Source organism: Nonlabens sp. (assembly GCF_039941875.1).
In the GTDB taxonomy this organism is placed as follows: Bacteria; Bacteroidota; Bacteroidia; order Flavobacteriales; family Flavobacteriaceae; genus Nonlabens.
The window spans coordinates 1-115343 of sequence record NZ_JBDVDQ010000003.1; the positions used below are offsets into that span (position 1 = coordinate 1).

The following is a 115343-nucleotide window of genomic DNA, read 5'->3' on the forward strand; positions in this document are numbered from 1 at the left end:
CCTGGGCTTACTCACTTATGACCCAAATACGAGAGCGCAAGCACAATTCTATTGGAATGGACTAGATACCAAACATCAATCTAACCTCAACCGTATTTTAAAAAGTGCTGGTGAGGTATTATCTGTTTTTCCAGATAGTAAGGAATACGATTTTATAATAGAAGAACTGGCTGATGAGATTTTTAAAACATCTGAGTCTGCTAATAGTTTATCTATCGCAAGTTACTTATTCAATGAACTGAAAGACAATGATCATTTCACAGTAAGCACGAGCGCGATTCAATTAAAAGAAGCTTTTGAGAAGAAAATAAAATCTCAAAATGCCGATTTGAAATTTAAGAAAAGCCTAGAAGCTTGTGAGGACGTGAAGTCTAAAGTGGAACTGGTGAGACATTGGGTTTCCGCTTTCGCGAAAGCGGACTCAAAACAAACTTTATTACCCTACATAGATGAATGTGTAGCAAACCTACTTTATGGAGAGCTTACAGCTGATAAAACAGTAGCCATCTCACCTAGTGAAAACATCAATGGATTAAAAGGATCGCACCAGACGATTGAAGAAGGTGTATTTGTGTTTAATTACCATGAGTTTGTACATACACTAGAGCACTTTACAACTATAAAAGTACCTGCTTATGAAACCTTTAGAAAAGCCAAACAAGAGGTAACAGAAGAGTTAAAAGAGTCCTTGCGATTAGAAGAATTTAAACCACGTGTATTGAGTTCTTTTGTACGTAACAAGTTGATCGATCAAGTTTATTTCCCATTGATAGGTGATAACCTTGCTAAACAATTAGGTACGGTAGGTGATACCAAACGTACCGATCGCATGGGATTATTGCTACTTATATCGCCACCAGGTTATGGTAAAACAACTTTGATGGAATATGTGGCAAACCGTCTAGGATTAATATTTATGAAAATAAATGGTCCAGCGATAGGTCATGAAATCACATCTGTAGATCCAGAAGCGGCAACTAACGCAGCAACGAGAGAAGAACTTAAAAAGCTGAATCTTGCTTTTGAAATGGGTGATAATGTGATGTTATATCTAGATGATATTCAACACTGTAATCCTGAGTTTCTACAAAAATTTATCAGTCTGTCTGATGGTACACGTAAGATTGAAGGAGTTTATAATGGAAAGCCTAAAACTTATGATTTACGTAGTAAAAAATTCTGCGTGATTATGGCTGGTAATCCGTATACAGAAAGTGGAGATAAATTCCAGATTCCAGACATGCTTGCTAACCGTGCTGATATTTATAATCTAGGTGATATTATAGGTGATACAGCTCATTTATTTGAATTGAGTCTCGTAGAAAATGCACTGACTAGTAATCCTGTATTGCAACAGTTGAGTAACAAACATTTTGATGATGTGTATGCATTAATCGATCGTGTTCAAAACGGAGCAAGTGATAATGAGTTAAAAGGAAACCACAGCAATCAAGAAATAGCCGATTACGTTGCTGTACTTGAAAAGGTTTTGAAAATACGTGATACCGTTCTTAAAGTGAACCAGACCTACATCGCAAGCGCAGGAATGGAAGACACATACCGTACCGAGCCTAGTTTTAAACTACAAGGTTCTTACCGTGATATGAATAAACTGGTCGCTAAAGTTGTTCCTATCATGGATGATAAAGAACTGCAAACGCTTCTATTATCGCATTATGAAAGTGAATCACAAACCTTAACAAGTGCTGCTGAAGCTAACTTATTAAAATATAAAGAACTCGTCAACAACATCACTCCAGAAGAGCAACAACGATGGGAAGACATCAAAGGGATTTTTGCCAAGAACAATAAGCTTAGCGGTCTAGGTGGACAGAATCAAATGTCACAAGTGTTGAGTCAAATGATGGATTTCACCGAGAATCTAGAAGGTATAAAAGAGGTGTTGAGGAAAGGACTTAGTAAGTAATTTATATGAAGCTAAGACCACTTAAGGTATTGTTTTACAATACATAAGCGATAATGTATGAATAATTAAAAATAGAAATGCTAAGAAAACGAAAGTCTCTTAGCATTTTTTTTGCCTTACATATTTTTGAATAGCACATGTTAAAGGTGTAATTTTCGCAAAAATATCAATTCATTGAAGAAAACATTACTTTGCTATTCTATCCTATGTACAGCTTTTATTAAACTAGGTTATAGCCAGACCAAAACGCCAACAACGTCTCAAAAAATTGATACTGTTTACATTAAGTCTGCACGTATTTCTACTACTGCACAAAAATTACCTGCAGCAGTATCTGTTTATCAAGCAACAGATGATGATGCAACAAGACAGCAACTTTCTCTACAAGAATACACACAACAGACTCCAGGTGTTTTTACTCAAAATGCCAATAATTTTGCTCAAGATTTAAGAGTTTCTATGCGTGGTTTCGGTGCGAGATCTGCTTTTGGAATACGAGGCATAAAATTAATCGTAGATGGAATTCCTGAAACTACACCAGATGGTCAAGGACAATTAGACAATCTTAACTTAGGAATTATAGACCGTTTAGAGGTGTTAAAAGGACCTAGTTCTAGCTTATATGGTAATGCATCAGGTGGTGTTATCTCTATTCAAACTATAGATCAGGTAGAAAAGCCTTTCTCTACCTTGAAAGCAACTGCTGGATCTTATGGATTTCAAAATTTACAAGCTACAGCTGGAATTAATGCAGGAAATGCAACCTATATATTTCATGGTAATTATGTAAAGTCAGACGGATACAGAGATCAAAGCGGTTTTGAACAATATAATGCTAACGTAAAAGCTAATTTTAAATTAAGTGAGAAGTTCACTTTAAAGGCTTTACTTAATTATAGTGATTCTCCACAAGCTGATGATGCAGGTGGTATCAATTTAGCCTCAGTAGAAGAAGACAGAAGACAGGCTAGAGATGCAAACGTCCTTTTTCAAACAGGAGAAACGATACAACAATTTAAAGCTGGACTAAGTGCCATCTGGAATATCAATACAAGTACCACTGTAGAAGGTTATATGTTTTATAACAACAGACAGTTTGAAGGAAGATTGCCTTTTGAATTCGGAGGTTTGATCGATTTAGGAAGAGATTATGTAGGACAAGGCGCAAACATCACTTATTCAAAAGGAAAAAATACTTTGAAAGCAGGATATGATTTTGGATATCAAAATGACGATAGACAACGTTTCAGAAATCTAGAAGGTATAAAAGGTGAGCAAACTCTTGACCAAAAAGAGCGTTTTACAAATCTAGGTATATACGTTACCGATCATTTAGAGCTTGATAAATGGTATCTTACTGGAGGAATTCGTTTTGATTATAACAAACTTACCGCAGTAGATGAATTCTTAGACAATGGTGACGATTCTGGTGACATCACATTAAATTCTTTAAACCCAAGTATAGGTGCTAGTTACGCTTTCGCGAAAGCGCACAACGTATATGCTAACATTGCTACAAGTTTTGAAACACCTGCATTATCGGAGTTATCTGCAAATCCTACTGGTGACCAAGGATTTAATGAAGATCTGGAAGCGCAAAAAGCTATTAATTATGAAATAGGTATTAAGGGACATCTAGCAAAAGGTTTAAGTTATCAAACAGCTATTTTTTACATCGATACAGAAGATGATTTAGTCCCATTTGAACTTGCCGCTTTTCCAGATCGTACTTTCTTTAGAAATGCAGGAAAAACTACACGTAAAGGTCTAGAAGTTGAAGGAGCATATGCTTTTACAAAAGCATGGTCACTTACTGCTGCTTACACATTTTCTGAATTTAAATACAATGACTTTGTGGTAGATGATGTAAACTTTGATGGTAATTTATTACCTGGTATTCCAAAACACTTAACAAACATAGGGTTACAATATCAGTCTGAAAAAGGCTTCTTTGCTACCGTCCAAGCATCATTAGTAGGTAAGCAATATGCAAATGACAGTAATGAAGCGACTGTTGATGGATATGAAAATATCAATTTTAGAACTAGCTATAGTTTTATCTATAAGAAGATTGCGATAAAGCCTTATGCCGGTTTAAACAATATACTGGATCAAGAATACACAGATAACGTAAGGATTAACGCTTTTGGGTCACGTTTCTTTGAACCTGCTCCAGGGATTAATGGTTATGGTGGTATAGAGGTACGATTTTAAGTAACCTTCCTACATCTTATCTTAAATTGAAAAATGCCAAGAGAATAAAATTCTCTTGGCATTTTTAATACAACTAATTTCTAGAAGCTATTTAAAGAGCTTCTATTTGTTGTGTAGCCTTTGCTATACTTTCTTCTCTATTTACATTAGCCAGATCTGCTGCTATAAAGGTGACATCTGTAATGCCTACAAAGCCTAAGAAAGTTCTTAGATATGGAGTTACAAAATCTACCTCACTACCTACAGGAGTACCACCGGTAGAAACAACTACGTATGCTTTTTTATCTTTCAACAAACCTACCGGACCTTCTGGAAGGTAATTGAAACTAATTCCTGCTCTAGAAATTAAATCGATATAAGTTTTTAAACCTGCAGTAACACCAAAATTATACATAGGTGCTGCGATTATGTAGGCATCTGCTGCGGCAAATTCTAGTGCTAGTTCATTACTACCTGCGACTGCTGCTTTTTGAGCGTCCGACTGTTGATCTACCGGTGTAAAATAACCCATGTAACGATCTTCATTACCTAAGGTCACTTTATCATCATAGTAAAGATCTCTTTTACTTGTTATTGCGTGTCCTTGAGATTCTAATTTATTTTGTAACACATCTAGTAATCCACGACTTACACTCGCTTCGTTTAATGGACTGCTATCTATTCTAAGTATATTCATAATGTTGTATATATAATATTTGTATGTACAAATAAATGATTTTAATTATAACTAAAAAGAAAATGTTTGTTAAAAATTTACGGTAAAGAATTATGAAAACGACTATTTCCCCCTATAAGCTCTCATTTACTTATAGAGAGAAACAATTAATTTTAAACAGCTTTCAACATATTCAAAAGATCATTTTCTGTATCTTTTCCTTTGTTCTTGTTGTACCAGTTTTGTAATTCTTCTTTAAACTCTGGAGAGAGAACACCTTTTGCTGCCTTCTCCTCTGCAACGAGTTGTGTTGCTGTAGTAGGTCGTGGTCCCCATGTAGTAACTGGTAAACCTGTCTCTTTATTTATTAAAATAAGCTTTGCTATAGAACGACCTCCGTTAGTTAAGAACTGATCCATTAAATCTAGATTATCATCTCTTAGAACGACTCTTAGATCTACACCAGCGGTTTGTGCCACTTTATTCATCATAGGCATAGTTTGTGCGGCATCACCACACCAGCTTTCTGTAATGATTAAAAAATATACTTCTTTATCAAATGCCGTTAGAAACTCTTCATTTTCGGGAAGAATCTTCATGGTCTTATCTAGACGTTTCATACGCTGATTATTCAGCATCGTATAATTTGCTAACGCTTCAGTAACCTCAGCACCTGTGTTCGTATTATTCTCGGTATGTGTTGCTACTAGGTCACGGTATTCTTGATAAGAAATAGAGTTATCTGTAGCTGTTTTTATGATTTGTTGTAATTCCATGATACAAAAGTAAGGCAGCAAGTAGTTTTAAAAAGGTGATAAAAGTCACAAGCTATGTTATATATTTCCCTACAACCAAATCTAGTAATTAATTTACTAGCTCTAACGTTGCGCTGTAAATGCTCTTATTTTCCATTTTTGCTTTAAGATATGCATAGAAACTCATGATAAAAATATCTTCTCTATCCACTGTTTTATAGGTAAATGCAGCGCTAACTTTTTTCTTAAAAGAATCTTCTGTAGTCTCAAAAGGGTTTTCAAAGTATAGACGTAACAAACTCATAAATGCCAGCACACGATCTTCTTTTAAATCGAGCAAACGCGATCTAAACTTCTTTTTAAAACTACGCATCTTAGACTCTACTAAATCTGGCTGATTGAGTTCCATATAAATCAAAATCTCTAGAACATTTTTCTTGAGCACCCATAATAGATTTTCCTTTTTTTCATAAAACCTATCGCTATGCATAAATGAATTTATAACACGTCTTGCCTCCTGAGGTTGCTCTTGTTGAAATAAAAATGTTGCATGTGCCAGTCGTATTCTTAAAGATATTTTTTTAAAGCTACTCACCTCTTCTATCGCCTTTGCGGCATTACCTGTATAATTATAATTGAGTGCTTTGAGAAGTAATACACGCTCTTCAAATTGCTTTTTATATTTCCCTTTTTGTTTTATAATCTCTAGATCTAACTCGTTTATTAATAATTGAGATCTATAAAAATCTTTGTTTCTAAAACAAGCACCAGCCATGAGGTACAATATCTCACAATGGTAGTACAAGTGCTTTGCTGCCTGGTGCTTTTTCAACTCTACAATATCATAGATGTGGTTCATAAAAATAGAAACCCCAGCATAGTCAGATTTTAAAGTTGCCGCTTCTGTAGCAATATTCATTAATTGATATAGAGATTTAAAAGAAAGTTGCTGATCTATAGAAATTTGAAAAAGATCTAACTGCGTTTTAATCACCTTATAAACATTTGCAGGATGTGTCCTTAATGCTTTTTGTACAGTTGCATAGGCCATTACCAGTCTAGATTCTGCTAGGTATCGTTTTTCATTTTCTTGATAAGCTGTTATCGTTTCTTCTAACGACATCGCATCATTGATATGCGCATATTGAACCTGAGTATAATAAATCTCCTGTAAGACCACATAAGATTCTAACGCAATAGCCATAGAAGCTGCCTTTTTAAGCGTTTTAAAACCTAATCTATACTGTTCACGTTCTAATAATATACGAGCTGCTAGAACCAGTTTAAAAAGTTGCATCTCTTCTTGTGACTCACTGGCAAAACCATTTATAGCTATAAAATCTATAAGACTCTCTTTTAAACGGTTTTTGAGAGCATGCAGGGCGCTTTTATTCGGTTTTCCATAGATTTTTATATCGAGATCTACTCTTGCACCTTGTTGTATGAATTGAAATAATTCTATGTTCTTTACGTCGGTGCGTTGGTTTCTCGCTTTCGCGAAAGCGAGAAAAGCATCCACCTCATCGCTACCAAATGAATTGATGAGACTAATTAAATCGTTCATATATTAAACTTATCTTATTGATTTACTGTATTATAAATTTATATAATAGTTTTTCAATCGTATGAATTAAGCAAAAATAGGTTATTTACAAGTACGAGCTCGTCACATATTTGCAGCATCAAAACAAAACAACATGGAAAATCAAGTTAATTACAACACCGAAAAAAAAGAAGTTAAAACAACAGAAACATTTACTGGTAAACCGACAGCAGCATTTATAGCCGCATCGTGGACAGCATTGCTAGTAGGAATGGTTTCTTACTGTATAGGATTATGGAATGCAGAGATGGTGCTTAATGAAAAAGGATACTATTTTGTAATCCTACTCTTCGGTTTATTCTCAGTGATATCGGTACAAAAAGCCGTGAGAGATAAACAAGAAGGACTGGCCGTGACCGATATGTATTACGGTATAAGCTGGTTTGTCACCATCGCATCTATTGTGCTACTAGTAATAGGATTATGGAATGCAGACTTGCTTTTAAGTGAGAAAGGATTCTATGCAATGTCCTTTTTGCTAAGTCTATTTGCTTCTATAGCCGTGCAAAAAAACACTAGAGATGTCAAATTTCTTGATGGAAATTAGAAAGAGGCAAAATGATTAACGATTGGAGATTAACAATATCAGATTTTTGATTTGTTTACTCTGACGTAAACATCCTTTGTCCTAAACGACATTTCTTTAAATGGAAACTAAAGTAATACGTAAAATTATTCTAATTTAAAATTAAAAAATAATAAAATGACTTAACAAAACCGGCTCGTGCCTAATGACGAGCCTGTTTTGATGACAGAAGCGACCTTTTCATAATGAAGAGGTCGTTTTTATTTTAATACATTAGAGTAGTTCTTAACTTATAGATTTTCTGGTAATCCATAACATCTCGATATATCAGACAATGCCAAGACGAATACTTGGCATGTCGATTCTAAAGAGTTATTTGTTATCGTAAAGTGCTTTTACTTTCTCAAGATCGGTTGCTGGATTAAGTTCATAGAAATAATCGAGTTGCCATTTTTGAGTACGTATGGCAGTTGCGTTTAATGGCGTATCCCAAGATGGATAAACTCGTATGGCTCTTTTACCTTCTTTTTTACTTGTTGAGATAATTCCTTTTTTAATAAGAACAGATATAGGAAATACGAACTGCCCTAATTTATCTCCAGCCTTTACGTTAACCACAAAAAAGTCAAAAGAATCTTTCTCCCTAAAAGGCTCTATAGGTCCCTCATCCTTTCTTTTCCAAAAGGTTACAAACTGCCCGATCTTTTTAGGTGTAATCTTAGAATCTCTACAGATGATACTCTTATCGCTTAGTTGAAACTGACTAGCCTTGTATTCTTTACTTTCTATCTCTTCTAGATAATCTGTAATAGGTAATGAGCACTTATTATAAATCTTCTCTTGTACTATTTTTAAGGTATCATTCATTCTAAAAGAGGATTAAGCCAGCGTAAATAATTTGCCCGGCAACGGTTTTACCACACCTTTAAGTTCCATACTCATGAGTTGAGAGGCAACTTTGTGAACTGGCATATTTATTTTGAGGGCTATAATATCCAGCATCTCATTATCATTCTCCTTTAAGAATCTATAAATAAGCTTTTCTTCTTCAGTAAGCTCTACAAAAAGTTGTTTCTGGACGGCGACACCTCGCTCCTTCCATCCTAGAATGTAGGGAACGTCGGCTGTTTTTGTGAGCATGTGTGCTTTAGACTGTTTTATCAACTCGTTACAGCCTATGGCATATTTATCATTCACACGACCTGGAACAGCAAATACCTCACGGTTGTAACCGCAAGCCAAGTCTGCAGTGACTAGCGAGCCACCTTTAGAAGCGCTTTCTATAACCACAGTCGCCTCACTCATTCCTGCAATGATTCTATTTCTACCCAAGAAATTCTTGCGATCAAAGTTATCTGTATGCCAAAAATCGGTGATAAAACCACCGTTTTGCAACATCTCTTCATTGTGCGCCGCATGATTACGTGGATAGGTTTGATTTAATCCATGTGCCATAACCGCAATAGTTTGTAAACCGTGTTCTATCGCCATTTTATGCGCTAGAATATCTACTCCATAAGCATAACCACTGATTATGATAGGTTTTAAAGGTGCAATTTCTGAGATAAATTTTTCTAAAAATGCGGCTCCATTACTCGTAATTTGTCGTGTACCGACTATACTCAGCGTGTACGGATTATCGAGGTCTATGTTTCCTTTTTCAAAGTAAATGATAGGCCCATCTACACAATATTTTAAACGTTCTGGATAATCTTCATTATAATAAACGCGGTATTTGATTTTATTCTCTTCTATGAATTCCAGCTCTTTTGCTGCTTTAGAAAATAGACCATCTTTATTTCTTATAAACTGTGCCTTCTTCTCTCCTATTCCTTCTATGGCAGCTATGTCTTTGTATTGCTGTTCAAAAACTCCAGTCGCATTACCAAAGGTTCTTATCAACCTTTTGGCCATAATATCACCTATTAACGGTGCTTTTTTAAGTGCTAGCAGAGAAAGAAGTTCTTGTTGGTCCATAGAGGACTAAGTTATGGAAAATGTATGTAGTTCTTGATGGTTTTATTGTTTCGCTTTCGCGAAAGCGGAATTAATTCAAAGATTCTAAGACTTTTTCATGCGATAGTACCAATGGTTTCAATACTGGTCTTTTAAAATTACCTATGAAAAGTAGGTTTAAAAATAAAGCAAAATAAACAACACCCTGCTGTCTTTCTAAAACGTTTTCTGCAAGCATAAAAACACCGAAAAGAACTAAAATAGCTATACCTAAATAATTTCTGTGATTAAGTCCAGTAGAGAGTAATGCAAATAAAGAAAATGCAAATAATATCAAACCGAATAATCCAACGTTTAAAAAAACACTTAAATACTGATTATGTGAATTATATGAAGCATTTTTAAGACTACTACTTTTACCATCATAACAATTAATAAGCTCTTCCTTACCATCCCCTAGACCAAAGCCTAACAATCCAGCCTCTGGAATAAGCTCTATGGAACACGATTGAATCGTTTTTTTAATTTCAGCATATTCCATATTCGCAGAATCCTTTACGATTAATAATCTATTAAATTTTTCATTAAAACTTGACGAAAAAGTTAATAGCCCAATAACTAAAACTGTAGCTGACATAAATAATGCCCATAACTTCGTCTTATTAACCATGAGCGCATATAATCCGAATGCGACTGTAAAAGATATTATCGCAGACTTAAATGATAGAATTAATAATAAAACGAATAAAATAGAAATGGTCAAAATTGCAACAATAGCCTTCCATACCTTCTGTGACAAAAAATATAAATAAACCGTAGCAATTAGAGCCAAGGCTATATGCAAACTCAAATAGAGAGCGTCCATCCCCACGACCGTTCCTTTTTCTAAAATTTGATCGTGAAATAATTCTAAATTATGAATCACACTAAAATTATCTACTATAACAAATAAGGATAATAAAACTATTGATCCTACATAGACTTTTATATAATTCTTAGTCTCTTTTTTGACTAGCTCGACAAGGCTAGAAGAAAACAATGAAAGAGATAATGGAAACAACAGTAATGGACTTGCGGTACTTAGTTTTTTTAAAGCATATTCCATATTTTCAGAGTAAAACAAACTACCTATATAACTGAAGTATAGAAGTGAAATTACGATAAAAAATTTCCAATTAAATTGTCTTTTAAAAGTATTAAAATAAGCAACTATTGAAACTATAATAAAAACACCTATCATTATGTTACCAGCTATTTTAGGCAATAAAGGCATAAGAAATAATCCATAAATAGTATATAAAACTGCTTTATGATATTTATTTATTGGGTTTTCTTTTTTCAAGTGATATGTGCTTTTTCAATTTACGAAGATGATGAAAAACTTACCTTTTTACAATGTAAAGCTATTACCTTTACAGTTATAATTTATTTTAAGTGAAAAAAATTAAAGTTCTTCATGTAATAGAAGCCTTAGGAGGTGGTGTTTATAGCTATTTTACAGACTTAACTAAAGTAATGGGAAATGACCCTAACTTAGAAGTTTTCGTTGCTTATAGTGATAAACGTAGTGAAATCAATCCTAACAAGATTAATGAAGACTTTAATAAAAATTGTAATTTAATTTTATTAGATCTTCATAAAGATATCTCTTTAAGTAACGACTGGAAAGGGGTCAAACAGATTAAGGAAACAATTGAGTTTATTAAGCCGGACATAGTACATTTACATAGTAGCAAAGCAGGTATTTTAGGTAAGCTGGCACTGGCTATGACAACACATCAATGTATTTCTTATTATACACCACATGGTTATTCTTTTTTAAGATTAGATATATCGAAATTAAAAAGATATATGTTTAAAAATATAGAATATCTATTTACAAAATTTTCTAAGACTAAGACTATAGCTTGCGGTTTTACTGAGCAAACTATTGCTAAAAGAATGAATAAAAATGCTGAACTTATTAATAATGGTATTAGGCTAGATCAAATAAATTACAATCCAAAAACTTCATCGAAAAAAATAATTATAGGCACCTTAGGAAGAATTAGTTTCCAAAAAAACCCAACGTTTTTTAACGGTCTAGCACTATACACACCAGAATACAATTTTTTATGGATAGGTGATGGAGATATGAAATCTTCTATAACAGCACAAAACATAAACATTACCGGCTGGTTTACAAAACGTAAAGAAGCACTTCCGTTTCTAGAAAAACTAGATGTTTATTTACAAACTTCTTTATGGGAAGGGTTACCCATAGCCGTCATAGAAGCTATGGCAATGGGGTTACCTGTAATTGCAACAGATGTAATAGGGAACAAAGACTTAATAGTCCATGGAAAAACAGGCTTTTTAATTGAGACTAAAGAAGACTTTAAAAATGCTATGTTATCTCTAGAAGATCCTGAAAAAAGAATGAAAATGGGTAAAGCAGGAAGGTTAAGAGTGGAACAATATTTTAATTGTGAAACTAATTTCAAAGAACTTATAGATCTTTATACAAATGACTATTCCAAAAAATACTAGCAAAGATACTCACCCATAGGGCGCTGAAGGTGATACCATCAAAACGTATTAAAAAATCATCTGTTAAGTTAGAAGTGAAAAAGAGAAGAAAGAAAAATATGGGTATAACATGTTGCCATTTTAAACCTATCCATAGAATATGAAAAACATATAACAAGACACCTATTAGGCCTAAAATTCCAAATTTTAATAAGAAATCAATATATTGGTTATGCGTAGGGAACTTATATTTAGATAAGAAAATTTGATTAGTATCTATATAAGCTTGATTAAGTTCGTCCTTACCGTCTGCAGCACCTACTCCAAACCATACATCTTCCTGAGCACGCTCCCAGGCTGTTTTCCATATACTTACTCTAGTAACAAAACTACTATAAATCTCTCCCTCAGGGTCTTCAAAATCATCTAATTTCCCCACTTTGTCCATGTGAGCAAAAGTTACACTAGAAAACTTTTCTGATATGTATGGGAACGCTTTCGCGAAAGCGAAAAAAACAACCATTAATAACACACCTGTCCCAGCAGTAATTGATATTAATTTCTTGCGAGATACTTTTTTAAATAACTCAAAGAATAAGATTAAAAAGATACCCAACACGGCATTTGCAATAGCAAGACGCGTATTGATTATAAGAAGCATTAATAATGAAGCTAAGAACAAGACTGTTCTATAGCTTAAAAGTTTCCATTTATTTTTAATCGCATGATTAACCAGTAGGAAAGTATTCACGACTACTAAGAACGCGACGTGCATATTAAGAGCTGGTGCATGAACAGAAGTACTATTTGCAAAAGAATAACCCATCTCCCATAAATGAATTCCATTCAAATATTTTTGAACTAATTCTGGTTCGACTATTAAGAATCTAACCAGTAAAACATATAAAATAGTTGTGAAGCAAACACTATAAATTTTAAGTATCTTATGGAAATCAAAAACGAATACTTGACCTATTATAAGTAATGGGAAAATGAAGGTGCTTAAGCGTTTTTCCATATGTTTAAAACCATCTCCTAGATCTACATTATTCCAAAGAAATAATACATCTAGCAAAAATGGTATCGAGATAATAAGAATGGGAATCCATTTTTTACTACTAAACTTGAGTTTTTTGTAAAACAAAAAATTAAAGGCAATGAATATTAAAATGCCAATAGTCGCAGGTTTTCTAAAAACTAAAATACTAGCTAATAAACCTAATAGATTTATATAAACTATGTTATAATTAGCTTTTAACTTTTGCAGGAGATTTAAAAACATATTTTTTCTTGTGCAGTGGTTTCTTAATTAGTCCTTGATCATAATAAACGGCTATCCATATAAGCGGTAATATTCCTATTTTATGCCTTATGGCACTACCTAAATCTGGTTCAAAAACTCCTTGAACAATGAAGTATGCAAAAAGAAGATGAAAAATCCATTGCTCTACTCGCCTATTTTGTTTCTTCTTTAAAATCTTGTGATAATAATAGAGTAATAAAATTACTAATGATAATTGCCATATTACGAAAGCCACAACTTGTGGCTTATAAATAAACTGTAATCCATTAATAGGCAGATTAACTGTAAGAAAACCGTAGAAAATACCAATACTTTCACCATAAAATGAATCTGTTTTAATTGGTGAAATAATCATAGTATCAGCGTTAGTATTCTTTTTTGCAATCCTAACTTTATTAAGCTCTTCCCTAGAACTTTCAGACATATATTGTCCTTTTAGTAATCCATAAGAAAGTGATATAAATATGGCTATTAAGAGCCCGTAGAAAATATTAGAAAAAATTTTATTTTTAATACTAACTAAGTTGATTAAATATATCCCTACGCTTATGATTGGAATTAAAAAGTAATAGGGTCTAAAAATAGCTCCAAATAACATCAAGAGTAAACTACTCCATATTATTTTTTTTAAAACACCCCTGTCTGAAATTAAAACCCTGCATATAATATAAATGTAAATAAAGTTTATAAATTCTTTTGAAGCAAATGCTATAAAAAATGCTAGCATAATTAGAGCTAACCACATTATTACATTTCGTAGATAAAGTTTGTGGAAAAAATCAGGTAAACCTAGTCGCCAAATTAGATAAAACAATACAGGTAACTGAATTAATGCAACTACTGGAAATGGAAGCTTGCCTATCCCAGATATATGGTATAGATTCATAGAGATAGGATAACTACCTAACCATCCTTTTTCATTATACCTATCAAGAATAATCGTGTAGGCATCAAACATAAATCTATCTGGCAAATAATATGTGGCAAATATTCCTAAAATGACCGTCAATAAAGCGATAAGTAGAAATAGTAATTTTTTTCTATGCAAAAGAATCATTAATTAAGTATTAAAATTAAACGATCTTTTGCATAAACATATACCACAGTAAATATATTCCAAAGGATCAAGCTTATAGTGCTTGATATCGCAGCACCATTCATCCCGTATAATGGAATCAAAAAAATATTCAATATTAGATTAATTAACACAGTTATGAAAATAATGTTTCTAAACACTACTTGACGTCCTGTCATGTTCATATAAGTTCCAGTACATCCACATAAAGCATTGACAGTCGTTCCTATTAGAAGAATTAACAATACTGAATTTCCAGAAACATAATCTTCTCCAAAACAGAGTAAAATACTTTTTGAAAAGAATAAAAATATTATTAAAAACGGGAAAGACATCAACGCAATTAAACGAGTGTATTTAATGATCAGCAGTTTCAGGCTTTCCATATTACCACTGTAATAATTATCAGCAATCATTTTAGAAATAGAAGATTGTAAAGTAGTTTGAATCATAGCTATTAATGCTATTATTTTAACTGGTTGTGCATAAATAGCAATCAACTCATCACCTTTAAAATATTTTAAAAAAAAGATATCTATAGATAACAATAAAAAAAAACCTAAACTACTTAAAGACATAGGGAACGATATCTTAATGATTTCTTTGTAAGTAATAATCGTTTTAGAATTGTTAACTTTTAACAATGGATAGATGTGTAAGGTACTTATAATTGAAAATAAAAAAAATGAGAATAAAAATACGTCGAGTATGAAATGAGTTAAATCTTGATACAGCAGAACAATTACTCCTACAAATAATAAAATGTATTTAAATATCCCACGATAAATCTCAGACCAAATATGTTTACCATAAACCCTAAAAACTTCAGTATTAAACAATGTTAGTGCATAAAAAAATAGAACGCCTAACACTTTAAAAAGCATAGGCTTATCTAAGGAAATTATGTTAATCCAACTTGCAGGTATTATCAATATAATCGACAAAATAAAACAAGATATCATAAAGTAAATCAATATAATTTTATGATAAATTGCCTTTAACTGACTTAAGTCGTTGTTACTGGATAGTCTTCCTGCTATTTGCAAAATTGAACGATCAGTACCAATTAATACAAAGGCCCCTGCTAACAATAAAATAGACCTCGCTAGTTCAAATTCTCCAACGATTGTTTTATCATAATAATTAGTCATAATTAAAGTAGATAAGAATAAAAATGCTACACCCATACCTCTTAAGGTTATAAGAGCTATTTGTTTTGAAAATAGTAGCTTGTACAGTTTAACTATCATTGAAAAAATTATGACTTCTCAGGGAAAAACAAAAATAGATTATTGTTAGAGTATTTGTATCAAGACAGCCGCTTATATTTGTTATTCAATTCTTTATTGAAAATTAATGACTAGAAAAATATTTTTGTATGTACCTACACTAGTGGGTGGTGGCGCTGAAAAGGTGTTTGTTCTCTTATCAAAATACTTTCTAACTCAAGGTTATGACGTTACTATATTATGTGCCTATGGAAATGTCTATCAAGAAATAATTCCATCAAAAGTCAAAGTCATGAGGCTATGTAAAAAGTCTCCTTTTAAAAATAAAAAATTGAATCTTTTATTTCGGTTATTGTGTATGCCCTTTTTACTTCTTAAAGTGTTGGTAATTCATAAACCTAATTTCTTCATGGCAACTGTACATGAAGCTAATTTATTAAGCTATTTCTGTTATAAAATATTTGGCAGTAAAAAAACTAAGCTAATTATTAGACTAGCCAACATATTTGAACCAGCAACTATCGGAAAATTATCAGCTCCTTTAAAATATGTTATAAGCAACAGTAAATATCTTATTGCAAACTCTCCTGACACAGCTCATTCTTATATTCAATTTGTTGGAAAAAAAATTGACATAAATATCATCGGTAATCCAGCTTATAATAACTCTAAAAAAGAGGAGGAAGTAATTTCTGACAATTATTTGATTGCTGTCGGACGTTTAGAACCACAGAAAAACTATATCCTAATGCTAGAAGCTTTTCATCTAGTAATAAAAAAATATCCTGACTTAAAACTATTTATTTTAGGAACTGGATCTTTAGAATCTGAAATAATTTCTAATATAAAATCATTGAATTTAGTTGAAAACGTTGAATTAAAAGGCTTTGTAAAAAATCCTTCTTTTTACTACAAAAATGCTAAGGCATTTATTTTAAGTTCTGATTTTGAGGGTTTTGGAAATGTAATTATAGAAGCTATGAGTCATGGCTTGCCTGTTATTAGTGCAAAATGTCCAGGTGGACCTAATTTTATACTCAACAGATCAGAGTTCGGAGAATTGTGCGAAGTTAAAAATCCGAAAGCTATGGCAACGGCTATTTTAAGAGTTTTAAATAATCCGGAAAAGTACCCTAAAGAGGCAATCATTAAAAGGGCCAAAGATTTTTCATTGGAAAAAATAGGCGAAGAATATTTAAGGGTAATTACCGATTCTTAATAGCCTAAGTAGGCCTCATACATCATCTCTACACCTTTTTCAAGGTCTATCTCATGTTTCCACCCTAACTCATGTAGTTTTGAAACATCAGTAAGTTTACGTGGTGTTCCGTCAGGTTTTGAACTGTCCCAATCGAAATTTCCTTGATAACCTACGGTGGTTTTAATCATCTCAGCGAGGTCTTTTATGGCTATATCTTCTCCTGTACCTATGTTAAGATGAGTGTTTTTAACGTCTTTGTCGTTCCCTTTTACGTCTTTAAAATCTACTTTTTCCATGAGATACACGCAGGCTTTTGCCATATCGTGTGACCATAAAAACTCTCTTTTAGGAGAACCTGTTCCCCATAGAGCGATACCAGATTCTGTGATACCATTTTTTTGTAATTCCGCTTTCGCGAAAGCGTAACTATCAACACCTAAATCCTTGCATAATTCTTGCTTTTTACCTTCCATAAGTAACTTACCAAGGTGCATTTTTCTAATCAACGCAGGAAGTACATGTGATTTTTCTAAGTCAAAATTATCGTTAGGACCATATAAATTAGTAGGCATCACTGAAATAAAATTAGTGCCGTATTGTAAATTGTAACTCTCACACATTTTGATACCAGCAATTTTTGCCACCGCATAAGGCTCGTTAGTATATTCTAACTCGCCAGTAAGTAAACTATCTTCTGGCATGGGTTGCGGTGCCATTTTAGGATAGATACAGGTGCTTCCTAAGAACAATAACTTCTTCACTCCATTCAAATAACTGTGATGTATCACGTTATTCTGAATCATGAGATTTTTATAAATAAAGTCTGCTCTATACGTATTATTAGCAACTATGCCGCCTACACTGGCAGCGGCAAGAAATACATATTCTGGCTTTTCAGTAGTAAAAAATTCTGCTGTGGCTTGTTGATTTGTAAGATCTAGCTCTTTATGAGTGCGTAGAATAAAGTTACTATAACCTAGTTTCTTTAACTCGGTCACAATAGCACTTCCTACAAGACCTCTATGTCCGGCGACGTATATTTTAGAATCTTTATTCATTATTATAAGCTTACCTTAAAATCTTACTTGTTGACAAGAACTTTGATAATTTTTAAAGAGAGAAACATGCCTGTGTCACACCCATCCCAACCTTCCCTCAAGGGAAGGAGTTTATTCAAAGTAATTGTTGATGCGGTATCCACCACTTTTTAAATATTCTTCTCGAGACATGAGATGCAAATCGCTTTTCATCATGTCATTTACTAATTCTTGAAGTGCGATTTCTGGAACCCAGCCTAGTTTTTCTTTGGCCTTAGAAGGATCTCCTATCAATAAATCTACCTCTGTAGGACGGAAATATCGTGGGTCTACCGCTACTACTTCTTTACCTATTTCTAGCTGATAATCTGGATTTGAGCAGGATTTAATTGTTCCTTTTTCATCTACACCTTCACCAGTAAATTCTAGTTCAACACCTATGTATTGAAAGGACATGCGCACAAAATCACGTACACTAGTCGTCGTTCCTGTTGCGATTACCCAATCTTCTGGCTCATCGTGTTGTAAGATCATCCACATCATGCGTACATAATCTTTTGCGTGTCCCCAATCACGTTTTGCATCTAGATTTCCTAAATACAATTTATCCTGAAGTCCTTTTACGATTTTAGAAGTCGCACGAGTAATTTTTCTAGTTACAAATGTCTCTCCACGTACTGGAGATTCATGGTTAAAAAGAATACCGTTACAAGCAAACATGCCGTAAGCCTCACGATAATTTACCGTTGCCCAATAGGCATACATCTTTGCAACTGCATATGGACTACGTGGATAGAATGGAGTGGTTTCTGATTGTGGTATTTCTTGCACCTTTCCATACAACTCTGACGTAGAGGCTTGGTAAACTTTCGTCATTTTTTCCATCCCTAACAAACGTACCGACTCAAGTATACGTAAAGCACCTATTCCATCAGCATTTGCAGTATATTCTGGCATTTCAAAAGAAACTTGAACATGTGACATGGCAGCAAGATTATAGATCTCGTCTGGTTGTGTTTCTTTAATGATTCTGGTTAAGTTAGTCGTATCGGTAAGATCTCCATAATGCAATTTAAACTTTACGTCAGTTTCATGTGGATCTTGATATAAATGATCAATACGCTCTGTATTAAAAGATGATGCACGGCGTTTTATACCATGAACTTCATATCCTTTTTTTAATAAAAACTCACTTAAATAAGCACCATCCTGACCGGTAACTCCAGTTATTAATGCTACTTTATGATTCTTCTCAGACATATTCTAGTTGTAAAACTGTAAAAATAAGGTTTCCTTATGGATTGTAAATGCGCACCACCTCATCAAGTCCTTTCTCAACAGTAGGAATCTTATAATTAAAAACCTTGATCGTATCGCTACCATCCATAACGCTATAAGTAGGTCGTTTTGCAGCGGTTTTAAAAGTGGCTACGGGATGGATGATTTTATCGAGATTTAGTTTTTTATTTATCGCAATGGCAAATTCAAACCAGGTCATCCCACCTTGGTTTGTAAAATGATAAACACCATAAGTCTCTGGATCGTTTTTTACGAGGTGTTTTATAAAAGAAGACACATCTAGTGCGCTAGTAGGAGAACCTGTCTGAGAATCTACTATTTTGAGCTCTTTCATGTCTGTGCCAGCTACCCATTTAAAGAAGTTCTTACCATGTGGTGCATATAACCACGATATTCTAAAAATATAGTGCTTACCATTAACCTGCATGATGGATTTCTCACCTGCCAGTTTACTAGCACCATAAACATTTATAGGGTCTGTTTCTTGTAATGGTAAATATGGCTGTGTTGCTGTTCCATTAAACACATAATCTGTGGAAAAATGAATTAATGTAGCCTGATATTGATTTGCCACTTGTGCCATTTTTTGAACCGCAAGAGCATTTATTTTAAAAGCTTTTTCTTGTTCTGTTTCTGCTAGATCTACTGCTGTATAGGCAGCACAATTAATAATATAATCTGGTTTTATGCTTTTTACTACTTGATCTAGTTTAAAACTACAAGTAATATCTAGGTCTTTACTAGAATAACTATATAAATCATGTCCTTGCAACGCATTTGTAATCGCTGTTCCCAGCATGCCCGTTACTCCTGTAATGATAATTTTTTTCAAGCTATGTGATTTTAATTGACCTACAGATTAAGAGATGTTTATTTAATCCACTTATGGCAAAAACTTATAATGTGATAAATCCTAGTTTCTCATCCTTTTCAGAAAGGATAATATCTTCTTTAGGTAATTTCCAGTCTATATGAAGTTGAGGGTCATCATAACGTACTCCATACTCTGTCTCTGGCTGGTACGTATTATCGATTTGATAATTTACAATAGCAGTTTCAGAAAGTACAGAAAAGCCATGTAAAAAACCTCTAGGAACTAATAGTTGCTTATTATTTTCTCCTGTGAGCTCAATGGAAAAATGCTTTAGATAAGTAGGAGATTCTGGTCTAAAATCTACTGCAACATCTAATATTTTACCTTGGATACAACGTACTAATTTTGCTTGTGCAGCATCTCCTTTTTGTAAGTGTAAACCTCTAAGAACTCCATAAGTAGAGGTGCTTTCATTTATGGTAATGAAAGGTTTCTGATTGGGTAACGCTTTCGCGAAAGCGAAACTATCAAAAGCAATACAGAACTTACCACGAGCATCTGGAAAAACCGCAGGTTCTATAATTTTACAATCTAATAATGGTGTATCAATTATATTCACGAGTTATGTTCTTTTTGATAAGCATTAAGAAATCTAAATACTAGCGGAATTAAAGCTATTAGAAGACCAAAACCGAAGAATACAAAGGCATATGTTACTGTAAGGTGTTTATTTACAATAACCCCTTTCTTAATAAAATAAGAAACGATATTAACTGTATTTTCATAACCGTATTTCTTCTCTCTTTCTGTTTCTAGATTAAAAAGCATTCTAGATTTTTCATTAAATAAGTCTTTGAATGTCTCTGTTTTACTCTGACCATTTACAAATACGTTAGTCCCCTTAGACAGGCTCGATTCTTTATCTTTAATTGCTACTTGATAAGCGCTTAATAAAGAATCTATCTCTGCCAGTTGATATTCCATTTTTAAAATATTAAAAGCAGTAGTCTCACGACCAGCCGTTCTTTGTGCTTTTATTAATGGATTATCCTCCACCTCGATGGCAAGTACGGCTGCTTTTTCTAAAGCAGTCTTAGACTTTGCAGCTATCTCTACTTTATAAAATTGATAATCGATATCTCTTTTGGCTAGTTTAAAGCCTTCAAAAGTATAATTCTCTAATGCGACAGTGTCTGCACGACGCGCCATGTAATCGTACTCTTCTAGAAGCTCGGTATCATTAAAGTCTGCAGTGATTTCAAAACTTACTAGTGTACTGGCCTCGTCTGTAGTAAGGTTTAATTCTTTTCCCAAAGTGGTAAAATCTTCTTCTTCTACTAAAGAATTATAATATTCTACGTTAGAAATAAGCTGCCCAGCACTTTCAAAATTAGGTTGTACTCTCAATTGAGCCGTAAAATTCTTTTTAGATTGTCTACTTAAAAAATTACCTAATCCAGCTCCTAAAACAAATAGAATACCTAATAGAATGATATTATTTTTAATAAAGATTAAAAACAGTATTAAAAAATGCCCTAACCCTTTAAAAAAACCTCCTATAGCCTTAAATAGGTTTTTAAATCCGTTACTTATCCAGACAAAAACTGGTACTAGATCTACTTCTTGTTCTTGGTTATTATTAGGCTGGTTATCCATGAATTTTGTATTGTATAATTTTCAAATATAATTGAAGTATAGCAATTATAAAGGAGCGATGTTTAAAGTAAATTTATAGATCTTCTAGTTGATCTATTTCTTGCTCTTCTACTTCTTCTACTTTGATACTGTTTTCCATGATTTGCTCAAGAATTTTTTCGGTAATCACGTATACTGGTTTTACACCTATTAAACCTAGTCCACCACTAGCTAGTGTATGTCCAGTTTTTAAAGGGTTATCACTTGCATAATAGGCATATCTTACTTTTACCTTTTTGCGGATGCTGCGCCTTACTCTAGATGCTGCCTGAATGGCTTTCTGGTAGTGAGCACCTTCCATTTCTAGACCTATTACTCTCCAACTAGAGTTATAGAAGAATTCTAAAAGGTCTTTGTTTTGTAACGATGTTCCTAAAACGGTAACCATAGAACCGGTTACTACTTTAATATCCTCACATTCTAGATCTTTTTTAGATAGTCTGTTCTTAAATGGATAATTATCTGCAGTACCTTCAAAAACGTGAGCATCTGGCACCATGATATCACCTTTATCACCTTCTAAAATACCTGCTTTACCCATGACATTAATGGAGTGCATATTCATCTGGTGTGTTTTACCTTGGTCATCTTTAAATGGCTTAAGTAACTCATCCATAGTTTCATATGCTTGCTCGCCAAAGGCATAATCCATTACTATAAGAACTGGTTTTGTATCGGTATCGCTATTGCGAAAACGTGCATCACAAAAACCTATGTTATCAAAATCACAGGCTGCTAGATCAAAAATTTGCACATCGATATTAGTACCGCTCGCATCTTTAAGCTCTGTCATACCATTTGCTAGCGCATGCTTCTTAATCAGATCACGGTTTTTCTTACCGCTATCATTACTCAAATCTGCAAAGATTTCCATGCGACTCTTTTTGGCCATTTGAGCAGCAAGTGCCTTAGGTCCATAAAGCGAATTCATTACACTGTGCAGGTTTGCGCTAATAATATGCAATGGTCTATCAAAAAGTCCTTGTTCTACCAGGTGTTCTTTAATACGATATGCCCATCTATCTCCATGAATGTGGTGGCCTAATCGTTCTCTTAGTACTGGAGAAAAAGTTACAAGTCTTTTTTCTTCGTCTAAGATTTCTTGTTTTGCTAGTCTACCTAGGTGGTAAATAACGCTTAAGAAACGGTTAGGATTTTCTTTAGTAGCAAAATCTGGATATACTGATTTTACTTCGTCAAAGGTTCTGCCTAGAATATTTGCTACATGAGTGATAGCAACTTCTTTCTCTTCTTGAGTTAATTTTTTCTTTGAAATAGCATTTTCTAAGCATTTCCAATCTCTAGAGGTATTACCGTTATCACCTACTATAACTTGTTTCATGATCTTGTGAGACTCGATCATTAAAAAGGTCAGGTGTGTAAGAATATCATAGATTTCAGAACGTCCACGAGTTACCTCTATGTTCATTTGCTCGTGATCTATGCGATAGCAATTGCGACGTCTCTTAGAAGGAATGATAGCTTTAAAGTGAGAACCTTCATAACCTTCATCACTAGTTAGGTTTATGTAAGTACATTCTTCTATACCTACTGGTAATCTATCCATTACATATAGTAAACCACTCAGTTCTATCTTCTCTTCGGCGATGGAACCATAGATTTCTGGTCTTAAAGTAAGAAGAGATTCTCTTAACGATTCACCACTGACGCCCATAGGTTTATAAAAGCCCCTATTAAATAGATGTCGCATCGTGATATAAATGCGCTCTATGGCGTTAGTACTTTCTTGAGCTCTGGTACGTGGTTCTACGTTAATTATTGGCATATATGTTATTTCGTAGCAAAGATACTATTATTAAATATGTAGTTTTCAGTCCCGGCGCACTGTTTTAAGTGATGACAGTAAGAATTAAAGTTTATTTAATACCTGCGTTACTTATAAAACGAACCTCGAATAGAAATCACTTTACAGTTAGTAGTTCTAATTAACCTATTATCTTCTCCAGTACCTCAGCAATTTTACGATCGTTAGAAAGACGTGGTAATTTATTCTGACCACCTAATTTACCTATGGTTTTCATGTATTCTTTAAAACCATTTTCTGGTACTGGAGTGATAATTAAAGGTTGTAGAATTTTACCAGTAATTAAATCGTCATAATAAGAGTTTTGTTCTCTCATTTGAATATCAAGCACTTGTGCCAATTTATGAAGATCTACTTTTGTAGCATTACCAAATTCTACAAACCATTCATGATATGGTAATTCATTATTTGCTGGACTTAATTGTGGTGCGACAGTAAATTCATTAATAACTATGCTCAATTGGTTTGAGGCTGCTTTCATCGCCTCTTCTACTTCTTTACCTATAACATGTTCTCCACTAGCGCTTATGTAGTGTTTTATACGACCGGTAACTACTACTCTATATGGTGCCGTACTAGTAAACGCAATGGTATCACCTATGTTATAAGCCCATAATCCTGCTGTAGTAGAAATGATCATGACATAATTAACGCCAGTTTCCACCTCGCCTATGGTTAATCTAGGTGCGTTTTTATCATGAAATTGATTTGCTGGAATAAATTCATAAAAAATACCTGCATCTAATAAAAGTAACATTCCCTTTTCATCCTGTTTATCTTGATAGGCAAAAAAGCCTTCACTAGCAGGGAATAGTTCAATACTATCTACTTTACGACCTATAAGTTGATCAAATTTTGCTCTATAAGGCTCAAAATTAACACCGCCGTAAATGAATAAATTAAAATCTGGAAATACCTCACCTACTTTTTTACCAGTACGTTGCACGATACGTTCAAAATACATTTGTACCCAACTTGGGATTCCAGAAATAACGCTCATATTTTCTGGTAGAGTCTCATCAATAACAGCTTCTACCTTAGTTTCCCAGTCTTCTATACAATTGGTTTCCATAGAAGGCAACCTATTCTTCTGTAAATAATTAGGCACATAATGGGCAACTATACCACTCAGCCTACCTAACTGAATACCGTTTTTAGATTCCATCTCTGGACTTCCTTGTAGGAAAATCATTTTACCGTCTACAAATTGAGCCTTACCAGTTTCATGAACGTAACTTAATATAGCATTACGAGCCGCTTTTATATGCTCCGGCATCGACTCTTTGGTAATCGGAATATATTTTGCACCACTGGTCGTACCAGATGTTTTTGCAAAATAAAGGGGTTTTCCTGGCCATAAAATATCACTCTCACCAGCTACTACTCTATCTACAAATGGTCTTAATTCTTCATAATCACGCACTGGCACTTGTGATACAAAGTCTTTATGTGTCTTTATGTTGGAAAAGGAGTGCGCTTTCGCGAAAGCGGTATTACCAGCAGTCTTAATTAAATTATGAAACACTTTTTCCTGAGAGGTTACCGGTTGAGAAGCCCAACTTTTAGTTTTTCTATCGATGATGGCAGCAAAAACTTTTGCACCGAGTGACTTTAACGACATCTATTCAAAGTTGATAAAATTAGTAGGATCTAGTGGGTAACCGTCGCTCCATATCTCAAAATGCAGGTGTGGACCAGTGGTTAACTCTCCTGTATTACCTACGGTAGCAATTACTTCACCAGCTAGTACCTGATCATTTTGTTCTTTAAGCAAATTACCTGCGTGTTTATATACTGTAATAAGTCCATAAGGATGCTCGATAAGCATGGTGTATCCTGTTTCTGAACTCCAGCTGGCAAAAACCACCGTACCGTCTGCAGCGGCTTTTATAGGTGTACCTACGGTTGTAACAACATCTACCGCATAGTGCTTTATCTCTGAATCATAATTGCTAGAAATAGTTCCTTTAACTGGCGGGAAGAAGACAAAGTTAGTTTTGGCCTTTGCACCAGCGATAACACTGTAACGGTCTGCCTGTGCTACCTCTTCTCTTAATAAACTATCTTCTTTAATAGGTGTAAGATCTGGAATCTCGGTACTGGTTTCTACTTTTGCAATGCTGTCTATGCGTTCATACTCTTCTGTAGTGATGTTACCATTGAGAAGCATTTTTATACGCCCATAAAACTGATCGTTACTTCTTATCGCTATTTCTAATGAGTCTGTTCTCTTTGCCAGTTCGATATTATCGCGACGCATACTCACGTCTGCATAACCAGGAATGTACTCTCTAATAGGTGTAAAGGCTATAAGCGCTGTGGTTAATCCTATTAATAAAATAGCACTTATTACGGTCACTACAAATACATTAAGTCTGGTGAGTTTGAGACTAAAACGTTCTTCAAAAGTGTCATCGTTGAGCACGACCATGCGGTAATGGTGTGTCCATTTACTCTTTTGATTTCTATTTTTTTTCTTCTTTGCCATGTGATCTTAACGTGTAACAAATATAAATAGTTTTTCTAGGTATAGAGTGATTAGGTCTTGGGTATTTAGGTGTTAGGCAGCTAGGTGATTAAACGATAGCTATGTAAAATAAAAGCATGACTAATTAGAGTGTAAATATGTTTTTGCTAAACTCGTATTGAGAATAGTACCTGATTTTATTGATATCAACTGAGTATCTCAAAAACAAGTTTTTAGCGTTTTGGGTTTTCAAATAAGCTTTATTAAAGATTAACAGCCTAAAACATTATGATTATACCGCTTGTTGTATCTTTGTATCATAAAATCATTAAGCGATGTTATCAAATTATATATTATTAGGAATGCCTGGTGTAGGAACGTGGGTTGTAATCGTGGTTGCTATACTAATTCTTTTTGGAGGTAAAAAAATACCAGAATTGATGCGCGGTATAGGTGGCGGAATCAAAGAATTTAAGGATGCCACTAAAGAAGACGAAACTAAAAAAGAAGACACTAATAATCTAGACAGATAATTTAGAGACTTTAAAAAAACAAAAAATGCGCATCATTTATATAATGATGCGCATTTTTTTATGTCTACTGTTTTACTATTTCTTCTTCGTTTCCAAAAAATGAACGCTCTTTAGAATAGATTCTATTTCAAATAGATAATTACGTTGTGCACTAGCCGGTGCACTCACGTATCCTTCTATTATTAACCAGTTGTCTTTTTCTTTATTATAAATAGCATAATTAACAAATGGTCCTGCCATAAACATATTCTTTACTTCCCAAGTTCCCTTAGTCTCATAGGCAAATTTACCGTCTATCTGACTTTCATTAAGAAAAGGTGAGAATGCAGGTTCTGTCTGGAATGGTCCACCATCTGTAAGAATTTTTATGGCACCTATAGAGTCACGTACTTTTACAATATCCAGTACAGTACTATCACTACGTTTTATTCTATTGCGCTCTACTTCATAGATCATAAGATCCATAGTTCCTTCTTTTATACTTCTACGTAACCAGAAAAAGTCGTTATCGATCTCGCCATTATAAGTAGCAAAATGATAAGCTCTAGGTACAATAAGTTCTATACCAAAACGGTCTGTAATCCTATCAGTATTTAAAGCTACTTTATCCATAAGATATTGCTTGCGCTCTACTTCTCCTTTATTAAACACAGCTATCATATCGTCTGCATTATCAGAGATTACCTTTGCTATATCTACCTTATCAGTACCACGTACCACTATACCTAATTGCGGATTTGCGTACAGGTCCTTTTTAATACTCACTCCACTACTATCTGACTTTTTGATGATCAAATAATTACGTGATTTTTTAAGCATTCCGGTAAAGGCAGCAGGTTTTACATGATTTAATGTAAACATAGGCTCTTCTCTTACTATACCGTCTAGTGGTCTAGCAAACTCTTTTCTAATAGTATCACCTAGTGGTCCATCCCAGTCGTTATTCCCTATAACTACGAGTATATCATTAAGTCTACCGGCACTATCTTGCACCACAACAGCCTTGTCATCACAACTTATAAAAGCTAGACATACTGCAAGAATTACATATAATTTCTTCATTTTACTTTAATTTAAGGGTGGCACCTACCTTAAGGTCGTCTGATGTGGTAGGATTCAATTTACGTATGCTAGCAATAGATATGCCATATTTATTGGCTATTTTCCATAAACTGTCTCCACTTTTAATTTTATAAGTGGCTGGTGCTTTTGAAGAGCTAGATTTAGAAGTAGTTACTGGTTTTCTAGAGTGTATATATAACTTTTGCCCTATTCTTAAATTATTACTTCTCAAGTTATTCCAGCGTTTTAATTGGCTCACTTTTACGTTGTACTTGTTAGCTATTTTACCCAAGTAATCACCATTTTTCACACGATATACAGATCGGCTTTCGGCAACTAGCAATTCTGGAAGAGGTTTTTCTATTTTGTCAAATTCCGCTTTCGCGAAAGCGTACACAGCAGCCTCATTACTAACAAATTTTGCGGCATCTCTAACAGGAAGTCTCAGGTTATGATTTTTACCCTTTACAAATGGAATAATATCAAGTTTATAAGAAGGGTTATGAAACTGTATTACCTCTAGATCTTGGTCTGTAAATTGCGATACATGTTCTAGAGATATCATTCTTTTAACTCTAATCGTGTCTGTTGCAATAGTTTTATAAATAGTCTGTTGCGGCTGGAATCCATGTTCTGGAGCATACGTAAAAAGATACATCATCGCCTGAAAAGCTGGTACATAGCCGGCCGTCTCACGTGGCAAATAAGGTCTAATATTCCAGTAGTTTTTATAACCACCACTGCGACGTATAGCTTTATTTACATTTCCTGGTCCAGAATTATATGCCGCTAGAACTAGATCCCAATCTCCATAAATTTTATATAAACTACTCATGAATTTACAGGCAGCAACCGTAGATTTTATAGGATCCATACGCTCATCTACATAAGAATTTACTTCTAGATCATAATTGCGACCTGTGGTAAACATAAATTGCCATAAACCAGTGGCACCTACTCTACTCTTAATACGTGGGTCTAACGCACTTTCTACTATAGCCAGATACTTCATCTCTAATGGAATATCGTACTGATCTAAATAAGGCTCAAATAAAGGAAAATAATAATCACTTAACGTCATTAAACGTTCCATGTAAACACGCTTATAACTCAGTTTTTTATTGATCAATTTTTCTAGGACCGGATTATAATCGATCTGGAAAGGTGTGCTTTCATTAATCGCAGCTAGTCTCGCCTTAAGTGTGTCAGTAGGTAAGGTCTGATTTACTGTCTCACTATAATCCATTTGTACAATTTCTTTGTACATATAGTCATATAAATCGTTGTTATACAATTCGTTGAGTAATTTCTCATCCAGATCATCTACCTCAGGATGCACGATAAGTGGTGTACCAGCAACGGTAGTATCCATCATTATTTCTTGAACAGGTATTTCTCTAGATAATATAGTTCCAGATTCTATAGAATCATTTTGAGCTTGTTGTCTTTTATACTCTTCATAAGAAATGACTTTACCAGTAATGGCTGTAGAATCTTGTTCTACTTGTGCCGCAAGTGGTGTAAAGGCTATTGAAGAAAGTAATAGTAAAAGGTATTTGTTCATTGTTTTGTTTTACTGTTATAATAACAAAAATTTCTTTAGTTGGTGAATATCACCATTACTGATTATCATGTATAAATCTTTATCTAAAACTTGATAATCTGCTACATAAAACCGGTTTTTTCCATCTAAATGAAAATAAGAAGTTGAGCCATCTTCTTCTTTCTTACTTAAGATATAAGTATGTAATGACAACTGACAATTATCAATGTAATCAAACTTTCCTGTAAGTGAATATATGCCTTCTTCATCTAACCTATAATTAACATCGTCTTCAGAATTGTTCGTTTTAGATAAATTATTATTATCGATTTTATAAATAACATTAACCCATTTTATTTTATTTCCATCAGTTGAATTAATCTTAAAAGAACCGTTTGTAGCTTCAATTAAATACAATTCATTTTTAATAAGAGATAACCTGCTACCCTCTTGGACTTTTATTGACCATTCTGAATTTAAAGTATCTTTTTTAGAACAGCTAACTAAAAAGAGAGAGATTAAGATTATATATACTATATATTTATTCATGTTCAGCTTTAAATAGATCTACATGTAAATGGCAAAATACTATTTATTAGTAGGAATAAATAGATTTTGAGATGCTTTAGTAATCTCAAATGAAAAGAGATAATTCTAAAAAAAACTTATTTAACATTGATATCAATGGTTCAAAAATTCTGATTACTAACTCAGAATTTATAATAATTTATCTGTCAGTAAAAATAAATAACAAGAAATAACCACATCAAAAAGGCTGGAATTAATCCCAGCCTTTTTGATGTGGTATAATTATGATTTATCCTTTAATAGCAGCAATACCAGGAAGCGTTTTTCCTTCTAGCATTTCTAGCATCGCGCCACCACCAGTAGACACATAACTTACTTGATCTGCAAAACCAAATTGTTTTACAGCAGCTACACTATCACCACCACCTACTAACGAGAATGCGCCGTTTTTTGTTGCCATTGCAACAGATTTACCTAGTGCAATAGTACCATTTGCAAACGGTTCCATTTCAAAAACACCTGCAGGTCCATTCCACAGAATAGTTTTGGCACTCTGTAACACTTGGTGAAATAACTCGCTAGATTTCTCTCCTACATCTAGTCCCATCCAGCCATCAGGAATTTGATCTATGGCCGCTTTATCCTTAGTAGCAAGTTCAGAAAAAGAATTTGCAATCACCACATCTACAGGTAGGTGGATTCTGGTATTCGTTTCTTTAGCTTTGGCAAGAATTTCTAACGCCAGGCTTTGTTTATCGTCTTCTACTAGAGAATCACCTATTTTCCCTCCTTGCGCCTTTATAAATGTGTAAGCCATACCACCAGCTATTATTAAGTCATCTACTTTAGTTAAAATGTTCTCAATAACAGTAATTTTAGAAGATACCTTAGCACCACCTAAAATAGCAACAAGTGGTCTTTCTGGCGTTTCCATTACTTTATCCAGACTATCGATCTCACGATTCATAAGCAGTCCAAAACATTTTTCATCAAAATATTGTGCTATAACAGCTGTACTAGCATGGGCCCTGTGAGCAGTTCCAAAAGCATCGTTTATATATACGTCGCCTAATTGTGATAACGCTTTCGCGAAAGCGGAATCTCCAGCAGTCTCTTCACTATAATATCTCAGATTTTCTAAAAGTAAAACCTCACCAGGCTGTAAATCTTGAGCAGCATTTTGAGCTACTTCTCCTATACAATCTTCTACAAATTTAACCTGAACACCCAGAATATCACTAGCTTTATCAACTACGTGACGCAAAGAAAATTCATCTTCTTTATTCTTAGGACGACCTAGATGAGACATCAATATTACAGAACCACCTTTTTCTAAAACATGAATAATCGTGTCCTTTGCTGCCTGAATTCTAGTAGCATCAGTAACCTTAAAATTCTCATCTAGAGGTACGTTAAAATCAACTCTTATAAGTGCTTTTTTATTCTCAAAATTAATCTGGTCTATAGTCATCTTATTATATTCAAAATTGTTTAAAAACAAATATAACGGTTCTCGATCTACAATATCGTTGTAGGGAATGGAAAAAGGTGTAAGTTGTTTACTCTAGACCCAAACATCGCTTTGTCCTTCGTACATTTTCCTTGAGGAGAAAACCTTAATATCTAGAAAAGAAAATTTTTATAAAGAAATAAAAATCTTCTAATGAGTAAAGACTAGACTAGTGTGTTTTCCCATCTTTAACCATCATGCACTTATATTTGCATTATGCAATATCAAGATGTTTTAGGACTTACTCATATTAAAAATCACTTACAGTCTACTGTAAAAAATGGCCGTATAGCACATGCTCAAATGCTAGTAGGACCTACTGGTAGTGGTGTTTTACCACTTGCTATTGCTTATGCTCGAGATATATTATGTGGAGAGAATAATGAGAGCTGTCATGCACAACTTAATAATCTCGCACACCCAGATTTACATTTTTCTTTTCCGATGCCGTCGTCTGCTGGAAGCAGTAGCACAAAAGCAACTTCAGATATTTTTTTAAAAGAATGGCGTGTTTTTTTAAAAGAGAACTCTTATGGTAGCTTACCAGACTGGTATAAGGCTATCGATATAGAAAAAAAGAATGCTGAAATACGTGTAGCCGAAGCGCAACTTATCATGAAAAAGTTGAGTCTTAAATCTTATGAAGGTGGTTATAAAGTACTGATTATTTGGGGTGCAGATAAAATGAATACAGAGGCAGCAAATAAGCTACTGAAACTTATAGAAGAACCGCCTACTAAAACCATCATTTTACTGGTTGCAGAATCTGAAGATAAAATTATTAATACTATTAAATCTAGGTGCCAGATTATACATGTACCTAAACTTAATGCTGCCGTAATAGCCGAAGGATTACAAAAAAACCTTCAATTAACTGAAAGTCAAAGTTCTATAGTTGCTAGACAAGCAGATGGAGATTACAGAAAAGCGGTACAATTTTCACAAAATAGTGCCGAAGATTTACAATTTGAACAATGGTTTGTGCAATGGGTACGCACCGCATTTGTCGCAAAGACTAAAATTACTGCGATTAACGATCTTATGGATTGGGCTACCACGATAGCGGCTGTTAATCGTGAAACACAGATAAGGTTTTTAAATTACTGTATTGAATTTTTTAGACAGGCCATGCTTAAAAATTATAAGGCAGAGAGCGCTGTTTATCTAGCTCCACAGAGTGGTTTTGACCTGAGTAAGTTTGCTCCTTTTGTAGATGGTAATCGAATGATGGAAGTACAAAAACAACTTCAAGAAGCTATTTATCATATAGAACGCAACGCAAATGGAAAAATAGTGCTTACCGATTTAAGTATTGGTATGACGCGTATTTTACACTCAAAGGCTTAAAATAAGCGATTAAATCCCTTCTTTGCGTACTTAATCGATTTAAAAATAGTAGTACTCAAAATGATAGTATCATTGTAGGACAATACAAACGCTATGCTACTTACCTTTTCTGGTATTATCCTACTTCTCCTGTTTTTACTCGTTACTTACCTTATTTCTTCTTTTGAAAAGATATGTACTTGGAAAAAAACCTATAGCGACTTTTGTGACTTATTTAAAGATGCTCTAAGCCCTTTTGTAGTTTTGATAAGTACTATAGTAATTCTAGGTATAGAAATAACGACTAGCACTATTATAGGAATTGCATTATTTAATATAGTTACCGAAGAAAGTTTATTATATGCTCAATATGCATTTATACTATCCAGTATTCTTCTTTTAATTTTATTAGTAGGTCTTAGAATTGTAAAAGATTTTGCTGGCGCATCTAGATTAGGAATTTACTTCATAGTAAGCGTTGCAGGTCTATATTGGTCACAATACGTATAATCTATACATATGTAACTTTTAATAGTTAAAGTTTATTAAAATACGCTTTAAATAACGAGTTTTAAGAGGTTTTAAATAAATCATATACTTACGTAACGATTAAATGAAAAAGCGCTTTTAAAACTAATTAAAAGCGCTTTTTTAGTACATATGTGATAGAACTGGGCTCTTTATTAAATAAAGCTACAAAATTTGATAGCAAGCCAATAATTATTCCCTTTAAAAAAGGAGAAAATGATTTTTGATATCTCGATGATAAAATAGAAACATAAAAACTATCAAACCACATAGGTTTCATTTTTACGATTTCAAATTCTTTATCAAATAAACTTTTTACGGCTTTTTTATTAAAATGAAATAAATGTCTTGGCACATCATAACCTGCCCAATACTTTCCATAAAATCGCGCATCATAAGATTTATAATTAGGTAAAGCAAGAATTAGAATACCGTTAGATTTTAATAATCCGAGGATTTCCTGTTTCTGCTTCTCTACGTCTGTTACATGTTCTAAAACGTGATACATAGAAATAAGGTCAAAACTATTCTCTTTAAAGGATTCTAAATTAGGTTTTAAAACGATTCCTTTTTCCTCTGCTATTTTTCTGGCTTTTGCACTAGGTTCAAATCCAGTTGCTGTAATTCCGTTTTTTTGTAACGCATTAACTAGGTCTCCTACTCCAGCGCCTATATCTAATACATTTCCATTTTTAATAAATCTACCTATGAGGGAAGTCTTAGATTTAAGGTTAAAGGATTTTGCAAAATTGTAGCAAAACGCAAAAAATGATTTTTGAGTATCGTCGTGAGATAGGTAATCTTCACTCTCGTAATAAAGATCTAATTCCTTTGGTTGAGGAATAGTCTTTATTAGTTCTGTCTCTGGATCTAGATATAATTCAAACTTTTCTTGAGTGAGAAAGTAATCCTTAAGTTCTAAAAAAGGCTTTGAAAATTTAAAATTCATATAATTGTTTCACGTGAAACTATCGACCCATGTGGACTAATAATACAGAAATATCACTTGGAGAAACACCAGAAATTCGGCTTGCCTGAGAAACAGTAACCGGTTGAATTTTTGTTAGTTTTTCTCGAGCCTCAAAAGAAAGCGACTTGATACTTTTAAAATCATAATTAGGTGGAATCTTTACATTCTCTAATCTATGAAGTTTATCGGCGTTATCTTTTTCCTTTGCTATATAACCAGCATACTTCACATGAACTTCTACTTGTTCCAAAATATCATTATCAAGATCGTTATCTTCTAGATAAGTTTTAACCTGAGAAATAGTCTTAATATCTTCTAAATCGATTTGAGGTCTAGAAAAAACTTTAAACAATTTATCATTTTGAGTAACTTCTTTACTTCCCTTTGCGACAAGTAGATTATTCATCTCTTTAAAATCATAACTAGTATCACGTAAGAACTGAACCATTTTTTCAGATTCTGTTGCTTTACGATCTACTCTTTTTAAAGCCTCATCGGTAATAATACCTAACTCAACTGCACGAGGTGTTAACCTTAAATCTGCATTATCTTGTCTTAAGAGAGTTCTATATTCTGCTCGAGAAGTAAACATTCTATACGGCTCTTCTGTACCTTTAGTAATAAGGTCATCTACAAGAACTCCTATATATGCTTCGTCTCTTTTTAATATAAAAGGTTCTTCTTCCCTAATCTTACGAACGGCATTAATTCCAGCCATTAAACCTTGAGAAGCTGCTTCTTCATATCCAGTAGTACCATTTATCTGACCAGCGAAATATAAACCATCCACAAGTTTAGTTTCTAGCGTATGCTTTAATTGTGTAGGTGGAAAATAATCATATTCTATAGCATAACCAGGTCTAAAAAACTTAACTTTTTCAAAACCTACTACACTACGTAAAGCTTTAAATTGAACATCTTCTGGTAACGAAGTACTAAATCCGTTTACATAAACCTCGCATGTATTCCATCCTTCTGGTTCTACAAAAAGCTGATGACGATCTTTATCTGCAAAACGATCAATCTTATCTTCTATACTTGGACAGTAACGTGGCCCTAAAGACTGTATCCTTCCATTAAACATAGGAGAACGATCGAAACCTTCACGAAGCAAATTATGTACTTCAGGACTCGTATACGTCATGTGGCAATCACGTTGTTGCTTTAAAGAAGTAGTAAGATTACTATAACTAAACTTAGAAGTATCTACATCTCCAGGTTGAGGCTCCATCCTAGAATAATCTAAAGAACGACCATCTACACGCGGTGGCGTTCCCGTTTTCATTCTACCAGATTCAAAACCTAAATCCACTAACTGACCAGTGATCCCTGTAGAGGCTCTTTCACCAGCTCTACCTCCACCGAATTGTTTATCTCCTATATGAATAAGACCATTTAAAAACGTACCGTTAGTAAGCACAACAGATTTAGATCTTATTTCAATACCTAGAGAAGTACGAACACCTACTGCCTTCCCATTCTCTACGATTAAACCTGAAACCATTTCCTGATAAAAATCTAATAAAGGAATAGCTTCTAGTTGCAATCTCCACTCTTCAGAAAAACGCATGCGGTCATTCTGTGTTCTAGGAGACCACATAGCCGGACCCTTAGACTTATTAAGCATCTTAAATTGTATCGCACTCCTATCAGAGACAATACCACTCAAACCACCTAAAGCATCTATTTCTCGAACTATTTGTCCTTTAGCAATACCACCCATGGCGGGATTACAAGACATCTGTCCTATAGTTTCAAGATTCATGGTAACTAGTAACGTACTAGCTCCCATATTTGCAGACACCGCAGCAGCTTCACCACCAGCATGTCCCGCACCTACTACTATAACATCGTATTCTTTATCAAACATTACTTATTGTTTCACGTGAAACATCACGATTTTTTCATTCTCTTTTTCACGCATTATACGTGCTTCTTCATCTCCTTTATCTCCATAACCACATAAATGTAATACTCCATGTGCCATGACGCGATGCAATTCATTAATCTCGCTTTCGCGAAAGCTGACAGCATTTTCCTTAACTCTATCTGTACTTATATAGATCTCCCCATTAATCAGACCATCGAGACAATAGTCAAACGTAATAATATCGGTATACGTATCATGATCTAAGTGATCTTGATTTATCTTTAAAAGATACTCGTCTGAGCAAAAAACAAAAGACAATTCGCCTACCGTTTTACCCTCGGAAATAACTATAGATTCTAACCATTTAGAGTAGACAACCTCATCAAGTTGGGAGAAATCATTCTGATAATTTAATTCAATCATTGGCTTTAAAATACTCCTTTACCTTATTGCGGTATTGGGGCTGCAAAGGTAATACTTGTCTATTTAAAATCTCCTTGTTATTAAAGTACTTAGAAGCATCAGGAATTTGAGCATTCGTATTATTATTAAAGTCACGAACATTAGTTCTAGCCTCACGTTGATTTTCCTCTCCTTGCTCTAATCCAGCGTCCTTTAATTTTAATAAATCATGTTGAATATCCATCATGCGTTGTTGCACCTCTCTATTAAAACCTTGATCTAATAGCTTACGTTCCACCGCCTTCATCTTATCAGTGATATCACCTACTTTACCTTCTAAACCTTCACGACGTATCATGTCTTCTAACTGATTACGTAGCTCTTGCTGTTGTTTATAAATATCGTAGATACGCGCAGCTTCTTGTTCACTCTCCTTGTAGCCTTGCTGATCACCATTATCACCACCAGAACCATTACCATTACCTGAACCATTATTACCGCCTTTTCCAGAATCACCACCTTGACCACCTTCACCACCATTTCCAGATTCACCGCCTTCACCACCTTGGCCTCCTTCACCACCTTGACCAGACTCACCACCTTGACCACTTTGTCCAGATTCACCAGACTGACCAGATTCACCAGACTGACCTGACTCTCCGGACTGACCTCCTTCACCACTTTCACCAGACTCGCCGCTCTCTCCAGATTCACCAGACTCACCATCTTTACCAGATTCACCTTCACCAGACTTAGATAAACTTTCTTGCTTTTTAATAATATTAGGTAATTGAAAACCTTGACCAGATTCACCAGATTGTCCCATTCCAGGCATAGGTATACTGTTATTCATAGCATCTAACGATTCACTTAACATGTTTGCGAGCGTGTTAGCTCCTTTAAAAACAAACTGCTGTGAAACCTGGCCATCATTCATTTTGAATTCTGCTATTTGATCTAATGATTTGTCCAAATAATAATAGATATCAGTAACCTCTTCATTAATCTCCTGACCCACTTTAGGATTACGAGTTGCCAGTGCAAATAGACTATCATCGACATGCTTAAAAGCACTTTCTAAGTCCTTTTGAAACTTTAACTTACTACCTAAATTAGGACTTAACCTATTCATATCACGCATGGACTTCATTAAGCCTTCCTCCTCTTGAGAGAACACAATCAAATTATCCAGTATTTGTCTTAAACTTTCTGCATCTTCCTTAATCTGGTCAGCAGACATTTGTGCCATTTGAGCAGACATCTTTTGAGCTTGTTTCTGCATTTTTTGAGAAGCACTCTTTTGTTTTTTCTGTGCCTCAGAAGTTTTTGATTTATAAAGATCGTCACTAGATTGCTCTTGTTCTTCTTGAATTCCTTCTGAATTCTCTGGTTCAAATTCTAAACTCATAGGATCTTTAAGACCATCATTCTCTTCTTCTAATTCCTTAAGTTGCTTCTCCCAATCTTTGTATTCTTCATTCAACTTATCCTGATCTTCTTTCTTATTATCTTCACCCTCTTTTTCTGATTGTTCCTTTTGTTTCTGTGCAATTTTTTGAAGTTCTTTACCTAATTGTTCAAACTTCTGTTCTACATAATAGCGTTTTGTTAGTTCTAATAACTGTTCAAGATTGCGTTGCTGTTTTTTAGAATTTTTCTTAGCCTTATCAACTTTTTCCTTTAGTTCTTCAGCAGATAATTTTTCTTGATACTCCTGTAATTCTTTTAATAACTCTTCGTTCTTTTTAAGTTCTTCAGCACTTTTTTCCATGCGATCTTCAAGAACTTCTTTCAACTCATCTTCCTGTAAATTTGATTTTTGAAGGTTTTGTTTCATTTTATCCAACTGCTGTCGCATTCTTTGCTCCTGCTTTTGTTGGTTTTTTAATGCCTGTTCTAACTTGCGTTTATCATTAAAACTGCGATTTTTCTTCTGAAATTGTTCTTGAGATAGTTGATCTAGCTTTTCTTGTTGTTTCTGTTGTTCCTTAACCGCATCTTCTAAATTAGACAAAGATTCCTTTTGTTGTGAAAGTTGCTTTTCTTGAAATTCATCATCAGACAACTTACGATAAGAAAACACTTCAGATTTAGTAGATTTAAAACTGTTCACCGCATCGTTATCGATTACCTCAAAATAAAATTGATAACTCTTACCACCTATTAAGCTAACATTACCAGGAAAAGTTAATAGAAATTGATCGAAAGTGCCACGATTAGAACCCAAATCATAATTTTTAATCTGAGAAACATCATCTGCTGGATAATACACTAACTGCATTTTACGTATACCATAATCATCGGAAGCTTGACCTTTAAAATACATAAGATCTGAATCAACAGAATCCTTTTTCATCTCTAAATCTAACTCTGGATATTCATCTTTAACCACATCAATTTTAAAATTAAGAACTTCAAAATCTTTGATATTATCGTTAGACGTCGCTATGGAATATTTAACTGGTTGTGATACCGCTTTCGCGAAAGCGAAACTATTATCAATCTTCTTAAACGGAAATCTTTCTTCTGGAGTTATAAAATCCACCTGGCTAGTGTTAGCAGTCTTCAATTGCCAAGTAATCTTTGTTCCCTGAGGTACAACAGTATTACCTGTACTAGCAAGAACATCATCCTTTTTACCGGTATGAGCAGGATAATCAAGGAATAAGTCAAAACCATTTAAAACAGGAACATCATCCACTTCCAGAGTATAATTCTTACTATTTACATCGTTTGCCGATAAAAAAAACTGAGTCGCTTGGGCAGGTTTAGAAAATATAAAACTGAATTTACCAGGAGAATCTTGAGTTAAAAAATATGTCTGATCGCTATAATGAATACTAGCATTTTCTGGCAACTTGCGACCACTTACCTGCACATTAAGTTTAAAATCCCGACGTTGTAATGTATTGAGATCTTCATTGAGAATGGTAAAAGTAAATGGAGCTGGTGGAATGTATTCATTATTAAAATCTGCAACACGCTTTGCACTATCTGTCAACACCTCGTTATTACCAGTAAAAAATAATCCTGCAATAATCACTAAAGGTATAGCAAGATAAGGTAGGTACTTTTTATTTTTCTTGTAATCTATCGCAAGTGTAAATGGTATAGGTTTAAGACTTTCACTTTTTTGATTAATACTAGCCCATGTAAGCTCATCATCTCCTCCATTTTTATGTAGTTGAAGTACGTTAATTAATTTATCAGACACCTCAGGAAAATGAGTTCCTATCATGGAACTGGCATCTCTAAAATCAATACCTCGAGACAGTTTAAATAATCTTGCAACTGGTAAAAGAACAAAACGAACTAATAGAAATAATTCCATAGCGATGAACAAACCGAATAAAATCGTTCTACCTACTGGACTTAACCATAGAAAAAATTCAATAACTACTGTAAAAAGAAAATACAGCAATCCTAAGGCTAAAAATAAAATTATACCTCTTATCAATTCATTGCGGTAATATTTACTAATAAACCGTTTGAGCTTCTGCTCTATTATCTCAAAATTTGTCATTTTTTGTTTCCTCAAGTGCTTACCGTAAATATAACGGATTACAGCGACGTTTATGTTGTCAATATACTCTAGCCTTAAAAATTCTAGAACAGCCTTCAAACAGCTATTAAAATCAATCGATTTTTAAGAATAATCTGATCGAAAATACTAAAACTATAAGATAACCTTATTATTAACAATACTACGAATTTTGTTAATAAACCTAGCACTTCTGCCCTTTATAAAAGATTTCAAAAAATGAAAAAATTCAACCAACACTATTCTTTAAAAAACAAAATGCAATATCAATACTGCAAGAAATGATAGGGATAGAAATGAAATCATCTTACTATCTTTGTCGCCACATTTAAAAATGCTAAGAAATGAGTACAGATGTACGTGTAAGATTTGCTCCTAGCCCTACAGGACCACTTCATATAGGTGGTGTGAGAACAGCGCTTTTTAATTATCTATTTGCTAAAAAACATAATGGAACTTTTATACTACGTATAGAAGATACCGACCAAAACAGGTATGTAGAAGGTGCTGAAGATTATATAGTAGAAGCATTAAACTGGTGTAACATACCTTATGATGAAGGACCAGGAAAAGAAGGTAATTGTGGTCCCTATCGTCAAAGCGAGCGCAAAGAAATGTACCGCGCCTATGCCGAAGAGTTAATAGAAAAAGGAGCAGCCTATTATGCATTTGATACTGCTGAAGAATTAACCCAAGCAAGAACCACTGCCGAGGCGAATAAAAAGACATTTATATACAATCACAACAATAGACTAGACTTTACTAATTCACTAACTCTAAGTGCTGAAGAGGTAAAAGAACGACTAGACCGTGGTGATGAATATACGGTACGTTTTAAGCCAGAATTAAAGACTTTAAACATGTACGACGAAATCCGTAAAGGAATAGAAATCGATACCAGTCTATTAGACGATAAAGTACTTTTTAAAAGTGATGGTATGCCTACCTATCACCTAGCAAACGTAGTAGATGACCATACTATGGAAATCTCTCATGTTATACGTGGTGAAGAATGGTTACCTAGTATGGCCTTACACGTATTGTTATATGAAAGCTTCGGCTGGGAACGACCTAAATTTGCACACCTACCTTTAATTCTTAAACCTACTGGTAAAGGAAAATTGAGCAAACGTGATGGAGATAAAATGGGCTTTTCTGTATTCCCACTAGAATGGAAAGCCCCTAAATCTGGAGAATTATCTACTGGTTTTAGAGAAGATGGTTTCTTACCAGAAGCTATGGTTAATATCCTTGCTTTCTTAGGATGGAACCCAGGAACAGAGCAAGAAATCTTTAATTTAGAAGAACTGATCGCGGCATTTAGTCTTGAAAAAGTAAATAGCTCTGGTGCTAAGTATGATCCAGAAAAGGCAAAATGGTTTCAGCAACAGTGGTATGTACAACAGGATGATGCTGTTATAGGTTCCGCTTTCGCGAAAGCGTTACAAGAACAAAATATCTCTTACGGTTCTGAAGATTATGTAAGCATGGTGGCAGGTTTAGTCAAGGAACGTGCTGTTTTTACAGAAGATCTTTTTGATCTAGCAGGCTTCTTCTTTTCAGAGCCTAATAGCTATGACGAGAAAAATGCAAAGAAAGCATGGAAAGAAGATACGAACGAGATCATGGCTCAGGTAGTTCAAATTATCAAAGACACAGAAGATGATAGTGCTGCTGGATTAAGTACCGCTATTAAAGGCTGGATCACTGCTCAAGAAATGGGATTCGGTAAAGTAATGATGCCATTAAGACTAGCTCTAGTAGGAAGTCTTATGGGACCAGATGTTTTTGAAATAGCTTCTATGATAGGTAAAACAGAAACAGTAAAACGAATAGAAACTGCAATGGAAAAATTAGGATAATCTAATCTCTTTGTAATAATAAAAAGCCTGCTAAAAATATTTTAGCAGGCTTTCTTGTTATGACTAGTACAGTATTAAAAATACAGCCTTCCTCCTACACTTATAAAACTGAAGTTACCGTCTATATTATCACCAGAGACTGTTGTGCCAGCAAGTGCATCAATAAATGAATAGTGATAATGAGCAGTTACCCTAAAATTTCTAGCACCACCTGAGAAACCTATAATTCCATTAACATTTATAGGAGAAGTTTCTTGAAAATCTTTTAAAATTATAGGATTTACTAAACCTCCAGTAAAAGAGTTTTCATAACGATCTTCATCATCTATTTTTAGTTCTCCATTGAGTTGTAAAGCAGGTCCAGCTTCTATAGAAAAGAAATCACTTTGTGCTATTTTCCAAGCCAGTAAAAACTTAACTTCTGCTCCTATCACACTCATGTCTATTTGATCATTAGTGATATTTTCATTTACAGAAAAATTATGATTGAAGATACCGATAGAATAAATCATATCAAAATCGTCTCTAAAATCACCACGTGTTTCTAGAGAGGCAGACCATCCTGTTCCCTGATTAACTTGTACTTTATCACTATCAATGTTAAAAAAAGTGGCGTCCCCTCCTAAACCTATGCGATTATTATAGGAGTATTTACGAGTTGCTGGTGCATTTATTATTGTTAAATATTCTTCAGAATTAACGTCATCAATTACAGTCTCATTTAGCACCAAAAATGAATTATCTATGCTGGAGAAATTGTCTAATTGATCTTGGGCACATGCATAACTAAAAGCAAATGAAGTAAAAAGTACTAAAAGGGAATTTTTCATAGGGCTTGTAACAAAGTACACAAACATACTACTAATCTATTGTAAGCTAGAAAATTCGTATTAAAATGTAGCCTTGCTGCCACTTTAACGGTAAACTAGTTTACTTTTATAGACATCTATTTAACACTAACCATTAAAAACAAAAAATCATGGATTTAATTATTTATGCCATATTAGGTCTACTCGCTGTGGTAGTTTTATTCGGTACCTTTTTTACTGTAAAACAACAAACTGCTGCTGTAGTAGAACGCTTTGGTAAATTTACCAGTATGCGCCAGTCAGGATTACAACTTAAAGTACCAGTAATTGATAAGATCGCTGGAAGAATCAATTTAAAGATTCAACAACTGGATGTAATCGTTGAGACTAAAACTAAGGATGATGTATTTGTACGTCTTAAAATATCTGTACAGTTTCAGGTAAGGAGAGAAAAAGTATACGATGCTTACTACAGACTTCAAAATCCGCATGATCAGATTACTGCTTATGTATTTGATGTAGTACGTGCAGAAGTTCCTAAAATGAAACTAGATTACGTTTTTGAAAAGAAAGATGATATCGCAATCGCGGTAAAACGTGAATTAAACGAGGCGATGATGGACTATGGTTATGACATCATTAAAACGCTTGTAACGGACATAGATCCAGATATACAGGTAAAGGCAGCTATGAACAGAATTAACGCTGCAGAGCGCGAGAAAACAGCTGCTGAGTATGAAGCAGAGGCTGACCGTATAAAGATAGTTGCAAAAGCACGCGCTGAGGCAGAATCTAAGCGTTTACAAGGTCAAGGTATCGCAGACCAGAGACGTGAAATAGCTCGTGGATTAGAAGAAAGTGTAGATGTACTTAATAATGTAGGTATCAATTCTCAAGAAGCAAGTGCTCTTATAGTGGTTACTCAACACTATGATACCTTACAGTCTATAGGTGAGGCGACACAGTCTAACCTGATCTTACTTCCTAATTCACCACAAGCTGGTAGTGACATGTTAAATAACATGATCGCTAGTTTTACAGCAAGTGCTCAGATAGGTGAGCAAATGAAAAAAACTAATGCTAATAAAGAAGAAAAGGTAAAACAGTCTTCCAGATCTCAAAGAGAAAAAGAAAATGGGTATGACGACGACGGCCTAGAAGATGGATGGGTAGAATAAATTATATCTATTTATACAAACACAAAAACGCTATCATTGCTGATAGCGTTTTTTTTATATCATTGCTTTCCACAACTCAATTAAGTACTTTAAATTATTTCTTTCCTTTAAGACCTACTAGTTTATTTACCACTTTTAACACTACCGCTTTCTTTGCGATAGAACTTACTACGCTTGTTAAAATAGAAACGGCAGAGAAACTTTCTTTCACTTCATTTAACTCTAACTTCATCGTCTCTTGATGAATTTGTTGCTGTAATTTAAGATATTTTAAATCACGATCTATTTCATCAAAATTGTTATAAACTCTCATGCTGTTCTATTTTAATATCTTCATTATCATTGAAAAATTGAGCACTAGCTTTTTTAACCAATATTTTTTCAAGAGTTTTCTTAAGAAATAAGGATAATATGATCATTAAAAGTATGTAAAATACACCCACGATAAGATAACCCAACGCAATACTGTCTAAGATATTTCCGAGGTAGATAGCCACGGCTACACTTAAAAAAATGAGGGCTATAAGGAAGAAAAAACCTAAAATGATCTGGTAACTACTAGATACCACACCCTTCATAACCTTTTTAAAAAGATCTAGTTTGTGATAACTTATCGACGACTCAATGTAATCTTGAGTCGCCGTAGTAAATTCTCTAAAATTGTCGGTTAGTTGTTTTCCCAAATCCTAAGTTTATATATTAACTTTAGCTGACGCTGTTTTGATTCCTTCTTTAACAGAATTAGGTTTCTGTAATTGGGAATTTTTCATGCGCAGTTGCTCTAATTTTTCTTCTAGAGCAACAATAGCATCGTCTGCTTTATAGCTAGCACTAGAAAGAGCTGTTTCTATTCTATCACCTACAGTACCTCTTAATTCAGTAGCTCTAGAGTTTACTGTAGAAGAGATTTGTGATGCTTTTTCAGATACTTGAGCATAGGTCTTACGAGCTTGTGCATCGATATCTTTTTGAGCTTTTTTTGCTTGCTTTTTTAATTTTTTTCTAGTTTTCTCTCCACTATCTGGAGCATATAACATTCCTGCAGCAGCGCCTATTGCAGCACCTGCTATTAAAGCGATTAAGGTATTAGTTGATTTAGACATTTTTTTCTTTTTTTGTTCACTAACAAAGGTAAATCTAAACGCGTTTTAGTGTAGTTAATAGTGAGTTAAGCTTACATGAATTACTATTAAAAACATGCTAAAAATTTATATATACTATTAAAATCAGTTAAAACAGTAGATATTTAATATCATTTATCAAAAAAGCCCACGATTAAGTGAGCTTTAAATTATTTTAAATATGTAATAGTAAATAGGTTTAAAGTAATCTCGCTTTCGCGAAAGCGGAACCTCTATCCTACTCTATCTATGCATCTACCTTAGCCCATGTATCACGCAACGTAACGGTGCGGTTAAAGACCATTTTATCATCTGTCGTGTCAGGATCTACACAAAAATACCCCATACGTTGAAACTGTACTGTTTCTCCTATTGAAAGATTTTTCATTGCAGGCTCTGCCATTGCAGTGATCACCTCTAGAGAATCTGGATTAACAAATTCCATGAAGTCTTTTTCCTTATCTGTATCTGGAGATGGTACAGTAAATAGACGGTCATAAAGTCTCACCTCTACTGGTAACGCTTGTGCGGCACTTACCCAGTGTAACGTTCCTTTTACTTTGCGCATACTAGCTTCTGTACCACTACCACTTTTAGAATCTGGGTCGTAAGTAGCATGAATCTCTGTAATATTACCTTCTTCATCTTTAAGACAACCTTCTGCTTTTATGATATAAGCATTTTTAAGACGTACTTCTTTTCCATTCTTTAAACGGAAGAATTTCTTATTTGCTTCTTCTCTGTAATCCTCGCGTTCTATGTAGATTTCTCTAGAAAAAGGAACTTCTCTGAAACCTCTAGACTCATCTTCCTGACTATTTTCTGCCTGAAGCATTTCTACCTGGTCCTCTGGATAGTTGGTAATAATTACTTTAATAGGGTCCAGAACACACATTACACGGTCTGCGACTTTATTAAGATCATCTCGCAAGTGAAATTCTATGTGATTCATGTCTACTAGATTATCACGTTTACCTATACCTATAGACTCAGCAAAATTCTTAATAGATGCAGCGGTATAACCACGACGTCTTAAACCAGAAATAGTAGTCATGCGTGGGTCATCCCAGCCTGTAACTATATTTTGTTCTACTAGTTTTTGTAATTTACGTTTACTAGTAACGGTATGAGATATGTTTCTACGAGCAAATTCACGTTGTTTAGGACGTACTTTATCTGTATCTACTATTTGATCTAAGAACCAGTCGTAAAGCTCTCTGTGAGGTTTAAATTCTAGTGTACAAAAAGAGTGAGAGATTTGTTCCATGTAGTCACTTTCTCCATGAGTCCAGTCGTACATAGGGTATATTTTCCAAGTATCACCAGTTCTATGGTGGTCACGATTTACTACACGATACATGATAGGATCACGCATGAGCATGTTAGTAGACTGCATATTGATTTTGGCACGTAGGATGTGTTCACCTTCACCAAAATCTCCATTTTTCATACCTTCAAAAAGAGCCAAATTCTCTTCTATCGTTCTATTGCGGTAAGGTCCATCTACTCCAGGTTCTGTAGGAGATCCTTTTTGAGCAGCCATTTCTTCACTAGATTGTGAATCTACATAAGCTTTTCCTTCTTTGATAAGATGGATGGCCCAGTCATAAAGTTCTTGAAAATAGTCTGATGCAAAACAAAGGTTATCCCATTTATAACCTAACCATTCTACATCTTTCTTTATAGCATCTACATATTTTGCCTCTTCCTTTGCAGGATTAGTATCATCAAAACGTAGGTTTACTGGTTTATCAAACTTCTCTCCTAGCCCAAAGTTTAAACATATAGCACTTGCGTGACCTATGTGTAAGAAACCATTAGGTTCTGGTGGAAAACGGAAACGTAGTTTATCCTTAGAAAGACCATTATTTAAATCGTCTTCTATGATGTCTTCTATAAAATTATTAGGCTTTTTCTCTTCGCTCATGATATTCTCTTTTACTAACACAAATTTACAGTTTATTTTACTCCTAGCACTGTACGGCCTATCTTTGTTCTATGCATAAAATACAACTAGAAAACGTAAGAGTTTATACCAACCATGGTTGCTTACATGAAGAAGACTTAATAGGTAGTGAATATCGTGTAGATTTAGAAATTACAGCAAACCTTTCTAAGAGTGCGCAGTCAGATTTACTGGCAGATACAGTAGATTATGTATCACTTAATAAAATAATAGTAGAAGAAATGGCTGTAAGGTCAGAACTTTTAGAACATGTAGCACAACGCATTCTTACTCGTATTTTTAAAGAAGAATCATTAGTTCAAAATGCTGAAGTTAAGGTTGCTAAGATAAACCCTCCTATAGGTGGTGATGTACAAAGTGTCGTTATTATAATGAGTCAGGAAAGAGAATAACGTTTCAATTTTATCATTTTAGAATTAATAAAGTAGGAAAAGAGCAAATTATTGTTATTTTTGCCATCCATTATGGTACCATGGCCGAGCGGCTAGGCATGGGTCTGCAAAACCTAGTACAGCGGTTCGAATCCGCTTGGTACCTCTTAAATCCTCAATCTTCATTGATTGGGGATTTTTAAGTTATTAAGGTTGTGGATGATCTTTGTCTGCGTCTATTACAGGCATTACCTTTTCATTAAACTCTTCTATACCTTCTAGATCTGGATCTATAGGCTCTACTTGTTCTGGTAAGATATGAAATTGATTTTCTATATTTTCTGTAGCATTAGGGAAAACACCTTTAAAAATTAAAACTGCTCCACTTATAAACATAATTACCGCTATTAAACGTTTAAGCCAGAATATTCTAGAAGGAGTTAAATAACGATTTAGACTTTTGGCAAGTATAATTTTACCTATATCTACTATAAAATAAGTAAGTAGTACGGTAGAAAAGAAAATAGTAATACGCTCTCCATCATTTTCTAATTGTGGACTAAAAACTACTATTAATCCTAACCAAAAACCTAGTACACCTATGTTTATAAAGTTGAGTAGAAAACCCTTTATGAATAAAGCGATGTAATTTTTCTTTTGAACTATGAGAACTTTAGTATCGACTTCTTTTAAATAAGATTTGTCTGTCTTAACAAAGGATACAACACCATAAATACAGAGTATACTACCGCCGAATATGAATAACCCAGGATCATCCTTTAATTTTTCCAGAATACTAGAAGTCATGAAATATGCCGCTAGTAGAAAAATAATATCTGCTATGAGAACGCCTGCATCTAATGCAATAGCTGCCCTAAATCCTTTTATAGCACTAGTTTCAAGTAGAGCAAAGAAAACAGGTCCTATGAGAAAAGCCATAACAAGGCCTAATGGAATGGCCTTTAATATATCGTCAAGCATTCAGAATTGTGTTGAACCTCAAAGGTAGGAAAACACATAGGGATTTCAAATACAGAACTAGAAATGTTATCTATATGCTGTAAGAGATATACTGAAACATTAGAAGGCTTTTAAAAATTATAATTAATCGTTATCAACGATCTTAATTCTACCACCGAATAGAGTTTTTTTCTTCACATCTTTAGGATTACCGTAAACCACAACATCACCACCAGCTCTTACATTTATATCAACAGATTGTGTTGCAAAGATCTCTACTTCTCCACCAGCTTGTACTTTTACTTTGGAATAATCAGATTTAAGTTTTTCATTTTCTACTTTTCCACCAGTGTTAACAACTAGAATTTGATCTTCTACCTGACCGCTTAATCTTACAATACCACCAGTAACAGCTCTTACATCAAGGTTCTTAACAGTTAATCCTGCAGTAACCATAGCACCTTCTTGTACTTTTATTTCTAATCTGTCCTGTTCTATTAATTCATTGGATAAAACTCTAGCGCCTTCATTTGCGTCGATTATGTCTAATTCTTTGTAATATACATGTACAAACGTTTTTGTACCGTCAAAAGTCTTCTCTGAGCGCATACGGACTTTTAGTAATCCATTTTTTTGAACGTACTCGACGTCATCTGCATCTTTACCAGAAATGATAATTTTATTTTCTGATGATTTTACTAAATTAACGGTGACTAAATCAAAAACTTTAATGGTATCAAAATCTGAGATGGTCATTTCAATTGGGTTTTGTGCGATAGAAATGGCACAAAAAAGTATAGTTATTACAGATAATAATCGTTTCATGATAAAAGTATTTTTATAAAGACTTTATTTATTAAGTAATGTTACAGTCTATGGTATGTTAAACATGAAAAAACGATGCTTATTGCTAAACATCGTTTTTTACTAACCAACCAAAAAACTTTATGAAAATTACTTCTAATAACCTTCCCTTTATATTATTCAAATCGTGTGCCAAAGTATGATAGTAGTATATAATGGTACGTTAAGAAAACGTCATAAACGAAGAAATCCTAAGTATCAAAGACGACAACTTAGGATTCCCTACTAACCAACCAAAAAACTATACTAATGTTTCAATTTTACTTCTCAAAAACCTTACAATTGAGAAGCTATATAAAAATGAAACTATTATGAAAAATTGAATTAAAGTTTCTCACGCTCTAATTACAGTACAAATATCTAGCTATACTATAAATAAATTAAAAATGGATATTTTAAATTTCTTATTATAGATAATCTGTATCATAAATACGTTGTATAGTATAAAAATAGCTTAATCACGCTTTATAAATTTAAAATCAATCTGTAAACTATCGTTAGAAACTAATGCTTTAAGAGTATCATTATTATAAGAATAATTAATATGGGTAGGAAATTCATTCTTTAAGTTAACAGCTGTAAAGCTATTCACAGTAATATCTACTATATTAAAAACAGTAGGTTTTTCATTAACTCCAGTAACTTCTAGAACCCATGAATATTCTTTTCCTTTAGAAAATTTACTTAAAGGCTTAATGGATAAAAATTCTTCAAATATCGTATCGTTTTTATGAAGAGTAAATCCATGTCCGTTATAATTACCATTCATAGTAGGTATCCATTTTTCATATGTTTTATTCTCTCCAGGTTCTTCTACTCTACTCCATGATCCTGCTAACCATGTAAAATTTGAGGTATCCCTAGTTTCATTTTTACAAGACAGAAATAATAATACTACAACTATTAATAAAATACTTTTCATGATCAGACCCTTTTATAATTTGAATTTAAGGTAAAAAAAAACGACCCATTTTATAAAAAATGGCTCGTTTATAATTTTAAATAGAATAGTTTATTTTTCTACTGCTTCTCTACTACCCATCATCCAGAAGTCTAGATGTTTCTTAACAAGGTCTGCATTTTTTACTTTTACATAAACCTCATCACCTAGTGTATACGTGTTCTTAGTCTTGCGACCTACAACAGCAAATTCTTCTTCTACATACTCATAACTATCGTCATCTAGGTCACCTAGTCTTATCATTCCTTCACACTTGTTAGAAATAATCTCTACATAAATTCCCCAATCAGTAACCCCAGAAATTACACCTAAGAACTCTTCGTCAGAGTGGTCTTTCATGAATTTAACTTGCATGTATTTGATAGAATCACGCTCTGCCTTAGAAGCAAGGATTTCCATTTCTGAAGAGTGTTCTGACTTTTCTTCATATAATTCTTCGCTTGCTGTCTTACCACCATCTAGATAATGTTGCAATAATCTATGCACCATAACATCTGGATAACGACGTATAGGACTCGTAAAGTGAGAATAATAATCAAAAGATAGACCGTAGTGACCTATGTTACTCGTAGAATAAACAGCCTTAGACATAGTTCTTATCGCAAGAGTGTCTACCATGTTTTGCTCTTTATTTCCTTTTACATCACTTAATAACTTATTAAGCGACTTAGTAACCGTTTTACGATCTCTTAAATCTAGAGTATGGCCAAATTTTACTACTATATTCTTAAGTGCTCCTAACTTTTCATCGTTAGGCTCATCATGAATACGGTAAATAAAAGTCTTTTTAGGTTGTTGTTTACCTATAAATCCAGCTACTTTTCTATTAGCTAGTAGCATGAATTCTTCAATAAGTTTATTAGCATCCTTAGATGTTTTAAAATAAACTCCTACAGGTTCTGACTTATCATTAAGATCAAATTTTACTTCAGTTTTATCAAAACTTAAAGCTCCATCTTCCATACGCTGTCCACGCATGATCTTAGCTAGTTCATCTAATTTTAAAGTTGCTTCTACTATTGCAGGCTGTATGGTTGTTTGCTTTCGCGAAAGCGAGATATCACCAGGAATCTCTCCTTTTCCAGTTTCTATAATATGTTGTGCTTCTTCATAAGCAAAACGCTGGTCAGAGTGTATTACCGTACGACCGAACCACTCGTTATGAATCTTACTAGAATTATCCATTTCAAAAACGGCAGAAAAACACAATTTATCTTCATGCGGATTTAAAGAACAAACACCGTTAGAAAGTACCTCTGGTAACATAGGTACTACCCTATCCACAAGATATACAGATGTTGCACGTTCATAAGCCTCATCATCAAGTACGGTTCCTTCTTTTACATAATGAGAAACGTCTGCAATGTGAATACCTATTTCATAATTACCGTTTTCAAGAACTTTAAATGATAATGCATCATCAAAATCCTTTGCATCTGCGGGATCTATGGTATAAGTAAGCGTGTCACGCATGTCACGACGCTTTTCTATTTCTTGAGAAGATATAGACTTGTCTAATTTTTCTGTGTATTCTTCAACCTCTGCTGGGAATTCATAAGGTAGACCGTATTGAGCAAGAATAGCATGTATTTCTGTATCGTGTTCTCCTGGTTCACCTAGAATATCTTTAACCTTACCGTTAGGTGAATCTTGTTTATCATTCCATTCTACAAATTCTACTAGAACTACCTGTCCATCTTTTGCCCCATTAATCTCTCGACCTGGGATAAAAAAATCAGTTTGAATCTTAGGATCTGTAACGTTCACAAATGCAAATTTTTCATGCACTTGTATCTCACCTACAAATTCAGTTTTCTTACGTTTAATAACCTTAGTTATCTCACCTTCTGGTTGTGAACCACGTTTTCTATTATAAACATACACTTCTACCTCATCACCATTAAGCGCCTGGCCCAGTGATCTTTTGGGTATCATGATATCTTCTTCTAGTTCTTCGGTAATTACATAACCGGTACCACGTGTACTAACATCTATTCTACCAGTGTAATAATCGATAGCCTTGATAATTTTAAATTTACCACGATCTATCTCTTCTATTTTCCCTTTGGACTTGAGCTGGTGTAATTTTTTTATAACCTGATTGCGACCACTAGAATCTGATATTCCTAGGTGTGCACAAATTTGCTTGTAGTTGTAACTTTTATTCGGATCTTGCTTTATAGCACTGAGTACCGACTGACTCAAATTCTGAAACTTAGTCTTTGAGCTTCTTTTTTTCTTTTTATTCATATTACCTACAAAGTTAAACTTTTAAAATTGCTGAATATTAAATACGTGTGAAAACCAGTAATATAACTCTCTAGATAACATTCATTAATATTAAATTAAGAAATAAAGTTATCTTTGTACAACTATTTCTTAATTGAAATCGTTAAAGCTGTCATATGCGTGTAAAAAAACCACTCTTATCTACATTAATTTTTGCAGGAATTCTTCTTGTTGGGATAGTGGTACTATACGTTTTAGTTTCTAAAGCACTAAATACTAGCACTGACGTTACCAACGATGGAAACCTTACTAAGACTATTAAAGTAGAGGCTACCGTTTAATTACCTGTTTTAAAAAAACAGTCGTTTTACCTTATTCTTATTTTAAAAATCACACTGCTCGGTATTTAATCGAGCACAATTACTCTATTTTCATTTTTAAACGATGCTCTATTATTTATTAATGCATCCTATCATCAGGTTGTATTTTTTCTTCTTTGTTTTTTAATATTTACTGTTATCAACACATATAAACAATATCATTTTTCTTTTTTAAAATTTAAATAAAATATGTTGCTTATTATATAGTGTTAATAGCGGTATAACTTTTTAAATAAAAATTAGGAATTGGTATATATGGTAACTTATCTACAGTTATACACATGTTATCCTAGCGTTAACTCATTGTAAAGTAGATTAATACTTATTAATGGTTGTGGTTATTCACATTTGTAGATAACCGTTATCCACATATAAATGTAGAGAAAATGACCTCTTTTTCATTGTTCATTTCTCACAATTCAGGTCTGAAAAGTCATTAGAAAATTGATGAGTTATATTTTGGTTTTCTCAATTTAAAATGGGTATGGACTATTCAAATCAATATTCCTAATATAATTTTTACATTTCTATTAACAGGTTATCCTTTGTTTATGAATAGTGTAAAATCATCGATGTTAATAACCCTAAAATACGGTTGAGTAAGTGTAAATTTGTATTACAAACACACAACACATGAAAATCTCCATAGGAAACGATCACGCAGGACCAGATTATAAACAAGCAGTAGTAAAAATGCTTAAAGAAAGAGGTCATGAAATCAATAATCACGGTACTGATACCTTTGATAGCGTAGATTATCCAGATTTTGCTCACAAAGTAGGTCAGGATGTTGATAATGCCGTTACAGAAATAGGAATAGTTATTTGTGGTAGTGCACAAGGTGTCTCTATGACTGTTAATAAGTACCAGAATGTACGTGGTGCAGTATGCTGGACTAAAGAAATAGCTGGACTAGCACGTGAGCATAATAATGCAAATGTTATTTGTATTCCTGCACGTTTCACTTCTATACCACAAGTAATTGCTATGGTAGAGACTTTTCTAGATACAGAATTTGCTGGTGGACGTCATGCTACTCGTGTTAACAAGATAGCTTGTTCATAAGTACGCTTTCGCGAAAGCGGAACATTTAAAAGGTTCTATATAATGCTATTATCTGGTGGTTCTCTACAAGATTATTTCATCCTTTTATTCTCAATTTTTATTTTACCTAGCATACTGATTTATCTAATAGTTAGATATTTATTATTTAGGCACGTATTTATAAATATCGAGAGTAAAAGCAAAAGGTATTTTTTTAGTTTTATCTTTTATGTTCTATCCTTAACATTCACATTGATACTCATATTTGTTTATATTTTTTTTAATGAATCTTAATAAAAGACAACAGTATCTGGATTTAGGTAATCAATTACCTAATAAACATTTACACCTAGATTTTGATAATCATTGTTACTGGCGCATTGCGCTAGACAATACATTGTTTGCAAGATGGAAAGATGTGGTACCTGCTCCTGCCTATAGAAATATAACTGAAGACCAACTGGATTATGTCATTCATTTATTAAAAAGCTATTTAAAAGATGAGCAACTATTAATGGAACATAATAGGATTTCATTAGCATATCGTGAGAAGAAATCATTGTAAATTTGATACAGTTAAAGTTCGAATATTTTCTACTGCGATAGGAATTAGATAACAAATTAAAATTAGATGTAAGTTTCTTAGAGATTTACACCTGTGTGTGAATTCATGAGAAAAGAAGCTACTATTATAATTCATCAATTAAGAACTGCGGTGCACCCACATAAGAAACTTATGGAAATATGGCGCGATCTAGAAGAATTTGATGAACAAGATAAAGAAGAAACCCTAGACGATCTAGATGCAAGGCGTCAAGAATTGATGGCTGCTGGTGATGAAGAATTCGGTAATATGCTAGAAAAAATTATCACTGATATAAGAATAGGTATCAAACCACCGCAACCTAAAAATGTTCCTAAACAGTTTTAATTATGGAGGTTTTTATAAATTCATTTAATGATTATTCTATCCAAGAACTTTATAATGTGATGCAATTGCGGTCTGAAGTATTTGTGGTAGAACAAGATTGTGTCTATCAGGATATGGATGGAAAAGATCAAAAAGCCATGCATATTTTAGGGTATAAAGATCAAGAACTTGCTGCATATACACGCATCTTTAAACCTGGTGATTATTTTGAAAAAGCTAGTATAGGTCGTGTAGTAGTAAGTCCTAAAATGCGTGGTCTGTCTTATGGACAGAAAATAATGAAAGCAAGTATAGATTATTGTAAAGATCAAGGATACCCATCTATACAAATATCTGCACAATGTTATTTACATAAATTTTATACTGATTTAGGTTTTATCACTATAGGTGAAAAATATCTAGAAGACGGTATACCACACCAAGAGATGGTTTTAGATTTTTAATCATGTCACTAACTAATATTAACTCACAATTTCCGTTTTTTAATAAGACTCTAATAGACTTATTAAACAAAGAATGTGAAGTTATAACTGTACCTGCACAACAAGAAATATTACGCAAGGGTCAGTATGTAAAAGTTATTCCTGTTGTATTAAAAGGTCTCTTACGTGTTTATACAACACATGAAGATAAAGAACTGTTACTATATCATATCAAAGCTAGAGAAAGCTGTGTCATGTCCTTTGCTGCAGGAATTAAGAATGGTACTAGCGAGATATTTGCACAGACTTTAGAGCCTACAGAAATTCTTTTATTACCTGCTAGTAAACTCAAAGAGTGGCTTATAAGCCATCCAGAATTAAATATACTTTTTAATTCGCAGTATGAAATGCGTTATGCAGACTTATTGCATACCATAGAAAACATGGTATTTCATAAAATGGACCAGCGTGTTTTAAGTTTACTAAATGATAAGGCAACTATATCTAATACTAAGACTATTAAGATATCTCATCAAGCACTGGCAGATGATCTAGCCACTTCTAGAGAGGTAATAAGTCGCGTTTTAAAGAAATTAGAGAACGAGAACAAGCTTGTTCTATCTCATCAATCTATTGAAATTTTATAGTTGTGACTTTAGTCACTTTTTATAACGAGCTACTAGACTACTATTGTACCTCAATTTAAAAAGGCACATATCATGAAAAAAAATCTAGGAACCATCGATAGAATAATTAGAATATTATTTGCAGTAGTAGTATCTGTTTTATTCTTTACTAATGTTGTTACAGGTACATTAGGCGTTATTTTATTAATAGTAGGTGGAGTATTGTTAGCGACTAGTTTTATGAACTTTTGTCCATTATACGCTGTTTTAGGAATTAATAGCTGTCCTGTAAAAAAGTAATCTTATTACATATAAAAAAAGCTCGTTTTGATAATTTTATCAAAACGAGCTTTTTAATTTTTAGATATTACTTAATCATCATGATGTCCATGACCGTGGTGACTTTTATTACCGAATGGTTTCCATATCACACCAGCACTAAGTATAAACCCATCTGTAGGTGCATAGATTTCATTAAAAGTAGGTGCGCCACCGGCATCTATAGTTACCGTAGGAGAATAACGACTTTGCCTTCTATCGGTTATGTTTTCAAAATTCATATATAGATTTCCCCAGTCAAAGTTTTTCATAACCAGTAGCCCCATTAATAAATAATCTCTAGATTCTGTCCCGTCAAAAAGTAGTTGTTTTCCTGTATAATAGGTTTCATAACCTATGCGCCATTTTTCATTTTCATACATAACAACACTACCAGCATTATGTTTAGCAGTTAATGGTTTTTCAGGATTTCCATCTAAGTAATTAAGCTGTGTATCAATTAAGGCATAGTTTAAGAACCATTTAAAGTCTTTATAAGTAAACTTTATATTAGTTTCTGCACCGCGACTTAAGGTTAAATCACTAGCATTACTATACTCAAAACTACCAGGATTTGTAGCACTAGAATTAAGTAGTAAACCATTATCAATAGCCGTTAAATAAAACAGTTGATTTATAGAAAAATACAGTTGGTCTGTAATAGAAAATCCATAATCAAAATCTAGATTCATTCCATAAGAAGTCTCTGCAACTAGTTGATTTTTATCAATAGCCACTACGTTTTGAAAATTTAAGCGCTCTGCATCTTCCGTAAAAATATCTGGAATTTTATATCCTAAACCACCACCTAGACGACTGGTAAATCTTCCATCTGATTTAAATAAAAGTGATGCTCTAGGTAAAATAAAAGAACCCCAATCTCTAGTAAAATCTGTACGTAAACCAGTTTCTAATATCCAGTTATCACTTAAATCGGTCACGTTATTAACAAATAGACCAGCTGTAAGATCTTTTTGATCTCTTTGATTAATAACCGCATCTTCATCAAATTCAGATGTGTATAAATTACCACCAAAAATCCAGTCCGTTTTATCAGTATTAGTCTTATAGTTAGCCTCAGTAAACGTGTTGATCTGGCTTCCTTTAAAGTCCATAGCAGGTATCAATAGTTCTCTATTAAAATAAGCGACACTATTTTTAAATTGAAGACTAGAATGGTCTGTTAGATTAGTTTCCCAGACAGCTTGCGTACTGAATCTTCTAGAAATATTCTCTTCTGTGTATGCATTACTTTCATCATTAATAGCATCTAGATCACCACCTTTACGCTGGTCATAAGTTCCATTAAGACCTACCCACAAGGTAGTTTTATCACTAGGGTAATAAAATACTTTAGGATTAAGCGTTATTGTACGTGCTTTAGGTAAATTAGAAAAATTATCACCATCAGGATCGTATTCCTTTTGGGAGTTTGCACTACCGTATAGAGTAACACCCCATTTTTCTTTACGAGCGCTATAAAATATGTTTCCCGTAACTCCTAGTGCCTGAGTACCTACCAGCATTAAATCCAGTTCTTTTTCTTCTTTAGGTCTTTTAGACTGCATATTAACCAGTCCTGCGATGGCACCACCACCATAAAGTGTAGAAGAACTACCCTTTATAATTTCAAATTGAGCGATATCTAACGGCGGTATTTGCATGATACTCAATCCACCGGCAAAACCTCCATAAAGAGGAAAACCATCCTTTAAAAGTTGTGTATAACGTCCATCTAGACCTTGAATACGTATAGACTGGTTAGCACTACTTTGTGAGGTCTGTTGCATTTGTATACCAGTACTTTCTCGCAACATCATAGCGATATTTGTACTGTTCATAGCGGTCTTTTCTACTAGTTCTTCTCCACCTATTAATTCTATACGTGTAGGTGTGCGTTTAAAAGTACGAGAAGAACGAGTAGACTGTATAACTATCTCGTCCAGTTCACCTTCGGCTTCATGAAGGTTAAAAGTATAGTTTAATTGATCTGGTATAACCGCGGTTATCGTTTTACTTTCATGTCCTATGTAAGAAACGGTAAGTTCATAAGTACCAGCCGGTACATCTTTTATAATTCCTTTACCATTAATGTCAGACATTGCTCCTTTTTTAAGGGTTGTGATAATAGCATTTGCCCCTAATAAAGGTTCATTATCTTCTTCTGATACAACGGTAATGTTGATATCATAGGTTGTTTTAGATTGAGCTTTCGCGAAAGCGTAACACAGCAACAACACACTGCATAAAATAAGTTTTTTCATGTAATAAGTTTAAATAGTCTAAAAAAATGGAGCATAATACTCCCAATAAATTCTAGCTATTTAATTGTGGTGGCTGTAAAATAGAGCCATCATATCCATCATAAAATGGACTGATATAAGAAGAAATTTGTGTATTTATTTCAGGAATATCTGTGAATTCCTGCGTTTCAAAAATGTAAGTAATCACGTGTGCAGAACAGCAATTACACTGACAGAATGGTGAGCAATCATCTTCATCTTCATGGTCATGTAGATCATCACAACCTCCAGCCTCTATGACTTGTTCTACCTCATCATGAGACTGACCATCTACATCATTACACGGCATGATGTTGAGTCCCAAGAAGTAAAACGAAAAAAGGAATAGTATGAATTTCACGCTGTAAAGATAAGGATGGTCATTTGATTACTGAAACTTCTTTGTCCCTAAACTTATAAAGTGGAGCAGATAGAATATTATAAAACTAAGAGTAGGAATCACAAAAAAATAATGACTCATAATCTCTGGATAAGCATCTAACTTATAAATTAGTGGACTTAAAAGAAGTAAAAATGCTGTTATTTCCAGTAGGACTTTTGTTATGGAGCCTAGTTTTATAAAAGTCAATAAACAACTAATAAATCCGACTGAACCGAGAACTGCAAACGTAAAATCTAAACTTGAATCTGGATCAAATGGTACACAAAACAACTATAAAATAAATGGTACAGGTATCAGGCTACCCATTAAAAATATGAAGCAGTAGGAAACGAGAGCTATTATTTTGAAGTAAGTTTTCAGTTTTAAATAGTAATTTTATTCACCGTAAAATATGTTATCTAAATTTTAAAAAGCTTCTAATAATACTTTTTCTTTAACCAGAAAGCTACTCTAACTAGTAATATCAATGCAGGAACTTCTACTAGCGGCCCGATGACACCAGTAAATGCCTGACCAGAATTGAGTCCAAAAACAGCAATAGAAACGGCAATAGCAAGCTCAAAGTTATTACCTGCTGCGGTAAATGCGATTGCTGCATTTTCACTATAACTAGCACCACGATATTTACTTATAAAGAAACCTATCAAAAACATGACTATAAAATAGATCATTAAGGGAACAGCTATTAATAGTACTTCAAATGGTATTTGCACTATCAACTCGCCTTTTAATGAGAACATTAAGATAATAGTAAGTAATAAAGCGATTAAAGTTATAGGTGAAATAGCTGGTATATAAACATTTTCATACCAGTCCTTTCCTTTGGTCTTTACTAGAATGTAACGACTCAATACACCCATGAGAAATGGAATACCTAGGTAAATAGCAACACTCTCTGCAATGGTAGGTATAGAGATATCTACTATGGCACCATCAAAACCGAAATAAGGTGGCAATACGGTTATAAATAACCAGGCATAAAAGGAATAGGCAAAGACTTGAAAAACGCTGTTTAAAGCTACTAATCCTGCACCATATTCTGGAGAACCGTCTGCAAGGTCATTCCATACCAGTACCATCGCTATACATCTTGCTAGACCTATTAAAATAAGACCTACCATATATTCTGGATAGTCATGTAAGAAGACTAATGCGAGTACAAACATTAAAACTGGTCCTATAATCCAGTTGAGTAATAAAGAGATGCTTAAAACTTTAGTATTCTTAAAAACTTTGGGCAGCAATTTATAGTCTGCCTTTGCAAGTGGTGGATACATCATTAAAATGAGTCCTATCGCAATAGGAATATTAGTTGTTCCAGAACTCATGGAGTCTATACCGCTAGCAATATCTGGAATAGCATAACCTAAACCTACTCCTATGGCCATGGCTAGAAATATCCAAAGCGTTAAATACTGATTAAGAAAGCTTAATTTTTTAGTACTCATAAATTTATTTTATTTGAGAGAATACATATTTTAATTCTGTAGCTATCTCTAGACTTTTTAATCTATAGACTTCATCTTGTTGTGGTGTACCGTCAGAGTTTTTAGGATCTTCATAAGTAACTGCAACACGTTGATTTGCGCCAGGTATAAATGGGCATCCTTCATTTGCACTATCGCAGGTCATAATCGCTGCAAAATCACTTTCTGGATTATCGATATCATCATATACTTTAGAAAAACAAATTACAGGATCGCTGTCTTCATCAAAGTAAATCGCATACAAAGGATTTTTTCCTTCTTCAATAACCTCTACTTGAAAACCTTGATTTTTCATGGTTTCCACAATTTTAGGGAAAACAGCAGTAGCTTCTGTTCCACCAGAATAGGCTTTTAAATTTTCTATTTTATAAAAGTTAGCTAGTGTTTGTGCCCATATCTGTCCTAGATGACTTCTACGAGAATTATGAGTACAGATAAAGTTGAGGTTTATAGCTTCTTTTTGATCTACTTTCTGCTGTATATATCCGGTTAATTTATCAAGAATTTGCTTGCGCTCTTCTGCAATAGTTGCCGTATCTAACGTATGGATCGTATTTTCTATGGTAGTAAATGTCATATCTATTTTTTATGAATTAACAACATCCAGATCCTGGTGTACAAGAATTTTGAGCGTCTGTCTGCACATCTATTAGTTTTAATTTTGGTTTTTCTTGTGGTATACCGCAAGCGTCTTTTGCGAGGCAGTCGGTTAACTTATTAGTTAGTAAGAAAGATGTACCATTAAAGTCTATTCCATATTTACCTATGGTACTGCCTTGATACTCTACCTCTATTTCTGCATCTGGTAATCCCAATTTACTTTGAGAAAGCTCGATAATAGAAAGTAGTTTTTCTGGATGGAGTCTGTGATCATAATCATTTGCTTCCCATAACTGAAAGTTAACTACAGTTTCTAATCGCTCCGTACCGCCGCAGTCTATAAAATGCTTAATCACTTTACCTACTTCTGTCACATGAAAATGTGAAGGAACTAAGCTACCATCTGGCAGTTGAAAACTAATAGTTTCTTGGGCTGCGAGTACTGTTTTAAATTCTGATATTTTCATGTTCTTATTTTTTATCTATTGCAATATTACGATCAATAAAAGTAAATTTTTTTAGCAACAACTATCTATAGATTTAGTATCTAAATCTAGAATGGTAGAAAGCATATTTTTCATTAATAGCCAGTTATCATAATTAATACAATAACACACACTCGTTCCTTCTACATTACCTTTTATTAAACCTACTGTTTTTAATTCTTTTAAATGTTGTGATATAGTGGGTTGTGCTAGACCTATTTCATTTACTATATCACCGCACACACAAGAATCTATAGAGAATATGTATTCTAAAATAGCTATTCTAGCAGGATGCGCAAGAGCTTTGGCCATGCGCGCCACTTGGTTTTGATGCTCAGTAAATTTTTCGGTTTTAGTTACTCCCATAATATTAATCGTAAAATTACGATATAAAAATTAATTAGATATAATTAAAATCTAAAATTTACTGTTCGTCTATCTTAGTAATGTATAATTCTACTCTACGGTCTAACTTATCAATACCGCCCAATGGTTTAGTACGACCGAATCCTTTGTACTTCATTCTGTCATAAGAGACACCACTTTTCTTAAGAATAAAAAAGATAGCTTTTGCTCTATCATGAGATAAATTGGATTTTTTTGTGTCTCTATTATAAGCATCTTTATATACAGGATTGATACAACATACATGACCATGTATTTCAAAATGTATGTCTTTACGTGCCACAAGAATTTCTGCAACACGATCTAGAAGCGGTTGTGATTCTTCTAGGACAGTAGATCTACCTTTGTAAAATAAGATGTTTTCTAACCTAATAACTTGACCTTTTTTAAGGTTCTTACTTAATAGAGATTTAAAAGGCTCTTGTGTATTATCCACCGGCGGATCCAGATTTGTTGGTATATCTAGATACTCATCATTTAAAGTTTCTACAGGTTCTACAGGTGTTGTTTCTTTTACTTTTTCTTGAGGTGTTGTTTTAGCATTCTCTGATACAGGAATGGCAACGATACTTTTCTCATCTTTTAAGACAGCCTTTACCACTTTCTTTTCATAAGTCTTTATCTCTACTGCCTCACTAGTAGTAAGATCGCTTTTATTTAATTTTTTAATTTCTAGACGTTGCGTTATACTTTCTTTAAGCGAGAATATAATATCTACCCTGCGATTTTGAGCACGCTCATCTTCTATGGATAACTCTTCAGAGCCTTCTTCTAGAGCTACCTCTCCACGACCTTCTATGGTTTTAGAAATATGTTCTACGGTAATAGAATGTTCCTGTAACCATTTAGAAACGGTCTCTACACGTCTATTTGATAGATCTAGGTTATATTCATAAGAACCACGATCATCACAATAACCTAATATTTTTACATCTAGGAGCGGTTTATATAAAAGGTCATCAAAGAAGGAATTGAGTTGTTTTCCTTCGGTAAATGGGAACTGATCTTTATCTAGATCAAAGTATACAGAATGTGTTTCTGTAAGTTGGGCTGTACTTACTAGGGCAAGGAGTAAAAAAAATGGAGTTACTAGTTTTCTAAAATTCATTATTTGAGTATGCGATTGTATTTTCCCTCATCATTAAGGACTTCTATGGCTGCTCTTATTTCTGGATTGTATTTGATCTGATAATTGTAAAGACCTTCTTTGTAGAAGTATCTCTTCACAATCTCGTCGGTAAGTAGACTTTTAATTTCGGCTTTTTTATCTACTACTTCTTTCTTTTTTGCTGTCTTGATGTTTTCTAGCATGATCTCATAAGAGTTCTTAATGTCATCATCTAGTTCTTCATTTGCTGCTGTTTGGTACGCTTTCGCGAAAGCGGACTCTGTAACCGTCTCAAATTCAAAACCACGTTTTTCTATCCATGATACAAACTCTTGAAAATCTGCATCGGAAAACTGAATCTCGTCCATAGAATTAAATTGATGCTTATAATAATACTCTGTAGCATAATCAAATATGGAATTTTCTTTAAGAAGTGCTGTCGTAATAGGTGAATACACTGCAGACTCTATATTAATATCTGGTTCTACACCACCACCATCATAAACGGTACGGCCGCTGTTAACGGTCTTAAAGGCTTTATAATCTTCTTTTTTAGTTCGTACAGCATCACCATTTTCATCGCGATTCCAGTAATCTAATGCCTGTATGCAACGACCACTAGGTGTGTAATATCTAGAAATAGTAATCTTAACCTGTGTACCATAAGAAAGTGGTTTAGGACGTTGTACAAGTCCTTTACCAAAACTTCTTGCACCTATAACCACACCACGATCATAGTCTTGTATACTACCACTTACTATCTCACTAGCACTAGCACTGCGACCGTTAATAAGTACGGCCACTTTCATACCTTCAAATTCTTCACTGCGCTTAGTAAGGTATGTTCTATTATATTTAGAAACAACAGATTGTGTGCTCGTGATTAATTTCCCTTTAGGAATAAAAAGATTAGAAACATTTACAGCTTCACTTAATAACCCACCTGGATTACCTCTCAAATCAAGTATAACTTTAGTAGCACCTTTTTCTTTTAATTCTTTTATAGCTGCCTTAGTCTCTCTAGATGCTTTTTCATTAAATTTAGATAGAACTACATAGCCTATTTCTGGTGTTGCCATTTCATAAAATGGTACGGCATGTACCTCTACACCTTCTCTTTTAAGTGTTGTAGTTTTATTTTTTCCCTGGCGTGTGTAGGTAATACTAAGCTCTGTCCCAGCAGATCCTTTCAATAAATCACCAGCGTTTTCTTTATAATCTTTAATCTTTACACCATCTATTTCTATGATGTCATCACCAGCTTTTAGTCCAGCTTTATCTGCAGGATAGTCTTTCCAAGGCTCAATGATGGTAATTTTATCTTCTTTGGTACGCACGTTTGCACCTATACCGGTGTAAGAACCACGACGGTTTATTTTTGATTTTTCTACCTCTTGCTCTGTCCAGTAAACCGTATATGGATCTAGTCCTTCTAGCATTCCTTCTATGGCATTATCCATAAGTTCTGCAGGGTTTGTGTCATCCACATAGTTCATATTGAGTTGTTTATACATTTCTGTAAAAATCTCAATCTGTTTTGCGATTTCAAAAAAATCGTTTTGAAAACTAGCTGTAGTAAATAATAATCCAGCTGCAGCGATAGGTAGCAGGATCTGTCTTTTTATATTAATCTTTTGACTCATCTTCTTTATTTGTGGCTCAAGTAAGGTGCATTAAATATAGGATAAATAGTAAGAAACACCATAATAGTTACTAACGACACTTATTTTAAACAATTGTACGCAAGGTTAGTGCCAGTTTTAAGGAATGAGGTTTTGGGTAAAAGGTATTGGGAATAGTTATCGTTTTCGACTGAGCTCCAACCGAGCTCCTGATAATATGATTATTACTCTCTATAATCTTACTCAGCAATTTTCTTAGCTAACTCTCTTAAAAGCTTTTTAGTAAGCTGCTCGACATAATCATAATCAGGCATTTTACCAGATTGAAATATAAACATAGCTTTTAAATGGACACCATCTTTTACTGGTAATAATTCTTGATGCAGTCTATAAGATTCACGCATTAATCGTTTTACGCGATTACGGTCTACGGCACTTTTAAAGAAACGTTTTCCTACGCTCACTCCTACTTGATGTTGTGTTGCAGTGGTAGGCTCTATAAAATAAACGACACGCAAAGGCCCTTTTCTCAATGATTTTCCATCACTGAAAATTAAGTCTGTAGCCTTTTTGCTTTTTAATTTTTTGTTTCTGCCTAGGGTTAATTTCATAGCGCTGCAAATATAGTCTTTGAGTTTGTTAATGGGTGAATGGATAAGATGGTTTACCACCCTAACCATAAAAGATGCGCATACTTCTAGTGTTATTCCAATTATGGAATAACAGGAAACAAAATAGGCAGCCTTTAAAAGACTGCCTATTGAAAATTGCGACTGTTAACTGAAATCTATTCTTCTAGTTGCCAAGTGTTATTTTCTTTATTCACATCGGCCATCATTCCTTTAGGGTCTATGGTGACACTTCTTATGTTTTTCATATCAACACCGTCTAATTCTAGATCATAAGTTGGGTATGCCCATGCCCAGTCTGCAACAGTAGTTACATTTCTAGCTACTTTCTTCTCGCCACGCATTTCTTCTAATGGTATGTAATACATTTTTGTACTACCGTCATTCATAGTTACTTCTATGTCTAGTGGCATAGGCATTAATCCATTTCTTTTAAGAGTAATTACATCTACACCATCTAGTGTGCTCATATTTTCTACAGAGTAATCGATAGTGTTTGTAGTCATAGTCCAGTCTCTTAAATACCATTCTAGGTCAAAACCGCTTATACGCTCCGCAACTCTCTTAAAGTCATTAGGATCTGGATGCTTAAATTTCCATGTATTGTAATATTCTTTGATAATATCATCACGTACTTCCTCACCTACTACATAACCTAATTGTGCCATAAAAACAGCACCTTTAGAATATGCTGTTGTACCATATGCGGCGTTATATACATAACGATCTGCATGAGTAGTTTGTGGTTGCTCTTTACCAGAATTTGCAAGACCTATATAACCTCTATAAGAACCAGAGTTAGGATTTTCTTTACCTTCATTAAAAGCAGCATTCATGGCATAGTTAGAAATATAAGTAGTAAAACCTTCGTCCATCCACTCGTCTTTTACCTCGTTAGTCGCTAGAATATGGTTGAACCATGAGTGTGCAAATTCATGAGCAGTTACACCAGCAAGACTTCCAAAACTACGTTCACCTGTGATTAAAGTACACATAGCATACTCCATACCACCATCACCACCTTGTATAACAGAGTATTGCTTGTAAGGATAATCACCTACATGCTCATTATAATACTTTAAGAACTCGTTAGTTTTAGGTTGTAATTTTTTCCAATTCTCTTTAATCGCCTCATTATCTTTATAGAAAAAGTGAAGATCTACTCCATTTGCTCCTTTATAGATATCGTGGATAAAATCTTTATCTGCTCCCCATGCAAAGTCATGTACTTGTGGTGCTTTAAAGTGCCATTTTAATTTTCCGTCTTTACTTTTTGCAGGACCAGAATTTGCTTTGTCATAACCATGACCTATTTCTTTAGGGTTTTGTAAGTAACCAGTTCCACCTACAGTGTAGTCTTTATCGATAGTAAGTTCTACATCAAAATCTCCCCATACACCATGAAATTCACGACCTATGTAAGGACTGGTATTCCAACCGTATTTATCAAACTCGGCCATTTTAGGATACCACTGTGTCATAGAAAGTGCTACACCTTCTTTATTATTACGTCCACTTCTTCTTACTTGTACAGGAACCTGACCGTTAAAATCTAATTCTAGTGTAGTAGACTCACCTGGAGCAAGAGACTTTGCTAGTTTTACAACCAGTACAGTTCCTTCTTCGTCTGCAAGTACAGCCTTACCATCTTGTGTCATGTTACTCACATGTAGATAACCTATTTCATGAGGTTCTAATGCTGCAATACGAGAACCTACTCTTCTATCAGGGTCTGCAATAGTGCGAGAACGTACGTCCATCTCACTACCTGGCTGGAAAGCGTTAAAAAATAAATGATAATACACACGATCTAGTGTCTCTGGAGAATTGTTAGTATAAACCAGTTTTTGCTTACCAGTATATTGATAACGGTCCACGTCCATATTTACATCCATGTCATAGTTAACATGTTGCTGCCAGTATGTACCAGAACTAGCGTCCTGACTAGAGACTACATTTTTAGAAGAACTACAACCTGCTAGTGCAATAGCAGCTGTAAGAATCAAAGCTATTTTTTTCATGAGATAATTTTATTGCTGCTAAGATAAGGATAACGTAACTGAACTCGAATTTGAAGTTAAAAAATGATTAACGATTAGAGGTTTTGATTTGTTTATGCTGCAAGAAAATACATAGTTAAATTTCATTTTTTACAATCCATTATCAAAATTCTACAACTCAGTCATCCTTAATTTTAAAAAGTCTTCATTGGTCGCAAGTTTGTTTTATCAAACCATACGATATGAAAACGCTTTTCTCGATTATTTTTCTCTTAACTACCTCTTTCATTTTTGCGCAAACCACTGTTTCAGGTGTGGTATTAGATGAGGAAAAAGAACCTGTTATGGGTGTAAATGTTTACCTAGAAGGAACTTATGATGGTACTACTACAGACATGGATGGGAAATTCTCATTTTCTACAGAAGAAACTTCGACAGGAATATTAATTGCCAGCTATATAGGTTATGAAGATTATAGATTAGAAGCTCTTATAGTAGATATGGTGGGTTTAAAATTACGCTTTCGCGAAAGCTTAAACGCATTAAACACCGTCGTCCTAAGCGCAGGAAGTTTCAGTGCAGGAGATAGTTCTAAGGCTAGTGTTTTAAAACCGCTCGATATAGTGACTACGGCAGGTGCGGTAGGAGATTTTGTAGGAGCATTACAAACATTACCAGGTACGTCTAATAATGCAGACGATGGACGCCTTTTTGTACGTGGTGGTAGTGCAGAGGAAACTCAAATTTTTATTGATGGAGCTCGTGTTTTCAGACCCTTTACTCCTACTACAGGTAACATTCCTACACGTGGTCGTTTCTCACCATTCTTATTTGACGGTATTTCATTTTCTACTGGTGGTTATAGTGCAGAGTATGGAGACGCGCTGTCTAGTGTATTACTTTTAAATACAAACGATGTGCCCAAAGAAGAAAAAACTGAAATAGGAATCATGAGTTTAGGAGCTAATTTTGGGAACACAAAAATTTGGGGTAAAAACAGCATTAGTTTAAATGCCCAATACATTAACCTAGCTCCGTATAATGAGTTGATTCCTCAAAACAATCAATTTGAAAAACCCTATCAGTCTCTTAATGCCGAAGCTGTTTTTAGACATCAATTTGATAAAGGACTTTTTAAAGCATACAGTGCATATTCTTATAGTGATCTTGCACTTATTCAAGAAGATGTGAACATTGAAGAAGGTTTCTATTTTGGATTAAGAAATAGAAATTATTATGGTAATTTAAATTATAACGGTTATTTATCAGACAGTTGGAATATAGAAACTAGTTTAAGTCTAGCACATGACAATAATGACATGATCATAGAAAACACAAAAATAGATGCGGTAGAAAATGCACTGCATGCCAAATTTAAATTGCAAAAACGATACAATAATTACTTTAAACTTAACATGGGTGTAGAACAGTTTCTTATTAATTATAAGGAAGATGTGCTCATGGAAAACGACACATTTGAAACCGGTATTAATCATGGAATAACAGGTGCTTTTACAGAGGCTGAGGTATTTGTTTCTAAAGATCTTGCCTTTAAAGCAGGTTTGCGTGGCGATTATTATGGAGCAAGCGATCAATTCAAAATTTCACCACGATTAAGCGCCGCGGTAAGCATCAATCCATTTTCACAATTCTCACTAGCATATGGTAATTTTTATCAATCTGCTCAAAATAATGTGCAACAGTATGACAAAGATCTCCAGCCAGAAAATGCCCAACATTACATCGCAAACTTCCTTTTTAAAAAGAACGATCGCATGTTTAGAGCAGAGGCTTATTATAAAAAATACGATCAGTTATTAACATACGACACGACACGTGTACAATTTGATAGCGATTTAAGTAACGATGGTGATGGTTATGCAACTGGACTGGATTTATTCTGGAGAGATGAGAAATCTATTAAAAATCTAGATTATTGGGTAAGTTATTCTTACTTAGATACGCAGCGACAGTTCCGTAATTATCCTGTAGAGGCGACACCTAGTTTTGCAACAGATCATAACTTCAGCCTGGTGACTAAATACTGGATAGAAGATTTACAGTCACAAATAGGAGCTACCTTTAATTATTCTAGCGGCCGTCCATTTACTAATGCTAATAAGACAGGTTTCTTAAACGATAGAACCAGCTCGTTCCAAAGCCTTAATTTTAATTGGGCATACCTTATTGATCAACAAAAGATTTTATACTTCTCGGTTTCAAATGTGTTGGGTAGGGATAATGTTTTTGGTTATCAATACAGCGACACGCCAGATGTTCAAGGACAGTTTAACCGTCGTACGATAGGCCAGGCAGCAGACCGTTTCTTTTTCGTAGGTTTCTTTTGGACCATAGGTGGCAGCGATAACCAGCTGGATAATCTTTAAGAATTAACAATATCAGTATTTACAAATCGCAAACACCCAATTTTTATTTTCACTCGAGGGAATTGCCGATAAGCAAAGGGTGTTTTCATTTAAGTAAAAATCTTAAAAGAACAACTCAGATACTGGTTTCTACAGTTGGGTGGATTCCGCTTTCGCGAAAGCGAGATCGCTACTATCATTGTATCATAAATCAAGTAAATTAACTATTATGAAAACTATAATCACCACTTTAGTTCTATTCCTTACACTAAGTCTTACTGCACAAACTGGCTATGAAAAAGCCATGAAAAAAGGATTGCAATTAATGCAAACAGATTTACAGGCAGCATCACAACAATTTGAACGTGTCGCAAAAGCCGAAAAAGAAAATTGGTTACCATCATACTATGCGGCGCTGTGTAACATAAACAGCAGTTGGGGTCAAAATCCAAAAGAACAAACTTTATTAACCATGAATAAGGCGCAGGAATTTATAAATGATGCAGAATTGCTATCTGAAAACAACCCAGAAATAATGGTATTACAAGGCATGTTAAATACCTGCTGGATTCAATATGACAGCCGTGTTTACGGCATGAAACTGTCTGGTGAGACTAATGCGATTTATGAAAAAGCGATTCAAATAGCTCCAGAAAACCCAAGAGTAATAAGCAATAGAGCGAGATGGTTAATGGGTAGTGCAAAATTCTTCGGTAAAGACATTACTCCATATTGTGGTGAAGTAGATAAAGCGATTGCATTATTCAATAAAGAAGAGGCAACTGGTTTTGAACCTAATTGGGGAATAAATGGTGCGATGGATGCAAAAAAAGAATGTGAGTAAAAGTTTTTCTTTCCAGCATTGCGAACACCCATCTCTTGTCTTCCCTCAAGGTAAGATGATATACCTAGATTTTAATAATCTATTCGATATAGCTCATTATTCAGGTTTTCCCTTGAGGGAAATGTCCGCAGAACAAAGGGTGTTTGCGGTGGAGTAAAAAGTACCAGAGTAGATAAATCAAAAATCAGATATCGTTAATCTCTAATCTTTAATCGATTCCCGCTTTCGCGAAAGCGAATCCCTACTAAATCATTTTATTAGATAGAAAACGAAATATTTTAAAATTACTGTACGTTATCTAGTTGCACCTCAATTAGTTTCTATAATTTTATAGAAATTCTCAACTAACCACTAATTACCAACTGATTTTGATTAAAAAAGCACTTTTATTTCTGTTTTCGTTGCTTGTTCTTGCTTCATGTAATAACAAAACTGATGAAGAAAAACTCCAAGAACAACAAAATGAATTGTTTAAATTTAGGGAATACGTCAGTCAGGTTTCTGATCATGTAATCTCTACTAGAGAACCTATTGTTATAAAATTAACCGAACCTGTAGAAGGGTGGACTGCAGGTAAAGAACTAGATGCTAGTTGGGTGAAACTAGACCCTAATGCTTCTGGTAAGTTAACTGTTCTAGATGCACAAACGGTATCTTTTTTACCAGAAAAACCTTTAAAAGAAGACACGGAGTATGAGGTAAAGTTTAAACTAGATAAAGTAAGAGAGGTAAGCGACGATTTAAAAGAATTTACTTTTAATTTTAAAACCATTGCTCAAGATTTTATAGTAAGTACAGACCCTGTAGGAAGTTATCAAAGCGATTATCAATATATCAATGGTACCATACGCTCTAGCGATATCATGGATTTAGAAAATGCAAAGCAATTAGTTAATGCGACATTAAATGGTAAAAATCTAGCGGTAAAATTTCCTACCACAACGGCATTAGGTAAATATTTTGAGTTTAAAATAGACAGCATACAACGACCGGTAGAAGATGGGCAAGTAGAGATTTCATGGAATGGAAATAGTATAGGCGTGGCCGATAAAGGTAATAACACCATTACTCTACCTGGTAAAAACAGTTTTTCTGTTACGGACATAGAACTGGTTAATGGAGATGTACAGTACATTTTAATTAACTTTTCTGATCCTATAAAAAAGGGACAAAATCTAGATGGAATGATCCAGATAGAAGGTGTTGATAAAATGAAATTTGAAAGTAGTGGTAACGAGCTTAAGGTATATCCATCAAAAACGGTTACCGGTTCTAAAAAAGTGGAGGTTTTTACTGGTATTTCTAGCATGGCTGGCTATAAACTTAAAAATGGTTTTTCTAGCTTTATTGCTTTTGAACAAGTAAATCCAGAAGTAAAACTCGTAAGATCGGGAACCATTTTACCGTCTTCTCAAAATTCAAAAATTAATTTTAAGGCGGTTAATCTTAATGCAGTAGATGTTTGGGTTTATAAAGTATTTAATAATAACGTACTTCAATTTTTACAGAACAATAATATAGGTTCTATAGTTAATCTACGTAATGTAGGTAGACCAGTTGCTCGTAAAGTAATAGATATTAAAGCCACTGGTAATGATGTAAATAAATGGAATACTTATTCTGTAGATCTTAGTGAGGTGATCGCTCCAGATCCTGGAGCTATTTATAGAGTAGAGTTTAAATATAAACTGGCGTACAGCGCTTATAAATGTGAGTACACGGCAGAAAATCAGCCAGAGGTTGAAGAAATAGATTACGACGATTCTTTTGAGGCTAGTAGTTGGGATGGTGCTCAAAATTACTATTATGATGATGAGTACGGTTATTATGATTATAACTGGAGAGATCGTGAAGATCCATGTTCTCATTCTTTCTATAGAAATAAATCAGTTAGTACAAATGTCCTAGCAAGTGATTTAGGTATAACCGTTAAAAAAGGAAATGATAATAGTTACTTAATAGCCGTAAATGACATTATTACTACTCGACCTTTGGGTGGTGCACAAGTAAAGCTATATAACTTTCAACAGCAAGAAATAGCTAGTTCACGTACAGATAATAAAGGGCTATTAGATATAAGACTAGATAAACCAGCATATTTTGCAAAGGTTACTTATAATAATCAATATGGATATGTAAAACTAGACGATGGTCGTGCACTGTCGGTAAGTAAATTTGACACTTCTGGTAAAAGATTAAGTAAAGGAATTAAAGGTTACATCTATGGAGAAAGAGGTGTGTGGCGACCTGGAGATAATATTTACCTGACCTTTATGCTTAATGATGCCGATAATAAATTACCTAAAGGTCATCCTATTAAATTAGAATTAAGAGATCCTAATGGTAAAATCACACATAGTGATGTACAAAAAAACGGACTTAATAATTTCTACCAGTTTGATTTAAAAACAGATGATAACGCACCGACAGGAAACTGGAATGCAAAAGTTGAGGTAGGTGGTGTTACTTTTAATAAAACACTTAAAATAGAAACCATTAAACCTAACCGTTTAAAGGTGAAACTATATTTTGATCAAGAAATAATAAAGTATGGAGATAATGTATTCGGTTCTTTAAATGGTATGTGGTTGCACGGTGCAATTGCCAAAGGTCTTAAAGCAAATATTACGGCAAAGTATTATGCAACTACCACAAGTTTTAAAAAGTATGAGAGCTATGTTTTTGATGATCCGTCAAGATATTTTGATCTACAAGAATCAGAGATTTTTGACGGTCAGTTAGATCAAAGTGGTAACGCTAGTTTTGATTTTGAACCTAACATGGATTCCCAAGCACCAGGAATGTTAAAGGCTAGTTTTCTTACTAAGGTGTATGAAAACGGAGGAGATTTCAGTACAAATGTGACTACTAAAACCTATTCTCCATACGATACTTATGTAGGTATCGATGTACCACCAGGAGACAAGCAAAGAGGAATGTTACTTACAGATACAGATCATAAATTTGATGTAGTAACTGTAGATCAAAGCGGTAAGCCTAAGGCAGCTAAAAACCTTGAGGTAAAAGTGTATAAAGTAAACTGGCGCTGGTGGTGGCAGTCTCAGTCAGGTAGCCTTTCTAGATATGAAGCTCAAGAATACCGAGAAGAAGTTTATAACAACACGATCAATACCAACTCTAGCGGTAAAGCAAGTTTTAATTTCTCTCTTAAATATCCAGAATGGGGAAGATATTTAGTGCGCGTTTATGATCCAGAATCAGGACATTCTACTGGTAAAATTATTTATGTAGACTGGCCAGGATGGGCAGGAAAAAGCCGTAAAGTAGATCCAGAAATGGCATCTATGTTAATCTTTAATGCAGATAAAAAAACCTATAAAGTAGGCGAGAATGCAAAAATTACATTCCCATCTACCGCTGGTGGACGCGCATTAATAACCGTAGAAAATGGAACAGAAGTTCTAGACGCACAATGGGCAGAAACTAAAGACAAACAAACAGAGGTGAGCATACCGCTCAATAATCTTTATGTTCCTAATGTGTATGTGCATATCACTTATTTGCAACCCCATGCACAAACAGCAAACGATTTACCTTTAAGAATGTACGGTGTCATACCATTGTTAGTAGAAAATGCTGCGACACATCTAGAACCACAAATTAAGATGCCTAAAGAACTAGCTCCTAAAACTAGTGCTAAGGTTACCGTAAGTGAGAAAAATAACAAAGCCATGACCTACACACTGGCCGTTGTAGATGAAGGGTTACTAGATCTAACTAATTTTAAAACACCTAATGCATGGGATACGTTCTTTGCCCGTGAGGCGCTAGGAGTGAAGACATGGGACATCTTTGATGATGTTATCGGTGCTTATGGTGGTCGTATAGATGCGGCATTTGCCATAGGCGGTGATGGTAGCGCAGCAGCTTCTAAGGCTAAGAAAGCAAATAGATTTAAACCTATGGTTATTCACTTAGGTCCATTTACACTTCAACCAGGCGAGAAAAAAACGCACACTATTAACATACCTCAATATGTAGGTTCTGTGCGCACGATGGTAGTAGCTGGTAATGACCGCAGTGAAGCCTACGGTAGTGCCCAGGTTGCTACTCCAGTAAAGAAACCATTAATGATGCTGGCATCGCTTCCGCGAAAGCTGTCACCTGGAGAAACAGTAAAATTACCGGTAACTATTTTTGCTATGGATGATAAGGTAAAAGACGTAAAAGTGACCTTAGAAAACTCACCATTCTTTGAGTTATTAAATGGTAATACGCAGCAATTAAAATTTACAGAAACTGGAGATCAAATTGCTTATTTTGATGTAAAAGTTAAGAATGCATCTGGAATTGCAAAGTTAAAACTCTCTGCTAGAGGTAATGGCGAGACCGCTGCTTATGAGACAGAAATAGATGTGGTAAACCCTAATCCGTATAGTACGATTTCAGAGAAAGCAATCCTTAAAGTTGGAGAAACCGCTACTATTGCAGTAAAACCATTTGGAACAAGAGGTAGCAATGCATCTACGATTTCGTTTTCTAGTTTACCAGCTATGAATATAGGTAAACGATTAAATTACTTAATACGTTATCCACATGGTTGTGTAGAGCAAACAACTAGTGCAGCATTTCCACAATTGCACCTTTCTAGCGTGATTGATTTAAATAGTAATCAACAAAAGGAAATCAGTTCTAACATAAAGGCAGCAATAAATAAATTAGGTTATTACCAAAAAGCAAATGGTGGTTTTTCTTATTGGCCAGGCAGTGGTAGTGTAAATGACTGGGGTACTACTTATGCAGGACATTTCATTATCGAGGCAGAAAAAGCTGGTTATACAGTTCCTATTTCTTTTAAGTCTAACTGGATTGCTTATCAAAAAAGAGTAGCAAAACAATGGCGTTATAATAATCATAATGACTTGTACCAAGCTTATAGATTATACACACTAGCAGTAGCAGGCGCACCAGACTTATCTTCTATGAACCGCTTACGCGAAAACTCGAACCTATCCAACGATAGTAAGTTGAGACTAGCTGCTGCCTATGCATTAGTAGGTCAGAACAAGGCGGCCGAAGAGCTTCTTTCAAAGAGTAATATAGATTTCCAACCTAAGAAATACGATTATAGAACCTATGGATCTCCACAACGTAATCGTGCAATGGCGTTAGAAACCTATACGATTATGAAAAAGGATGAGCGTGCTAGAAAACTTATGGAAGAAATGGCTAGAAACTTAGATTCTGACCGTTATTATAACACTCAAGCACTTGCTTATAGTTTTATCGCTATCAGTAAATATGCTGACCACGTTGGAGGAAAAGGAGTGAATGTAGAATATACTTTTAAGGGAATAACTAATACAGTTTCTACTATAAAAAGCATCGCAAATCGCAATCTAGATATAGATGAAAATCAAACAACTGTTACCGTAAAAAACAACGGAAACAACACTATTTTTATAACCAATGCAATGACAGGTAAATTACCAGTTGGCACTGAAAAAACCGCACAAAGTAATTTAAAAGCTACCATTACCTATACCGATAAAGATGGGAATGCGGTAAATGTAAGTAAGGTAACGCAAGGAACAGAAATCACCGCAGTAACTACTATTACTAACACAACTGGTTCTAGAATTGAAGATGTAGCACTTACTCAAATTTTACCATCAGGTTGGGAAATAGTAAATACTCGATTTACGGATTATGGAGCGCAAGAAACTAACAACAGTATAGAATACACGGACATAAGAGACGATCGTGTCAACTATTATTTTGACCTAAAAGGTAAAGAAACACTCACTTTTAAAACTACTATTAATGCCTCTTACTTAGGTAAATATTATCTACCAGGCCTACAATGCGAGGCAATGTATGATGCAGATTATATAGTCCGTAATAAAGGACAGTGGATAGAAGTGGTGAGGTAAATAATTTTAATTACGATTTTTAAGCTTTCCCCTTTTTTAAATGGGGAAAATTTAATTCGTGTACGAATTAAATAAGGGGTTTTGCGGTGTTGGAATATTCGGAGAACTTTCATTCTTACAAGAATAGAGAGTTTACAAATACATGGTGTCAAACCCTTTTCGTTTATCGCTGTCGCTTCTAAATCTCTTTCCCTTCGTCTGAAGGGAAATGCTTCTTACTTCTGAGAATAATTAATTTTTAAGATTTATAATTAAGATATAAAATGCATCTATCAAGTCACAATATTGAATTGCAAAACCCAAGTTGGAATTTTATTCAAGATGCGATAAAAAATATTGTTACGCATCTAATATTGACTAATAAAAATGGGGATTACGTTCAATGTATTGGAAATGCGCAAGAGCTTATCATTGAATATCGAGTTAATTCGAATTTAAAATTTAAACATTTTGTAATAGGAAGAGGTGAAAATATAAGTCCATTAAAAGTAACTTGGGTAGTATTACAAACTACTTCAGGGGAAATAATGGTACAACAAGAGGAAATTCTCAATATTAGTGATGCCGAAATAGTATTTGAGGAATTTTATAATAACAATACAATTTCAGGAAATTTCAATAAACGAAATGTCACTAAATTGTACCTATAAGATTGATCTATTAAGATATGACTCCTTACTACGCCGTAATCTTTACTTCTAAAAAAAAGAATAGTGATCCAGCCTATAATCAAATGGCAGAACTTATGGAATCGCTCGCTGTACAACAAGATGGTTACATGCATCATGATTCGGCAAAAAACGAGATAGGAATTACGGTTTCTTATTGGAAATCTCTTGAATCTATTTCTAAATGGAAGTCACAATTAGATCATCAAACGGCTCAAAAACTAGGTAGAGATAACTGGTACGAGTGGTATAATGTGAGAATTTGTAAGGTGGAACGTGAGTATGAGTTTGAGAAGAAATAATTCTTCTCGACCATATTAAAAACTCCTCGCCTTAGAAAAGGCGAGGACAGATTAGCTAGCTTTGCTAGCAATCAGGAGTGGTTGAAAAGTATTTTTTTTGATTCTATAAAGCTATTTAGTTAAAACCAGCATTTTTCAACCTTTCCGACCAAAGCTCGTTTCACTCACTTTGCCCACCTTTCCTTTTCTAAGGCAAGGAGTTTTAAATTATAGTAGGTAATTCCGCTGCATAGCAGAATCTCTTAGAAAATTTTTAGTGATCGTTAAATATTAAGACTCTAATACGATCTTTAACCGTTCCACAACTTGTTTTACTTTAATAGAACTAGTGGCTTTTTTATAACCTTTCACTACTTTGTTCCCAAAAATAGAAGTAGGTACTAGTGGGAATTTATCTCTATTTGCGGTCAATTGATTTTCCTCTGGTTGTGCATAAGGTGCAAAGCCTGCATAAGGATGTGTGTTACCCCATAAAGTAATAACAGGAACGCCATATAAAGCTGCTAGATGACCGTTACCACTATCCATAGCAATCATAGCGTCTAGTTGAGACATAACGCTTAACTCGTTCTCAAATGAAGTAATACCAGCCATATTAATGACATTAGAGGTAGTACCTGCTATTATTTGCAGTTGTTCTTGTTCTTTTTTCCCACCACCGAATAGAAGTATGGTTATCTGATCATCTTGAGAGATGGCTTTAACGAGTTTCTTTGCTTTTTTTATAGTTACCGCTTTGGTTTCATGTGCAGCAAATGGTGCAAAACCTACCCATTTTGATGTTTTTCTACCTATTTGATTATGAATTTGAGGTAAAACGGCTTCTTTGGGTAAAAACTCATTTCCTTTTAATTCGACTTTAAAACCTAACTCACGCAGTACGTTTGCATAGCGCTCTGTACTGTGTGTTAAGGGTTTAAAAAAAGTGGGATCGTTGATCAATTTCTTTTTTCCAGCGCGTCCTTTATCAATTTTAGATTTAGGGATTCCTCTTAAAAAAGTACGTAATATTTTACTACGCAACACATTATGAAAATCGGCTACGGCATCTATTTTAAGAGCCTTAATTTCTTTAGAAAGTCGGTAGAGTCCAGATACACCTTTGTGTCTATTATCCACGTCTGCTTCTATAAACGTGATGTCTGGAATATGCTCTAGGATGGAACGGAATCGCTTTCGCGAAAGCGCAACTATCTCAACACTAGGGTAGTCTCTTTTTAAGGCCAATAAAACAGGAACGCACATGGCAATATCGCCCATAGCGCTTAGTCTAATGACGAGTATGCGTTGAGGTAGCGGCATGGTTTATTTTAGAGCTCTGAGGACTGGATTAAGTTCGTCATCGTTATACATTTTCATCTGTTTGTAGACTTTCATGTATTTATCTCCTTTTGAGATATCTTCTAGCAATTGATCAAGAGCTGTTGATAAATCTACGCGCTGTTCTAGAAGAATATCTAGTTTCTTTTTACAAGCGTCAAGGTGATCTTGAGAAGCATCTGTACGAGTTGCTTCTTCATTCATGTGGTATATTTTTAATGCGAGAATAGACATACGGTCTACAGCCCATGCAGGACTCTCTGTATTAATAGTCGCATTATCCTTAACTGTTGCGTCGCTGTAAAGATCTAAAAAGTAACCATCTACATACTCTACCATGTCCGTACGATCTTGATTACTAGCATCTATCTTACGTTTAAGTGTAAGTGCAGCAACTGGATCTATTTGTGGATCTCTGATTATATCTTCATAATGCCATTGTACAGTATCTATCCAGCACTTGCGATATAATAAATGCTCTATAAGGTTAGAATTACGGTCGTATGGGTTTTCAAAATCTTGATCTACCGTATTCACTACGTGATAGGTGTCGATAACAGTTTGAAAAATTTTATTGGCTTTATCTGAAAACATAATCATTTTTTAAAAGTGCAAATATAAAGATTTAAGAACGCTCTAGAATCTAAGAATAAATAGAACTATCATAGTTATAAATGGAATCCATAATAGACTTTCTTTAACGATCTTATTATTTGTTTCTTGTACTATTCTTGCGATAAATATAGATAGTAACGGTATTGATAATAGAGCACTACCATTCATTACAAAAAATAAAAAGCCGCAAATACCAGAAAAACCTAGTACAGAAAATCGAGATCTAGCGCTTATCGATATTTTAGGAAACCCAAATAAAAGGGCGATAGACATGATGAGACCTAGACTACTTACTATAGAAGAGACGGCAAATAATACATCTATCTCAAAGTTTACATAGTAAAAACTTAAATCAAATTTTTTAAATATTCTAAGGAAGAAATCAGTCCCTATATATTGATCTAGAGTAAATGTAAGTATCGATACGCAAGCAATTGCGATAAAGGGAACGGTCCAATAATTAATACTTTTAAAAGCATAAATGACGATACTTAAGAATATAACGATAAAGAATATTGCACTCCAAGAGTGAAATACTGTAGCTATCGAAACCCATAATGAAGCGTCAAAAATCTTTCTAACCAGTCCTCGCCTGGTGCGCATACTAAGCAATCTTCTTAATGCGAGTAATATACAAGTATATGCAATAAATATTTGCAAATCAGAGAAGTAAACTAATCCTATAACTAGTAAACAACTATAAATCCATAAGGAAAATGAGTTGTTGTGTGTAAGATCATTTTTAAGCGTTATGAATTGAAAAACAGCTATGGATGCTATGGCTAGAACAGAAATCCAAATGTATTTCCAGCCTAAAAAAGGATGGTCTATTACAAAATAACCCACCATAATTGCCACCATCAAAAAGGTGATGATGTAATGAATAGGTTTACTAGTTTTAAAAAAACTGGAAAGCATAGAGATTTTTAACTATTTTTGCAGTCGTAACAAGCAATTTACAGCAATGGAAACTTTATTAGACGCAATAGTAAGCTTATTTGAACTTATTTTAATTCCTTTTGATGCCTTGAGAGAGCTAGAAAACTCTAGTTGGTTTCTTGCAAACTCTGTATCATGGATCGCAATAGCTATCCTAGTGGTTGCTTTTGTTTACTGGATGAAGCAACTTAAAGAGTACGATAAGGATGAGGATAAAACTCAAACTGGTCACTCTTTCTTAGGATAAGAAATCACTTTTTATAGGTCAAAACCTATATCAGTTCTATAATACATCTTATCAAAACTTAGTTTATCTATGTTTTGGTAGGATTTTTTTAGTGCCTGTTTGAAATCAGGTCCAAAGCTAGTTACCGCCATAACACGACCACCATTAGTAACTACTTTTCCATCTTTAAGAGCAGTACCAGCATGAAAGACTATACTGTCTTCTATGTTTTCAAGTCCAGATATTTCCATTCCCTTTTCATAAGCTTCTGGATATCCACCTGCCACACACATGACTGTTGTCGCACTTCTAGAATCTAGGATTAGGTTTTCTTTGTGTAGTTCCGCTTTCGCGAAAGCGTGTAAATGAGCCAATAAATCGCTAGAAATACGAGGTAAGACTACTTCAGTCTCTGGATCACCCATTCTCACGTTGTACTCAATTACTTCTGGTTCTCCATCTACGATCATTAAACCTATAAAGACAAACCCTTTATAAACGATGTTCTCTTTTACAAAACCGTTAATAGTAGGTTTTATAACACGTTCTTCTATTTTTTGCATCAACACATCGTCTGCAAATGGAACTGGAGATACAGCACCCATTCCACCAGTATTAAGACCAGTGTCACCTTCTCCTATACGTTTATAATCCTTTGCAGTAGGCATTACTTTATAAGAAGTACCGTCTGTCATCACAAAAACACTCATCTCGATACCGTCTAGAAATTCTTCTATCACGACTTTATTAGATGCCGCACCAAATTTGCCACCTACGAGCATTTCTTCTAGAGATTCTTTTGCCTCGTCTGCATGCTCGATAATAAGAACACCTTTACCGCCAGCAAGTCCATCTGCTTTAAGAACATATGGAGGTTTAAGACTGTCTATAAAAGACATTCCTTCTTTAAGATTATCCTTAGTAAAACTCTTATAAGCTGCTGTAGGCACGTTGTTACGTTCCATGAATTCTTTGGCAAATTCTTTAGAACCTTCTAGAACAGCACCTTGTTTAGATGGTCCTATAACGTTTATATGTTTTAACTCTTCTGTCTGGAAATAGTCATAAACACCTTCTACTAGTGGTGCTTCTGGACCTACTATTACCATAGTAACATCGTTATCAAGGACAAATTTCTTTATTGCAGGAAAATCTGTGATGCCTAGATCTACATTAGTTGCTATTTCATGAGTACCTGCATTTCCTGGAGCTACATATAGCTGGTTAAGAAGTGAACTTTTAATAATCGATTGTGCAAAAGCGTGCTCGCGGCCACCGCTTCCTAAAATGAGAACATTCATGAGTTGTGTTTATGGAATGCAAAAATAAGTTTTACCTTGCTCAATGATAGCTTGATTTATCAAAATGCCACTAAAACTTTTTGACAACATATTAAAACTACAAGGTTTTGAGATCAATAGAGCTCGTAAAGAGTTTGATAACTTGGTTTCTAACGGTAATGAGGGTTTGCAAAACCGCAAAGAATCTATAGTAAAACACCATCTTACTAACAATCGTTTTTATAACAACCTCGTGATAGAAAAGAATGTGAAATGGCATGACTTACCTGTTTTAAGTAAACGTAATTTACAACAGCCGTTGCACGAGCGATTAAGTAAAAATTATACCGTAAAGAATATTTTTAAAGGTAAAACTAGTGGTTCTAGTGGGCATCCTTTTACTTATGGTAAAAATAAGTATGCACATGCTATGACTTGGGCATCATTTCACCATGCTTATGAACAGCATGGGATCAATTTAAACACCTCTTTACAAGCTCGTTTTTATGGTATTCCTTTGAGTGGTAAAGGGAAATATCTTGAGCTTATTAAAGATTTTGTGAGTTACCGCAAGCGTTTTCCTATTTTTAATATGAATGATGAAGTTCTAGAAAACTTTATCAATAAGTTCAAGAAAAATAAATTTGAATATTTAAATGGTTATACGAGCAGTATTGTATTACTAGCTAAGTATTGCGAGCAGAAAAATACCGTTCTTAAAGATATTTGCCCAACTCTTAAAATATGTATCGTAACAAGCGAAATGCTTTTTCCTGATGACAGATTGTTGTTAGAGAAATGGATAGGAATTCCTGTTATAAATGAATACGGTGCAAGTGAAGTAGGTCTAATCGCTATGCAAAATGCTCAAGGAAACTTTGAGGTGAATCAGCAAAATCTGTATGTAGAAGTAGTTGATAATAATAACCAGCCAGTACCAGATAGAACAATAGGTAGAATTCTAGTAACCGATCTTTATAATCTAGCACATCCTATAATACGTTATGAAATAGGAGATTTGGGTAGTTTAGAAACTTTAAAAAATGGCACTAGAATATTAAAAGACCTACAGGGTCGTACTAGTGATATCGCTAGATTACCTAGTGGTAAAATCGTACCAGGATTGACTTTTTATTATGTTACTAAAACGGTGATAAAAGAAGATGTAGATATTCTCGAGTTTGTGGTCATTCAGAAAAAGTCAGATGCTTTTGAAATCCAGTACGTGAGTAAAAGTGAGATAAATACATCAGTAAAAGAGAATATTCAAAATGCCATGGACGAATATCTAGAATCAGGATTATCCTTAAAATTTACCAGACTTGAAGTTCTTGATAGAAGTAAACGAGGTAAGCTGAAACAGTTTATGAGTGAGGTTTAAAAGGTGTTTTAAGTTTTAATATGTGCACGCAACCTTTTAGAAATAATAGCATCTTAATAGTAAACCCAACAAAATGAAAAAGGTAATATTATTTTTATTAGTTTCAATACTATTTATAAGTTGTAATAACGATGACGATTCTAATGCGATACCATTGACTTTAATTTCAGATAGTAATTTACATGGTAATGGACAAGAAGGTATTACTAGTCAAAATATGGTTATCACTGACAATGTTACCTGGAACAACCTGATGGCCTCAATGGATTCTGTAAATGTAGTATCTGATCAATTTACCGAGACTATTATAGATTTCAATACGTATACGATTATCGCTGTTTTTGATGAGGTTAGATCTTCTAGCGTATATGATTTGGAAGTTAATATTTTTCAGAACAGCTCTAACATTATTGTAGATGTAAATAATATCAACTTTGGCGATAATGGGTTTACTATAATTCAACAACCGTTTTACATAGTGAAAATTGAAAATAGTAATTTGCCTATAGTTTTTCAATAGTTTATTGGTGATTAAGAGACCTCAGCTTTTACTTTCATCCTCATTTTTACAATAAACTGCTCATAAAAAAATCGCAACATCATCCAGCTGCTTTTAATAGTAGAATATCCCAAATGCGATTTATATACTGCATAGTTATACTTTACGAGGTCCAGTTTATTTGAGGAAAGTCCATCACCTAATCGGTAACTAGCTATGGGTTCTTGAATACCTATGGCAAATCCTGCTTTTTTAACAATATCTAACCACATCGCCCAGTCTTGTCGTTTACGTAAGTTAGGAACCGCTATTTTACCTAAAACGGCAGCGTTATATATACCGGTTAGATTCCCTAAATAATTACTTTTATGTAGTTTTTGATACGTTAGCTTTTCAAATACCTTGTGGATAGCTATAGGCTTTTCTGGTATGGTTTTAAAAATCTCATAAGCGCCATAACAGACTAGCGCATCTTGAGATTTCATAGCGCTTATTTGTGTTTCTAGCTTATGTGGTTTCCATAAATCGTCTGCATCAAGGAAAGCGATGTAGGTGCCAGTTGCAGCTTCTATACCTTTGTTACGTGTTATTCCAGCCCCAGAGTTAGTTGTGTTTTTTAAGGTGATAAAAGTTATTTCTTGAGAAGAGTTTTTTGCTGCATACGCTTTCGCGAAAGCGTAACTACCATCCACACTACAGTCATCTATAGTAATGATTTCTAGAGGTCTATGAGTTTGCGAGATAATGCTGTCTAGAGATTCTTTAACCGTTGCCATGCTGTTATAAGTAGGCATTATGATGGAAACAAGACTCATCTAGTAGGCTTTTTCTTCACCTTGAAAAACATTTGCAATCGTTTTAAAGATGATTTTTATGTCTACAGCAATATTCCAATTTTCTATATAAAAGATATCATTGCGCACGCGTCCTTTTATATCTTCTTCAGTTTCTACCTCGCCACGATATCCACTTACTTGGGCAAGTCCCGTAATGCCTGGTTTTACAAAGTGGCGCACCATAAATTTATCAATACGCTCTGCATACATGTGTGTGTGGCTTACCATATGTGGTCGCGGTCCTACGACACTCATATCTCCCAGGAGTACGTTAAAGAATTGTGGCAACTCGTCTATACTGGTTTTACGTAAAAACTTACCGATTTTAGTAATTCTAAGATCACCACGTGTTACCTGATGTAAATGTGCGGTTTTATTAGGGACCATAGATCTAAATTTATAACAAGTAAACTCTTTATAATCTAGCCCATTACGTGCTTGTTTAAAAAAGACAGAGCCTTTAGATTCTAACTTTATGATGATAGCAACTATAGGTGTTAACCAGGACATAACAAATAGAATAACAAATAGGGAAAAGATAATATCAAAGGCTCTTTTACCGAATTTATTTGCGACGTCATCTAGTGGTATTTCTCTTAAAGAAAGTACTGGTGTGAGGCCGTAATAATCATAATGCAACTGCTTAGAAAGTACAGCTTCTGTATCTGGTATAAATTTGAGAGTTCTTAGATTATTATCTGCAAAGTCAGTTAATTCTACTAGTTGATCATTATTCAACTCTTTTACAGAACAAAAAATCTCGTCTATTTGATGTTCTAATACCCATTCTAGAAAACTGTTTATAGAGAAGGAGGAAGAATGTACGTCTACCACTTTTTTTGAACGATAACCATAATCTGTATGGATCTTAAAGAACTCATTTAAACGCTCTGTTTCTTCATTTACACCTAGAATTGCAACGTTTCTATAATTACCACCTAGTGCGCTTCTATAGTTCTTGAGAATAAAGAACAGACTTATTTTAATAATAGAAATACTACCTACTGTGGCCGCTATATAATTAAAAATAAAAGTGGACTCTCTATTAAGCTCATAGTAGTAACCAAAAAATGCAAAAACAATAAATGCAAAAAATACCGATTGCTTAGCAAGCCTTATAATCAATGTGGTAAACTTAGTATTGCGACGTATCTTATAAAAGTCCAGTTGCATAGAGACTATTACCCAGCAAATACCTATAAAAATACTATAGGTTAATAAGTCAAAACTTTCTTTGAAAAAATAGGACGCAATAATAACTATAAGACTCAAATCTACGAGGTAGGAAATGGGTCTTATAAAACCAGAAAACCGGCCATTGCGATAGGCTATACTATCTGCGGATATGTTTTGTAAAGTCTTTGTGGTCACGTTTGTTTAATTCTGCAGTAGATAACGATTTGAAATAATCATAAGTTAACTTCATTCCTTCTTCACGACCTACCTTAGGTTCCCAATCTAGAATTTTCTTTGCAAGAGTAATGTCTGGACGTCTTTTTAGTGGATCATCTTGAGGTAAATCTCTATAAACTACTTTCTGGTCAGTTCCAGTCATGGATATAATCTCCTCAGCAAAATCACCTATAGTGATCTCATTAGGATTACCTATGTTCACAGGGTCAGAATAGTCACTAAGTAGCAATCTGTAAATTCCTTCTACCTGGTCATCTACATAACAAAAAGATCTGGTTTGAGACCCATCGCCAAAAACGGTAATGTCCTCACCTCTCAATGCCTGTCCCATAAATGCAGGTATTACACGACCATCATTAAGTCGCATTCTAGGTCCATACGTATTAAAAATACGTACGATTCTAGTTTCTAGACCATGAAATCTATGATAAGCCATAGTCATCGATTCTTGAAAACGCTTTGCCTCGTCATAAACACCACGCGGTCCTATGGTATTTACATTACCATAATAACTCTCATCTTGAGGGTGCACAAGTGGGTCTCCATAAATCTCACTGGTAGATGCAATAAGAAGACGTGCCTTTTTCGCCATTGCTAGACCTAGTAAATTATGAGTTCCTAGAGAACCTACCTTTAAAGTCTGTATAGGTATTTTTAAATAATCTATAGGACTTGCAGGACTTGCAAAATGTAATACATAATCTAGATCACCAGCAACATGCACATAGTTAGACACATCGTGGTTGTAGAATTCAAAATCTTCATGAGGGAAAAGATGTTCTATATTTTTAAGATCACCGGTAATAAGGTTATCCATGGCTACCACACGGTAACCTTCTTTAATAAAACGATCACAAAGGTGTGAGCCTAAAAATCCAGCCGCACCAGTAATAAGAACTCTTTTTTTCATTTAATAGATAATTGAATAAGATCGTAAAGATAGCAAAATTGAAAGGGTAGTAAAGCCGCTTTCTTTGGAATCATAAAAGCGATGGCTTTAATGAAAAATTTTCATTTTCATTTTCTGTCTTTACGTTCTTCATCTCTTTCCCATTTTAAACTGTCTAACATAATATTCCAGTGATTTGTTTTAAGAGAGAAAACCCTAGGGTCTATTTCTTTAAGTTCAGATAAAAGTAATTCATAACTTTGATCAGTAAATTCATTTTCAAAAATTGAATTAGGTTCTAATTTAATTAAATTATTTAAGAAGGAATCGATTTTAAGGACACACTGTGCAAAGCATGAGAGGTTAGAATTAATTAATATTTCTTCAAAAAAATTATCGTGATTTAAATAAACAAATTCTTCTGTAGAAATATTTATAGCTACAGGATCTCCTGATCCATTAGATCCTATTGATAAGAAATTATCGTAGTTAGTATCTTTTAATTTCCATAGATTATTGACTGTTTTCAGGTTCTTTTCTTTTAAATTTTCAAAAGAAAATTCCCAACATTCTGATGGCATTCCTATTTCTCTCAAGAAATCAAAATTGATTGAATTATAGTTATTACTTTTATTTTCAAAGTATAGAATTTCACTTGCTATAGTATTCCATTTTTTTAACTGATCTTTCTTTAGCATTATGATATCTTTTCAAAAATAAACTCATTTGGATCTAGAATAACGCCATCATAGTTTTCGAGTTCATTTTCTGCTGCTACACCTGGAAAATCACCTTTATAATCCTTCATATCTGTCATGATCTGGAAATGAAGATGTGGTGAATAACCGCCGTTTTCTATTGGTTTTCCTAGAGTTGCTATGGTCTCGCTTTCGCGAAAGCGGAATCCAACAACCCATTTATCCATATCACTTATAGAGAGATGTCCATAAAGTGTGTAGAGTTTTTTACCCTTTAAATCATGTTCTAAGATCAAGGTAGGTCCATAATTCCCTGCGTCGTCGTTGTGCGCATAACTATGTACCACGCCATCCATAAAAGCATGAACGCTTGTCCCAGCTGGAGCCCAAAGATCTATTCCCATATGGATGTCCCGTACCACACCAGCTTGGAATCTAGCCGATTTTCTATACAAGGCGCGTTGTTCTAGATAGCCACCATGAGCGATGTATTTACCAGTTAGGGTACGCTTTTCTTCTAGATATTTTTCAAATGTAGGGATATCACTCACGTCGTTCTCATCCCAAAAGGTATTCTTAACCGACAGGTCGATAGGGAAATAATCACTTTTACTGTATTTAGGATCAATAAGATGTTTAAAAGACATGAGGAAAGTACTTAATTAAGAGCTAGCAATTTAACAAAATAACAAAGCTTGTGTTATGGATAGGCGCTTTAAATCTTCAATAAATTGCCGTATTTTTAAACCAAACAATTTTGATATGATCAATAGAACGGTAAAAGGTGTGGAAGAAGCACTGGAAGGCGTTAAAAGCGATATGACTTTAATGGTAGGTGGTTTTGGACTGTCTGGTATTCCAGAAAATAGTATTGCGCAGTTAGTAAAATCTGGTGTAAAGAATCTGACTTGTATTTCTAATAATGCTGGTGTGGACGATTTCGGTTTAGGATTATTACTTCAAGGAAAGCAAATCAAGAAAATGATCTCTTCTTATGTAGGAGAAAATGACGAGTTTGAACGCCAGATGTTGAGTGGTGAGTTAGAAGTAGATTTGATACCTCAAGGAACTCTAGCCGAAAGATGTCGCGCTGCACAAGCTGGAATTCCTGCATTTTTTACTCCTGCTGGTTATGGAACTGAAGTGGCAGAAGGTAAAGAAGTACGCGATTTTAATGGAAAACCACATATTCTAGAACATGCCTTTAATGCAGATTTTGCTTTTGTAAAAGCATGGAAAGGTGATGCCGCAGGAAATTTAATATTTAAAGGAACAGCTCGTAATTTTAATCCTGTTATGGCTGGAGCAGCAACAATAACTGTTGCTGAGGTAGAAGAACTAGTCCCTGCAGGAGAATTAGACCCAAATGAAATTCATATACCAGGAATATTTGTAAAACGTATTTTTCAAGGTGAGAAGTATGAGAAACGTATAGAGCAACGCACGGTTAGGAAAAGGGATTAAAAAATTAAATTGCTGAAACCTTTCCCTAGCCCTAAAGGGTAGGTTTCTTAATGATACTATTGTTTAAAAGCTTTTGTTTCCGCACCCTTTAGGGTTGGGGAATGGAAACTATAAAATATAAGTTTGAGCGATTGAGAATTGTTTAAAACCTCTAACGCCAGGACGTTTACTAAAGAAAAAATCATGTTAGATAAAATAGGAATAGCAAAGAGAATAGCACAAGAAGTAAAAAACGGTTACTACGTTAATCTAGGAATAGGTATTCCTACTCTCGTAGCAAACTATGTCCCTGACGGAATGGAAGTAGAGTTTCAGTCAGAGAATGGTGTTTTAGGAATGGGACCGTTTCCATTTGAAGGAGAAGAAGACGCAGATGTGATTAATGCTGGTAAACAAACCATTACTACCATGCCAGGAGCTAGCTTTTTTGATAGCGCGACTAGTTTTGGGATGATACGTGGAAAGCATGTGGACCTTACCATTTTAGGAGCTATGGAAGTAGCAGAAAATGGTGATATAGCTAACTGGAAAATACCAGGAAAAATGGTAAAAGGAATGGGTGGCGCAATGGATCTTGTAGCCAGTGCAGAAAATATAATCGTTGCCATGATGCATACTAATCGTGCTGGAGCATCAAAGCTGCTTTCTAAATGTTCTTTACCTCTTACCGGAGTCAATTGCATCAATAAAGTAGTGACTAATCTTGCTGTTTTAGAAGTAACTGATAAAGGATTTAAACTTTTAGAACGTGCGCCAGGAGTTAGTGTAGAAGACATTCAAAACGCTACCGAAGGAACTTTGATTATCGATGGAGATATTCCTGAGATGAGTATAGATTGATGGATTACGAGATTTTAAAAAAGTCACTTAAAATGGTGGCAGAATTTGCTCAAAACAGTCATTCTATCGATACGGTATCAGAATTTATGGTGATTCATGAAAGAAACCAAACAATGCTTCAAGATCATATAGAAGTTGAGAATGATAATTTTGTACAAGAGTTACTAGAATCTTTACCTAAGGTTTCTGCAATTGAGGTGAAAGAATTTATAGAGCACGATAGAGGTCTTACAACTAATAAGAGAGGTGGGCTATACACTTTAATAAAACTGTTTATGAATAACGGTAAAGAAGATATCGAAGTTCTTAAAGAGAAATTTGACTTTATAGCAAATCGCAATAATACCATCATTATGATTTTAAATAATAGTGGTTTTTAACTAAACTTAAATCTCTTACTTCCCAAGGGTAGAATTAATTCTACCCTTGGGAAAACAGCTTTTAGAAACCAACATGCCAAGTATTTGTCTTGGCATGTTTGGTTAAAGTCGATAAATTAAAATATTGATCTTCATTCTATTATCGATAATGAATTTAGACTATGCCAACACGTATAGTTGGCATGTCAAATTTGAAAAGCTTTGTTATTTCTGTTTTACAAATCTTACATTATTCTTAGTTGAAGAACCCATTTCTTCTTCAGATGTTTGATTTACAATGAGTACAGAATCATTTAATGTTGTTATTTCCCACACTTTGTCGATAAAACCATATTCATTCCATAACTCTAGTGTTATATATTCATTTGAGCCACTTATATTAAAAGGTGATTTTACCGTTTCAAAATATACATCAGAATATATTGTGTCTTTTTTAAATGTTAGTAATGGAGGCCATATTACTTTTAAACCTTTAGGACCTGGTAATAGAGACATAGGGTGTTTTTCTAAATCTTGAACATTATCATTATAATCTAGAAAGTTTTCATTAATCCATTTCCCTTGTAAAAGATTTCGATCCCATTTAACAGGTCTTTCCTTTAAATGTATTCTGTAATCTTTGTTTTCTAGAGAGTACCCAGTTATTTCATTGTTATCAGTAGAAGTGATTACAATTTTGTATAGATAGGACAATTCTTCAATAGCTAATATAGTTGTTCCATCTTTTTGGAAAACTTCCCAGAATAAATCATAATCTCTATTTTCAAAATCATTATAAGTAGAATCTTTAAACTCCCATGTCAACTTCACATTTGGAGTAATAAAATCAAATGTTTTACCTATCAAATCATCTTTAGTAATAATTGGTTTTTCAGAATTATTACAGCTTACTGATATAAGAATTAGAAAAGTAAATAAAAAGAAGTTTTTCATGTCAAACTTGATCACAAATTAGACTGTTGTAAAGAACTAAACCTCATCAAAATTCACCACAACCTTTGCACTAGTCGCATAAGCTTGGCAAGCTAGTGATAGCCCTGCTGCAACTTCTTTATCGGTTAAGATCGCATTCTTTGCCATTTGTGCACTACCTTCTTCTATCTGGCATATACATGAACTACAAATACCGCCCTGACAACTGTACGGTGCATCGATGTCATTTTTAAGCATGGCATCTAGTAAAATCTCGTCTCTTTTTACAGTAAGTGTGTGCGTCTCATCATCCAGTATTACAGTAAGCTCAGTTAGATGACTGTCTTCTGATATTTCTATTTTGTTCTCTTTGGCAGCAAAAAGTTCGAACTTGATATTTTCCTTAGCAAGAACTTCTTTTTCTATCAAATTATCTGTCGCCATAGAAATCATTTCTTCTGGTCCACATAAGTATGCTTTTGCAAAAGTGAGATCGGCAACTTCTTGTTTCAAGAAAAAGTTGAGGTTAGATTTACTCACACGACCGAATAATGCCTCGTCACGCTCCTCACGAGAGAAACAATATTTAAGGAAAAAACGATCTCCATATTGATCCTTAAGATCATTGAATTGCTCGTAATAAATGGTTTGTGCTACCGACTGATTTCCATAAATCAAGGCCACTTTGCTTTCTCGCTCATTAATAAGTACCTCTTTGATAATAGAAGTAATAGGAGTAATACCACTACCTGCTGCTATCATCAAATAATTTTGAGCAGTTTCACTTTTCTCATGAATAAACAGACCGTCTGGTGTAGCAACTTCTAGCTGGTCACCAGCACGCAATGTCATGGCATAGTTAGAAAAAACACCTTTTTCTACTGCTTTAATAACTACCTTTAAATCGTTTTCATGCGGCGCACTAGATAGAGAATAAGCACGACGTACTTCTTCTCCATTTATGGTAGCTTTAAGCGTTAAGTACTGACCAGATATGTAGTTAAAATCTGCTGTGAGGGTTTGAGGTATATCAAATATAATCTCTACTGCCTGAGAAGTAACTTTGGTAACTTGTTTTATAGTAAGATGATGAAAAATCATGTGGTATATTTAAAGTTGCAAAAGTAATAAAGGAAATCGAGCTGTAACATTTTTAACAAAATGATTACTTATAAATCAAATCACACCAAAATGATCAAACAATTTATCAATCTAGAGTGGAAAAGCTTTTTTAGAAGTGCAGCTTTTAAAAAGAATCTAGCCTTTAAAATCTTTCTTGGATTTTTTGCATTGTTATTGATTCTAGAATTTGCAGCAGTAGGAGCAGGTAGTTTCTTTTTAATTGAAGACGGGATAGAAGATGGTGCAATTACAGGGACAGACCCTTTTCAAGTAGTAAATAGGTTTCTTATCTACTGGTTTACTGCAGATTTAGGTTACCGTTATATGTTACAAAAGATGCCTGTTGCAAACATAAGACCATTACTGTATTTACCATTTTCAAAAAGTAAAATTGTAAAGTATGCATTAGGTAAAACTTTACTGTCATTTTTTAATATTCTACCAGCTTTCTTTTTTGTGCCATTCAGTATAGTATTGTTAGTACAAGGTTATAATCCAGTAGGTGTTATAAGCTGGCATCTTGCTGCCGTTTTTATAACGTTGAGCATCAATTTCTTAAATATTTTCATGAATAATATGGATAAAGTTTTTTATCCTATGCTAGTTATTCTGGTAGGACTAGGTGTTTTACAGCGATATGAGATTTATGACATTACACAGCACACAGAACCTGTTTTCAGCTTCTTTTATAATCAACCATGGAGTTTTGTAATTCCATTATTAATTGCTGCTTCCTTAGCTTACTTTGCTTACGGTTATTTTTTAAAGCAATTGTATTTAGATACAGGACTTAAGTCTAAAGCCAAAGAAGCTACAACAGAAGATTTGAGTTTCTTAAATCGTTTTGGCTCTATTTCTACTTATTTAAAAAATGACATCAAGTTAATAAAACGTAATAAAAGAGCTAAGATGACTTTTATAATGGGCTTCTTAATTGTTTTCTATGGTTTGTTTTTCATGTCGGGCCAGTTTGGTAACTACGGAAAAGTATTTGCAGGAATATTTGCCACAGGTGGATTCTTATTCAGCTTTGGTGGTCTAGTACCGTCTTGGGATAGTAGTTACTATAAACTCATGATGTCGCAAAACATTCCTTACCGCGATTTTTTAATGAGTAAATGGTGGTTAATGGTTATAGCAACTGCAGTAAGTACGGTATTAGCTACTTTCTATTTATACTTTGGTTGGGACTGGTGGTTTGCTATTCTAGCAGGTGCAGCTTATAACATAGGTTTTAATAGCTCTGTAGTACTTTTAGGCGGTGCTTATGTAAAAACACCTATAGATTTAATGAGTTCTAAAAAAGCTTTTGGAGATTCTAAAGCCTTTAATGCAAAAACCTTTTTATTGATTATTCCTAAAATGCTTTTACCGGTAGGTATTTATGCCTTATTTGGTGAGACACTAGGTTCTAACTATGGCTTTATAGCCATTGCAGTAACTGGGGTTTTGGGTCTATTGTTTAGAAATAAGATCTTTACTTTAATAGAAAAAATCTATAAAACAGAGAAGTACGACACGATCGCTGCTTATGCTCAAAAGGATTAACAGGTCTGTGAGGACTGTTTAGATTCCGCTTTCGCGAAAGCGGAATAATAACCAACTTTTAATACAACAAGATTATGATTTCAATAACAAACCTTTCAAAAGTATATAACGGCGTTTCTGTTCTAGATATAGAAGAGCTAAAAATTGAAAAAGGCCAAGCGATAGGTCTAGTAGGAAATAACGGTGCAGGAAAAACAACTTTATTTTCTTTGTTACTCGATTTGATCCAGCCTACGACTGGTTATATTTTGAGCAATGATATTAAAGTAAGTGAGAGCGAAGACTGGAAACCTTTTACGAGTGCCTTTGTAGACGAAAGTTTCTTGATAGGTTATCTAACGCCGGAAGAATATTTTTACTTTATAGGTGAATTAAGAGGGCAGAATAAAGCAGATATCGACGCACTGATTGCTTCTTATTCTGACTTTTTTAATGGTGAAGCAGTAGGACAGAAAAAATACTTGCGTGATCTTTCTAAAGGAAACCAAAAGAAAGTAGGTATAGTTGCTGCTTTAATAGGGAATCCTGAAGTGATAATTCTCGATGAGCCGTTTGCAAACCTAGATCCTTCTACTCAAATAAGGTTAAAGAAAATCATTAAAAACCTCGCTGACGATCCTAATACTACTGTTTTAGTCTCTAGTCACGATTTACAACATGTTACTGAGGTAGCACAACGTGTCGTTTTATTAGAAAAAGGTAAAGTAGTGATGGATAAAGTAAAAACAGCTGGAACGTTTGCAGAGTTAGAAGGCTATTTTAAAGGGATCTCTGAGAGTTATGCTCCTACTGCAGCGATAGGTGAGGAAGAGTAAAACTTTGTTGAATTTCAATACTAATTTAAATAATTTAAAATGAGTCCAAGATTTAAAATGTTAGGAATACACGTGATTATTTTTCTTACATCATTTCTGATACTAAGAATTATAATGATGCAATTTATAGAAGAACCTAACGTGATGACAATAATTTTACCTCTTGGATTAGCCTGGTTAATTGCACCCAGACCTCATGTTACTCAATTGCAGTCTGGTAAAGAGTATGGGCTTAAATTCCTTTTTGGTAAGAAGGTTATGAAGATGTAGGTATCTTTGAAGAAAATATTATGGGGTTATTGCAAAAACAGATTGAAAAAGTTGTGATAATAATAGCTATTCTAATTTATACAGTATCGCTAATTGTTTGCTTGTATCTATTTAATCTTAACATGTTGTGGTCCATCATAATTTCTTCTTTGTTAACAGCTGTCTTTTCTTCAAAGGTGAAGTTGATAAGAAGTGAAGATGGAGAAAGAAAACAGATAGTTTGGTTCAAGAGTAAGAATTTAAATGAATAAACTAATAGAATATATGAGCCCTAAAATCAAATCATTCCTTATTTACGGTATTTCATTTACTGTATTATTCTTGATTTCTAGATATATAGTTATGTTATTAATGGAGCCTGGAATGTTAACTACATTTATACCATTAGGTATAGCCATGGTTGTAGCGCCTAAACCTCACATAGAAGAAACTGAAAATGGTAGAGAGTACGGTTTAAAGTCTATCTTTTTTAAGAAGCCGTTTAAGATGTAATTTCTTATTGTACTCTCCAGCGGCCTTGGTGTTTTAGTTCTTTTACTATTTCTTTTATGGCATCTGCTTTTTCTTTATCTGTTTCATAACGTTTACCATTGCTGTAAGATTTAGAATAAGTTTTAGTTACTAGATTGTTTTTTTGATCTAGTTTAAAAGCCACGTACCTGATATATGTTTGCTCCTGGTAACTTCCTTTCTTTTTAAATTCAAAGAGGTATAAGGCTACTTTATCATCTTTGTCTGTAGTAATCACTTTCTTTTCTATAAGACTGAGTTGTTCTTCATTCTTATCAAACAACTTTGCAGTAAGTGCAATACTCCTTGCTAGTTCTTCTTGAGTTACTTGTGGAGAGAGCGTTACATCTCTCTTAGAAGCAGTGATAACTACTTGCGCTTTAAGAGAATTATCTTCTTCTATAAGATCTTGTAATCGCAGTGGTATAGATTCTTCATTCTGTTTTAATAGAGTAAAATACTCTGCTAGGGCTTCTTTTTTACCGCTATCTAATAATTTAATAAAAAAGTCTTGGGCGTTTTTATCTTTTCTAAATGGAAAAATCAATTTCACATAACTAGTAAGCAAGCCATTTGAGTTATAACTATAACTGGATTTGCGAGCACTCAATGTTCTTTTAATCTCTATTTTTCCATCTGTAATGATTTGTTTACGATACTTTTTATAGACCTTCTTTTTTACATAATTAGAATCTTTTACTCGTGCTAGTAGCTCATAAACAGGTTCTTTGTATTCACTTATAGACGCATAGGTAAGTAAGTCTGGAAATAATCTAGAAGATAATTTTAAAGAATCTTCATATCTATTTAAAGCACTAGAGATGCCAGACTGTTTTAAAGGAAGATCTTTTTCTAGTAACTCCAGTACCTTATCATGATCTGTAGTAGTTTTATTTCTTAATAATTCTTTAAGTATAATAAGTTGTACATCAGGGTCATTATAAGAAGTCTCGTATAAATTTGTGATGTATGGAAGTACTCTTGAATCCTCTAACTTCATTAATTCTCCTAGAGTGTATTCTTTAATATCTTTAAGACTCTTGTCATTTATATCTACCGTATTGATTAAATTAATCATCTGTGGGATATCCTTTGTCTTAAATTTTATCTTTCCACTTGCTTCAAAAACTATGGTATCTTTTGCAGCCACATTTTTAAAGAATATTGCTGTTTTATCGCTAAAAACATCTTTACCTAATAAGGTGTCGCTAGGTGTAAAGCTGTCGTAAAATTGGCTAACAAATGGAGATGTTTGTGCTGTGCTATCTATTACCGTTTTAAGATGATAGACGCGTCCTTTATAATACATGCTTTTTGCTAGTATGTGCTTAGCACTAAGACTGTCTTTAAAAACTCTTTCATAAGTAAAGAGACTGTCCTTTTGAGTTTTTTTCTTGTTTTTTGCACGCATGTTATTGCGATATAACTTCATGGTAGACCAGTCTTCTGTATCTACTTCTTTCCATAAATCTTCAGCTTTATGAAACATTTGTAAATCATGAAACTTTTCCATTTTCACCTCTATTTGCTCATTTGCAGCTGTGGTATAGTAAGTTGTTTTCTTACTCGCTTCATAAGGTTTAATCTCATCACGAGAGTATCTGTTTCTAACAGTAGGAGCTTTAACTGGGCTTTTAACGTTAAAGAATAAAGCGGTGTCTTGTACGGTTTTAAATTCTTTATAATCGATTTTATTAAAAGATAGAGAGTTGAGAAAAGCATCAGCATTTTTTTGATTAGTTCCTGTGTATCCTAATAAATAGTAACTGCCATCTTTTACTACGGCTTTAAGTTGAATTTTAGAGTCGGTAACAGTATCCATAACAGCCGTCGCACGATAACTGTAATAAGGTGTTTTTTCTATGGAGCCACTCTCTTTCTTATAATCTAGATCTTCTAGAAATTCATCTATTATAAACTGTGCTTCAAATTTATCTTCTTCGATATAATCGGTATCAAAAACGGGAGATTCTTGCAGAAAATAAAACGAGTCTCCATCAGTTCCTTGTAAAAATGTTTTACCAGGGTTATCGATATTGGTACCTACTATATGTTCAGGAAATAGAACCTCATACTTGTTGTAAGGCGCAATAAACTTTTTTAACTTTTTACTGACAGGTGATAAGGTGATAGAGTCAAATATGGACTTCTCATAGCGTTTTACATAATCCAGTTTACCACCCAATTTTATAACGACCAGTTCTAGTGGTGTTTTATAAATATGATATTTCTGGTAATCGCCTTTTTTAGTTTTATTGAGTATGGAATATCCTGGGTAAGGAGAAGTAAATTCTATTTTTTCAATAATTTCTCCTGGTATATCTTCAAAAAGAACATTGTTTAAAAATTCTAAATCAATTATTTTTTTATCTGTATGTAAATAATCGAGAGTGTTTATTCTAGAAATAGTTAAGAACGCACCATTAGTCATCTCTGGCATCATATAAAATGCCTGATTACTGATGCTAAATTCGCGCAGGTTATCAAATGTATTTAAAGAAATGGATTGATCAGGAGTACGCTTTCGCGAAAGCGTAGGAGCAACAAAACTCTCGTCTAGATTTTTCTTCTCTCTTTTAGCTAGCTCAGTTTGTTTAGAGGTTAATGCTTTTACAGTATAGCCTTTACGTTGCAGCATTTGTATCATCCCTTTTTTACCAGGTAAATGTGCAGCGCCTACACCTGCAAATATTGATTTTGAGCTCATGATAGAATCCATAACCTGTACCATGTTCTCATTGCGATCATAAAGCATATTCTTTCTATAATACTCTGTATTAGTCGCGGCGCCTATAGAATCTAGTAGAGAAATATTGCGATCTCGATATACATTTTCTTGTATGTCATAGCGATTTTCTTTTTCTAGACGTTCTAACAACCATGTATCAATATCTTTTTTTCCAGGATTAGTCGCAGCTTTTGAGGTGAGGTATTGAGACTCTTTAAAATCTTCTAGACTTATTATGGGTTTTCCAGCCTTTTTTCCCGCCTGAAAAATAAACATGTCTAGATAAGTCTCTTCTTCAAAGTTATCTGACTCGCTACTTTTACGATATAAATAACCATTCAATGCTCTGTCATTCATTCTTATACTAGATCTAACCATTTGAGGATCTGGATGCTCTAGTTTAAATATACTTTTGTAAAAAGAAGACCTATAAGACATGGATGGGTTTTGAACTGAGAGTATTTGTTCTTTATAATATTCTCCCATCCATTGTGTTGGGTCAGATTCTAGAGCTACAGCATCTACATTATTTAAAGAAGTAAAAAACACGTCATCTAGTCTAAAAGCGACCTTACTGCTTACATGCATGGTGCCGTATAAGTACGACGGTTTTTCTAGACCATTACCGGTAATTTCCCATAACAGGCTATTATCTGTCTGTGATTTTGAGAAGAAAGAAAATAAAACGACTGTTATAAATAAAAGATAATATTTCATATAAGATGATAAAGTAAATGAGCTATCAAAAATGATACCTATATAGATGTCTAAAAGTAGGACAAAGACATTTTGAAATCAAACGTTTAACAATCTGTTTTTATATTCACATTTCTATAAAATTAATTAGATGCAAGATCTAAACATGACAGATAGTAAAAAATCCTTATTTTTACCATCTTTCACAATATCAACGCGGTATTTGGAGTTATGGACGTTAGTTTAAAACCTATTTTTTGAAACAGTTTTTCTACAATATTTGTATCGCATTTCTACTCATAGCTATTATTACCGGCTGTAGTAGGAAAAAGAATTCTTTTATAAGTCGTAATCTTCATGCTGTCGGGACAGAGTATAATGTTCTTTATAACGGTAATCTTGCTTTACAGGCTGGTCTCGATGGACTAGAACAAACTTATAAAGATAATTACTGGGACATTCTTCCTGTAGAACGCATGACTTTAAAGGATCAAGTATTCTTACCAGGTGAAAAACCAGCAGATCCCAACTTTGAACGTGCCGAAGAAAAGGCGGTAAAAGCAGTGCAAAAGCACTCCATGCTTATCAATGAGACAGAGTATAATCCACAAGTGGACGAGGCTTATATGCTATTAGGTAAGGCCAGATATTATGACCAGCGTTTTGTACCTGCGTTAGAGGCATTTAATTACATATTGCAATTTATGCCAGAGAGCGACCAGATCAATCAGGCTAAGGTATGGCGTGAGAGAACACATATGAGGCTGGATAATAATGAAATAGCAATTAAAAATCTAAGTAAACTACTTAAGGAAGAAAAAGGCGACATAGAAGAAGAAGATCTCGCTATTGCAAACGCTACTTTATCCCAAGCTTTTTTAAATATAGAGCAAGTAGACAGTGCACTGATCTATATGAATCGCGCAGAGCAACAGACTAAAAATAGAGAAACACAAGCGAGATATAAATTCATAACAGCACAGCTTTTTGCAAAACAAGGGCAGCGCGATAGTGCATTTGCACATTATGATGAGATTATAGACATGCATCGCAAGATCCCACGTCGTTATTATATCAACGCTTACATCGAAAAAATAAAAAACTTTGATGAGTCGCAAGATTCTAAGGGAGAATTACTAGAAACAATAACAGATCTAGAAGAGAATAGAGAAAACAGACCATGGTTAGATGCTATTTATTCACGTAAAGCAATTTATTATGAGAATGAAGACAGTATAGAAGGGGCAAAGGAATATTATAATAAATCCTTACGTGCAAGAAATGGTCAGGACAGATACTTACGAGGTAACAATTATTCTGCTTTGGGTAAAATCAGTTTTGATGAGTCTAAGTTTGTAAACGCAGGTAAATATTATGATAGTGCTGTTGCAAATTATGTAGAGCGTACAAAGGAACATAGACTAGTTACTAAAAAAAGGAACAATCTAGAAGACGTTATTTTCTATGAAGGTAGACGTCGCAGTGCAGACAGTATCTTTAAGGTGCTAGCAATGACACCACAAGAGCAAGCAGTATATTATCAAGAACACATAGACGCTCTTAAGGCAGAAGAGAAACGCATAGCAAAAGCTGCTGAGGTAGAGGCTGCGAAAGAAGCGCAAAATCAGAATGCATTTCAGGCTATAAAAAACGTTACAAATCGTAGTAGTACAGGTCCGTCATTTGGTGCACCTGGAGCATCGATAGGTGCTACAAATAACAGTGGCAGTTCTTTCTATTTTTATAACCAACAAACTGTAGCCCGCGGTAAGGTAGACTTTAGAGGAAAATGGGGTAAACGTGATCTTAAAGATAACTGGAGACGTAAAAACAAAAAAGAAGAACTAGAGACCGAAGTGATAGATGAGGTTGCTGAGGTGATTGAAGAGGTAAGACCAGAATTTAAAACAGAATTCTATACCAGCACATTACCAGAAGGTAAAATCGTGCTAGACAGCATCACTCAATCTAGAGATTTTGCTTACTATCAATTGGGAGTTATATATAAGGAGAAGTTTAAGCGTAATGATCTTGCTATTAACCGTTTTGACACCTTATTAACTCATGATCCTGAAGAGAAATTATTGCTGCCAGCACTTTATAACTTGTATTTAATTTATAAAGAAGATGATAGTAGTGACGCTTTCGCGAAAGCGGAACAGTTAAAAAACAAAATCATATCTAACTATCCAGATACACGATATGCTCAAATATTAAGGAATCCCGAAGCAAAACTGGATGATAGTGCAAGTCCACTAGCAGTTTATAATAGACTTTATAAGGAATATGAAAAAGAGAATTATGAAGTAGTTATTTCTAGTGCAGAGAGGTATTCAAATCTTTTTAGTGGTGATGATATAGTACCGCGTCTAGAACTATTAAAAGCATTTGCAGCTGGGAGACTTTATGGTTTTGAAGAATATAAAAAAGGTCTGGACTATGTAGCCTTAAATTTCCCAAATACAGAAGTAGGTAAAAGTGCTCAAAAACTAGCCTCAGATGCTGAAACTATTAAAATTGCCGAGGCTTTCCAACCAGAAGATAATTTGAAGGACTTTAAGCTGGTTTATAGATTCGGTAATACAGACACCGCAGCAATGGAAAATCTAAAGAACAAGTTGTTAGAGGTATTTAAAAATGAAAATTATAACTTTAGAGTTTCTATAGATGTTTATAATAAGGACGAGAAGTTAGTAGTGATTCATGGTTTAAACTCAAAACTAGGCGCAAGAGGTCTAGGTGATCTTATGGCAAAACCAGAGAACAACTATAACATATCAAAACCATTCTTTGCTATAGCGTCAGAAAATTATAAGATTATTCAAGTCTATAAGAATCTAGATAAGTACCAGAAAGAAATGCTTTAATGCAATCATATGTTTAACGATAAAAAAAATAAGAAATCTTCTATGGAAGCAGGTAAATCACAAAATAGAATAGGTCATGGAACAACAATCAATGGCGATGTAGTAAGTGATGGAGGTTTTAGAATAGATGGCGTTATAAACGGTACGCTTAAAACACCTGGTAAAGTAGTTATAGGTAAGGATGGTAAAATAGATGGTACTCTAGAGTGCACAAATGCAGACGTAGAAGGAGTCTTTTCTGGAACATTAGTGGTTAACGGTCTTCTTACCTTAAAGTCTACTGCAAATATTCAAGGAGATGTTTCTACTCAAAAACTGGCTGTAGAACCTGGCGCTACATTTAATGCAAGTTGTAAAATGGATGCACCTGTAAAATCTATTACCGCTGGAAAAAGAGGTAAAACAGCTTAGATATTCTTTGCTCAATGTTTATGTGGTAACGATTACTACCTGTAGTTAATTACTATCGTATAGTCGGCAATTAAAATTTATACTAGAGATGGTAGTCATCACCAGTTTTAGGGTTTTCTTTGTTGCATATTAAAGCCATACTATTATTTACCTTAAAATCATCCAGTGAATTTTTATCTTAAAACATTTCTTGTAGTCTTACTATTAACGGCCGTTTTTTATGGTGCACATTACCTAATAGTAGAGGACCCTGCGATTTCTTTAATTAAAACCTATTCATTTTTAGGTGCAGCGACATTTATAACGGTAAGTGCGTTAAAATATGTTTTTGGTTTAGTGCCAGATAAATTAGGCTTTTCATTCTTAGCTCTAGTGTTTGTAAAGTTTGGTGTAGTGTTTCTTTTATTCCCTGAATTATTGAGTGATGATCCTAAATTATCTAAGGTAGAGTTACTAGGCTTTCTAGCACCATACTTTATCTTTTTATTTATGGAAGCGGCAATTGTTATTAAGTGGCTTAATAAGAATTAATTGGCGGTTAAAAACCTCTTTAAAAAACATGAAAAAATTAACTTTTAAAAGCTATGTTTTTACACGTTTTTTTGTCATACATTTGCAGCCGAATTAAAAGACCTAACTTTTTAAGGTGATTTACATGTTTACAGCGTACTTAAAAACAGCTTTTTTTGCTTTAATCCTAACAGCTTTTGCAACAGCACAAGCACAGGATAACCATGGTGATGTTGATCATCATGAACAGGTGGTTGCCGATGGTGGAAAAGTGAATACAAAAGAAGAGATCAAGTCTTATATAGAACATCACTTACAAGACTCTCACGATTTTCATTTATTTTCTTACACAAATGATGCAAATGAGCGCAAGCACATAGGTTTCCCTTTACCAGTTATGATATGGTCTAGTGCAGGTCCTAAATTTTTCTTATCATCAAAATTTCATCATGATGATAATGCACAGGTTCTTGTAAAAGAAGGTGATGCTACATTCTTTAAACTACACAGTAAGATTTATGAATTAGAATCTGGTGCTGCAGCTGTAAGTTATGATGATGATCACCATCCAACAAATGCTCATAAAGTATTTGATTTTTCTATTACTAAATCTGTTTTTGGTTTACTGGCGGTAGGTTTAATAATCTTTTTATTATTCTTTTCTTTAGCTAGACAGTATAAAACTAAAAACATCCCTACTGGTGTAGGTCGCGTTTTAGAACCTTTAGTTCTTTATGTAAGAGATGAGATCGCTCGTCCTAACATAGGAGAGAACAAGTATAAAAAATTCATGCCTTATTTATTAACGGTATTTTTCTTAATCTGGATTTCTAACCTTTTAGGTCTTACTCCATTTGGTTTTAACATTACAGGTCAGATTGCTATTACTTCTTGTTTAGCTTTATTTACTTTCTTTATTGTACAATTTAGTGCAAACAAAGATTACTGGAAGCACATTTTCTGGATGCCAGATGTGCCAGTTTTAATGAAGATCGTTTTAATTCCTATCGAATTATTAGGGATTTTTACAAAACCATTTTCACTATTGATACGTCTTTTTGCAAACATAACTGCAGGTCACTTTGTTGTGATGAGTCTTATCGCATTAATGATTACACTTAAAGCTCAGTTTGGAGCAGTAGGTTCTACAGGGTTATCTGTTGTACTTACTTTATTTATATCAGTAATAGAAGTATTAGTTGCTTTTCTACAAGCGTTTATCTTTACTATGTTGTCATCACTATTTATAGGTATGGCAGTTGCAGAGCATGATCATCATGAGCATGCAGGTACGGAAGAAGATGATGTAGATGAAGTAAGAGAGCGTTTTATTTAATTTTTTTGTTTAATTTTTAATTTCAATAATCATGGAGGGAACTCTTAATTTAGTTGGTGCAGGTCTTATCGTAATCGGTGGAGGTCTTGGTCTTGGTCAAATTGGTGGAAAAGCAATGGAAGCTATTGCTCGTCAGCCAGAAGCAGCAGGAAAAATCCAAACAGCAATGATCATCATTGGAGCACTTCTTGAAGGGCTTGCATTTGGAGCACTTATCTTAGGTAGTTAATATCTAACGATAACATTTTACAAAAAGAACACTTACCTGTAACGGTTGGTTACAGGTAGTGTTTTTAAAAATTAAAAATTAGTATTTTAAAGTAGAATAATGAATTTATTAGAAGATTTTTCACCTGGCTTGTTTTTTATGCAAGCGATCATTTTGATCATTCTTATTGTATTGCTAGGTAAATTTGCCTGGAAACCTATTCTTAGCGCTTTAAGTGAGCGTGAAGAAGGTATTGAAAGCGCTCTTAAAGCTGCTGAAAATGCAAAGCTAGAAATGGCAAGATTAGAAGCTTCTAATGAAGCTGCTGCTCAAGACGCTCGTGCTCAAAGAGACGAGATGCTTAAAGATGCACGTGAAATTAAAGAGCAAATGATAGCAGATGCTGCTGGTCAGGCTCAAGAAAAAGCAGATAAGATTATTGCTAGTGCTCAAGAAGCTATAGAATCTGAGAAAAAAGCTGCCCTTGCAGATATTAAATCTCAAGTTGCTGATCTTTCTTTAGACATTGCTGAGAAAGTAACTCGTAAAGAGCTTTCTGAAAAAGACGCACAATTAGCACTTATCGATAAAATGCTTGCTGAAGCAAATATTTAGAAACTATGAAATTATCAAGAGCTGCATCACGTTACTCAAAAGCCATTCTATCACTAGCTGTAGATAAGAATGAGGCTGCTGCTGTTAATGAAGATATGAAAAGCATCCTTGTGACTGTTTCTAAAAACAAGGAATTACGTAACTTTTTAGTGAGTCCTATCGTAAAAGATGTTCAAAAAAGAGATGGTTTACGTCAGGTATTTAAAGATACTGGCGCTATTACTATGAGCACTTTTGATCTCCTTGTAAGAAACAAACGTACTGATATACTTCTAGACGTTGCAACAAGTTACATATTACGTTTTGAAGAAATGAATAAACGTGAGATAGCAACGGTAACTACTGCGGTAGAGATCAGTGCAGATCTAGAGAAGAAAGTACTTGCTAAGGCTAAGGAACTTGCAGGGAAAGAAGTAACGCTTGAGAAAGTTATCGACCCATCTATATTAGGAGGTTTTATCCTTAGAGTAGGAGATAGAGAGATTAACGCAAGTGTACATAATAAATTTGGTGAACTTAAAAGAACATTTGCTACTAACTAGTAAGTTTTAAGGGTTTCCGCTTTCGCGAAAGCGATATCATAAAAAACAATACGATCTGTAAAAAGATCATTGAAACAAGTATAAAAATAAGAACATGGCAGAAGTAAATCCAGCAGAAGTATCTGCAATACTTAAGCAACAATTATCAGGTTTTGATGCAACTGCATCTCTTGATGAAGTGGGAACCGTACTTACCGTAGGTGATGGTATCGCACGTGTTTACGGTCTTTCTAACGCACAATATGGAGAACTTGTTTCTTTTGAAAGTGGACTAGAAGGAATCGTTCTTAACCTTGAAGAAGATAACGTAGGTGTTGTACTTCTAGGTAAATCTACAAGTATCAAAGAAGGTGATACTGTAAAACGTACTGAGCGTATTGCTTCTCTTAAAGTGGGTGAAGGAATCGTAGGTCGTGTAGTTAATACACTAGGAGAACCTATCGATGGTAAAGGTCCTATAGAAGGTGATCTTTATGAGATGCCTCTTGAGCGTAAAGCACCTGGAGTAGTATATCGTGAGCCTGTTACAGAACCTATGCAAACTGGTATCAAGTCTATTGATGCGATGATTCCTGTAGGTCGTGGACAGCGTGAGCTAGTAATCGGTGACCGTCAGACTGGTAAATCTACCGTTTGTATCGATACGATTATAAACCAAAAAGAATTTTATGATGCTGGGGAACCAGTATATTGTATATATGTTGCGATAGGACAGAAAGCGTCTAACGTAGCTCTTATTTCTAAAGTACTTGAAGAGGCTGGAGCACTTGCTTATACAACTATAGTTGCTGCAAATGCATCTGATCCTGCACCTATGCAAGTATATGCACCATTTGCTGGAGCAGCGATAGGTGAGTATTTCCGTGATACTGGTCGTCCTGCACTTATCATCTATGATGATTTATCAAAGCAAGCTGTTGCTTACCGTGAGGTATCTCTTTTACTACGTCGTCCACCAGGACGTGAGGCGTATCCTGGAGATGTATTCTTCTTACACTCTAGATTATTAGAGCGTGCTGCAAAGGTTATCAATAATGATGAAATTGCTGCTAATATGAACGATTTGCCAGAGAGTTTAAAGCCTATCGTAAAGGGTGGTGGATCTCTTACTGCACTTCCTATTATTGAAACGCAAGCTGGTGATGTATCTGCATATATCCCAACTAACGTTATTTCTATTACAGATGGACAGATTTTCCTAGATGGTGATTTGTTTAACTCTGGTGTACGTCCAGCAATTAACGTAGGTATCTCTGTATCTCGTGTGGGTGGTAACGCACAAATAAAATCGATGAAAAAAGTATCTGGTACTTTAAAACTAGATCAAGCAGCTTATCGTGAATTAGAAGCATTTGCAAAATTTGGTTCTGATCTAGATGCAGCTACTTTAAGTATTATCGAAAAAGGTAAGAGAAACGTAGAGATCCTTAAACAAGGTCAAAACAACCCTTACCCTGTTGAAAATCAAATAGCAATTATCTATGCAGGTTCTAAGAACTTGTTAAGAAATGTGCCTATTGAGAAAGTAAAAGAATTTGAAAGAGATTACCTAGAACTTCTTAATGCAAAGCATAGAGGCACTCTAGATACTCTTAAATCTGGAAAGCTTACTGACGAGGTGATTGATACACTTACTGCAGTAGCAAAAGATCTTTCTAGTAGATATTAATACATACGGTCTGAAGTTGTGAGTTAAGACTTATGACTTCAGACTTATGATATGGTATTATGGGTCTAGAAAATAGTGTTATTAGAAATAGGACTTTTAATTTTGCTTGTGCGATCGTAAGATTTACAACTGTTTTAAAAGAAGAAAGACACTATGAAATCGCTAGACAACTATTAAGAAGTGGTACATCTATAGGTGCAAACGTAAGAGAAGCACAACGTGGAGTAAGTACTAAAGATTTTAAAAATAAACTCGGAATCTCGCTCAAAGAGGCTGATGAAACTGAGTACTGGTTACAATTAATAGATTTAGAGATTAAAGAAGTTCCTAAAGAACTTTTAAAAGAAGTCGATGAAATAATGAGAATGCTGGTAACTATTATCAAAAATTCATAACTCTACTTCTCATAACTCATAAGTCATAAGTCATAAGTAAATCATGGCCAATTTAAAGGAAATAAGAAACAGAATATCGTCAGTATCATCTACTATGCAGATTACCTCTGCAATGAAGATGGTGAGTGCGGCAAAGCTTAAAAAGGCACAAGATGCCATTACAGCTATGCGTCCTTATTCTGATAAGCTTACTGAAATTCTTCAAAGTCTTAGTGCGACTATGGAAGGAGATGCAGGAAGTAAATTTGCAGAACAACGTGAGGTAAAAAAAGCGCTAGTAGTTGCTATTACTTCTAACCGTGGTCTTGCAGGTGCTTTTAACTCTAACATCATTAAAGAACTGACTCGTTTAAATCAGGAAGAATTAAATGGTGTTGCAGTTTCTTATATGGCTATAGGAAAAAAAGCAAATGATTTTGTAAGTAAAGCGTCTCCTGTTCAATCTAATAAAAGTGATTTATTTGATGACATATCTTATGATAATGTTGCCGTAATCGCCGAAGAGTTGATGGATTTATTTGTTACAGGAGAATTTGATAAAATCGTTATTGTTTATAACAGTTTTAAAAATGCTGCTACGCAAATAGTAAGAACTGAAGATTTCTTACCTCTTAAGCCTGTGGCTAAAGATGAAGAAGCAATACAAGAACAAAAGGAACTGGACTACATTTTTGAGCCTTCTAAGGAAGAAATCATTGAAGAGTTAATTCCTAAGTCATTAAAAATGCAATTGTACAAAGGAGTGCGTGATTCTTGGGCTAGTGAGCACGGTGCGCGTATGACAGCTATGCACAAAGCAACAGATAATGCTACGGAATTGAGAGATCAATTAAAACTAACGTATAACAAAGCACGTCAGGCGGCGATTACTAACGAGATCCTTGAAATCGTAGGTGGTGCTGAAGCATTGAATAACTAATTAATTCTTGCGAAAGCAGGAATCTCCATAATAGGAGTAATATAATTAAACCCTTTCAGAATGTAATTCTGAAAGGGTTTTTTAGTGGTCTTGATTTTAAATAATCAAATAATTTAGATTTTCATGTAACATTTTGGTGATTTTGTATCTAAAGAATAAATCATTAAAATACCAACCATGAAATTTTTATTTAAACCATTATTCATCGCTGTTTTATTATTTGTTCAACTAGTTAGTGGACAATTAGAGAGTATAAACCCTACCGTTACTGGTAGTGGTAATCCAGTATTGTTTCTTCCTGGATTTGCAAGTAACGCATCTGTATGGGATGCTACAGTAAATCAATTTTCTAAATTAAACCAATGTCATGTCATTGACTATGCTGGTTTTGGAAAAGTGGAGCCTATAGATTTCCCTTGGTTGCCTACCATATTAGAAGATTTAAAAACCTATGTAAATTCCATTGATAATGATCAACTGGTAATAGTAGGCCATAGCATGGGCGGTACTATAGCAACATGGCTCGCCTCTCAGTCAGATTTAAAAATTAAAGAAATTATCATAATAGATGGGTTGCCATGCACAGGTGCATTAATGTTTCCTAACTTCTCACCAGAAAGCATGATGTATGACAGTCCTTATAATCAAAACATGCTGTCTACGGAAGATGCTGCCTTTGAGCAAATGGCTATGGGTATGTCACAAGGAATGGTCACTTCTTCTCAACACCAACTGGAAATTAAGGAGAGCATACTTAATTGTGATCGCAAAACCTATGTATATGGTTTTACAGATTATTTAAAACTAGATGTGAGACCTCTATTAAACAAGATCACTGTACCAGTTACTATTCTTGGAGCAGGTAAATTATATGGAGTAGAAGGAGCAACTCAAACTTATAAAAACCAATATAAAAATCTAAGCAGTTATAATTTAATTGTTAATAAGGATGCGATGCACTTTATAATGTTAGATTCTCCTATCTGGTTTCAAGAGCAACTCCAACTTATATTAGTCTAATGAATAAAAATTCTAAAATAGATTTTGAAAAGCTGTATCGAGAGCAGTATAACAAAGTGCTGCGACTATGCATGGGGTATGTTCAAGGTGACGAGCATCTAGCAAAAGATTTGCTGCAAGAGGTATTTATCAAAGTGTGGCAGCATTGGGATAGTTTCAAAGGTGGTTCACAAAGATCTACATGGCTATACCGTATAACAGTAAATACCTGTTTACAACAATTACGTACTCACCAGAAATATATTAAAACCTCTATAGAAACATTAGATAAAGTAACTACCGATACTGAATCAATTTATAAAGAACAGCAGTTTAAAAGTCTTTACTCTTGTATTTATAAATTAACTAAAGAAAATCAATCGATTATTCTACTTGAGTTAGAAGGAATCCCTCAGAAAGAAATTGCTCTAATTATAGGAATAGAACATAATGCTCTTAGAACACGATTAAATCGTATTAAGGCACAACTAACTAAATGTGTAAACAATGAAAACATTTGAAGAAATACAAAACTCTTGGTCTCAGAATAAACAACCAATAGATGAAACTCTAATATCCACTATATCTAATCGTGTCAATCGCTTAAAAAACAAAAATAGAATCACTATCGCAGTTTTAATCACTACGGTTGCTGTTCTTGTTGCATATCTTATTTGGGTGGGTTATGCAGCGCCTGTAAGCTTTTATCTAGGGTTGTTTTTAATGGTAGGATCAATAGGTTATCGAGTAATTGCTGAGCTTATCTCTACACAAAAATTATCTCAAATAGCACTAGATAATTCTTATCACAATCATAAGAGCGCAATTGAAAAGTACTACAACTCTAGGTTAATATTACACAAAGTGTTGACTCCTATTATTCTTGTTGTATACTGGGTAGGGTTTGTAATCCTTATTCCTACATTTAAAGAAAACTTATCTGACTTTTGGTTCAATTACACTTGGATCTCTAGTATTCCCATTGCAATAGCAATGATCCTTTTTATCAGATATCATATCAAAAAAGAATATGCTATTCTCAATAAATTAAAGAAAGAAATTTCTATCTCTTAGCAGGTAATTAAGAGTTTAGTTGGTAATAGTTCCGCTTTCGCGAAAGCGGAACTATCAACTTAAATTTCCTTATCCTTCTGGCTGTGCACGCCATTTTAAAATATTCTTACAGTACAAGAATATAAATAATACTCCAGCTGCTAGTAACGCATAACTCCAGTAAATGTCTAAATAGTCCATAATAGTTAGGCATTGATCTACAGTATTGTATTGTTGATAACCATCATAATATTGATAGTCACACCAGTCATTTTGATGTGTATCTATAATCACTAATATCAAAAAGATATAAGGAACAAACCCTACTATGGCGATGTTCATAAAAATAGAGCCTACTAATTTATTTACTTTAGAGAGTCCTAAAAACGCTACTGTAAGTATTAATGTACCTAATATTAAGGTGAAGTACATGATAAAATACTGTATCATCGAACTGTAATCTATTACAAAACCAAAAAATGCGGCTATCAGACCTATTAAGATTATGAGTAAAACACTGGCTACTATAGAAAATAGTAAAGATTTTAAACTGGTCGTTCTAAAAATAAAGACTATACAAGCAAAGAAAAATGCCATCCATAAAAAGATATGGATAGTACCTTCAAAAATGTTAGTCGTTTTAATCTCATCTATGTTTTTGAGAGATTGCTTTAAAGAATCACTGTCTAGGTAATGGGTTCGAGACTTCAAAGAATTTTCATATACAACAAAGTCGTTTTCTTCTTGATAAGAAACGCTATATTCATAAGGATATGAGCCTTCATGAATTATTTTCTTAATCTTATAAGGACTTTCTGTATAAGCGATGTCTAGCCAGGACTTTGTCGTTAAGTTATGAGATATGCTATAGTCGTTTGCTAGTTCTATAAAATCACCTAATAGTTCATTATAAGCTTCCTTATCTTGTTGGTTTATAAAAGCTTGGTGCTTTTCTATAAAGTCTTTTTGCTTTTTTGTAATTTTAGTAAATGGATTATAGTCATCTCTATATTGATAGTCATAAGAACTATATTCATCTTCTTCACCGTTATAAAATAGCTTATTGTAATTGTAATAACTAGGCGCGCTAGTTTTTACATAACGATTCACATCTATGACTTCATCTTTAAAATAAAAGATTTGTTTACCGTCTATAGTCTCATTAAGTATATTACCAGTAACATCACTAGGGTCTACATATTTATCAAAAGGATAAACCTGTTTTCTAAGGCTATAGAACTGATAGTAATTATCTTTAAATTCAAAATAAGGTTGATCTACATCTACCGTGCTTACTGCGGTAGCACAGTATAATTTATCAAAAGGATTAGGATTTCTTAATTGGTCCAGTTCATAACGAGAGAGATCGTGTGTAAAGAAGGGTGCAGCAGCATTAGTAAGTGCTATATCTTTTTCCATGCGCACATCGTTATAGTTTAATGTGACATAGGTTTGCATACCTAGCGTGTAAGAATAATAAAAGGTAGTAGCTGCTAGAAAAATGATAAAATAGCTGGCAAATTGTTTAAACAACTTCACCCTACTATTAGGATAAAAATTCTTAAAAGCATTATTTCTAAATAATGAAATGAGCCATAGTACGAGTAATAATATACTCACCATGACAGAGATAAGAATAACCCCATTACCGAAAAAGTTTTCTATCGCATTATATCTCTGTAAAGATTCAGGATTCATAAGCGCCACACAACCCATTAAATAGAATAAGAAGTGTAGAATAAGAGAAACGGCTAGCATCCATACTATTTTAGTATTCCATAGCGTAGGATGATTTTCTAAAAGCGCTTGGTTTTTTGCAGTTATAAATTTTTTCATGATGTGGCTGTATTAAGAAACAAAGAATCTTCTAGTAGAACTTGATATGTTACGTATGTAGGTAACTTCTATTTGAGCAGCGCCTAAAGCATAGAGCACACGATAGAATTGTGTTTCTCCAGTAAAATAGGCTAGATAAACACCACCATTATAAACTAGTTTTTCAATAGGTAAATTTTCAAAAGCTTTTTTAATCGCCTCTCTATCACTAGTACTATCTATCTCTATAATTAATTGATCGAGAGTCGCACCTTTAAAACCAGCATTGTTATCTGTGTACTGACCATTTTTAAGATAGATCACTTTATCAGACACTTTTTCTACCTCATATAATTGCTGCGAACTCAAAATCAAAGCAATAGGATTCACTACCGAGTTGCATATAGATTTTAAATCTTCTAGAACTACCTGCTGTGCTAGTACATCAAGATTTGCGAGCGGCTCATCTAATAGCATTACCTCTGGCTGGCGCAGTAATGTTCTAGCCAGTTCAAAACGCATTTTATAACCAGAAGAAAGTTCGCTCCACTTAAGCTGTTTATAATTCCATAGACCTAATCTAGCAATCATCATGAGAACACGAGTCTCATTTTCCTCTGGTGCAACGCCGTAATTAGAAAGAACAAATTTAAGATTATCTTTAAGGCTACCGTACCAGGTGGCTGTGCGTTGCGGTATGTAAACTAATTTTGCACGCAGGTCATAGTCAGATGTAATGTCTTCTTTAAACACATAGTTTAATGAACCACTCGTATTACTAAGCTCTCTAGCTAGAATGCGCAATAAGGTAGTTTTACCATTACCATTTTCTCCTACCAGACCATAAATATGTCCTTTTTTAATTTCTATAGAAACCGGTCCTAGTTGAAAACCGCTTCTACCATAAGTTTTAGTAATGTCACTAGCTGTTATTACAGGACCTTGTGCAGATGTAGGTTCTACCTTTTTAGTTTTTAGCAGACTTAAAACCTCCATAGATCTAGAAATTAATCCAGTCTCATCATTTACATGTTGTTCTTTCCAGTCGGTAAGGGCAATCATCTTTTTATAGATGTCCATATCTTGAGTATCCATTGCACAATCCATAAGCTTGCGATAGCCCAAAACGGTATCTTTATTATCAAAGAAGTTTTTAACCTCTTCCAGTCTTTGTAGGTATAGTGACATAATTAGGGTTGGTTTAATTATATATAACGCAATTTAAGTAAGTTATGATATAATATTTATAAGGTTTGTTTCGCTTTCGCGAAAGCGGAATCCAAAAAAAAAAGCAAGACCTCAATCCTGCTTTTGTAAATTTCAAATAATTTTTAACAGCTAGTAGTTCCTTTCTACAAGTTCTAGAAAACGGTCTGCATAGGCATCCTTTCCTTCCCAATTATTGTAATCTGGTTTTACCATAGTGTCTATAAAACTGTATGCGTCGTTAAAAGTAGTCATGGTATTTAATTGCGATATCACACGATTAAAGTCTTGGTCACTACCGTTAAAAAGATGCTTAATAAAACCTAGACGGTCATTCATACCTATTTTAAGACCACGATTTAAACGGTCGTTAAGAGATAGAGGTTTATCGGCTTTAGTATCATTCACTTTACGCTCAAAAACGGGCATGGTTTGAAAATCTGCAGTGATTTCTTCTAGATCGTTCTTTGTGTATTGTTTTACCTCAGGGATTTCTATTTTCTCTTCTACTACAGGCTTTATTTCTTCTTCTATCTTCTCTACCTCTTGTACTTCTACTTTTATAGGCTCTGGCTCAGGTGTTTTAGTTTCTGGAATTTCAATTTTAGCACTAGTTTCAGGAACCTCATCGGGCATTTCTACCACCATTTTATGTATGGTAGATATTCCAGGTAATTCTATTTCTTCTCTAGTATCCTCGTCATTAGGCATGAAGAGATCACTTAAATCATTGTTTGCAAATGCATCTTCTACCTCTTCTTGTGTGTCTTCCATCACTTGTTCTACCTCTTCAGTGATAGAATCTACGTCTTCTTGTGCCTCGGTAAATGCATTTGAGAGTCTGCGTTCTATCTCTGCATCACCTGCAGTGGGCTGCACATCGGCAAAATGCTTTTCTGTAAAGGCAAGAACGGTAAGTTTTTCATATAATTCTTTGGCAATGGCTTGTAGCTCGTTTACATCATCCTTTTTCTTCAGTTGTAGAATACGGTGTGCTAGGCTAGTAAGATCTGCTGCTATTTTCTTTTTCATATTGGGATTATTGCCGCTGGTTTATTTGTATTTTTGAATTCTCAAAATGGGAAATACATCCCACTTTTAACGCCTGTAAATTACAAAATGTTTCTAGAAAATACCGTTAATCATGAAGAGCAATTCGGCTGGATCGAGGTAATTTGTGGATCTATGTTCTCTGGTAAGACAGAAGAGCTTATAAGACGTTTAAAACGAGCACAGTTTGCGCAACAAAAAGTAGAAATTTTTAAACCTGCTATAGATGTGCGCTATGATGAGGAGATGGTGGTATCTCATGATTCTAATGAGATTCAAAGTACACCAGTTCCTGCAGCAGCAAATATTCCTTTACTAGCAAATGACTGCCAGGTAGTAGGGATAGATGAGGCTCAATTCTTTGATGACGAGATAGTAGCGGTGTGCAATGCACTGGCTAATCGTGGTATAAGAGTTATAGTAGCTGGACTAGATATGGATTTTAAAGGAAATCCGTTCGGTCCTATGCCTGCACTTATGGCAACTGCAGAGTATGTGACCAAAGTGCATGCCGTATGTACCAGAACAGGTAATCTCGCTCAATATTCTTACCGTAAAACCGCAGACGAAGATGTGGTCATGCTCGGTGAACAACAAGAATATGAACCATTAAGTCGCGCAGCATATTATAAAGCGATGATAGCAAATAAGGTGAAGGATATGGATGTGGATGTAGAAGAAGTAAACGATAAAAATTTATCATAATAATGCAACCAAAAGGTACGAGGCTAGAAGTAAATCTTAATGACTTAGAGCATAATTACCATTATTTACGTAGCAAAATAAACGACGGCACAAAATTCATATCGGTCGTTAAAGCAAACGCCTATGGTCATGGTATTGTAGAAGTAGCACAGAAATTACAAGATTTAGGTACAGATTATTTTGCCACTGCTTATGTAGAAGAAGCGGTAGAGTTAAGAAATAATAAGATTGTTAAACCTATTTTAGTTTTACATGCACAGCAACACAATCTAGAGATATGTATAGATCGCTGCTTAGAACCAGTTATTTATAGTGTAGAAATGCTGGATGCTTTTACCGCTTTCGCGAAAGCGAAAAACCAACAATCTTATCCCATTCACATAGAATTCAACACAGGATTAAATCGTATAGGAATAGATGCGGTAGATATAGACAAAGTATTAGATAAAATAAAGTTGTCTCCAGAGGTAAAAGTGAGAGGGCTACAGTCACACCTAGCAGCTAGTGAAGATTTAGACGAAGAAGCATTTACTAATAAACAAATCTTACTTTTTGAAAAACTAGCAGATAGAATACAGGAGGAGCTAGGGTATGAAATTCTTAAACATGAATCAAATACCAGT

108 protein-coding genes and 1 tRNA gene (1 of these 109 running past the window's edge) are annotated in these 115343 nt (G+C 34.2%); 49 read left to right on the plus strand and 60 right to left on the minus strand.

Translation table 11 applies throughout. The annotated features are described in order from the left end of the window. Positions 1-1927: AAA family ATPase (locus ABJF08_RS00385; RefSeq protein WP_348114071.1), on the plus strand; the 1927-nt coding region annotated here is incomplete at its 5' end. A 174-nt stretch (positions 1928-2101) separates the two neighbouring features. Next, on the plus strand, positions 2102-4141 hold the full coding sequence (locus tag ABJF08_RS00390) for a TonB-dependent receptor (RefSeq protein WP_348114072.1): 2040 nt from the start codon (positions 2102-2104) through the stop codon (positions 4139-4141). 91 nt (positions 4142-4232) lie between these two features. On the opposite strand, the gene ABJF08_RS00395 is transcribed toward ABJF08_RS00390, so the two are convergent. From ABJF08_RS00395 to ABJF08_RS00405, 3 genes are all read right to left on the minus strand, one after another. Then, the gene (locus ABJF08_RS00395; protein WP_348114073.1) at positions 4233-4817 is read right to left on the minus strand and encodes an NAD(P)H-dependent oxidoreductase; all 585 of its coding nucleotides are present in this window, start codon (positions 4815-4817) and stop codon (positions 4233-4235) included. A gap of 152 nt (positions 4818-4969) precedes the next feature. Further along, on the minus strand, positions 4970-5572 hold the full coding sequence (locus ABJF08_RS00400; protein ID WP_348114074.1) for a thioredoxin family protein: 603 nt from the start codon (positions 5570-5572) through the stop codon (positions 4970-4972). An 88-nt stretch (positions 5573-5660) separates the two neighbouring features. Next, entirely contained in the window at positions 5661-7115 is a 1455-nt protein-coding gene (locus tag ABJF08_RS00405; protein ID WP_348114075.1) for a hypothetical protein, read from the minus strand. A 133-nt stretch (positions 7116-7248) separates the two neighbouring features. On the opposite strand from ABJF08_RS00405, the gene yiaA reads away from it, so the two are divergent. Then, complete coding sequence (yiaA, locus tag ABJF08_RS00410; RefSeq protein ID WP_348114076.1) at positions 7249-7701, plus strand: inner membrane protein YiaA; 453 nt, start codon at positions 7249-7251, stop codon at positions 7699-7701. Positions 7702-8052: 351 nt separating this feature from the next. On the opposite strand, the gene ABJF08_RS00415 is transcribed toward yiaA, so the two are convergent. The 3 genes from ABJF08_RS00415 to ABJF08_RS00425 all read right to left on the minus strand — a co-directional run bounded on the left by ABJF08_RS00415 (position 8053) and on the right by ABJF08_RS00425 (position 10978). Next, the gene (locus ABJF08_RS00415; RefSeq protein ID WP_348114077.1) at positions 8053-8547 is read right to left on the minus strand and encodes a MepB family protein; all 495 of its coding nucleotides are present in this window, start codon (positions 8545-8547) and stop codon (positions 8053-8055) included. Positions 8548-8559: 12 nt separating this feature from the next. After that, on the minus strand, positions 8560-9657 hold the full coding sequence (gene dprA / locus ABJF08_RS00420; protein ID WP_348114078.1) for a DNA-processing protein DprA: 1098 nt from the start codon (positions 9655-9657) through the stop codon (positions 8560-8562). A gap of 70 nt (positions 9658-9727) precedes the next feature. Further along, positions 9728-10978, minus strand: coding sequence for an O-antigen ligase family protein (locus ABJF08_RS00425; RefSeq protein WP_348114079.1), 1251 nt, complete (start codon positions 10976-10978; stop codon positions 9728-9730). Between the two features lie 92 nt (positions 10979-11070). Here ABJF08_RS00425 and ABJF08_RS00430 point away from each other — a divergent pair, with 92 nt between their 5' ends. After that, on the plus strand, positions 11071-12165 hold the full coding sequence (locus ABJF08_RS00430) for a glycosyltransferase (RefSeq protein WP_348114080.1): 1095 nt from the start codon (positions 11071-11073) through the stop codon (positions 12163-12165). Here the strand turns inward: ABJF08_RS00430 and ABJF08_RS00435 are convergent. The 3 genes from ABJF08_RS00435 to ABJF08_RS00445 all read right to left on the minus strand — a co-directional run bounded on the left by ABJF08_RS00435 (position 12125) and on the right by ABJF08_RS00445 (position 15709). Then, positions 12125-13162: an O-antigen ligase family protein gene (locus ABJF08_RS00435; protein ID WP_348114081.1), complete on the minus strand. Its 1038-nt coding sequence runs from the start codon at positions 13160-13162 to the stop codon at positions 12125-12127. The genes ABJF08_RS00430 and ABJF08_RS00435 overlap by 41 nt on opposite strands. 229 nt (positions 13163-13391) lie before the next feature. Then, the gene (locus ABJF08_RS00440) at positions 13392-14504 is read right to left on the minus strand and encodes a hypothetical protein (protein ID WP_348114082.1); all 1113 of its coding nucleotides are present in this window, start codon (positions 14502-14504) and stop codon (positions 13392-13394) included. Continuing rightward, the gene (locus tag ABJF08_RS00445) at positions 14504-15709 is read right to left on the minus strand and encodes a polysaccharide biosynthesis C-terminal domain-containing protein (protein ID WP_348114083.1); all 1206 of its coding nucleotides are present in this window, start codon (positions 15707-15709) and stop codon (positions 14504-14506) included. Before ABJF08_RS00445 ends, ABJF08_RS00440 begins: the two co-directional genes overlap by 1 nt. A 169-nt stretch (positions 15710-15878) precedes the next feature. On the opposite strand from ABJF08_RS00445, the gene ABJF08_RS00450 reads away from it, so the two are divergent. After that, positions 15879-16970 carry a glycosyltransferase gene (locus ABJF08_RS00450; protein ID WP_348114084.1) on the plus strand — a complete coding sequence of 364 codons (1092 nt, stop codon included), beginning with the start codon at positions 15879-15881 and terminating at the stop codon, positions 16968-16970. Here the strand turns inward: ABJF08_RS00450 and ABJF08_RS00455 are convergent. From ABJF08_RS00455 to ABJF08_RS00490, 8 genes are all read right to left on the minus strand, one after another. Beyond that, the gene (locus ABJF08_RS00455; RefSeq protein WP_348114085.1) at positions 16967-18010 is read right to left on the minus strand and encodes a GDP-L-fucose synthase; all 1044 of its coding nucleotides are present in this window, start codon (positions 18008-18010) and stop codon (positions 16967-16969) included. The genes ABJF08_RS00450 and ABJF08_RS00455 overlap by 4 nt on opposite strands. A 111-nt stretch (positions 18011-18121) precedes the next feature. After that, entirely contained in the window at positions 18122-19249 is a 1128-nt protein-coding gene (gene gmd, locus ABJF08_RS00460) for a GDP-mannose 4,6-dehydratase (protein ID WP_348114086.1), read from the minus strand. 34 nt (positions 19250-19283) lie between these two features. After that, positions 19284-20120, minus strand: coding sequence for a dTDP-4-dehydrorhamnose reductase (gene rfbD / locus ABJF08_RS00465; RefSeq protein WP_348114087.1), 837 nt, complete (start codon positions 20118-20120; stop codon positions 19284-19286). A 64-nt stretch (positions 20121-20184) separates the two neighbouring features. Then, the gene (rfbC, locus tag ABJF08_RS00470) at positions 20185-20721 is read right to left on the minus strand and encodes a dTDP-4-dehydrorhamnose 3,5-epimerase (protein ID WP_348114088.1); all 537 of its coding nucleotides are present in this window, start codon (positions 20719-20721) and stop codon (positions 20185-20187) included. After that, entirely contained in the window at positions 20718-21758 is a 1041-nt protein-coding gene (locus ABJF08_RS00475) for a hypothetical protein (RefSeq protein WP_348114089.1), read from the minus strand. Before ABJF08_RS00475 ends, rfbC begins: the two co-directional genes overlap by 4 nt. Positions 21759-21831: 73 nt before the next feature. Then, a complete protein-coding gene (locus ABJF08_RS00480; RefSeq protein ID WP_348114090.1) occupies positions 21832-23583 on the minus strand; it encodes a hypothetical protein in 1752 nt (583 codons plus the stop codon). A gap of 160 nt (positions 23584-23743) precedes the next feature. After that, a complete protein-coding gene (locus ABJF08_RS00485; RefSeq protein ID WP_348114091.1) occupies positions 23744-25243 on the minus strand; it encodes a GH3 auxin-responsive promoter family protein in 1500 nt (499 codons plus the stop codon). Continuing rightward, a complete protein-coding gene (locus ABJF08_RS00490; protein ID WP_348114092.1) occupies positions 25244-26110 on the minus strand; it encodes a peptidoglycan DD-metalloendopeptidase family protein in 867 nt (288 codons plus the stop codon). It abuts the gene before it with no gap. Between the two features lie 314 nt (positions 26111-26424). Between ABJF08_RS00490 and ABJF08_RS00495 the strand changes: the two genes are divergently transcribed. Next, positions 26425-26622: a twin-arginine translocase TatA/TatE family subunit gene (locus ABJF08_RS00495; protein WP_104514237.1), complete on the plus strand. Its 198-nt coding sequence runs from the start codon at positions 26425-26427 to the stop codon at positions 26620-26622. Positions 26623-26697: 75 nt separating this feature from the next. Here ABJF08_RS00495 and ABJF08_RS00500 read toward each other — a convergent pair whose 3' ends face one another. The 4 genes from ABJF08_RS00500 to ABJF08_RS00515 form a co-directional block, all read right to left on the minus strand. Continuing rightward, positions 26698-27684, minus strand: a complete 987-nt coding sequence (locus ABJF08_RS00500) for a DUF4837 family protein (protein WP_348114093.1) — start codon at positions 27682-27684, stop codon at positions 26698-26700. A 1-nt stretch (position 27685) separates the two neighbouring features. Further along, entirely contained in the window at positions 27686-29248 is a 1563-nt protein-coding gene (locus ABJF08_RS00505; protein ID WP_348114094.1) for a LysM peptidoglycan-binding domain-containing protein, read from the minus strand. Between the two features lie 15 nt (positions 29249-29263). Continuing rightward, positions 29264-29776 carry a hypothetical protein gene (locus ABJF08_RS00510; protein ID WP_348114095.1) on the minus strand — a complete coding sequence of 171 codons (513 nt, stop codon included), beginning with the start codon at positions 29774-29776 and terminating at the stop codon, positions 29264-29266. A 268-nt stretch (positions 29777-30044) separates the two neighbouring features. Beyond that, positions 30045-31226, minus strand: a complete 1182-nt coding sequence (locus ABJF08_RS00515) for a phosphoglycerate kinase (protein WP_348114096.1) — start codon at positions 31224-31226, stop codon at positions 30045-30047. Between the two features lie 255 nt (positions 31227-31481). Here ABJF08_RS00515 and ABJF08_RS00520 point away from each other — a divergent pair, with 255 nt between their 5' ends. Beyond that, on the plus strand, positions 31482-32612 hold the full coding sequence (locus ABJF08_RS00520; protein WP_348114097.1) for a DNA polymerase III subunit delta': 1131 nt from the start codon (positions 31482-31484) through the stop codon (positions 32610-32612). A 93-nt stretch (positions 32613-32705) separates the two neighbouring features. After that, complete coding sequence (locus tag ABJF08_RS00525; RefSeq protein ID WP_348114098.1) at positions 32706-33101, plus strand: hypothetical protein; 396 nt, start codon at positions 32706-32708, stop codon at positions 33099-33101. Positions 33102-33228: 127 nt separating this feature from the next. Here the strand turns inward: ABJF08_RS00525 and ABJF08_RS00530 are convergent, their stop codons facing one another. The 4 genes from ABJF08_RS00530 to ABJF08_RS00545 are packed head-to-tail and all read right to left on the minus strand — an operon-like array spanning position 33229 to position 39884. Next, the gene (locus ABJF08_RS00530) at positions 33229-34068 is read right to left on the minus strand and encodes a class I SAM-dependent methyltransferase (protein ID WP_348114099.1); all 840 of its coding nucleotides are present in this window, start codon (positions 34066-34068) and stop codon (positions 33229-33231) included. A 19-nt stretch (positions 34069-34087) separates the two neighbouring features. After that, positions 34088-35959 carry a tRNA uridine-5-carboxymethylaminomethyl(34) synthesis enzyme MnmG gene (mnmG, locus tag ABJF08_RS00535; RefSeq protein WP_348114100.1) on the minus strand — a complete coding sequence of 624 codons (1872 nt, stop codon included), beginning with the start codon at positions 35957-35959 and terminating at the stop codon, positions 34088-34090. Between the two features lie 3 nt (positions 35960-35962). Continuing rightward, positions 35963-36382, minus strand: a complete 420-nt coding sequence (gene ybeY, locus ABJF08_RS00540) for an rRNA maturation RNase YbeY (RefSeq protein ID WP_348114101.1) — start codon at positions 36380-36382, stop codon at positions 35963-35965. Then, positions 36375-39884: a hypothetical protein gene (locus ABJF08_RS00545; protein WP_348114102.1), complete on the minus strand. Its 3510-nt coding sequence runs from the start codon at positions 39882-39884 to the stop codon at positions 36375-36377. The genes ybeY and ABJF08_RS00545 overlap by 8 nt, the downstream gene beginning before the upstream one ends. A gap of 362 nt (positions 39885-40246) precedes the next feature. Between ABJF08_RS00545 and gltX the strand changes: the two genes are divergently transcribed. Beyond that, entirely contained in the window at positions 40247-41764 is a 1518-nt protein-coding gene (gltX, locus tag ABJF08_RS00550) for a glutamate--tRNA ligase (RefSeq protein WP_348114103.1), read from the plus strand. Positions 41765-41838: 74 nt separating this feature from the next. Here the strand turns inward: gltX and ABJF08_RS00555 are convergent, their stop codons facing one another. After that, positions 41839-42594, minus strand: a complete 756-nt coding sequence (locus tag ABJF08_RS00555; RefSeq protein ID WP_348114104.1) for a hypothetical protein — start codon at positions 42592-42594, stop codon at positions 41839-41841. A 149-nt stretch (positions 42595-42743) separates the two neighbouring features. On the opposite strand from ABJF08_RS00555, the gene ABJF08_RS00560 reads away from it, so the two are divergent. Further along, a complete protein-coding gene (locus ABJF08_RS00560; protein ID WP_348114105.1) occupies positions 42744-43751 on the plus strand; it encodes an SPFH domain-containing protein in 1008 nt (335 codons plus the stop codon). Between the two features lie 94 nt (positions 43752-43845). Here ABJF08_RS00560 and ABJF08_RS00565 read toward each other — a convergent pair whose 3' ends face one another. The 4 genes from ABJF08_RS00565 to ABJF08_RS00580 form a co-directional block, all read right to left on the minus strand. Further along, positions 43846-44064: a DUF6327 family protein gene (locus tag ABJF08_RS00565; protein ID WP_348114106.1), complete on the minus strand. Its 219-nt coding sequence runs from the start codon at positions 44062-44064 to the stop codon at positions 43846-43848. Further along, a complete protein-coding gene (locus ABJF08_RS00570; RefSeq protein WP_348114107.1) occupies positions 44051-44434 on the minus strand; it encodes a phage holin family protein in 384 nt (127 codons plus the stop codon). The genes ABJF08_RS00565 and ABJF08_RS00570 overlap by 14 nt, the downstream gene beginning before the upstream one ends. Before the next feature lie 9 nt (positions 44435-44443). Further along, positions 44444-44854, minus strand: coding sequence for a YtxH domain-containing protein (locus ABJF08_RS00575; RefSeq protein WP_104514719.1), 411 nt, complete (start codon positions 44852-44854; stop codon positions 44444-44446). 265 nt (positions 44855-45119) lie between these two features. Beyond that, complete coding sequence (locus tag ABJF08_RS00580; protein ID WP_348114108.1) at positions 45120-46799, minus strand: glutamine--tRNA ligase/YqeY domain fusion protein; 1680 nt, start codon at positions 46797-46799, stop codon at positions 45120-45122. A gap of 71 nt (positions 46800-46870) precedes the next feature. Here ABJF08_RS00580 and folB point away from each other — a divergent pair, with 71 nt between their 5' ends. Together folB and ABJF08_RS00590 are read left to right on the plus strand one after the other, a co-directional pair. Beyond that, entirely contained in the window at positions 46871-47230 is a 360-nt protein-coding gene (gene folB, locus ABJF08_RS00585; RefSeq protein ID WP_348114109.1) for a dihydroneopterin aldolase, read from the plus strand. Between the two features lie 74 nt (positions 47231-47304). Beyond that, a tRNA-Cys gene (locus ABJF08_RS00590) sits at positions 47305-47375 on the plus strand. 41 nt (positions 47376-47416) lie between these two features. Here ABJF08_RS00590 and ABJF08_RS00595 read toward each other — a convergent pair. From ABJF08_RS00595 to rnr, 4 genes are all read right to left on the minus strand, one after another. Beyond that, positions 47417-48190 (minus strand): LysE family transporter, encoded by a 774-nt coding sequence (locus tag ABJF08_RS00595; RefSeq protein WP_348114110.1) that lies wholly within the window; start codon positions 48188-48190, stop codon positions 47417-47419. Positions 48191-48313: 123 nt separating this feature from the next. Beyond that, entirely contained in the window at positions 48314-48994 is a 681-nt protein-coding gene (locus ABJF08_RS00600; RefSeq protein WP_348114111.1) for a head GIN domain-containing protein, read from the minus strand. A 493-nt stretch (positions 48995-49487) separates the two neighbouring features. Then, positions 49488-49955, minus strand: coding sequence for a DUF6265 family protein (locus tag ABJF08_RS00605; protein WP_348114112.1), 468 nt, complete (start codon positions 49953-49955; stop codon positions 49488-49490). A 90-nt stretch (positions 49956-50045) separates the two neighbouring features. Beyond that, positions 50046-52244, minus strand: a complete 2199-nt coding sequence (gene rnr / locus ABJF08_RS00610; protein ID WP_348114113.1) for a ribonuclease R — start codon at positions 52242-52244, stop codon at positions 50046-50048. 155 nt (positions 52245-52399) lie between these two features. Here rnr and ABJF08_RS00615 point away from each other — a divergent pair, with 155 nt between their 5' ends. The 7 genes from ABJF08_RS00615 (at position 52400) to ABJF08_RS00645 (ending at position 55926) form a co-directional block, all read left to right on the plus strand. Further along, the gene (locus ABJF08_RS00615; RefSeq protein ID WP_348114114.1) at positions 52400-52564 is read left to right on the plus strand and encodes a hypothetical protein; all 165 of its coding nucleotides are present in this window, start codon (positions 52400-52402) and stop codon (positions 52562-52564) included. Between the two features lie 672 nt (positions 52565-53236). After that, a complete protein-coding gene (locus ABJF08_RS00620) occupies positions 53237-53668 on the plus strand; it encodes an RpiB/LacA/LacB family sugar-phosphate isomerase (RefSeq protein ID WP_348114115.1) in 432 nt (143 codons plus the stop codon). A gap of 262 nt (positions 53669-53930) precedes the next feature. Then, on the plus strand, positions 53931-54212 hold the full coding sequence (locus ABJF08_RS00625; RefSeq protein ID WP_104514215.1) for an acetyltransferase: 282 nt from the start codon (positions 53931-53933) through the stop codon (positions 54210-54212). 105 nt (positions 54213-54317) lie between these two features. Beyond that, entirely contained in the window at positions 54318-54578 is a 261-nt protein-coding gene (locus ABJF08_RS00630; RefSeq protein WP_348114116.1) for a hypothetical protein, read from the plus strand. 2 nt (positions 54579-54580) lie between these two features. After that, entirely contained in the window at positions 54581-55021 is a 441-nt protein-coding gene (locus ABJF08_RS00635; protein ID WP_348114117.1) for a GNAT family N-acetyltransferase, read from the plus strand. A gap of 2 nt (positions 55022-55023) precedes the next feature. Then, on the plus strand, positions 55024-55647 hold the full coding sequence (locus ABJF08_RS00640; protein WP_348114118.1) for a Crp/Fnr family transcriptional regulator: 624 nt from the start codon (positions 55024-55026) through the stop codon (positions 55645-55647). A gap of 72 nt (positions 55648-55719) precedes the next feature. Continuing rightward, positions 55720-55926 (plus strand): DUF2892 domain-containing protein, encoded by a 207-nt coding sequence (locus ABJF08_RS00645; RefSeq protein ID WP_348114119.1) that lies wholly within the window; start codon positions 55720-55722, stop codon positions 55924-55926. 71 nt (positions 55927-55997) lie between these two features. Here the strand turns inward: ABJF08_RS00645 and ABJF08_RS00650 are convergent, their stop codons facing one another. The 10 genes from ABJF08_RS00650 to ABJF08_RS00695 all read right to left on the minus strand — a co-directional run bounded on the left by ABJF08_RS00650 (position 55998) and on the right by ABJF08_RS00695 (position 66986). After that, on the minus strand, positions 55998-58208 hold the full coding sequence (locus ABJF08_RS00650; RefSeq protein ID WP_348114120.1) for a TonB-dependent receptor: 2211 nt from the start codon (positions 58206-58208) through the stop codon (positions 55998-56000). Positions 58209-58260: 52 nt separating this feature from the next. Then, positions 58261-58587: a DUF6660 family protein gene (locus ABJF08_RS00655; protein WP_348114121.1), complete on the minus strand. Its 327-nt coding sequence runs from the start codon at positions 58585-58587 to the stop codon at positions 58261-58263. Between the two features lie 458 nt (positions 58588-59045). Further along, positions 59046-60077, minus strand: coding sequence for an ACR3 family arsenite efflux transporter (gene arsB, locus ABJF08_RS00660; protein WP_348114122.1), 1032 nt, complete (start codon positions 60075-60077; stop codon positions 59046-59048). 4 nt (positions 60078-60081) lie between these two features. After that, complete coding sequence (locus tag ABJF08_RS00665) at positions 60082-60693, minus strand: protein-tyrosine-phosphatase (protein WP_348114123.1); 612 nt, start codon at positions 60691-60693, stop codon at positions 60082-60084. 16 nt (positions 60694-60709) lie between these two features. Continuing rightward, positions 60710-61183 (minus strand): DUF6428 family protein, encoded by a 474-nt coding sequence (locus ABJF08_RS00670; RefSeq protein ID WP_348114124.1) that lies wholly within the window; start codon positions 61181-61183, stop codon positions 60710-60712. 51 nt (positions 61184-61234) lie between these two features. Next, positions 61235-61567, minus strand: a complete 333-nt coding sequence (locus tag ABJF08_RS00675) for a metalloregulator ArsR/SmtB family transcription factor (protein WP_348114125.1) — start codon at positions 61565-61567, stop codon at positions 61235-61237. A gap of 58 nt (positions 61568-61625) precedes the next feature. After that, entirely contained in the window at positions 61626-62714 is a 1089-nt protein-coding gene (locus ABJF08_RS00680; RefSeq protein ID WP_348114126.1) for an OmpA family protein, read from the minus strand. Continuing rightward, the gene (locus ABJF08_RS00685; RefSeq protein WP_348114127.1) at positions 62714-64357 is read right to left on the minus strand and encodes a S41 family peptidase; all 1644 of its coding nucleotides are present in this window, start codon (positions 64355-64357) and stop codon (positions 62714-62716) included. Before ABJF08_RS00685 ends, ABJF08_RS00680 begins: the two co-directional genes overlap by 1 nt. 218 nt (positions 64358-64575) lie before the next feature. Then, positions 64576-64947 carry a ribonuclease P protein component gene (rnpA, locus tag ABJF08_RS00690; RefSeq protein ID WP_348114128.1) on the minus strand — a complete coding sequence of 124 codons (372 nt, stop codon included), beginning with the start codon at positions 64945-64947 and terminating at the stop codon, positions 64576-64578. A 176-nt stretch (positions 64948-65123) separates the two neighbouring features. Beyond that, a complete protein-coding gene (locus tag ABJF08_RS00695) occupies positions 65124-66986 on the minus strand; it encodes a M1 family metallopeptidase (protein WP_348114129.1) in 1863 nt (620 codons plus the stop codon). Positions 66987-67207: 221 nt separating this feature from the next. Between ABJF08_RS00695 and ABJF08_RS00700 the strand changes: the two genes are divergently transcribed. From ABJF08_RS00700 to ABJF08_RS00720, 5 genes are all read left to right on the plus strand, one after another. Continuing rightward, a complete protein-coding gene (locus tag ABJF08_RS00700) occupies positions 67208-69352 on the plus strand; it encodes a TonB-dependent receptor (RefSeq protein WP_348114130.1) in 2145 nt (714 codons plus the stop codon). Positions 69353-69560: 208 nt separating this feature from the next. Continuing rightward, positions 69561-70175, plus strand: a complete 615-nt coding sequence (locus ABJF08_RS00705) for a hypothetical protein (RefSeq protein ID WP_348114131.1) — start codon at positions 69561-69563, stop codon at positions 70173-70175. A 368-nt stretch (positions 70176-70543) separates the two neighbouring features. Then, positions 70544-76069 (plus strand): MG2 domain-containing protein, encoded by a 5526-nt coding sequence (locus tag ABJF08_RS00710; protein WP_348114132.1) that lies wholly within the window; start codon positions 70544-70546, stop codon positions 76067-76069. 263 nt (positions 76070-76332) lie between these two features. Next, positions 76333-76719: a hypothetical protein gene (locus ABJF08_RS00715; protein ID WP_348114133.1), complete on the plus strand. Its 387-nt coding sequence runs from the start codon at positions 76333-76335 to the stop codon at positions 76717-76719. A 17-nt stretch (positions 76720-76736) separates the two neighbouring features. Next, complete coding sequence (locus ABJF08_RS00720; RefSeq protein ID WP_348114134.1) at positions 76737-77039, plus strand: antibiotic biosynthesis monooxygenase; 303 nt, start codon at positions 76737-76739, stop codon at positions 77037-77039. A 270-nt stretch (positions 77040-77309) separates the two neighbouring features. On the opposite strand, the gene ABJF08_RS00725 is transcribed toward ABJF08_RS00720, so the two are convergent. Genes ABJF08_RS00725 through ABJF08_RS00735 form a run of 3 tightly spaced genes read right to left on the minus strand, consistent with a single transcriptional unit; the run spans position 77310 to position 79892 of the window. After that, on the minus strand, positions 77310-78341 hold the full coding sequence (locus ABJF08_RS00725) for a glycosyltransferase family 9 protein (protein WP_348114135.1): 1032 nt from the start codon (positions 78339-78341) through the stop codon (positions 77310-77312). Between the two features lie 3 nt (positions 78342-78344). Then, positions 78345-78953 (minus strand): DUF4254 domain-containing protein, encoded by a 609-nt coding sequence (locus ABJF08_RS00730; protein WP_348114136.1) that lies wholly within the window; start codon positions 78951-78953, stop codon positions 78345-78347. Positions 78954-78995: 42 nt separating this feature from the next. Continuing rightward, a complete protein-coding gene (locus ABJF08_RS00735; RefSeq protein ID WP_348114137.1) occupies positions 78996-79892 on the minus strand; it encodes a hypothetical protein in 897 nt (298 codons plus the stop codon). A 46-nt stretch (positions 79893-79938) separates the two neighbouring features. Between ABJF08_RS00735 and ABJF08_RS00740 the strand changes: the two genes are divergently transcribed. Next, entirely contained in the window at positions 79939-80160 is a 222-nt protein-coding gene (locus ABJF08_RS00740) for a uracil phosphoribosyltransferase (RefSeq protein WP_348114138.1), read from the plus strand. 11 nt (positions 80161-80171) lie between these two features. Here ABJF08_RS00740 and purD read toward each other — a convergent pair whose 3' ends face one another. Next, positions 80172-81440 carry a phosphoribosylamine--glycine ligase gene (gene purD, locus ABJF08_RS00745; RefSeq protein ID WP_348114139.1) on the minus strand — a complete coding sequence of 423 codons (1269 nt, stop codon included), beginning with the start codon at positions 81438-81440 and terminating at the stop codon, positions 80172-80174. A gap of 64 nt (positions 81441-81504) precedes the next feature. On the opposite strand from purD, the gene ABJF08_RS00750 reads away from it, so the two are divergent. Next, positions 81505-82800: a phenylacetate--CoA ligase family protein gene (locus tag ABJF08_RS00750; protein ID WP_348114140.1), complete on the plus strand. Its 1296-nt coding sequence runs from the start codon at positions 81505-81507 to the stop codon at positions 82798-82800. A 73-nt stretch (positions 82801-82873) separates the two neighbouring features. Further along, a complete protein-coding gene (locus tag ABJF08_RS00755; RefSeq protein WP_348114141.1) occupies positions 82874-83320 on the plus strand; it encodes a hypothetical protein in 447 nt (148 codons plus the stop codon). An 11-nt stretch (positions 83321-83331) separates the two neighbouring features. Here the strand turns inward: ABJF08_RS00755 and ABJF08_RS00760 are convergent, their stop codons facing one another. The 5 genes from ABJF08_RS00760 to ABJF08_RS00780 all read right to left on the minus strand — a co-directional run bounded on the left by ABJF08_RS00760 (position 83332) and on the right by ABJF08_RS00780 (position 87782). Next, on the minus strand, positions 83332-84114 hold the full coding sequence (locus tag ABJF08_RS00760) for a glycosyltransferase family 2 protein (protein WP_348114142.1): 783 nt from the start codon (positions 84112-84114) through the stop codon (positions 83332-83334). Beyond that, on the minus strand, positions 84115-85506 hold the full coding sequence (locus ABJF08_RS00765; RefSeq protein ID WP_348114143.1) for an exopolysaccharide biosynthesis polyprenyl glycosylphosphotransferase: 1392 nt from the start codon (positions 85504-85506) through the stop codon (positions 84115-84117). After that, positions 85469-86458, minus strand: coding sequence for a UDP-glucuronic acid decarboxylase family protein (locus tag ABJF08_RS00770; RefSeq protein ID WP_348114144.1), 990 nt, complete (start codon positions 86456-86458; stop codon positions 85469-85471). Before ABJF08_RS00770 ends, ABJF08_RS00765 begins: the two co-directional genes overlap by 38 nt. Positions 86459-86565: 107 nt before the next feature. Beyond that, positions 86566-87135 carry an SUKH-4 family immunity protein gene (locus ABJF08_RS00775; RefSeq protein ID WP_348114145.1) on the minus strand — a complete coding sequence of 190 codons (570 nt, stop codon included), beginning with the start codon at positions 87133-87135 and terminating at the stop codon, positions 86566-86568. Next, complete coding sequence (locus ABJF08_RS00780; RefSeq protein ID WP_348114146.1) at positions 87135-87782, minus strand: peptidoglycan DD-metalloendopeptidase family protein; 648 nt, start codon at positions 87780-87782, stop codon at positions 87135-87137. The genes ABJF08_RS00775 and ABJF08_RS00780 overlap by 1 nt, the downstream gene beginning before the upstream one ends. Positions 87783-87897: 115 nt before the next feature. Between ABJF08_RS00780 and ABJF08_RS00785 the strand changes: the two genes are divergently transcribed. From ABJF08_RS00785 to ABJF08_RS00795, 3 genes are all read left to right on the plus strand, one after another. After that, a complete protein-coding gene (locus ABJF08_RS00785; RefSeq protein WP_348114147.1) occupies positions 87898-88599 on the plus strand; it encodes a CoA transferase subunit A in 702 nt (233 codons plus the stop codon). 183 nt (positions 88600-88782) lie between these two features. Further along, complete coding sequence (locus ABJF08_RS00790) at positions 88783-89439, plus strand: CoA transferase subunit B (RefSeq protein WP_348114148.1); 657 nt, start codon at positions 88783-88785, stop codon at positions 89437-89439. Next, positions 89439-89819, plus strand: a complete 381-nt coding sequence (locus ABJF08_RS00795) for a hypothetical protein (protein ID WP_348114149.1) — start codon at positions 89439-89441, stop codon at positions 89817-89819. The genes ABJF08_RS00790 and ABJF08_RS00795 overlap by 1 nt, the downstream gene beginning before the upstream one ends. 204 nt (positions 89820-90023) lie before the next feature. Here ABJF08_RS00795 and ABJF08_RS00800 read toward each other — a convergent pair whose 3' ends face one another. Together ABJF08_RS00800 and ABJF08_RS00805 are read right to left on the minus strand one after the other, a co-directional pair. Continuing rightward, a complete protein-coding gene (locus ABJF08_RS00800) occupies positions 90024-90752 on the minus strand; it encodes a hypothetical protein (protein ID WP_348114150.1) in 729 nt (242 codons plus the stop codon). 36 nt (positions 90753-90788) lie between these two features. Beyond that, positions 90789-91832 carry a ferredoxin--NADP reductase gene (locus tag ABJF08_RS00805; RefSeq protein ID WP_348114151.1) on the minus strand — a complete coding sequence of 348 codons (1044 nt, stop codon included), beginning with the start codon at positions 91830-91832 and terminating at the stop codon, positions 90789-90791. A 90-nt stretch (positions 91833-91922) separates the two neighbouring features. On the opposite strand from ABJF08_RS00805, the gene ABJF08_RS00810 reads away from it, so the two are divergent. The 3 genes from ABJF08_RS00810 (at position 91923) to ABJF08_RS00820 (ending at position 94486) form a co-directional block, all read left to right on the plus strand. Further along, the gene (locus ABJF08_RS00810; RefSeq protein WP_348114152.1) at positions 91923-93401 is read left to right on the plus strand and encodes a DUF5687 family protein; all 1479 of its coding nucleotides are present in this window, start codon (positions 91923-91925) and stop codon (positions 93399-93401) included. A gap of 74 nt (positions 93402-93475) precedes the next feature. Further along, a complete protein-coding gene (locus ABJF08_RS00815) occupies positions 93476-94216 on the plus strand; it encodes an ABC transporter ATP-binding protein (RefSeq protein ID WP_348114153.1) in 741 nt (246 codons plus the stop codon). Between the two features lie 39 nt (positions 94217-94255). Further along, positions 94256-94486 (plus strand): hypothetical protein, encoded by a 231-nt coding sequence (locus ABJF08_RS00820; RefSeq protein WP_348114154.1) that lies wholly within the window; start codon positions 94256-94258, stop codon positions 94484-94486. A 76-nt stretch (positions 94487-94562) separates the two neighbouring features. Here the strand turns inward: ABJF08_RS00820 and ABJF08_RS00825 are convergent, their stop codons facing one another. Continuing rightward, complete coding sequence (locus ABJF08_RS00825; RefSeq protein WP_348114155.1) at positions 94563-94715, minus strand: hypothetical protein; 153 nt, start codon at positions 94713-94715, stop codon at positions 94563-94565. A gap of 14 nt (positions 94716-94729) precedes the next feature. Here ABJF08_RS00825 and ABJF08_RS00830 point away from each other — a divergent pair, with 14 nt between their 5' ends. Beyond that, on the plus strand, positions 94730-94978 hold the full coding sequence (locus ABJF08_RS00830; RefSeq protein WP_348114156.1) for a hypothetical protein: 249 nt from the start codon (positions 94730-94732) through the stop codon (positions 94976-94978). A 4-nt stretch (positions 94979-94982) separates the two neighbouring features. On the opposite strand, the gene ABJF08_RS00835 is transcribed toward ABJF08_RS00830, so the two are convergent. Then, the gene (locus ABJF08_RS00835) at positions 94983-98441 is read right to left on the minus strand and encodes a TraB/GumN family protein (protein WP_348114157.1); all 3459 of its coding nucleotides are present in this window, start codon (positions 98439-98441) and stop codon (positions 94983-94985) included. Positions 98442-98677: 236 nt separating this feature from the next. Between ABJF08_RS00835 and ABJF08_RS00840 the strand changes: the two genes are divergently transcribed. From ABJF08_RS00840 to ABJF08_RS00900, 13 genes are all read left to right on the plus strand, one after another. Further along, complete coding sequence (locus ABJF08_RS00840) at positions 98678-101287, plus strand: hypothetical protein (protein ID WP_348114158.1); 2610 nt, start codon at positions 98678-98680, stop codon at positions 101285-101287. Positions 101288-101296: 9 nt separating this feature from the next. Next, entirely contained in the window at positions 101297-101698 is a 402-nt protein-coding gene (locus ABJF08_RS00845; protein ID WP_348114159.1) for a polymer-forming cytoskeletal protein, read from the plus strand. A 165-nt stretch (positions 101699-101863) separates the two neighbouring features. Next, on the plus strand, positions 101864-102229 hold the full coding sequence (locus tag ABJF08_RS00850; protein WP_348114160.1) for a hypothetical protein: 366 nt from the start codon (positions 101864-101866) through the stop codon (positions 102227-102229). A gap of 124 nt (positions 102230-102353) precedes the next feature. Further along, positions 102354-103544 carry a F0F1 ATP synthase subunit A gene (atpB, locus tag ABJF08_RS00855; RefSeq protein ID WP_348114161.1) on the plus strand — a complete coding sequence of 397 codons (1191 nt, stop codon included), beginning with the start codon at positions 102354-102356 and terminating at the stop codon, positions 103542-103544. 31 nt (positions 103545-103575) lie between these two features. Further along, entirely contained in the window at positions 103576-103773 is a 198-nt protein-coding gene (gene atpE / locus ABJF08_RS00860; protein ID WP_104514168.1) for an ATP synthase F0 subunit C, read from the plus strand. Between the two features lie 99 nt (positions 103774-103872). Then, positions 103873-104367, plus strand: coding sequence for a F0F1 ATP synthase subunit B (locus ABJF08_RS00865; protein WP_104514167.1), 495 nt, complete (start codon positions 103873-103875; stop codon positions 104365-104367). A 5-nt stretch (positions 104368-104372) separates the two neighbouring features. Further along, a complete protein-coding gene (gene atpH / locus ABJF08_RS00870) occupies positions 104373-104909 on the plus strand; it encodes an ATP synthase F1 subunit delta (RefSeq protein WP_348114162.1) in 537 nt (178 codons plus the stop codon). A gap of 94 nt (positions 104910-105003) precedes the next feature. After that, positions 105004-106578: a F0F1 ATP synthase subunit alpha gene (atpA, locus tag ABJF08_RS00875; protein ID WP_348114163.1), complete on the plus strand. Its 1575-nt coding sequence runs from the start codon at positions 105004-105006 to the stop codon at positions 106576-106578. A 59-nt stretch (positions 106579-106637) separates the two neighbouring features. Beyond that, on the plus strand, positions 106638-106973 hold the full coding sequence (locus tag ABJF08_RS00880; protein WP_348114164.1) for a four helix bundle protein: 336 nt from the start codon (positions 106638-106640) through the stop codon (positions 106971-106973). A 43-nt stretch (positions 106974-107016) separates the two neighbouring features. Next, a complete protein-coding gene (gene atpG / locus ABJF08_RS00885; protein WP_348114165.1) occupies positions 107017-107892 on the plus strand; it encodes an ATP synthase F1 subunit gamma in 876 nt (291 codons plus the stop codon). Positions 107893-108069: 177 nt separating this feature from the next. After that, a complete protein-coding gene (locus ABJF08_RS00890) occupies positions 108070-108912 on the plus strand; it encodes an alpha/beta hydrolase (protein ID WP_348114166.1) in 843 nt (280 codons plus the stop codon). Next, a complete protein-coding gene (locus tag ABJF08_RS00895) occupies positions 108912-109412 on the plus strand; it encodes an RNA polymerase sigma factor (RefSeq protein ID WP_348114167.1) in 501 nt (166 codons plus the stop codon). The genes ABJF08_RS00890 and ABJF08_RS00895 overlap by 1 nt, the downstream gene beginning before the upstream one ends. Beyond that, positions 109399-109965, plus strand: a complete 567-nt coding sequence (locus ABJF08_RS00900) for a hypothetical protein (RefSeq protein WP_348114168.1) — start codon at positions 109399-109401, stop codon at positions 109963-109965. Before ABJF08_RS00895 ends, ABJF08_RS00900 begins: the two co-directional genes overlap by 14 nt. Positions 109966-110034: 69 nt before the next feature. Here ABJF08_RS00900 and ABJF08_RS00905 read toward each other — a convergent pair whose 3' ends face one another. The 3 genes from ABJF08_RS00905 to ABJF08_RS00915 form a co-directional block, all read right to left on the minus strand. Next, positions 110035-111780 (minus strand): hypothetical protein, encoded by a 1746-nt coding sequence (locus tag ABJF08_RS00905; RefSeq protein WP_348114169.1) that lies wholly within the window; start codon positions 111778-111780, stop codon positions 110035-110037. Between the two features lie 12 nt (positions 111781-111792). Further along, on the minus strand, positions 111793-112947 hold the full coding sequence (locus tag ABJF08_RS00910) for an ABC transporter ATP-binding protein (RefSeq protein WP_348114170.1): 1155 nt from the start codon (positions 112945-112947) through the stop codon (positions 111793-111795). A gap of 150 nt (positions 112948-113097) precedes the next feature. Next, positions 113098-113997, minus strand: a complete 900-nt coding sequence (locus ABJF08_RS00915) for a hypothetical protein (protein ID WP_348114171.1) — start codon at positions 113995-113997, stop codon at positions 113098-113100. Between the two features lie 87 nt (positions 113998-114084). Between ABJF08_RS00915 and ABJF08_RS00920 the strand changes: the two genes are divergently transcribed. Both ABJF08_RS00920 and alr read left to right on the plus strand, forming a co-directional pair. Continuing rightward, the gene (locus ABJF08_RS00920) at positions 114085-114720 is read left to right on the plus strand and encodes a thymidine kinase (RefSeq protein ID WP_104514156.1); all 636 of its coding nucleotides are present in this window, start codon (positions 114085-114087) and stop codon (positions 114718-114720) included. Between the two features lie 2 nt (positions 114721-114722). Beyond that, positions 114723-115343 carry the 5' portion of an alanine racemase gene (alr, locus tag ABJF08_RS00925; RefSeq protein WP_348114172.1) on the plus strand. It continues 489 nt past the right edge of the window, so only the first 621 of its 1110 coding nucleotides appear in the window; its start codon is at positions 114723-114725; its stop codon lies off the right edge, out of view.

Coding starts and splice junctions, on each gene's coding strand:
- ABJF08_RS00510 (WP_348114095.1), bottom strand. CDS start 29,776: ATGAATAAATATATAGTATATATAATCTTAATCTCTCTCTTTTTAGTT.
- ABJF08_RS00895 (WP_348114167.1), top strand. CDS start 108,912: ATGAATAAAAATTCTAAAATAGATTTTGAAAAGCTGTATCGAGAGCAG.
- ABJF08_RS00665 (WP_348114123.1), bottom strand. CDS start 60,693: ATGACATTTACTACCATAGAAAATACGATCCATACGTTAGATACGGCA.
- ABJF08_RS00625 (WP_104514215.1), top strand. CDS start 53,931: ATGAATCTTAATAAAAGACAACAGTATCTGGATTTAGGTAATCAATTA.
- ABJF08_RS00615 (WP_348114114.1), top strand. CDS start 52,400: ATGCGTGTAAAAAAACCACTCTTATCTACATTAATTTTTGCAGGAATT.
- ABJF08_RS00770 (WP_348114144.1), bottom strand. CDS start 86,458: ATGAAAAAAAGAGTTCTTATTACTGGTGCGGCTGGATTTTTAGGCTCA.
- ABJF08_RS00450 (WP_348114084.1), top strand. CDS start 15,879: ATGACTAGAAAAATATTTTTGTATGTACCTACACTAGTGGGTGGTGGC.
- ABJF08_RS00785 (WP_348114147.1), top strand. CDS start 87,898: ATGATCAATAGAACGGTAAAAGGTGTGGAAGAAGCACTGGAAGGCGTT.
- ABJF08_RS00735 (WP_348114137.1), bottom strand. CDS start 79,892: ATGCTTTCCAGTTTTTTTAAAACTAGTAAACCTATTCATTACATCATC.
- ABJF08_RS00640 (WP_348114118.1), top strand. CDS start 55,024: ATGTCACTAACTAATATTAACTCACAATTTCCGTTTTTTAATAAGACT.
- ABJF08_RS00580 (WP_348114108.1), bottom strand. CDS start 46,799: ATGAGCGAAGAGAAAAAGCCTAATAATTTTATAGAAGACATCATAGAA.
- atpE (WP_104514168.1), top strand. CDS start 103,576: ATGGAGGGAACTCTTAATTTAGTTGGTGCAGGTCTTATCGTAATCGGT.
- ABJF08_RS00575 (WP_104514719.1), bottom strand. CDS start 44,854: ATGTCTAAATCAACTAATACCTTAATCGCTTTAATAGCAGGTGCTGCA.
- rnpA (WP_348114128.1), bottom strand. CDS start 64,947: ATGAAATTAACCCTAGGCAGAAACAAAAAATTAAAAAGCAAAAAGGCT.
- ABJF08_RS00630 (WP_348114116.1), top strand. CDS start 54,318: ATGAGAAAAGAAGCTACTATTATAATTCATCAATTAAGAACTGCGGTG.
- ABJF08_RS00820 (WP_348114154.1), top strand. CDS start 94,256: ATGAGTCCAAGATTTAAAATGTTAGGAATACACGTGATTATTTTTCTT.
- atpB (WP_348114161.1), top strand. CDS start 102,354: ATGTTTACAGCGTACTTAAAAACAGCTTTTTTTGCTTTAATCCTAACA.
- ABJF08_RS00445 (WP_348114083.1), bottom strand. CDS start 15,709: ATGGGTGTAGCATTTTTATTCTTATCTACTTTAATTATGACTAATTAT.
- ABJF08_RS00675 (WP_348114125.1), bottom strand. CDS start 61,567: ATGGGAGTAACTAAAACCGAAAAATTTACTGAGCATCAAAACCAAGTG.
- ABJF08_RS00725 (WP_348114135.1), bottom strand. CDS start 78,341: ATGCCGCTACCTCAACGCATACTCGTCATTAGACTAAGCGCTATGGGC.
- ABJF08_RS00715 (WP_348114133.1), top strand. CDS start 76,333: ATGCATCTATCAAGTCACAATATTGAATTGCAAAACCCAAGTTGGAAT.
- ABJF08_RS00750 (WP_348114140.1), top strand. CDS start 81,505: ATGCCACTAAAACTTTTTGACAACATATTAAAACTACAAGGTTTTGAG.
- ABJF08_RS00440 (WP_348114082.1), bottom strand. CDS start 14,504: ATGATTCTTTTGCATAGAAAAAAATTACTATTTCTACTTATCGCTTTA.
- ABJF08_RS00595 (WP_348114110.1), bottom strand. CDS start 48,190: ATGCTTGACGATATATTAAAGGCCATTCCATTAGGCCTTGTTATGGCT.
- rnr (WP_348114113.1), bottom strand. CDS start 52,244: ATGAATAAAAAGAAAAAAAGAAGCTCAAAGACTAAGTTTCAGAATTTG.
- ABJF08_RS00780 (WP_348114146.1), bottom strand. CDS start 87,782: ATGTCTTTTAAACATCTTATTGATCCTAAATACAGTAAAAGTGATTAT.
- arsB (WP_348114122.1), bottom strand. CDS start 60,077: ATGAGTACTAAAAAATTAAGCTTTCTTAATCAGTATTTAACGCTTTGG.
- ABJF08_RS00645 (WP_348114119.1), top strand. CDS start 55,720: ATGAAAAAAAATCTAGGAACCATCGATAGAATAATTAGAATATTATTT.
- ABJF08_RS00485 (WP_348114091.1), bottom strand. CDS start 25,243: ATGTCGTTAAAGTCACTCGGTGCAAAAGTTTTTGCTGCCATCATCGAT.
- ABJF08_RS00680 (WP_348114126.1), bottom strand. CDS start 62,714: ATGAATTTTAGAAAACTAGTAACTCCATTTTTTTTACTCCTTGCCCTA.
- dprA (WP_348114078.1), bottom strand. CDS start 9,657: ATGGACCAACAAGAACTTCTTTCTCTGCTAGCACTTAAAAAAGCACCG.
- ABJF08_RS00565 (WP_348114106.1), bottom strand. CDS start 44,064: ATGAGAGTTTATAACAATTTTGATGAAATAGATCGTGATTTAAAATAT.
- ABJF08_RS00775 (WP_348114145.1), bottom strand. CDS start 87,135: ATGCTAAAGAAAGATCAGTTAAAAAAATGGAATACTATAGCAAGTGAA.
- atpG (WP_348114165.1), top strand. CDS start 107,017: ATGGCCAATTTAAAGGAAATAAGAAACAGAATATCGTCAGTATCATCT.
- ABJF08_RS00800 (WP_348114150.1), bottom strand. CDS start 90,752: ATGAAAAACTTCTTTTTATTTACTTTTCTAATTCTTATATCAGTAAGC.
- ABJF08_RS00545 (WP_348114102.1), bottom strand. CDS start 39,884: ATGACAAATTTTGAGATAATAGAGCAGAAGCTCAAACGGTTTATTAGT.
- ABJF08_RS00415 (WP_348114077.1), bottom strand. CDS start 8,547: ATGAATGATACCTTAAAAATAGTACAAGAGAAGATTTATAATAAGTGC.
- ABJF08_RS00475 (WP_348114089.1), bottom strand. CDS start 21,758: ATGGATAACCAGCCTAATAATAACCAAGAACAAGAAGTAGATCTAGTA.
- ABJF08_RS00695 (WP_348114129.1), bottom strand. CDS start 66,986: ATGAAAAAAATAGCTTTGATTCTTACAGCTGCTATTGCACTAGCAGGT.
- ABJF08_RS00900 (WP_348114168.1), top strand. CDS start 109,399: ATGAAAACATTTGAAGAAATACAAAACTCTTGGTCTCAGAATAAACAA.
- ABJF08_RS00755 (WP_348114141.1), top strand. CDS start 82,874: ATGAAAAAGGTAATATTATTTTTATTAGTTTCAATACTATTTATAAGT.
- ABJF08_RS00500 (WP_348114093.1), bottom strand. CDS start 27,684: ATGAAGAAATTATATGTAATTCTTGCAGTATGTCTAGCTTTTATAAGT.
- ABJF08_RS00720 (WP_348114134.1), top strand. CDS start 76,737: ATGACTCCTTACTACGCCGTAATCTTTACTTCTAAAAAAAAGAATAGT.
- ybeY (WP_348114101.1), bottom strand. CDS start 36,382: ATGATTGAATTAAATTATCAGAATGATTTCTCCCAACTTGATGAGGTT.
- ABJF08_RS00520 (WP_348114097.1), top strand. CDS start 31,482: ATGCAATATCAAGATGTTTTAGGACTTACTCATATTAAAAATCACTTA.
- ABJF08_RS00810 (WP_348114152.1), top strand. CDS start 91,923: ATGATCAAACAATTTATCAATCTAGAGTGGAAAAGCTTTTTTAGAAGT.
- ABJF08_RS00495 (WP_104514237.1), top strand. CDS start 26,425: ATGTTATCAAATTATATATTATTAGGAATGCCTGGTGTAGGAACGTGG.
- ABJF08_RS00760 (WP_348114142.1), bottom strand. CDS start 84,114: ATGAGTCTTGTTTCCATCATAATGCCTACTTATAACAGCATGGCAACG.
- ABJF08_RS00865 (WP_104514167.1), top strand. CDS start 103,873: ATGAATTTATTAGAAGATTTTTCACCTGGCTTGTTTTTTATGCAAGCG.
- ABJF08_RS00880 (WP_348114164.1), top strand. CDS start 106,638: ATGGGTCTAGAAAATAGTGTTATTAGAAATAGGACTTTTAATTTTGCT.
- ABJF08_RS00490 (WP_348114092.1), bottom strand. CDS start 26,110: ATGGCAAAGAAGAAAAAAAATAGAAATCAAAAGAGTAAATGGACACAC.
- purD (WP_348114139.1), bottom strand. CDS start 81,440: ATGAATGTTCTCATTTTAGGAAGCGGTGGCCGCGAGCACGCTTTTGCA.
- ABJF08_RS00530 (WP_348114099.1), bottom strand. CDS start 34,068: ATGAATTTTAAATTTTCAAAGCCTTTTTTAGAACTTAAGGATTACTTT.
- ABJF08_RS00845 (WP_348114159.1), top strand. CDS start 101,297: ATGTTTAACGATAAAAAAAATAAGAAATCTTCTATGGAAGCAGGTAAA.
- ABJF08_RS00455 (WP_348114085.1), bottom strand. CDS start 18,010: ATGAATAAAGATTCTAAAATATACGTCGCCGGACATAGAGGTCTTGTA.
- yiaA (WP_348114076.1), top strand. CDS start 7,249: ATGGAAAATCAAGTTAATTACAACACCGAAAAAAAAGAAGTTAAAACA.
- ABJF08_RS00890 (WP_348114166.1), top strand. CDS start 108,070: ATGAAATTTTTATTTAAACCATTATTCATCGCTGTTTTATTATTTGTT.
- ABJF08_RS00560 (WP_348114105.1), top strand. CDS start 42,744: ATGGATTTAATTATTTATGCCATATTAGGTCTACTCGCTGTGGTAGTT.
- ABJF08_RS00740 (WP_348114138.1), top strand. CDS start 79,939: ATGGAAACTTTATTAGACGCAATAGTAAGCTTATTTGAACTTATTTTA.
- ABJF08_RS00435 (WP_348114081.1), bottom strand. CDS start 13,162: ATGGAAAAACGCTTAAGCACCTTCATTTTCCCATTACTTATAATAGGT.
- ABJF08_RS00395 (WP_348114073.1), bottom strand. CDS start 4,817: ATGAATATACTTAGAATAGATAGCAGTCCATTAAACGAAGCGAGTGTA.
- ABJF08_RS00635 (WP_348114117.1), top strand. CDS start 54,581: ATGGAGGTTTTTATAAATTCATTTAATGATTATTCTATCCAAGAACTT.
- ABJF08_RS00730 (WP_348114136.1), bottom strand. CDS start 78,953: ATGTTTTCAGATAAAGCCAATAAAATTTTTCAAACTGTTATCGACACC.
- ABJF08_RS00505 (WP_348114094.1), bottom strand. CDS start 29,248: ATGAACAAATACCTTTTACTATTACTTTCTTCAATAGCCTTTACACCA.
- gmd (WP_348114086.1), bottom strand. CDS start 19,249: ATGTCTGAGAAGAATCATAAAGTAGCATTAATAACTGGAGTTACCGGT.
- ABJF08_RS00700 (WP_348114130.1), top strand. CDS start 67,208: ATGAAAACGCTTTTCTCGATTATTTTTCTCTTAACTACCTCTTTCATT.
- ABJF08_RS00910 (WP_348114170.1), bottom strand. CDS start 112,947: ATGTCACTATACCTACAAAGACTGGAAGAGGTTAAAAACTTCTTTGAT.
- ABJF08_RS00605 (WP_348114112.1), bottom strand. CDS start 49,955: ATGAAAAGTATTTTATTAATAGTTGTAGTATTATTATTTCTGTCTTGT.
- ABJF08_RS00405 (WP_348114075.1), bottom strand. CDS start 7,115: ATGAACGATTTAATTAGTCTCATCAATTCATTTGGTAGCGATGAGGTG.
- ABJF08_RS00400 (WP_348114074.1), bottom strand. CDS start 5,572: ATGGAATTACAACAAATCATAAAAACAGCTACAGATAACTCTATTTCT.
- ABJF08_RS00555 (WP_348114104.1), bottom strand. CDS start 42,594: ATGAAAAATTCCCTTTTAGTACTTTTTACTTCATTTGCTTTTAGTTAT.
- ABJF08_RS00905 (WP_348114169.1), bottom strand. CDS start 111,780: ATGAAAAAATTTATAACTGCAAAAAACCAAGCGCTTTTAGAAAATCAT.
- ABJF08_RS00790 (WP_348114148.1), top strand. CDS start 88,783: ATGTTAGATAAAATAGGAATAGCAAAGAGAATAGCACAAGAAGTAAAA.
- ABJF08_RS00920 (WP_104514156.1), top strand. CDS start 114,085: ATGTTTCTAGAAAATACCGTTAATCATGAAGAGCAATTCGGCTGGATC.
- ABJF08_RS00480 (WP_348114090.1), bottom strand. CDS start 23,583: ATGCCAATAATTAACGTAGAACCACGTACCAGAGCTCAAGAAAGTACT.
- folB (WP_348114109.1), top strand. CDS start 46,871: ATGCATAAAATACAACTAGAAAACGTAAGAGTTTATACCAACCATGGT.
- ABJF08_RS00515 (WP_348114096.1), bottom strand. CDS start 31,226: ATGACTATAGACCAGATTAATTTTGAGAATAAAAAAGCACTTATAAGA.
- gltX (WP_348114103.1), top strand. CDS start 40,247: ATGAGTACAGATGTACGTGTAAGATTTGCTCCTAGCCCTACAGGACCA.
- ABJF08_RS00835 (WP_348114157.1), bottom strand. CDS start 98,441: ATGAAATATTATCTTTTATTTATAACAGTCGTTTTATTTTCTTTCTTC.
- ABJF08_RS00805 (WP_348114151.1), bottom strand. CDS start 91,832: ATGATTTTTCATCATCTTACTATAAAACAAGTTACCAAAGTTACTTCT.
- ABJF08_RS00685 (WP_348114127.1), bottom strand. CDS start 64,357: ATGAGTCAAAAGATTAATATAAAAAGACAGATCCTGCTACCTATCGCT.
- ABJF08_RS00815 (WP_348114153.1), top strand. CDS start 93,476: ATGATTTCAATAACAAACCTTTCAAAAGTATATAACGGCGTTTCTGTT.
- ABJF08_RS00670 (WP_348114124.1), bottom strand. CDS start 61,183: ATGAAAATATCAGAATTTAAAACAGTACTCGCAGCCCAAGAAACTATT.
- atpA (WP_348114163.1), top strand. CDS start 105,004: ATGGCAGAAGTAAATCCAGCAGAAGTATCTGCAATACTTAAGCAACAA.
- ABJF08_RS00620 (WP_348114115.1), top strand. CDS start 53,237: ATGAAAATCTCCATAGGAAACGATCACGCAGGACCAGATTATAAACAA.
- ABJF08_RS00830 (WP_348114156.1), top strand. CDS start 94,730: ATGAATAAACTAATAGAATATATGAGCCCTAAAATCAAATCATTCCTT.
- ABJF08_RS00600 (WP_348114111.1), bottom strand. CDS start 48,994: ATGAAACGATTATTATCTGTAATAACTATACTTTTTTGTGCCATTTCT.
- ABJF08_RS00795 (WP_348114149.1), top strand. CDS start 89,439: ATGGATTACGAGATTTTAAAAAAGTCACTTAAAATGGTGGCAGAATTT.
- ABJF08_RS00915 (WP_348114171.1), bottom strand. CDS start 113,997: ATGAAAAAGAAAATAGCAGCAGATCTTACTAGCCTAGCACACCGTATT.
- ABJF08_RS00705 (WP_348114131.1), top strand. CDS start 69,561: ATGAAAACTATAATCACCACTTTAGTTCTATTCCTTACACTAAGTCTT.
- ABJF08_RS00525 (WP_348114098.1), top strand. CDS start 32,706: ATGCTACTTACCTTTTCTGGTATTATCCTACTTCTCCTGTTTTTACTC.
- mnmG (WP_348114100.1), bottom strand. CDS start 35,959: ATGTTTGATAAAGAATACGATGTTATAGTAGTAGGTGCGGGACATGCT.
- ABJF08_RS00650 (WP_348114120.1), bottom strand. CDS start 58,208: ATGAAAAAACTTATTTTATGCAGTGTGTTGTTGCTGTGTTACGCTTTC.
- atpH (WP_348114162.1), top strand. CDS start 104,373: ATGAAATTATCAAGAGCTGCATCACGTTACTCAAAAGCCATTCTATCA.